This window comes from Flavobacterium sp. 1, assembly GCF_002797935.1.
Classification (GTDB): domain Bacteria; phylum Bacteroidota; class Bacteroidia; order Flavobacteriales; family Flavobacteriaceae; genus Flavobacterium.
Map to the genome: position 1 here is coordinate 5,132,749 of NZ_PGER01000001.1, position 115,343 is coordinate 5,248,091.

The following is a 115,343-nucleotide window of genomic DNA, read 5'->3' on the forward strand; positions in this document are numbered from 1 at the left end:
GTAGGCGGTGTTGAAGGTAAATTCATCGATATACCCAATGATAAATTAGGATATTTAAGAGTTGCCACAAAAGGTAATTTTGCTTACCACATGGGAAATAAAACAGAACAATGGATGTATGATATTGCTTCTAGTTTGAAGGTGGAAAGCTCTAATGGTATTGATAGTTCTCAAATTAAGGATAGGAAAATTGGTTTTTTTTCCAGAAAGATAGGTTCATTGTTTCTTAGATTAATTAGAAATAGCAAAACAAGACCTCTGCTTTTGAAAAATTTTGGCTTATTAAATCCTTCAAATTATTAGTGAAAATGAAAAATGATTTGCTAAATTATAAAGTGATTCTTATTTCTCAATTATCACTTCCTTTTTCAAAAATTGGAAGCTGGACAACTTTATATAAAAATTACATTTGTTCTGATTTTAATCAAATCGATTATATAGTTTGTGAACGGCCAAGTGTAGTGTTCAATAATGTGAAGTATAGTTTTGTAAAGAATAACCTCATAACAAAAATTTATAGAAAGTTTACAGATAAGAGGTATTTATCATATACTAGAGCCTTGGGCAAGATAGTCAATAATGAAGAAAAATATATTATTCAAATTGTAGATAATTTTGGAATTGTGAAGCATATTGTAGCTTTCTTAGAAAACATGAAAATCCGGGATAACTGTTATGTTCAATTTTTTTATCATGGTTTTCCGCCTTTTTTGGATCATCAAAAAAGTGATATTTTTTTTGAATCCATTAATGAAATGATACTTTTAACTCATGAGTCCTACTTAGTACATAAAAAATATTATAAATCTTTACCATGTAAAATTGAGATTTTGCACAATGGAATTGATCATAAGCGTTTTTATAAACTTGATGAAAGCAATAAGAATTTATACAAAAAAAGATTTAATGTAAGTGACAAGACAATCTTTGTTTGGTGCTCGCAGGATAGGCCAAAAAAAGGGTTACATATAGTTTTAGAAGCTTGGAAAAAAGTTTATAAAAAACATAAAAATATCGAATTATGGATTATTGGTTGTGAACCAAAATCTAAACAAGAAGGAGTTATATATTTTGGTGAAATTCCAAATGATAATATTGCGACATATTTACAAACTGCGGATTGTTATTTGTTTTCTTCCCTTTGTCAAGAAGGATTTCCTTTAAGTCTGACGGAAGCATTACATTGTGGTTGTTATTGTATAGCATCTTCTATGGGTGGTGTGCCTGAAGTTTTACAATATGGGAAATTAGGAAAACTAATAGAAAACCCCCATTTTGCATCGGAATGGGAAGTGGCAATTGAGGATTTTTTAAAGAAACAGTTATTTTTTGAAAAGATTCCAGAAAATTTATATAGTTCTGAAAGTTGGAATCAAGGTATGAAAAACATTATTGATAATGCTAAAAACAATATTGATGAATAAAAACATAGCCATAATTCCAGCCCGTGGGGGATCGAAACGTATCCCAGAAAAGAATATCCAGCTGTTTGGAGGATTACCTTTATTGGTGCATTCTATACAATATGCAATTGCAAATAGCGATATTATTGAGGAGGTTTATGTTTCTACAGATGATGCAACCATCAAAAGGATTGCATTGGAAAATGGAGCGAAAGTAATCGATAGACCAGCGACTATTTCGGGGATTTAGAACCTACCGTTTCGGCATTGAAACACGTTTTAGAATCAATTACAGAAAAGGTCGAAAATGTTATTTTATTACAGCCTACTAATCCTTTGCGTCCTGAGAATTTATTAAAAGATGCTTTTGATGTATATAAAAGTGGAAGTTATGACAGTCTTTTTACGGTTTCTAGAAATTATCAAAAGTTGGGCAAAATAATAGAAAACAAATTTCAACCCTTCAATTATATAATTGGACAGCGCAGTCAGGATTTAGATCCCTTATTTTTCGAAAACGGATTGTTGTATGTCACCAAAGCTTCTTTGATTTTACCTCTCGACTGCGCTCGAGTTGACAGTAAAATTATTTCAGAAAACGCGTTCCCTTTTGAAGTAAATCATATTTTTGCCAATATTGATATCGATACTCCAGAGGATTTGGAATATGGGGAGTATCTGTATCAAAAACTCATAATTCATAACTCATAACTTATTTTATGAATCCATACATAGAAATTGCAGGAAGAAAAATTGGGTCAGATTTTCCACCTTTAGTTATTGCCGAAATTGGAATAAATCACGAAGGCTCTTTGAAAGTTGCCAAAGAAATGGTTGATGCGGCGCTTAGAGCTGGAGCGGAAGTCGTAAAACACCAAACACATATTGTCGAAGATGAAATGAGCGGAGCCGCAAAAAAAGTAATTCCAGGCAATGCCGATGTTTCCATATATGAAATCATGGAGCGTTGTTCATTGAATGAAGGCGATGAATTGGAATTGAAAAAGTATGTGGAAAGTAAGGGAATGATTTTTATTTCAACTCCGTTTTCACGAGCTGCAGCCGAACGATTGAAAAATTTTGACATACCAGCTTATAAAATTGGATCTGGAGAATGCAATAACTACCCGCTATTAGAACATATTGCGTCGTTTGGCAAACCCGTTATTTTGAGTACAGGGATGAATACGATTGAAAGTATTAGCAAAGCAGTAGCGATTTTTGATAAACATAAAGTTCCTGTAGCCTTATTACATACCACAAATCTATACCCAACGCCAACGCATTTGGTTCGTTTTGGAGCTATGTCTCAAATGCATGAGGCTTTTCCTGATAAAGTATTTGGATTGAGCGATCATACCTTAAATAATAATGCCTGTTTAGGAGCTGTGGCTTTAGGAGCCAGTATTTTGGAAAGACATTTTACAGACCACATGCAGCGCACAGGCCCAGATATCGTGTGTAGTATGGATGAAGAAAGAACAGCTCAACTAATTGTAAGTTCCGAAGAAATTTGGAAAATGCGAGGAGGTATTAAAGAACCTGCCCTAGAGGAACAAGTGACTATTGATTTTGCTTTTGCTACTGTTTGTGCTATAGCCAATATAAAGAAAGGGGAGCAGTTCACGAAAGAGAATATTTGGGTGAAACGTCCAGGAACCGGAAAGATTCTGGCGGAACATTTTGATGAGGTATTGGGAAAAAAAGCAAGTAGGGATATTAATAATGATGAGCAATTAGATTTTAGTGATTTTGAATAATTCAGTGAAAAAAATTCTATTCCTTACAGGAACTCGTGCCGATTTTGGTAAAATAAAATCATTAATTGAAACTCTCGAAAAGCAACAAGACTTTGAGGTTTTTGTTTTTGTTACGGGAATGCATTTGCAAGAATTGTACGGCTACACCCTGATAGAAATCGAGCGTTGCAATTTTAAAAATGTATTTACATTCGAAAATCATACCCATGAATCGACTATGGATTTGACTTTAGCAAAAAGCATCGAAGGGTTTTCTAATTATTGTAAAGTCATCAATCCTGATATGATTGTAGTACATGGAGATCGTGTAGAAACACTTGCAGGAGCCATTGTGGGGTCACTCAATAACATTTTGGTAGCACATATTGAAGGAGGAGAAATCTCAGGAACCGTTGACGAATTGATTCGCCATAGCGTAAGCAAGTTGAGTCATATTCATTTTGTTTCTAATACAGAAGCTGCAAAGAGACTGCAACAAATGGGAGAAATAAAGGAGTCAATTTTCACTATTGGTTCTCCAGATATTGACATTATGTTTTCGGATAAACTTCCTGATTTGGCAGTTGCAAAGGAGTATTATCAAATTGATTTTGATTTGTTTGGAATAGTAATGTTTCATCCGGTAACTACGGAAATTGAATCGATGAAAGAATATGCTTCTAATTTTGTCGATGTATTACTAGCGGATACTCATAACTATGTAGTTGTTTTTCCTAATAATGATTTAGGAACTAAAACAATATTAGAAGCTTATGAAAGATTAAAAGCAAATCCAAGATTTCGAATTTTTCCTTCGTTACGATTTGAATACTTTTTGACATTATTAAAGAATTGCCAGTTCATTATTGGGAATAGCAGTGCAGGAATTAGAGAAGCACCTTATTATGGAATTCCAATTATAAATATAGGTACTCGCCAACAAAACAGGGCTGTACATGCAGATATTATTAATGTGGATTATGATAAAAATAGTATTTATAAAGCTTTAGAAATAATCGATTCGCACCAAGTGCAACAAACAGATACTGATTTTGGTCAAGGAAATAGCACTTCATTATTTTTAGAATCACTTCAGAAAGAGGATTTCTGGAAAATGAATCATCAAAAACAATTTAGAGACAGGTGATTTTTTAATTTTCTTTTCACTTCAAAATTTACAGTACATTTTTTTAAAATAAATTATGTTTTTCAATTCCTTGGCTTTTGCCCTTTTTTTACCGATAGTATTTTTCTTGTATTGGTTTGTTTTTAATAAAAAAAAAGTACTCAAAATGCACTGCTTATTATTGCCAGTTATTATTTTTATTCCTGTTGGGATTGGCGTTTCTTATTTTTGTTAGTTTTCTCAACGTTTTTAGACTATTATACTGGAATTCAAATTGAAAAAGGCACTAATGACAAAGGGCGAAAGTTCTGGTTTTGGCTAAGCATTATAATCAATTTGGGATTCTTGGGGATATTTAAATACTATAACTTTTTCTCTGCCTCTTTTGCACAAATGTTAACTTCAGTTGGGTTCAAGGCAAGCCCTGTTTTATTAGATGTCATCTTGCCAGTAGGAATTTCATTTTACACTTTTCACGGATTATCGTATGTGATTGATATTTATTATAAACGCATTAAAGCAGAGTATAATTTTATTGATTATTCTTTATTTGTTAGTTATTTTCCACTTTTGGTAGCTGGACCAATAGAGAGAGCAACGCATTTATTGCCAGAAATAAAAGTTAAGCGTGAGTTTGATTTAAACAAAGCCAAAGAAGGAATTTACCAGATTATTTGGGGATTGGTAAAAAAAGTTGTTATTGCAGATACGTGTGCAACTTATGCAAATGCAATCTTTGACAATTATCCTTCCATGAATTCCTTTTCATTAATTTTGGGAGCCATTTATTTTGCATTTCAAATTTATGGAGACTTCTCAGGATATTCGGATATGGCATTAGGAGTTTCAAAATTGTTTGGTTTAGATTTATTGCGAAACTTTAATTATCCATATTTTTCACGTGATATCGCTGAGTTTTGGCGTCGCTGGCATATTTCGCTATCGTCTTGGTTTCGCGATTATTTGTATATTCCTTTAGGAGGAAGCAAAGGTGGTCTTTTGATGAAAATCAGAAATACGTTTATCATTTTTGTTGTTAGCGGTTTTTGGCATGGAGCCAATTGGACGTATATCGTTTGGGGATTTATAAATGCAGTATATTTTCTGCCATTACTTTTATCAAACAGTAACCGGAATAATATGGATGCTATCCATTTGAAATTTAACTTTGATTCGGTAAAAGTAATCATGAATATTCTGTGTACTTTTTTGCTGACTTGTATGGCTTGGGTATTTTTTAGATCCAAAACTATAACTGATGCCTGCCTGTATTTGAAACGATTAGTAGTGAACAGAGAGTTTGTAGTACAATACCTTGCTAATGAGCGATATAATTATGAATTACTCTTAATGATTGGACTATTTGTTTTGGTTGAATGGAACAATAGAACCAAAGTCGAGCCTATTTCAGGGAAATACAATATGGTAAAGTTGGCTTTGGCAATAATTGCCATTCTCACTTTTGGAACCTATTCCGATTACAAAGAATTTATATATTTTCAATTTTAAGATAAAGCTTCTCGACTGTGCTTTACGTGACATACAGAGTATGGTTGTCAAATCGAGCGCAGTCGAGATTAACATTAAGAAATAGATTATGAAATTCTATTATGTTTATATTTTGTGTTGCAAGGATGATTCATTGTATGTAGGAGTAACTTCTGATATTGAAAGGAGACTTATGGAACACAATGCGGGTAAGTATTCAGAAGCTTATACACACTCTCGAAGACCAGTAAAATTGGTTTTTTGTCAGGATTTTATGGATCCAAATCAAGCAATTGAATTTGAGAAAAAAATTAAAAAATGGAGTAGAACCAAGAAGCAAGCTTTGATAGATGAAGATTTTGATAAATTGCAAAATTTATCGGAATGCAGAAATGCTACTCATTATAAATACAATCCAAACAGTGATGGCGCTATAGAGTAAAGTGTCTCGACTGCGCTCGACGTGACAAGAACTTCGACATAAAAGAGCAGTCCATAATTAATGAAAAAACAATAAAATTCTAATGAAAAAGTTTTTACTATTCACTTTAAAGACAGTAATCGTAGGCATAACAGTAGCTGTTGCCTTAGATTTTATATACACTGCTGTTTATCTGCAGTCAGGAAACAGAAGTAAAATAGATCATGTTTTTAACTCAAAAAGTGAAAATTTTGATGTGGTTATTTTAGGATCATCCAGAGCCAATAATCATTTTGTTGCCCAGATGTTTGAAGATAAAGGGTTAAAAACATTTAATTATGGTATGAGTGGCGGTCATTTGTTTGAAGCTTCTCTGCTTTTAAAATTAATGATGGAACGGCAATATAAAATTAAAAATGTAATCCTTGAGGCCGATTTAAATTTATCTAATATAAAGCGAGCAGAAGGAATTGCCTCAAAGTTTTTGCCTTACTTGCATAATTCAGAAGTTATTAGGGAACATTTTGAATTAGAAAATGATTTTTTGGAGTTGTACTATATTCCTTTTTATAGATACATAAAATTTGAAACAGTTATTGGGTTTAGAGAGATGTTTTTTCAGGGTATTCATAAAAGGACTTCACATTTAGATAATTTAGGATATTATTCTTTAGGCAAGAAGCCGAATGCGAATATGAGAAACAATATTGTTAATCTAAAGCCTCTAAAACATAACAAATACTACGAAGAAATTAAAAACATATGTAAAGCCAATAACATTAACTTTATCGCCATAATGACGCCAATGTGTGAAAACACTAAAGGGATGAATTATTTTGATAAAGTACAGCAATTATATCCTGAAATTCATAATTATGAAAATGTGGTGGTTGAAGATAAATATTTTTCCTCTTGCGGACATATGAATGATACTGGAGCAAGAATGTTTACTGTACGAATTTTAAAAGACTTTTTTGTAAAATAGCAAATCATGGAGAAAAGTAAAATTATGTTATTGTTTCCTGATGGAGTTGGAATTAGAAATTATCTTTATTCTAATGTATTCAATGAATTTAATAATTTGATATTGTTTCATAATTTTGATTCAGAGACAATATCGGTGATTAAAGAAAACACTTCAATTGCTGAAGAAATTTGTATTCCGCATTATAATGAATCGATTAAAGAAAAATTTTTAAGAGAGTTAATTTGCCTTTCAAGATTGTATTATAATAATTCAAAGGTTGATAATCCAACTTTATTATCTAATTGGAATTGGAAGCAAAAAACATTTTCAAAAAAAACATTTTATAAAACAATTGAGGTTTTTGTTCCTTTTTTTAAAAAATATTCCAGTATTTTAAAGTTAGAAAATAGATATCAGAAAGCCATTCGTCAAAATCCATTTTATGATGAGGTAAAAGATGTTCTAAACAGAATGCAACCTAGTGCTATTTTCTGTTCGCATCAAAGAGCATTAAAAGCTGCTACAATATTTGCTGCAGCTACCGATTTAGGAATCCCAACGACAACAGTAATTTATTCCTGGGATAATTTGCCTAAGGCCCGAATAGCTTTAAAAGCAAATTATTATCTAGTATGGTCTGAGTATATGAGAGAAGAATTAAACTTGTATTATCCTGAAATTTCTTCTGAAAAAATAGATGTTACTGGAACTCCTCAATTTGAATTTTATGGCGATCAAAAAAATATAATTGAAAAAGAAACCTTCTATAAAAGATATAATCTAGATCCTGAGAAAAAAATAATTTGTTTTTCGGGTGATGATACTAAAACTTCTCCCGATGATCCAAGTTATTTAAAAGATATTGCCGATGAGCTTATCAAAGCAAATTTGCAAGGCAAATATCAAATTTTGTTGCGACGGTGTCCAGTAGATTTTTCAGGGAGATTTGATGCGGTTGTAAATGAATATAAAAATTTAATCAAAGAGGCTCCTCCATTATGGTATTTTAGCACGTCAAAAGAATGGAATGCTGTTTATCCCTCTATGGATGATGTTAAATTATTGGTGAGTACAGCTTTCTATTCTGATGTTGTTGTAAATGTCGGTTCAACAATGGCTTTTGATTTTGCTATGTTTAATAAGCCATGTGTATTTATTAACTATGATCAGGAAAATAAGACAGCGAAAGATTGGTCCGTACAAACAATTTATCAATTTCAGCATTTTAGAAGTATGCCAAATCAAAACGCTGTGATTTGGCTGAATAGTAAAGAAGAGATAATCCCAAAAATTATTAATAAAGAGGATTATGATTCTGGTAATTGTATGAGAGAGTGGTTTAATATTGTTGTTGACAATAAACAAAATACTGCTTCTGCTAACATTTCTGCCATTATTAAAGGCAGTTTTAAAAGTTGAAATTATGATGATGAGTATCAGAAAACTGCTTTGGCGGATATTAGGCATTAATTACTATAATTATTTAAAAGGTAAAAATCATACTTATTTAAGAGATGCTGATTGGGCGGAGATTGGAAGTAAAACCTATGACAACGGAGCTTTTGTCTGGAAATGGTATAATAATTCGAGGTTACAAATAGGTAAATACTGTTCGATAGCAAATGATGTGAATTTTATTTGTGATTCAGGTTATCATACAGAAAGTCAAATCACTTCTTTTCCTTTGTTTCACGAAGTTTTAGAAAAAAATGATGAAGTAAAAATCAATAATGTATTGTATAAAGCGGGCGAAATAAATGATAAAATAAAACCTCAGAAAGCCAATATTGTAATAGGTAATGATGTTTGGATAGGTATGAATACTACAATTTTACCTGGAGTACGGATTGGAAATGGTGTCACGATTTTGGCTGGTACAGTAGTTTCTAAAGATATTCCTGATTATGCAATTGCTGGAGGAGTTCCTGCTAAAATAATTAAAATAAAGCATAATAATTTGATTATAAATACATTAAATGAAATTAGCTGGTGGGATTGGTCGGATGAAAAAATTAAATTAAACATAAATGATTTCTATTTGCCAATTGAAATTTTTATCAAAAAACATTTATAGATGCACGTTTGTTTCTTAACCAATGAATTTCCAAAAGAAGGTTTTCCACATGGCGGAATAGGCAGTTTTGTAAAAACATTAGCTCTAGAGTTAGTTAAAAAAGGGATTAAAGTATCCGTAATTGGAATGAATTATACTTTCAGTAATGAAACTGAAATTATTGAGAGAATTTCTGTTTATCGTTTGAAGAAAAGTACTGTAAAAGGATTTTTATGGTATTTTAATTCGAATGTAATCAATAAAAAAATAAAAGAAGTTCATAAAGAATATCCTATAAGTATTGTAGAATCCTCGGAACTTGGTCTTGCTTTTATAGCCAAAATTAAAGAAATTAAATATGTCATCCGACTCCATGGAGGTCATCATTTTTTTGCAGAAAGCGAAAATAGAGGGATTAATAAATGGAAAGGATTTCAGGAAAAGAGATCTTTTAAAAAGAGTGATGCTTTTATAGCAGTTTCTCTGTATGTTAAAAATCATACGGAAAAGTATTTAAGTTATAATAATAAGCCTATGGCTTATATCAGTAATCCTATTGATACAGAAGTTTTTCAACCAATTGCCGGAAAGGAATCTGAATGTAAAATTGTTTTTGCAGGTACTGTTTGCGAAAAAAAAGGGATTCGCCAATTAATACAGGCTTTCCCATTGGTTAAAAAACATTTTCCTTATGCAACTTTGGAAATTTATGGTAGAAACTGGTTTTTTCCAGATAAGAGTTCTTATATTCAAATGCTAAAAGAAAAAGAATTACCTTCATTAGGAGCTATTGCTAAAAATATTCATTTTCATGGAGCTATCGCCTATAAAGATATACCTTTGGCCTATGCTGAAGCCAAAGTCTGTGTGTTCCCATCTCACATGGAGACTCAAGGTTTAGTTGCACCTGAAGCTATGGCTATGGAAAAAGCTGTTGTTTTTACAAAATTAGGACCAGGACCAGAAACTATTGAGAATTATGAAACAGGATTGTTATGTGACCCGTATAATCCCAATGATATTGCTGAAAAGATTATATGGGTTTTTTCTAATAAAGCGAAAGCAAAAGAAATTGGTAAAGCCGCTAGGAAATTCGTTCTTACGAAGTATGGTCTCCAATATATTGTTAGTCAGAATGTCTATTTTTATCAGTCTATAATTGATAAAACAAATGTTTAAGAAGGGTACTGTCTTGAAAGCTAAATGTGTAATGAAACTAAAATAAGATGTTTTATCATTACTGTACTTTTGAAAATCATATAGTTTAGCAATACCTTTAAAACAGTAAAATACAAAGGAGTTTTACAAAAACATTGTGAAGAATAATTGATAGATGGAGTTTGAATTTTAGTAAACCAAAAGAGGAAAATGAAAACAATTTTTATTGCGCATAATTATACAGAAAATTCATTTGCATCTATGAGTTTTAATTTAGCTCATCATTTGGCTGATTTGTGAAATAAAATAATATTTATTTCTCATAGACCTTTTTTTAAAGAGCCAGAAATTATTAAGAAAGAAAATGGAGAATTAATTTTTTTGTCATGGTGTTCGGAAAAAAGGTCAACAACATTTAAAGATGTTTTTTGGTATATTAAGATTTATTTAAAATATAAACCAGAAGTAATCATTGGACATTTTGTTGGTATTAATATTTCGATTTTAGTTTCAAAATTATTTTCACTTGGTAGTGTAAAAACATTTGCTTATTACCATACTTTAAGAAAACAAATTTTGGCTGACGCAAAAAAAAGTACTATTAAAACAACCTTATTGTTTTTCAGAATTTTTTTTTATAAGCTATTTTGGGATGTAATTATATGTCCATCAAAAATTGCAAAAAATGATTTAAAAACTTTTTTTTCGACCAATAATGGTGTAGTTATTCTGAATCCAATGTCAGATAGATTTGTAAGTAAAGAGAGTAAATTCGAAAATAAAATTGTAATTCCTTATTTAGGACGATTAGACCCTTCAAAGGGAGTTGTTGATTTAATTAGTGCTTTTGATATTTTCAAAAAGAAAAATAAAAAATCAAAAAGCGTTATACAAATTGCGGGTACTGGAAGTCAAAAATCTGAAATCGAAGAGCTAACTACAAGGCATAATTCAATTAAATATTATGGTAGTTTGCCATACAAAGAAATTGATCAATATTTAAATACAAGTGATTTTACTATAATCCCTTCAAAATTCTATGCTCTAAATATGGTTGGAGTTGAGTCGATGATGAATTTTACGCCACTATTGATATCAAATTCCACAGGTTTGACAGATTATTTGATAGATGGGAAAGAGTGTTTTAAATTTGATTCAAATATTGATTCTATTGTTTCATTATTTGAAAAAGTTAAAAAAAATTTTGATAAACACGGACAAATGAGTAGTGATGCTAGAAATACTTTTTTGAATCTATTTAGCATGGATACGTATTGTAATGAATTTTCAAAGATGATTTTATGAAATTCACCATTATCACTCATGTTACTCACATTCAGTCAGAAAATCAGTATTTTGCATATGGACCTTATGTAAACGAAATGAATATTTGGGCGAAATATATTGAAGAATTAATTATTGTTGCTCCAATACAGAAAACAGAAATATCAGCTATCGATTGTCCTTACAATTTTAATAACGTTCAATTTGTACCAATTAACCAAATTAGTTTATTGGGTATGAAAGCTGTATTTAAAACCATTTTGAAAGTACCAAAAATCAGCTGGCAGATTTTCAAAGCGATGAAACGTGCCGATCATATCCATTTACGATGTCCGGGAAATATAGGATTACTAGGTTGTTTAGTTCAAATTTTATTTCCAAATAAACACAAAACTGCTAAATATGCAGGAAATTGGGATCCGAAAGCAACACAACCGTGGAGTTACCGTTTGCAGAAATGGATTTTGAGTAATGCTTTCTTGACCAGAAATATGCAGGTTTTGGTTTATGGAGAATGGGTAGGAAGCACGAAAAATATAAAACCCTTTTTTACGGCAACTTATTCAGAGGAAGATAAAACCCCTATTGAAATATTGGATTTGAAAGGAAAAATTAATTTTGTTTTTGTTGGGACTTTAACAGCAGGAAAAAATCCTCTTTATGCAATGCAATTAGTGAAATCTTTATATGAAAAAGGATATAATGTGACTTTAGATTTTTACGGAGAAGGTATTGAACGTAAAATTTTGGAAGATTTCATAGCTTTAAATAATTTAGAAAAGGTGGTACAATTAAAAGGAAATCAAAATAAAGAGACAGTTAAAAAGGCTTATCAAAACAGCCATTTTGTGATTTTACCTTCCAAAAGTGAGGGCTGGCCAAAAGCAATTGCCGAAGGGATGTTTTGGGGTTGCGTTCCTATAGCAACTCCTGTTTCTTGTGTACCTTTTATGCTCGATTATGGAGAAAGAGGGGTGTTGTTACAAATGAATTTGGAACAGGATGTTGAACAAATTGAAAATATTTTTGGAAATGAAATGGATTTTGAATCTAAAAGTATTAAAGGATCGGATTGGTCCAGAAAATATATAATAGATGTTTTTGAAAAAGAAATAAAACAAATGCTAAGTAAATGAAACATAATACAAAAACTAAAATTTTTAAGATTCTATCAATTTTGCCAAGCAAAATAGGATACAGTGTTTATCATTTTTTACAAAATATTGGAAAAAATAATTCTTTAGAGCTCAAAATAAAATCTACAAATAGTACCTATCATACAGTTGAAAAGATTTTAAATAAAAATAATATAAGTCTTGAAAATAAAAAAATTGCCGAACTAGGTTCGGGTTGGGTTCCAATTTTTCCTTATCTATTGATTGCTGAAGGCAAAGCTCAAAAAGTAGATACTTATGATATAAATGAACATTTTAATAAAAAAGAAATAGAACAATTAAATGCTTTGTATTCAAATAAGCAAGGAGTTGAATTTGAAAGAAAAGGTAACTATACGTTATTAAAAGAAGTTTGTTATTTTCCTGAAACAAATATTTGTAATGGGAAAGTCCAGGACATAGATTTAGTTATTTCAAGATTTGTTTTAGAACATATAACTCCAAATGTTTTATTAGAAATACATAATTTTCTATATTCAAATTTAAAATCAGGAAGTTTAGTTTTGCATTTAATTTCACCCAGTGATCATAGAGCTTATAGTGATTCTTCACTTTCTTTACAAGATTTTTTGAAATACAGCAAAGCGGAATGGAATAATATCCAGACTAAATTTGATTATCATAATAGGTTAAGATTACCACAATATTTGAATATTTTGAGTAAACATTTTGAAATAGTCTATTTTGAGCATGATAAAATTAATATTGATTCAGAAAGTTATAAAAAATTCAAAAAATTACAAGTCCACGAAGATTTTGTCGAATTTAATGATCAAGAATTGATGGCGGGTAGCGTAAATATTCTTTTGAAAAAGAAATAAAAATGAGAATCATTCAACTCATTGACTCTCTTGAAGCAGGTGGCTCAGAGCGTATGGCGGTTAGTTATGCCAATACTTTGGCTAACAAAATTGAATTTTCGGCACTCGTAGCTACTAGAAAAGAAGGGGATTTGTTACATCAGATTAATCAGAATGTTTCGTATTTGTTTTTGAATAAAAAGAAGCAACTTGATTTTGTATCTCTTTTTAACTTGCGGTCTTTCGTTATAAAAAATAAGATTACACACATTCATGCACATAGTACTTCTTTTTTCTTTGCTTCTCTATTAAAATTGATTTGTCCTTCTGTAAAGTTGATTTGGCATTACCATTATGGAAATAATAAAATATTGCCTAAAAAAAGAATCATAATTTTTAGAATAGTGATGCCTTTTTTTGGCGGAGTCATTGCGGTTAATCAAAATCTAAGATTATGGATTGAAAACAATCTAAAATCAAAAAACACCATTTATTTGCCTAATTTTCCTGTACAGACTAAAGTTTTCGAACATAAAACTCAATTGTTTGGAATTGAAGGGAAACGAATAATATCTTTAGCAAATCTAAGAGAAGATAAAAACCATTTTTTATTATTGGAGGTCGCCCAAAAGCTCAAAAAAACATATCCAGATTGGACTTTTCATTTGGTTGGAAAAGATTTTGGAGATGATTATTCTAATCAAATTAAGAAATTGATTGCAAAATATGGTTTAGAAAAGAATGTCTTTCTTTATGGTTCTAAACAAGATATAGGGAACATACTTAATCAGACATCAATTGCAATTTTAACTTCAAAATCTGAAGGATTGCCAGTTGCACTTTTAGAATATGGTTTGTATAAAAAAGCTGTTGTTGTTACTGATGTAGGGGAAATAGCAACAATAATTCAGCATGGAAAAAATGGATTCATTGTAGATTCAAATGAAGTTCATGTGTTTTATCAATCGTTATTAAATCTGGTAGAAAGTGAGACTTTAAGAACAGATTTTGGAGAGGCTCTTTTTGATACTATTCAAGCTGATTATATTGCTGAAAGCGTTATGGAAAAATATTTAAAGTGGTTAGAAATTAGCTAAAATGAAGAAAGAAGAATTATCATACATATACCTAATATTATTTCAAGCTTTTCTTGGTGTGTTGGTATTTCTATTGCCATTTGTTTCAAAAATGCTTACTTTATCAATATTAGCTTTTGGTGTTTATTATATTGTTAAAAGTAAAAACAGGAATAATGAAGCTTTGGTAATGTCTGCCTATATTGTAAGCATTGAAATACTTTTACGAATGACAGATGGGATACTTTTGAATGAATTTGGTAAATATTCTATTCTAATTTTTATGTTTTTAGGAATGATTTATTCAGGGTTTTCCAAAAATGCTTTGTTGTATTGGCTTTTTTTGCTGCTGCTGATTCCCGGAGTTATTTTAGCGACGCTTACTTTAGATTTTGAAACGGATATTAGAAAGGCAATTGCATTTAATATATCAGGACCAGTTTGTTTGGGAATTAGTGCTATATATTGTTATCAAAGAAAAATATCTTTTGATCGGTTATTGGGAGTGATTACAGCATTTTCGCTGCCTCTAATAAGTGTTGCTGTTTATTTGTTTTTATATACACCAAGCGTAAAAGCAGTGGTGACTGGAACTCAATCTAATTTTGAAACATCTGGAGGATTTGGTCCAAATCAAGTGTCAACTATACTAGGGCTGGGAGTTTTTATATTTTTTGTTCAGCTGGTTTTGAATTCCAAAAGCAGATTATTGCAGATAATAAATGGTGGGTTTGTTATAGTTTTTGCTTTTAGAGGAATCGTGACATTTTCCAGAGGAGGAATATTGACTGCAATGATGATGATTTTTATTTTTTTGGCTGTATTGTATTATCAGGCTAATTCTAATGCTAAATTTAAAATTGGAATGATTATCATGTTGTCATTTGTTGCTGGAATGGGCGTGTGGGGATATAGTTCGTTACAAACTAATGGATTGATCAATAAGCGGTATGCTAATCAAGATGCAAGAGGACGTGAAAAGAAAAGCCAGTTATCCGGTAGAGAGACTCTTATTGCTACAGAAATGCAGATGTTTTGGGATAATCCCATATTAGGTGTGGGCGTGGGAAGAAATAAGGAAATTAGAGAAAAGGAAACAGGAATTGTATCTGCTTCCCACAATGAAATTTCCAGAATGCTGGCCGAACACGGTTCTCTTGGATTGATTGATTTAATTATTTTATTATTGACTCCATTAGTTCTGTTCTTAATCAATAGGCAAAATATTTTGGCCCTTTCCTTTTTAACTTTTTGGCTGTTAACTATTAATCATGCAGCTATGAGATTAGCGGCTCCCGCTTTTGTTTATGCACTTTCATTGTTAAAAGTCTATACTGTTGAAGAACCTGCTATACATAGGAAATAAATTATCCGAGCATGGAGTTACTCCTACCACTATTGAAACTCTTGGACCACTCTTGGAGCAAGAGGGGTTTAATATACAGTATAGTTCTTCTAAAAAAAATCAAGGATTACGGCTAGTTGCTATGTTGTGGAGCGTATTTCAATGTAGAAAAGCTGATTGTGTTCTCATTGATACTTATAGTACTGCCAATTTTTGGTATGCATTTGCAATCTCTCAGTTATGCCGCTTATTACAGATCAAATACATTTCTATTTTGCATGGCGGCAATTTGCCTTTTCGATTGAAAAAGAATCCGAAAATATGCGGAATGATTTTCAAAAACTCTTTTCAAAATGTTGCTCCCTCACTTTTTTTAATTAACAAATTCAAAGAAGAGGGATATGATAATATAATTTATATCCCCAATGCAATTGAGCTGGATAAGTACCCTTTTTTAAAGAGGGAGAAAGGAGTTCCTAATTTATTATGGGTTCGTTCTTTTGCTAAAATTTACAATCCGATAATGGCTGTTGAAGTTTTTGCTTCCTTAAAGAAGAAATACCAAGAGGCTACTCTTTGCATGGTTGGCCCCGAAAAAGACGGCAGTTTATTAGAATCCAGACAAAGAGCTAAAGATCTTGAAGTTGATGTGTTTTTTACAGGAAAATTGTCCAAGCAAGATTGGATTGATATTTCTAAAAATTATTCTATTTTTATAAATACAACCCATTTTGACAATATGCCCGTGAGCGTGATAGAAGTTATGTCATTAGGTCTGGCTGTTGTTTCTACTAATGTAGGAGGTATTCCATTTTTATTAGAAAATGAAAATGATTCGTTATTAGTTCCGGATAATGATGTCGATAAAATGGTAGAGGCTATCGTTAGATTGATAGAAGAATCTGAATTATTTAGGAAAATTACCATTAATTCAAGGGGAAAGATAAAACAATTTGAATGGCAGGAAGTTAAGCTGAAATGGCTGACTATTTTAAAATAAAAAAGGTTTGTTTTTTATATAATAGCTATCTTGCGGTTAAATACAACTCTGTTGACAATGAGTAATTCAAAAAAAATGCATTTCGAAATATCTGAGCGTAAACTGCTTTTACGGATTTTTGATGTGGTTTTTGTATTATTAGGCCTGTATTGTTTAGGATTTTTTTTTAATTTCAATTATTTTCAATTTTCGGCAACCAATTACTATTGGGTTATTGTTTTGGGTATATATATCAATCTGTTTGGAGGTATTTTTGAAATGTACAATCTTCAAGTAGCAAGCAATAATTTTCAAGTATTGCGAAGTGCAATTTTAACGACAACTTCAACAGTTCTATCTTATTTGTTGACACCCATTTTGTCTCCGGAGTTACCCAAAAACCGTTTGCAGCTTGTGTTTTTTTACATAACGTTTTTTATAGCTTTATATGCTTGGAGAATGATTTATCTTCATTTTTTAGCTTCCAACAGGTTTGTTCAAAATGCAGTATTAGTATGTGATAAAGATCAAGTTGAAGAACTTGTTTCAGGATTAGAAAGTGTTGATCCTCATTATAAAATTATCGGATATATAAATCTTGATAGTGGTTCATCTTCCGATTTTGAATTTCAATATGTGAGACATATTGAAATAAAGGAGTTAATTTCATTTGTTGCTAAAAATGGCATTTCGGAAATAGTGGTGGCTTCTCAAAAAACGGATGGAATTACAGCTGATTTATACCACCAATTGCTTCAGTTGTTGGAATCGGGTAAGAGCATTAGAGAATATACACAAGTATATGAAAGCAAAACGCAGCGTATCCCTGTTCAGTATATTTCTAGAGATTTTTATCGTTTTTTTCCATTCAGCCGCAGTAATCAAAACAAACTGTACTTAATTATCAACCGTTTTTTTGAAATTATTTTGTCATTAATCGGATTAAGTTTTGGGCTTGTTTTGATTCCGATAATTCTTATTGGTAATGTTTTTTGGAATAAAGGAAGCTTGTTTTATACTCAAAAAAGAGTTGGTAAAGATGGTGTTGTTTTTAGAATAATTAAATTCAGGACTATGGTTAAGAATGCCGAAAAAACTGGAGCCGTTTTTGCTAAAGTTAATGATTCCAGAATAACTAAATTTGGAAAATTTTTAAGAAAAACCAGAATAGACGAGTTTCCGCAGTTTATTAACATTTTGAAAGGAGATATGGCGGTAATTGGACCAAGACCAGAACGACCTGTATTTGTGAATGAAATTGCTCAAATTATGCCATTCTATGAAACACGTCATATAATAAAACCGGGGCTTACTGGCTGGGCTCAGATCAATTATCCCTATGGCTTAAATTTAGAAGACAGCTTAATAAAACTGCAATACGACTTATATTACATCAAACACAGAAGCATCTATTTGGATTTAAATATTGCTTTCAAAACCATCTCAACAGTTTTGTTTTATAGAGGTCAGTAATATTAAATAATTATTGGAATACGCTTTTTGTTTTTAATGGCTAATCTTGTTAAAACAACTAAATTGGTTAACAATATTGGTGAAACAATGAGTAAATGAATTTTTGTGAACATTATACTGCAATAAACAATCAGTAGCAGGATATTGAAAACAGCTAATTTGTATGTCCATTTTGAGTTTTTTGTTTTAGCAAAATATAATACAATTAAGACAAAAGGGCTGAATAATAGTATATTGTAGTTATATCCCAATTCTTGATGGGAGGAATAAAATCCTAAAAAAACAAACAATAAACCTAATGAGGATATTATCGACAGATAAATATAATCAATACTTTTCTTGTTTATCAGAGTTACAAATCCTAAAATAAAGAGATAAGTATAACTGTTATTCCACCAAGAAAATGGAGCTTCTTCTTCAAAATTTAATATTGTTTTGTTCTCTTTGCATAAAGGCTGGTTTTGATATCGAATGAGTTTCAAGCTTTTTTGAAGTTCAAAAGGCAAAAATATTTTTGTCCCCATTTGATCCACTTTTGTTCCAAAAACAATACTTGTTCCCAGTTTCTCATAAAAATGATTGTTAAAATAAGGAAATAAAATAGATCTGTAAGTTTGGTCAGTGTCTACTTTTTTGGTAATTACTTTGGTTTTTAATGTTTTATTGATAACGTCTACAACCTTCGAAGTACAATTATTATCAATGAATTTATACTGATATAAGCGTTCATCAGATAACATGGACTGGGCTAAATTTTCAAATAATTCTTGTTTAAGTTCTAACGGAATGTTTAATTCCTGTTCGTAAACGTCTCTTTTTTCATAATTGTACTGATTAATAAAATCAATATAGCGATTGTTTACTATAAAATAATCTAAATCACCTTTAGTAAACTGCATTGCAAAATTTGGGGTATCAAAATCAAAGGCACCATAATTATAAACAACATCTAGATTGTTCTCAATATCATGAACTCTTATGGCTGTGTGCCCAAACAAGGAATAAAGTTCATTCCCAGTACCGCAAGTCATTATGCTGATAGCAGCGTTTTTGGATAATAAAACATTCTGGGCAAATGAATTATAAATCGAACTCAATAAAAGAATGCAAACGAATATTTTTTTTAATAAGGCAGTTTTCATTTTGCTATTTTTTTAGATATAAAATAAGACGTGTTTTTTAAATAATCAAAGTTAGTTTCTAAAAAGAGATAAATCAATTTTTAATGAAAAAACATTTGAATACAATGCAGTGCTTTGATTTCCTAAAGCGGTTAATGCATAATCGATAGCAATTCCTTTATATTTAAATCCTAAGCCAATGTTGGGCTGGAACCCTATTTTTTCGCTACTATCCAATTGTGTTACATGTTGGAAATTACCAATGCCAGCTCTCAAAAAGGCAAGATTAGTATAACCAAATTCCAAGCCGACGGCGGGATCTATACTAACAAAACTGCTTGAAATTAGATCATTAGTCTTTGTAAATTGCATATTCATATTTGCGGTAGTCAAAAGACTGTAATCCTCATGAAAAATAAATTTTTTGGCGGCTCCTAGTTGCGCTTTAGGAAGTGTAATCTCTGTACTTTCAGGTGCTTCTTGATTCTGGCCAGGAATAGCATCGGCTATTTTCTGATAAGCTTCTTCGTTAATATTCCAAACATTGTATGTTGTTGTAATATCCCGAAGCATCAATCCAAACTGCCAGTCATTTTTTTCAAACTGTAAACCAAAGTCAAATCCAAATCCCCAAGAAGTTGCAAAGTCACCAATTATTCGTCGGATAATTTTAGCATTTACTCCATATTGAAAGCCTGGAACAGGTAGTTTTACAGCATAGGAAAAAGTAAAACCGTAGTCGGCTGTTGAGAAGAGTTTGATTCTATTGTAATCGATGTTGCCTTCATTATCAATTAAATCAGTTGTATTCATAATATCATCAACCCCAAAACGGATTAATGAAATTCCCCAAGCACTTCGGTCATCAATAGGACTGGCATAAGCGGCATAGTCATATTTAGCAATATTGGCAAAATAATTAGAATGCATTAAAGAGATTTGATCATCTTCCAGATGCATTAGTCCAGCTGGATTCCAATAACAGGAATTAACATCAGAAGTAGAGGCAACAACTGCATTTGACATTCCTAAAGCTCCAGCATCTACACCAATATTCATAAACTCATTAGAGTATTTCCGAACGGTTTGGCAATAGATGCTATTTACAATGAAAAGGAATAAAAAAAGCTGTGTTTTTTTCAACGGATCTTATTTGTCGGTTTAAAGCGTTTTAATATTTTTCAAAAATAAAGTTTTTTGATGATGTAACTGCTTCAATTCAATTAATTAATAATTTTTGTTATTAATAATTTAAAATCTCTCAACAAAACGAGCAACACTTTCACTTAATATAGTAAATTTGCCAAGCTTATAATTCAATTTTAAACACTATGAACATCAAAAAACACATTCCAAATACAATTACATTATTAAACCTTTTGTGTGGCTGTGTCGCTCTGATATTTGTAAGTAATGATAAATTTGAAATGGCATTCTTTTTTGTTTGTCTCGGAATTTTTTTAGATTTTTTTGATGGTTTTTTTGCTCGTCTGTTCAAAGTTTCAGGTCCTTTAGGGTTACAATTGGATTCATTGGCCGATATGGTCACTAGTGGTGTCGTTCCTGGATTTGTAATGTTCAAAATGATGCAAAGCAGTTCGATTTATATGAGTGAAGGATATTTGCAGTTTTTTCCATATTTGGGCTTTATCATTACTTTGGGGTCGTGCATGCGTTTGGCAAAATTCAACATTGACACGCGTCAAACAGATTCATTCATAGGACTGCCTACTCCGGCAAATGCTCTTTTTATATTGAGTCTTCCGTTAGTGCTCGAACATTATTCGGGAGAGTCATTACTAGTACTTGAAATTTTGACAGAGAAATGGGTATTATTATTAATATCCTTGTTTAGTGCCTATATCTTAAATGCCGAAATTTCTTTATTTTCTTTAAAAATAAAAAAGTTTAATTTTAGGGATAATGCACTCCAGATAGTGTTTTTAATTATCGCTGTTTTATTATTGGTTTCTCTAAATTATTTAGCAATACCATTAATAATTATCTTCTACGTTTTACTTTCAGTAATTAACAATAAGTTTCTAAAAAAGTAGTTTTATTTTGAATGAAAAGTAAGAATACAAGAACTTCATATAATCGGAAAACAAAAAAGAAAAGCACTGTTTTTTCCACTAAATTTTTTGGCAATTTAATACTTGTTTTTTTGTTTTTTGCAGTGCTGTCAATTGCTTATCATTATCGTTCCAGTTTTGCTCATTATTTGGGTTTTAAGTCAAATTTAAATAACGATACCAATGTCTTTTCTGAAGCTCGAAATCTAAAGGTTTTAGAAAAAAATAATGGTAAAGTTGTAGGTATAGATGTTTCCGAATATCAGGGAAAAGTCCGCTGGTCGTATGTTGATACTATAGAAGAAAAATATCCCTTGCATTATGTTTTTATTCGTGCCACAGTAGGGAACGATAGAGTAGATCGTCAGTTTAAAAGAAATTGGCTTGGAGCCAAAGAAAATAAAATGATCCGCGGAGCCTATCATTATTATCGTCCAAACGAAAACTCTCTTGAGCAAGCTGAACTTTTTATTAAAACAGTAAAGCTGAAAAAAGGCGATCTGCCACCAGTTTTGGACATTGAGAAACTTCCGAAAGAACAATCTATTGAACGTCTAAAAGTTGGTTTAAGGCGCTGGCTAAAAGCTGTAGAATCGCATTATGGAGTTAGACCAATTATCTACACAGGAGAGAAATACTATGATGATTTCCTGAAAGAAGAATTTGGCGATTATCTTTTTTGGATTGCTAATTATAACTTTTATCGGGAAGAAATTCAAGACGATTGGCTCTTTTGGCAATTTACGGAGAAAGCTACTGTTCCAGGAATCGATTATAATGTAGATGTTAATGTCTATAATGGCGACTTACAGCAGCTGCAATATATTACGGTAGAATAATATTTTGATTACTTTTTGGTTAAAATAAAAAAGACAACCATTCCAAAAAAAGCCAAAGTGCCAAGTAAAGCCAATACCGATTTTGGGTTTGCGAAATTTATGGTACTACCTATTTCTTCACTTTTCTTAGGAGGAAAAATGCGTTGGTCTTCTTTGTTATAATAAAAAATTCCCCAAATCCAATTGTTTGGGTCGTTTTTCCATCTCTTTGAGGTTTCTTCAGAAGGTTCTTGGTTTAAGGACATTTTTAGTTTTATTTATTGTTTGTAACTGAAAACAAAAATATAAGCATCAAAAACTAAATTAAAATTCCAGTTTCTTTTTTCTCAATTCGAAATTTTGTCCAAGATAAACACGGCGTACCATTTCGTCTTCAACCAATTCTTCTGGAATACCTGCTTTTAGAATACCTCCTTCAAACATAAGATAGGTTTTGTCGGTAATAGCCAGCGTTTCCTGTACGTTGTGGTCGGTTATTAAGATTCCTATGTTTTTATTTTTCAACTGGGCTACAATTCTCTGAATATCTTCTACAGCAACAGGGTCAACTCCTGCAAAAGGCTCATCGAGTAAGATAAATTTTGGATCTGTGGCTAAACAACGGGCAATTTCAGTACGTCGACGTTCCCCTCCTGAAAGTAAATCTCCACGATTTGTACGAATGTGTTCCAAGCTAAATTCTGCAATCAAACTTTCCATTTTGGCTACTTGCTCTTCTTTAGAAAGTTTGGTTAGTTGCAATACGCTCAAAATATTGTCTTCAATACTTAATTTTCTAAAAACAGAAGCTTCTTGTGCCAAATATCCAATTCCTTGTTGAGCTCTTTTGTACATTGGATAATCGGTAATATTCAAATCATCCAGATAAATATTTCCAGAGTTGGGTTTTACCAAACCTACAATCATATAAAAAGAAGTAGTTTTTCCAGCACCATTAGGACCTAGAAGCCCTACGATCTCACCTTGATTTACTTCTACCGAAATCCCTTTTACAACACTACGGCCTTTGTAGGTTTTTATTAAATTTTCTGCTCTTAATTTCATCTTTTTAGTTTAATCGTTTAAACGTTTGATTTGTTTATTCGTTATAAATAAACGAATAAACGAATCAACAAATAAACCTATTAACAATTATTTAGTTTCTGTTTCCTCCAAGGCTTCCCAAAATTCATAAGCCCTGCGTAAATGCGGTACGACAATTGTTCCTCCTACAAGAGTTGCAATTCCCATAGCTTCCATCATTTCTTCTTTGGTAATTCCTTCTTTATAGCTGGTTTCTAAATGGTATTTTACGCAGTCATCGCATCGTAAAACAGCCGAGGCTACCAGTCCTAAAAGTTCTTTGGTTTTTACATCTAAGGCTCCAGGAGTATAAGCATTGGTGTCAAGATTGAAAATACGTTTTACGATTTTATTATTGTCGGCCAATAATTTTTCGTTCATTTTAGAACGATAGTCATTGAATTCTTGTACGATATCAGACATTTGCTTTCTTTTTATTTAATACTACAATTTTTGAAATCAATATGCTTACTTCATAAATAAGCAACATTGGAATAGCAACAATAGTTTGGCTCACCACATCTGGAGGCGTTACAATTGCGGCTACAATCAAGATTATTACAACGGCATATTTCCAATATTTTCTTAGAAATTCTGGGGTTACGAGTCCTAATTTTGTCAGGAAATAAATAATTATAGGCAACTCAAAGAACAATCCACTGGCCAGAATACTGGTTTTTACCATGCCGATGTAAGAGTCTAATGTAAATTGATTCTTGACAACATCACTTACCGTAAAAGTCGCCACAAAATTCACCGACATCGGAATAACAACGTAATATCCAAATAAAACTCCTAAAAAGAAAAGTAATGACGATGTAAATATAAATACTCTAGCATTTTTCTTTTCTTTTTCATACAAAGCAGGACTGATAAATTTCCAAACTTCCCATAAAATATAGGGAAAACTTAAAATAAATCCAGCCAAAATACACATCCATACAAAAATATTAACCTGACCTTCCATTTCAGTATTTTGAATGATAAAAGGCATTTCGGTTATGCAGATGCTGTCTGCAAAACCCAATTGATGTGATAATTCACAAAAATATCGGTAAGTAAAAAAGGTGGGTCTTGTTGGTCCAAATATAATAGTGTCAAACAAGTAATCACTTATAAAATAAGTAACAAAAGCCATAATAATTACAGCCGTTGTACTTCTAACTAAAAGCCATCTTAATTCTTCCAGATGGTCTAAAAAGGACATCTCGCCCAGATTTTTCTTTGCCATTATACAATCCCTTCTTTTAAAATATCATGTAAATGCAATACTCCTTTGTACTCTCCATTGTCAACAACGATTAATTGAGTGATTGAGAAATCCTCCATTATATTAAAGGCATCTACAACCATATTTGTTGATTGTACTGTTTTTGGATTTTTGGTCATAATGTCTTTTGCAGTCAAATCGGCAATCGTATCTCTGTCGTTTAACATTCTTCGAATATCTCCGTCAGTGATTATTCCAACTACTTTATTGTTTTCTACAACGGCTGTTACCCCTAAGCGTTTCTCCGAAATTTCAAAAATTGCTTTTTTAACAGGAGTATCAGGGCTTACTTCAGGTTTTAAGGTATGTTCCAGCATGTCTTTTACGCGAAGCAGTAATTTTTTACCTAAAGCACCACCTGGATGATAAACGGCAAAATCTTCTGCCTTGAAATTTCTCATTTCCATTAAACAGACAACAATAGCATCTCCCATAACTAATTGTGCGGTTGTGCTATTAGTAGGGGCTAGGTTCAATGGGCAGGCTTCTTTATCAACGGTTGTGTTTAAAACGTAATGAGAACCCTTGGCTAAAAAGGAAGTCATATTTCCTGTCATGCCAATTAATTTGTTGCCAAAACGGGTCAAAAGTGGGACTAATGCTTTGATTTCTGGACTATTACCGCTTTTTGATATGCAAATAACAACATCGTCTTTTTGCAGCATTCCTAAATCGCCGTGTATGGCTTCTGAGGCATGTAAAAATAAGGAAGGAGTACCTGTCGAATTGAATGATGCTACCATTTTTTGAGCGATAATAGCACTTTTGCCAATCCCAGTTACGACTAATCTCCCTTTGGAATTGTAAATACATTCTACCGCTTCCGCAAATGTATCGTCGATGAAGTCAATTAATTTAGCTATAGATTTGCTTTCTGATTCAATTGTTTTTTTAGCGTTAGCTAATATGTTTTCTTTTGTAATCAAAACAGATAATTTAAAATTTGTAAGTGTAAAAGAAAGTTGTATCTTTATGTGCCGCAAATTTATATAAAATACCACATATTAAAGAATGAATTCAAACGAAATTGACATAGACAAAGAATTAAAGAAGTATTTTGGCTTTAGCAAGTTCAAAGGCTTGCAGGAAAATGTTATAAAAAGTTTGCTTAATAAGCAGAATACTTTTGTAATTATGCCTACTGGCGGAGGAAAATCACTCTGTTACCAATTACCAGCTTTAGTTCAAGAAGGAACTGCCATTGTTGTATCTCCTTTAATAGCATTAATGAAGAATCAGGTAGATGCTATTCGAAGCCTTTCTTCCGAAAATGGGATCGCCCATGTTTTAAATTCCTCACTTACCAAAACTGAAATTACACAAGTTAAATCCGATATTACAGCGGGTATAACTAAACTTTTGTATGTAGCTCCAGAATCTTTGACAAAAGAGGAGTATGTTGCCTTTCTGCAGACAGTGCCTATTTCATTTGTTGCAATTGATGAAGCGCATTGCATTTCGGAATGGGGTCATGATTTTAGGCCAGAATACCGTAATTTAAAAAATATCATTAAACAGCTAGGGGAAGTTCCGATTATAGGACTTACCGCTACTGCAACTCCAAAAGTACAAGAGGATATCTTGAAGAATTTGGAGATGTCTAATGCGACAACGTTTAAAGCTTCATTTAATAGAGCCAATTTGTTTTATGAAGTGCGTACGAAGACCAAAAATATTGAATCGGATATCATTCGGTTTATAAAACAGCATAAAGGGAAATCTGGTATTATTTACTGTTTGAGCCGTAAAAAAGTAGAATCAATCGCCGAAGTGTTACAGGTAAACGGAATAAGTGCCGTTCCGTATCATGCAGGTCTGGACGCAAAAACAAGAGCAAAACATCAGGATATGTTTTTGATGGAAGATGTCGAAGTTGTTGTTGCTACAATCGCGTTCGGTATGGGAATTGACAAACCCGATGTGCGTTTTGTAATTCACCATGATATTCCAAAATCATTAGAAAGTTATTATCAGGAAACAGGCCGTGCCGGTAGAGACGGAGGCGAAGGACACTGTCTTGCTTATTACTCTTATAAAGATGTAGAGAAATTAGAAAAATTTCTATCAGGAAAACCGGTTGCTGAGCAAGAAATAGGTTTTGCCTTATTGCAGGAAGTTGTGGCTTATGCCGAAACTTCGATGTCTAGGAGAAAATTTTTACTTCATTATTTTGGTGAAGAATTCGACAGCGAAACAGGTGAAGGGGCAGATATGGATGACAATGTCCGTAATCCAAAAACTAAAGTGGAAGCCAAAGACGAAGTGCTGAAACTATTGGAAGTTGTCAAAAAAACCAAACATATTTATAAATCAAAAGAGATTGTATTTACATTAATTGGCCGTGTAAATGCAGTTATCAATGCGCATAAAACAGATTCTCAGTCCTTTTTTGGTTCAGGATCGAACCATGACGAAAAATTTTGGATGGCATTATTACGGCAAGTTCTTGTTGCAGGTCTGTTATCAAAAGATATTGAAACGTATGGTATTATAGAAATCACAAATGAAGGTTTGGCTTTTATGAAAAACCCAGAATCTTTTTTGATGTCCGAAGATCATGAATACAATGAATCTGAAGATGAAGCTATCGTAACAGCTGCAAAATCGTCAGGAACTGCAGATGAATTACTAATGTCAATGCTGCGTGAATTACGAAAAAAAGTAGCCAAAAAACTTGGAGTCCCTCCGTTTGTAGTTTTTCAGGATCCTTCTTTGGAAGATATGGCTTTAAAATATCCTATTTCTCAAGCAGAGTTGATTAATATTCATGGAGTTGGAGAAGGAAAAGCCAAAAAATACGGTAAAGAATTCATTGAATTAATAAACCGTTATGTAGAAGAAAATGATATTATACGCCCTGATGATTTGGTTGTCAAATCTACCGGGGTTAACTCGGTCAATAAGCTGTATATCATTCAAAATATCGATAGAAAACTGGCTTTAACAGATATCGCTTCCGCAAAAGGGTTAAAAATGGACGATTTGATAAAAGAGATGGAGCAAATCGTTTATTCTGGAACCAAATTGAACATCAAATATTGGATTGACGAAATGCTGGATGACGATCAGCAAGAAGAAATTCATGATTATTTTATGGATTCAGAATCGGATAATATTGAAAAAGCGCTTAAAGAATTTGATGGAGATTATGATATAGATGAATTGCGATTGATGCGGATAAAATTCATTAGCGAAGTGGCTAATTAAAAGTAAATTTCAAATAATATATTCCAAATTCCAAAACTCAAACGAGAAAAAAACTGGAATTTGGATTTTTTTTAGAATTTAACTTTCAGTGTAAACTTCCCCTCGATGCGGTTTTAAAGCATCACGTACTTGTATCATATTTTCTTCCATTACCACCATATATGCGATTGCATACATTTCATCTAAGATTTGAAAACCGGTAATATTTAACGGTAATTTCTCAATAGCGATGTATTCTTTTAAATGAATTTCATGATGTTCGGCTGTTTTTGCAGATGCAGAGCCACGAAAATCCCATATTAATTTTATTTTTCTGGACATTATATTGTTGCGAATTTGATTTGATTTAAGTGTGTAAAGTTACACAGACTTGTTGTAAATAAATATGATTTTGCATCGGATTCTTGTTTGATCAATTAGAATTGGATTCAAAATACTACTTTTGCAAACAGATTGTTTTATTTTTAATAGTCTAAAAATCGAAGTATTTAGAAAACATGCCACAAGAACTCCTATTACAAGTTTCTCCAGAAATTGCCTCCAACGAATCTTTGCTGAAAGATTATTTATCAAAACAAATAAAAATTTCGGCAAATGAGATGCAGCATGTTGTTGTTTTGAAACGCTCTATTGATGCCCGTCAAAAAGCAATCAAAATCAATTTGAAAGTTTCGATTTATTTAAAAGGAGAACCTTTTCAGGAACAAAAAATAGAACTTCCGGATTATAAAAATGTTTCGACAGCTCAAGAAGTAATCGTCGTTGGAGCAGGACCAGCTGGGCTTTTTGCTGCTTTGCAATTAATAGAGTTGGGTTTAAAGCCAATAGTTGTTGAACGCGGAAAAGACGTTCGTGGTCGTCGCCGCGATTTGAAAGCAATAAATAGAGATCATATTGTTGATGAAGATTCTAATTATTGTTTTGGCGAAGGAGGAGCAGGAACTTATTCGGACGGAAAATTATATACTCGTTCCAAAAAACGCGGAGATGTCACTCGAATACTGGAATTATTAGTTGCTTTTGGAGCAACTGGAGATATATTAGTAGATGCTCACCCTCATATTGGAACCAATAAATTACCCCAAATTATACAGGATATTCGAGAGAAAATCATCGAATGTGGAGGTCAGGTTTTGTTTGAAACTCGGTTGACCGATATTTTGATAAAAAATAATGAGGTTGAAGGGATTGTAATCCAAAGCGGTGACACGATTTTGGCCAATAAATTAATTCTTGCAACAGGACATTCGGCTCGGGATATATTTGAATTATTGGACAAAAAGAAAGTGCTTATCGAAGCTAAGCCTTTTGCCTTGGGCGTAAGAGCCGAGCATCCGCAGTCATTAATTGATAGTATTCAATACAGTTGTGATTATCGTGGCGAACATTTGCCACCGGCACCTTATTCTATAGTGAAACAGGTAAATGGTCGTGGAATGTATTCGTTTTGTATGTGTCCGGGAGGTGTAATCGCACCTTGTGCTACTAGTCCGGGAGAAGTAGTTACGAATGGCTGGTCTCCATCTAAACGAGATCAAGCAACAGCTAATTCAGGAATTGTGATCGAATTGAAGCAGGAAGATTTTAAGCCTTTTGCAAAATTTGGAGCTTTAGCAGGAATGGAATTTCAAAAAAGCATTGAACAAAAAGCTTGGCATTTAGCAGGTCAGACCCAAAAAGTTCCAGCACAGCGAATGGTCGATTTTACTCAAAATAAAGTTTCTTCCAGTATTCCAAAAACATCTTATGTGCCTGGAACCACTTCGGTAGAAATGGGACAGGTTTTTCCTAGATTCCTTTCTCAAATTTTGAGAGAAGGATTTACTGAATTTGGTAAATCCATGAAGGGATATTTGACAAACGAAGCTATTTTACATGCGCCAGAATCTAGAACTTCGTCGCCAGTTCGTATTCCTAGAGACGCTGTTTCCTATGAGCATTTACAAATAAAAGGATTGTATCCTTGCGGAGAGGGAGCAGGTTATGCAGGAGGAATTATTTCGGCAGCAATTGATGGTGAAAAATGTGCTTTGAAAATTGCTGAGGTATTGAAAAAATAAAGCTTCTTAATGGGGGCACGTCCAGATGATTTTTTAGCAATCAATGATCATAGCTTATCATTCTTGAAATTTTCCATTGGTTATTTACTTTTTTCCAAATAGCCATAAACTTAAAAGTCCCTATTTCTTCTTTCCCGTTTTCGATATGCCGAAATTGATGAATTCCTGTTTCTATAGCTCCAAAATCTTTTATGGGATGTATTTCAAGGCTTCCTTTGACCAATTGCCGAGTGAGTTTGTTTTCGTTTTTAAACATTTTTTCGAAATTAGTAAAAACGGTTTCATAGGAAAGCAAGCCTCCATTGTCTTGATACCATTCTAAATTTTCATCAAATAAAGGTTTGAATTTCGCCATATCTTTGGTATTGAATGCATCAAAAAGAACGGTATCCATTGCTGCAATTTCGTTGTATAGTTCCTGCGAAGTTGGAGCTACTTTTTTTTCTTGTGCCTGAGTTAAATTTAGCCCAAGAATCAATAGAAACGGCAAGAAAAAAGTTTTGAATTTGTGTGTTTTTTTGTCCATATTTTTTTTAGAAATTAAAGAGTAAAATACTAAAAATTAGCTTGATGTGGTTTAAAGGTAAGAAAAAGAATATTGAATTTTGTCAATCACAAGTTTTTTAATCTTTTATAAGGAAGAGTGATTTTGCACGGTTTAAATCTATTGATTGGTTAACTGATGCTTCTAAGAAATAATCCAATTGCCAGTTTTGTGTTTTTTGAGCTTGCCTGCTCGCAGTTATATTCCAAGGCGGATAAACACGAATAGCACGTTTTCCTTCTTTTTTATCCGAAACAATTTCTTTGGCTATAAGAACGGATTTTGGAAAAATAAACAGTCCAAAATGATTGTCTTTTCTGACGCTAACAACGAATAAATCAATTGGATCTGTGGAGTCAAAAGGCTGAATAGGACCTTGATTTATCCTTTTCCAAAGCGTAACAAACTGACCAGTTTTGGTAGGTGTGATTTTGGCAGTTCGAAACAGAATATTCGAATTATTTAGAATAAAGCGACAAGCTCCATATTCAGAACTTTCAGTTTCAGGAATGGGTTGTGTGATTTGGAAATTGCAATTGTCAAAAAGTATTTTTCGGATTACAGTTAAATCTTCAGGAATACTATCAGGAGTAATTTTAGGGGTCAGATCTTTTTTTTGTAAATTCATTCTATTTGTAAAAGGTGTAGAAAAAATATGAGGTAATTTAATTTTACCGATTAGGTACAATCTAATTTATTAATGTTTTTTACTGTTTGTCATATTCATATAATCAATCGTTAATTCAGTCATTACTTTCATCCCTAATACAAAACCACTTTCGTCAATATAGAAATCGGGTGTGTGATGACCTGCAGTTTCTGATGCTTGTTTTCCTTTTGGCATTCCGCCTAGAAAAATGAACAATCCCGGAATTTTCGCTTGGTAAAAAGAAAAGTCCTCAGCCCCCGTTACTGCTGTTGTCAGTATTACATTTTCTTTTCCGGCTGCATTTTCTAATGTAGCTAACATATTTTGTGTTAATGTGGGGTCATTATAAGTAATTAATGTTTTTTTAGTAATCGAAACATCTGCAGTTGCTCCCGCACTTTCAGCAATATTGGTTGAAATTTGTTTTATCCTTGAATGTATTAAATTTTGTGTTTTGCTATCCAATGAACGAATGGTACCATTCATTGTAAGTTCTTCAGGGATAATGTTATTTCGAACTCCTGCATTTATTTGCCCAACGCTGACAACGGCTGCAGATTCTGTGAGCTCTACATTGCGGCTGACTATAGTTTGTAAACCCAAAATGATTTGTGAAGCCGTGACAATTGGATCAATCGACATCCATGGATATGCGCCGTGAGATTGCTTCCCCTTTACATTTATTGTAAACCAATCTGAAGATGCCATCGTTCCTTTTGGACGGTATTTTATTTTTCCAACCTCAGTTTGAGCATTAATATGCAGTCCAAAAATAACATCTACTTTGGGATTTTCAAGAACACCCTCTTTGACCATCAATTCTGCTCCTCCTTCCTCACCTTCAGGAGGCCCTTCTTCGGCAGGCTGAAAAATAAATTTCACAGTGCCGTGCAGCTCCTCTTTAATTGATGCCAAAATTTCTGCCGTTCCCATCAAAATGGCGATATGAGAATCGTGACCACAAGCATGCATTACGTTTACGGTTTTTCCGTTATAATCCGCTTCGGCTTTTGATGCAAAAGGAATATTAACCCTTTCCTTTACAGGCAGAGCGTCCATGTCAGCTCTTAGCGCTACAACCGGGCCTGGTTTTCCGCCTCTCAAGATGCCTACTACTCCTGTTTTTGCAACACCCGTTTGTACTTCGATTCCTAAAGAACGAAGATGGGAGGCAATTTTTTCAGCAGTTTTGAATTCTCTGTTTCCTAACTCTGGGTTTTGATGAAAATCCCTGCGCCACGCAATGACTTTAGATTCTAATGAATTGGCTTTTTGTGAAATTTTTACTTTTAAGTTTGTGTTTTGTGTAAACGCTATTCCATTTATGAATAAAAAGATAGCAATGAGTTTGTTTTTTTTCATTCTAAGAAAAAGGTTTATTGATAAGTGCTAGTTTGTATAATCACCCAAATATAAATCTTTAAGTTGTTATTAAACAAATGGTTTGGTATAAAAAAAAACGTCTGTTTTATAACAAGACGGTTTAGGTTTTATTTTTTAGTTTTCAATTTATCTTTAAAAACCTTTTCAAATTTTTCAATTTTAGGCTGAATTACCATTTGGCAATAAGGCTGGTTTTTGTTATTGGCATAATAATTTTGATGGTAATCTTCAGCCTTGTAAAATGTAGTAAAAGGCTCTAAGGTAGTAACAATTGGATTTTCATAGACTTTTGCATTTTTTAAGGCAGCAATAATAGACTGTGCTTCTTTTTTTTGTTCGTCATCGTTATAAAAAATTACTGAACGGTATTGCGTTCCTTTATCTGCGCCTTGTCGGTTCAGAGTTGTTGGATCATGTACGGTGAAGAATACTTTGAAAATTTCATCAAGATTCGTTACGTTTTTGTCAAAAGTAATTTGAACTACTTCGGCATGACCTGTAGTGCCAGAACAAACTTCTTCGTAACTTGGATTGAGCGTTTTTCCTCCCGAAAATCCAGAAACGACTGATTTTACACCTTTCAAGTTTTCGTAAACAGCTTCTACACACCAGTAGCATCCTCCGCCAAGAGTTATAGTTTCAAAATTAGATTGTGTCATTTTTTAGTTTTAGTATTGTTTTGAGAAAATAACGTTACGGTAAATAATATACACGCTAAAATAATTGTTTTAGTTTTCATGTGAATCGTTTTTAATTTTTATTTAGCATCAGGGACAAAATCAAGTGCTATGGAATTCATGCAGTATCTTTTGCCGGTTGGAACTGGACCATCATCAAATAAATGGCCTAAATGACCACCGCATCTGCCGCAAAGAGCCTCGATTCGTTCCATTCCTATAGAATTATCATCTTTGAATACGACGCTTTTTTTGTTTTCCTGTTCAAAGAAACTTGGCCAGCCGCAACTGCTGGAAAATTTCGCACCTGATCGGAAAAGCAGGTTGCCACAGGCTGCACAATAATAAGTTCCTTTCACATCAGTATTCCAATATTTGCCTGTAAAAGGTCTTTCGGTATCTGCTTTTCGGGAAACCAAATAAACGTCTTCCGGCAGGATTTTTTTCCATTCGGCATCTGATAAATTAAGTTTTGCAGTATCGGTATGAGAGTAGTATGGATTCCCAGGTTTACTTTGATAAGTTTCAACTGAAGTCATCGTGTTACTCTTTGTTTCTTTACTCTGTCCACAAGCTTGAAAAATAAATAATGGAAGTAGTAGTAAAGTGCCAAAAAAAGATGTTTTTGTTTTCATTAGAAGTTAATATTTGTTTTTTAATTGAAAAAGTTATAGTCATTCTTCGATTTCAATTTGTGATTTTGGAATCATGACGATTTAATAGTATCTGTTTATTATACTTCAAAAGTAATTGACGAATGTAAATCGAAATGTCTCCCAGTTTACAATTTATATGCTATTTATGTAATTTTTAACTATTATGATATACGTTAAAAATATTTTTTTGGTTTTAAAAAGTAAATGAAACGAATAGCTTTTCTATAAATTCTTAGCTAAATCCGGTCTATAAATATACCAAAAACAGAGGTAAGGATTTCTATGTTTATGGTTCGAAAGTAAACAAAGAAAATAATTTTAACCAAAAAGCAAAAGAATCTTTAAGCCTTTATAAAGGTATCTTTTTTGTACTTTTGTTTTATCAATACAGAATATGGAAGAAGAAAAAGTAATATTAGTAAACGAATTGGATGAGCAGATTGGCTTAATGCCAAAATTGGAAGCACATGAAAAAGCTATTTTGCATCGTGCTTTTTCAGTTTTTGTTTTAAATAATCAAAATGAGATTATGCTCCAGCAAAGAGCGCATCAAAAGTATCATTCTCCTTTATTATGGACAAACACCTGCTGCAGTCATCAGCGGGAAAGTGAAACAAATATTCAAGCCGGTAACCGCAGATTGTATGAGGAAATGGGATTTAGTACCGAACTGAAAGAACTCTTCCATTTTATTTATAAAGCGCCTTTTGATAATGGCTTGACTGAGCATGAACTCGATCATGTAATGATTGGTTATTATGATGGCGAGCCTGTGATTAATATTGATGAGGTTGAAGCTTGGAAATGGATGAAAATTGAAGATGTAAAAGATGATATACTTTTGAATCCAGAAATTTATACAGTTTGGTTTAAAATTATTTTTGACGAATTTTATCACTTTTTAGAAGAACATGCTTTAGAGCAAAAGAACTAATCTGTATTTTTATTTAAATTCTAAAATCCCTTATGAGAGTAACCATATCCAGAAAAGCCCATTTTAATGCAGCACATCGTTTGTATCGAAAAGATTGGACTTTTGAACAAAACGACGCTGTTTTTGGCAAATGCAATAATCCCAATTTTCACGGACACAACTATGAATTAATAGTAAGTGTTACTGGAGAAATCGATAAAGAAACAGGGTATGTTATGGATGTGAAATTCTTGACTGATATTATTAAAGAAGAAGTTGAAGATCAAATGGATCATAAAAATTTGAATCTGGACGTGCCTGAATTTCAAGATTTAAATCCTACGGCTGAGAATATTGTAGTAATGATTTGGAATAAAATCAGAAAGAAAGTAAAGCCAGAACTGGATTTGGAAGTAGTTCTTTATGAAACGCCCCGCAATTTTGTAACTTATAAAGGAGAATAATGGAACTGAAAGTAGGAGATAAAATTCCAAATTTTACAGCAAAAGACACTAATGGGAATGATTTCAACAGCCAAGATTTAATAGGCAAAAAGCCTTTGATTATTTATTTCTACCCAAAAGATAATACTCCGGGCTGTACGACTCAGGCCTGCAGTTTTAGAGATCAGTACGAAGATTTTAAAGATCTTGGCGCTGAAGTAATAGGAATCAGCGGTGACAGTGTTGCCTCTCATCAAAAGTTTACCAGTCAATTTAAACTGCCTTTTATTCTTTTGTCAGATTCAGACAAGAAAATTAGAACTCTTTTTGGAGTGCCTTCCAATTTGTTTGGATTAATTCCAGGCAGAGTAACTTATGTAGCTGATAAAACGGGAACTATTATTATGGTATTTGACAGTATGAAAGCAAAAAATCATATTTCAAAAGCACTTGAAGCAATTAAAGAAATACAATCATAAAAGGACAAAATAATATTACCTTTTGACACTAAAAGTATAGAAATTTGTAAATAAAAAACATGAGTTCAAAAAATTATCCATTGCAGTTTAATGCCATTCTGAAAGAAAGAATCTGGGGGGGAGAAAAGTTAAAAACTATTCTGAATAAACCAATTACTTCCAATATTACAGGAGAAAGCTGGGAATTGTCTACCGTAGAAGGAGATGTGAGCGTAGTGGCAAACGGTGAGTACAAAGGAAAACTTTTAACGGAGTTAATTAATGAGTATCCGGATGAAATTCTGGGAACGGCAGTTCACGAGAGATTTGGAAAACAATTTCCATTGCTTTTCAAATACTTAGATGCTCGTGAAGATTTATCGATTCAAGTGCATCCTAACGATGAATTGGCAAAAAAGCGCCACAATTCTTTTGGTAAAACCGAAATGTGGTATGTTACTCAAGCCGATGCTGATGCTAGAATTATTGTTGGCTTCAAAGAAGATTCAAGTCCAGAGGAATATGTAGAACATTTGAATAATAAAACGCTGACCGATATACTTGATGACGTAAAAGCAAAACCGGGAGATGTTTTTTTCTTAGAAACTGGAACCGTTCATGCTATTGGTGCTGGATTAGTTGTTGCCGAAATACAGCAAACCTCTGATATTACATACCGTTTGTATGATTTTGACCGAAAAGATGCTCAAGGAAACACTAGAGAACTTCATGTAGATTTAGCATTGGATGCTATCAATTATAAAAAAGTCAATACTTTTAAAGAGTATGCTAAAGAAATTAATCAGTCAAACACAGTGGTTGATTGTCCTTATTTTACAACCAACTTTATTCCATTGGAAAATGTAAAAGCAGTTGAGAATTCAGGATTGTCTTTTACAGTGTATATGTGTATTGAAGGCTCTTTTGAATTGGAATATGATGGTGTAATTTATCAATATATAAAAGGAGATACAGTTCTTGTTCCTGCAGCAATCAAATCATATAATTTGAAGGGAAAAGCTTCTATTTTAGAAATTTATATTTCATAGTTGGGAATAGAAAGATTATGTGTACTTTTGCAAACGCAAATTAAATAAAAAATAAAATGGCAAACGTTAAGAATTTAAAGAAAGACATCAACTACGTTTTAGGTGATATTATTGAGGCAGTTTACTTGTTTGAAATTTCTACAACAGGAAAACCTACTGATGAAACGAATGCATTGATTGACGAAGCTATTGCTACTTTTGATGTTTTGATCACTAAAGTGAATGCTAAAAATGTTGAAAACAAAAAAGCACATTTCAAACAAATAAATGTAGAATTGGAACAAACTGCTAATCAATTGATTGGTAAAATCAACGATTTGCAGTAAAAAAAGGGCAAAAAAAGTTTGATTTTTTTTGGAAAAACGAAATTCAAGCTTATCTTTGCACCCGTAATGAGTCGCCAGCGTAGCTCAGTTGGCTAGAGCAGCTGATTTGTAATCAGCAGGTCGTGGGTTCGAGTCCCTCCGCCGGCTCAAAAAAAACCATCTATTTATTTTTAGATGGTTTTTTATTTGAGTTGACACATTACAAAACATATTGAGTCTGCCAGCGTAGCTCAGTTGGCTAGAGCAGCTGATTTGTAATCAGCAGGTCGTGGGTTCGAGTCCCTCCGCCGGCTCTTTATGAAAACCATCTAACTTTTGTTAGGTGGTTTTTTGTTTTAGGGTGGTTTGTAATTGGGATCAAGTTCAAAAAATGTAATTTAGCATAAACTTCGGATCAGTAGCAAAAGTTGGGGATTATGCAAAAAGATTGGATAATCTGAATAAGAAGAAATCTATATTTCTCACTCCTCTAAACTGACTTCTAAAAGCTTTTATTTTTGCATTGAAAGATTCGGCAGAAGCATTTGTGCTTCTATTGTCAAAATAGTTTAAAATTGACTGGTAGTTAAAAGGGATCAGGAGCAAAAGTTGGGGATTATGCAAAAAGATTGGATAATCTGAATAAGAAGAAATCTATATTTCTCACTCCTCTAAACTGACTTCTAAAAGCTTTTATTTTTGCATTGAAAGATTCGGCAGAAGCATTTGTGCTTCTATTGTCAAAATAGTTTAAAATTGACTGGTAGTTAAAAGTTATAGTATTGAGCAGAATATTAAAGTTTTTAAAGCCTGATTCCTCTACATTTCTATACCAATGCGCCAGTTTGGTCATGGCAATGTGTTTGTCATTGTTGTTATTGTAAATCCCTCGAAGTTGTTGATTTAGATTATATGCTGTCTTTATATCGGGGTATAATTCAAATAACATTTGAGCCCTTTCTTTTTGATTTTCAGTCCATTTTTCGCGAGATTTATAGAGTAGATACCTGCTTCTGGCCAAAAGTTGTTTTAGAGAATCTCCATTAGGCAAGAGCTCTGGGATATATGTTTTATTCTCTCTTTTTGCCTGCAATATCAATTGATTCTCAAAATCCATAGCTTCCCATCGATGCTTGATTCTAATCTCTTGTAAAGCTTCCAATGCTAATTTTTGAACATGAAACCTATCGGTCACTTGTATTGCTTTTGGAAAGCATCTCTTAGAGATTAGTTTCATGGAATTAGCCATGTCAAGTGTTATCTCTTTGACACAGCTCCTCTTCTTATAATCAATCTTACTGATGTGTTCTATAACCTGATCAGCCTTGGTTCCAGCAACAATAGCAACTAATGAACCTTTTTTGCCTTTGAATTTCTTGTTGGTTACAATAGTATAAAGTTCACCCTGAGATAAAGCTACTTCGTCAATTGATAAATGAGTACCTATATTTTCAGGATAAACAATCCATTGATGTGCATGTTCTCGTGGATCCCAAGTATTAAAGGAACTCAAGTGCTTTTTGTATTGTCTTTGGAGCTTCTTTCCGTTTACTCCGAAAAAACCTCCAATGGTATGACAATCGGTAGCGCTGTTATCTATTAATTTCTTTTAAAAAAGCCGCAAACTCTTGAGTCATGCGGGTTCCTTTGGCAACTAAATTCCAATCTCTTTTAATAATTTCTCCTGTGGTTTTATTAGTCCAGCGACGTCTTTTGATATGCAAATACACAAACTTACCTCTTAGAGGAAAATCCTGAATAGTGATCTCATCCAAAAAGCCCTTTGATACCAGTTCAAATGTATTAAACTCTTGTGGAGGCTTAATTTTTTCCTCAAAATACAAGTGTAATATTTCTTCTGTATTAGTAGTAGAAACCACTTCAAAGTGGTCTACTAAAAAATCAGGCAGCATCAATTTTAAAAGGTCAATAGGAGTCATCTCAAATTATAAGATTACAAAGTTCTTATTTTATTTTAACATTTCCTCCCAAGGTTTTGTTCTTGATCCTAAACTTCAAAAGTGTAATATAATTGTTAAAGCATCTATAAATAGATTTTATGAAATGGATTACTAGAGAACGCCCTAAAATTGATAGAATAGCGAGTCCTTGGTTGATAAAAAATTTTGTTGACAAAGAGGCTGAATTTATCTATGTTCCGTTCAATGAGGTTTTGGCTAAAGCAAAAGAATTAGACGCTATTCCGTTTGATATTCCCAATGTAGAATTTACACATTACAAAGAGCAAAGTACCTTTGACTTCATTGTGGAAAAATATGAAATTAAAGACCCTGCTATTCTAATTATTGCTGATATTGTACGTGGTGCAGACACTGACAGGCACGATATCGCAAAAGAATCGGCTGGGCTTTGGGCCATTTCAGCGGGACTTTCCTATAATATTACGGATGATCATAAATTATTGGAAACAGGTATGGTTCTTTATGATGTGCTGTACAGTTGGGCTACACATTTATACAAACAAAATCATTTGCAGAATAGCCCTTTTGAAGATTTGCTGCACGAAGTGTACCATAAATTTTTGAAGAATAAAAAAATAACAAATAAGAAAGCGCCTGTTTGGGTCAAAGATTTGAAAGCTATTATTCAGGATCAAATAGATACTCAATTTACTTTTGACCTAAAGAAAATTTCTAATGATTTAGAACTTAATCCTTCCTATTTATCAAGAGAGTTTTCCAAGTATTTTGAAGATCTTAATTTTGGCGATTACGTTAGAAAATTACGTATTGAAAAAGCAATTTCTCTTATTCAAAATTCAGCTTATACCCTTACAGAAATTGCCTATATGACCGGTTTTTCAGATCAGAGTCATTTTACGAGAATATTCAAGCAGAGTACAGGGAAAAATCCTTCTTCTTACCGGAAAAATTCACAAAAAAGTAATTCAGATACAAAAGGTAAATAGTATGCTATTTTTATTTTGCTAACATTCATAGTTTTGTTTTTTTAATTGAAAAACAGTAATGAAAGAGAACCCAACATACACTTTAAAAGAGTTAGCATTTTATTTTCTAAAGCTAGGGACAATTGGTTTTGGGGGCCCTGTAGCATTGGTTGGCTATATGTACAAAGATTTGGTTGAAAATCGAAAATGGATTTCAGAAGAATGTATGTCCCTGATATATGTTGACCACAAAAGTCAATTTATATGAAAGCAAATTTAAAGAATATTCGAAAGAATCGGCATTATTCAGAAGATTTTAAACGGGAAATAGTTTCTATTTTTGAAAGTGGCAAGTTTAGTGTTCCTCAATTGGAAAAACTTTACGGAATCAATAATGTTACGATTTATAAATGGATTTATAAATTTTCTACTTTTAACGAAAAAGGATTTAGAGTTATTGAAATGAAAGGAAGTAGTATTGATAAACTAAAACAGCTCGAGCTGAAAGTAAAAGAGTTAGAACAAATTGTTGGTCAAAAGCAAATTAAGATTGATTATTTGGAGAAAATGATTGACATTGCCAAAGATGATTTAAATATTGATATTAAAAAAAACTACAATACCCCACAATCGACTGGTTCAGAAATAATAAAGAAAAAGTAAAATTTTCCATGAATCAGCTTTATAAAATTGTTGGAGTTAGTAAACAAGCCGTAAGTCAGTATTCGAACAGACAAACTGTTTTTGATAAAAATGTCCATAATCTAATAATAGAAGCTGAGGAACTAAGGGAAGATCACCCTGGTTGTGGGGTTGAGAAGATGTATAGTAGCCTTAAACCCGATTTTATAGGCAGAGATAGATTTGTGGATTTGTTTATGGATTTGGGATTTAGGATAAAAAAGAAAAAGAATTATATGAGAACAACTTATGCGTCATCGATTTATTATCCAAATTTGATAAAAGGGATGAGTTTAAACGCTCCTTCTATGATTTGGCAGTCGGATATCACCTATATACATGTTGGCGATAAGTTTTATTATGCTGTATTTATAATCGATGTTTACACAAAGAAAATAGTTGGTTATCAAGTATCAAACCATATGAGAGCCACAGCCAATATAAATGCGCTAAACGAAGCATTAAAAGGTAACAAAGCGCCATTAATTCATCATTCAGACAGAGGCAGCCAATATATCTGCAAAGAATACAATGAATTGCTAAAGGTCAATAAAAGTAAAATCAGCATGGCTCTTTCTGGACAAGACAATGCTTATGCCGAAAGAATAAATAGAACAATAAAAGAAGAGTATTTGGATTATTGGACTCCAAAAACATTTGAACAATTAAAAAGATGTGTCGAAAAAGCTGTAAATCATTATAATAACAAAAGACCTCATAACAATATTGGAAAATTAAGTCCGATAGAATTTGAAAATAAGTGGTTTAATGATGGCTCATTTTCTAAACCGATTTTAACTATTTTTGATAATGAAAAACAATTAAAAATCGGTCAACACTAATCAGGGAAGTTCAGAAGAATATAAAGAAGGTCTAGCTTTAGCTCAATTAGCACCCGGTCCATTAGCGGCACAATTAGCAATTTACCTTGGATTTGTACATTACAGTTTTTTAGGAGCAACTTTGATTGGATTTGCCTTTGTTTTGCCTTCTTTTATAATGGTGGTGCTATTGGGAATCGTTTACAAATTATATGGTGGATTGTCTTGGATACAAGCCGTTTTTTATGGTGTTGGTGCAGCTGTTATTGGTATTATTGTAATGAGTTCTTATAAGCTTACGTTAAAGTCTATAGGGAAATTTAATTTGACTTCTTTTAAAACGAATTGGTTATTGTGGCTATTTTTTATAGTTGCGGCGGTTATAACATTGGTTACACAGCAAGAACAAGTTTTGTTATTTGTGTTTGCCGGGCTTTTATATATGTTTGTCAAAGTGCCTCCAAAATGGTTTAATGGTAAAACGGTCAATTCTATTGTTCTATTGCAAATGGGCTTTTGGAGCTATGACAATTCCACTCTCATGAAAATTGCCATCTTTTTTGCGGAAGCGGGAGCATTTGTGTTTGGCAGCGGACTGGCAATTGTACCCTTTTTACACTCAGGGGTTGTGATAGAGAATCAATGGTTGACGGAACATCAATTTGTTGATGCCGTTGCCGTTGCAATGATTACTCCTGGACCAGTTGTTATTACTGTTGGCTTTATAGGCTATTTAGTTGCGGGTTTTCCGGGTGCTTTGATAGCTGCTTTAGCTACTTTTTTACCGTGTTATTTATTTACGATTGCTTTGGCTCCATCCTTTAAAAAAATTGCACAAAATAGATCGATCAAAGCTTTTGTTGATGGAATTACTGCGGCTGTTGTTGGTGCTTTGGTTGGAGCAGTTGGTGTTATTGCATCCAGAAGTATTTTGGATATTCCAACAACGCTAATAGCTATTGCAACAATTTTTGCTTTACTTTATATCAAAAAAATTCAAGAGCCTTATATTATTGTTATTGCAGCAGTTGTAGGAATTTTTATAAAATTAATACTATGAACAGAAAAGATTTTTTAAAATCGAGTACATTGTTTGGTGCTGCGGCATTAGTGCTTCCTACTACCAATGCGTTTGCTGAAAATTTAGCCGATAATTCAATTGACAAATTGGTAGATGCTAATGGTAATTATATTCAGCAAACTTTGCCATATAGTGAAAGTTTTCTGGAACCCTATATGGATGCAGAAACCTTGCATCTGCATTATACTTTTCATCATGGGGGAGCGGTAAAAGGAGCAAACAAGGATTTGCAAATGATTAAAAAGGCATTGGACGAAAACAATTTGGAAACGGTTGATTTTTGGACAAAAAAACTATCATATCATTTTTCATCTCATATCTTACATTCCATATTTTGGACAAATCTCACGAATAAAAGCACCTTGCCACAAGGCGATTTATTAAAACGAATTGAGAAAAGTTTTGGCAGTTTTGATAGATTAAAAGTATTGATTGCTGCAACTGCTAAAAATGTTGATGGTAACGGTTGGGGAATATTAGCCTACCAACCTTACAGTGATAGCTTGGTAATTTTGCAATGTGAAAATCATGAGAAACTTACACAATGGGGAGCAATCCCAATATTAGTTATTGATGTTTGGGAACACGCCTATTATTTAAAATACAAAAACAAACGCACTGATTTTGTTGATGCCCTTTTTAATATTATCAATTGGGATAATGTCGAATTACGATTGAATGATGCTTTGAAATTAACTAGATAGTATAAAAAAAGTTATTCAAAATGACGTTTGCTGTAATAGACAAATGTCCATTTTTGTTTTGAATAAAATTTAATTTCTTCCACTATTGTTAATGGCTATAGACTTGCGGTCTCGCCCACCACAAGCTTTAGCGAACAGATGGAGTAAATACTTATAAGCACAAAAAACCGCCTTGATGATGAGGCGGTTTGGATATGTAAAAAAGATTAAACTATTTTGTTTCGCTTTTCTTGATGTCATTCACATATTTAGTCAATTTTTTGCCATAAAGAGATTTGGCAACTTTTGGAGTCATTGATTTTTGAATGGTATCCAAGTACTTAATATTGATATCATAGATTTCGGCCAAAGCAATATATGGAGACACTTCATGATCTTTATTGTTTACTGCAAAATTGGTAGCATAAAGATATTTACGCTTGATGTTGTTTTCCTGGGCAGCCGTAATACTGTCTATTGCTACAGTGTTATTGCTTTTTAAAGCTTTGAATTTTTTCTCTATCAGAGTTAGATTTTCATCATTGAAGCGAGAGTTTATTTTTTTGTATTCTTCATATAATTCTTGATTTTTAGAGCCAGTAATTTTTGCGCTTGAAATGAATGAATCTAAGTTGGTGTCAATATTAATAGTACCTGCTTCTGCAAAAAACATGATGTTATTGTCAAGAGAATTGGTCACGCCTCTGTCAAGATACAAGTATAGCATTTCAGGAGATTTTAAATCAATATTACTTTCAAATGCTGATTGTCCGTCAATTTTGATGGTGTCGATGGCAATAAGAGCAGTGTCATTATATTTTTGAATGTATAAAGTACCTTCCTTTAGTCCTTTGATATTTCCTGTGATGTGCAGATTTGTTTTGGATTCATTTTTGTTACACGCAGCCAAAAGAAGTAGGGAAACAAAAGCAATAATAGAATTTTTCATGTGTAAGTAAATTGGTTTTTTGGGAACATAAAATGCTATTCTGCAATGTTGAAGAACAGCAATTTTAGTTTTGTTTATTTTTGCGCAAAATAAAGAAAATTGTTGAAATGAATGGTTTAATGAGAGTGAATTTCAAAATAAAATCCCATTCGCTGCAGCGAATGGGATTTTATAGAGGTTATTAGGATTATCCTTTCAGCCAAGCTGTTCTTAAAGCAGTTTTTGATGCATCTGTAGCTTCAGGACCTTCTGAATCTATATAAGGAAATTTTACGTTTCCTTTTATTATTTGTTCTTTTCCATCACGTTTGATCTTGATAGAAATTGGATCGTTTTCTTTCCATTTTTGACTATCGCTAATCATTTCGTAAATATTGTCAAGAGAATAAGGTTTGTCATTGATGGCAAGGATGATATCTCCACCTTTCAGGTCTAATGCTGTATAGAAAATATGTAATTCTTTGTTTGGAGCAACAAAAATTTCTTTATTTTCTTTGTTTACGCCAATATATGGAACTTGTCCTTTTAAAAATATACCTTCGGGTGTTTTTTTGATGACTTTTGTTATACCTACTTTTGCTAAATAGTCATAATATGGTATTGGAGTTGACCCTGAAACGTATTTGGTTAAAAATTCACCTACTTCAGGGGAAGTTAATGAAGTTATTTTTGCAAATAAATCGGCATCATTAAATGGTTTTGATACTCCATATTCATTAGATAATTGATGCATTAAATCTAATATTCCTTTTTTCCCATTACTGCTTTCTCTAATTTGAATATCCAGACACATTCCGATTAATGCTCCTTTTTGATAAACATTCAGATATTGAGCTTTATACGGTTCAGTTAAAACATTTGCGCTCATTGTTGTGAAAGGCATGGTGTCGTTCATAGCATTAGCTCCTTGTATTTTTTCGCCTATACGGGAATAAAATTCGTTTTCGTCAATTAGTCCTTGATTAATTTGGAATAAATTGGCAAAATATTCTGTTACTCCTTCATACATCCATAAATGCTGAGACATTTTTGGAGCGTTATAATCAAAATATTGAATTTCTTTAGAGTGAATCGTTAAAGGAGTTACAATATGAAAGAATTCGTGAGAAACTACGTCTTTCATTTGTTTTACCAATTCGTCTTTCGGCATCATCTCGGGCATAACAACTGTAGTAGCTGTAGGATGTTCTAATGCTCCAAAACCTTTTGCATCGGTTGGAGACATTGTAGAAAGATATAGGATAACAGTGTATCTTTTGGTAGAATTGACTTTTCCTAAAAATGTTTTTTGTGCAGTCATCATTGTTTTCATTTCAGGAGTAATACTCTCTGCGGTAAATTTCCCTGATGGTGAATAAACTGCAATTTCAATATCCATTCCATCTACTGTAAAAGTAGTGTAATCTGACTTAGAATACATAATTGGGTTTTCTAATAACTCTGAATAAAGAGGCATTTCAAAAACATCTGATGTAGATGTTCCGTCTTTATCAATCATTGATGTTGCACCAAAAAGCGCTGCAGGATGAGGTATGGTAACTTTGTATGGCATTTCTTTTTTGTCTTGAAAATAACCCACAAAACCATGTAAGTTTAGCATGAAATTTTTACCTGCGTCAATGTTTGTACCTGCTGGTGAGAAAACATCGTCTTGTCCAAAACCTCTTCCTTTTTCAGTATCGAATGTGTCGTTTACTAAGTAAGTGATTTTTACTAATGATTTTGCATTTTTGATTACCCAAGTGTTATCATCTGTTTTTGAAACAGTCAGTAAATTGCCTTTTTGGTCATAGGCTTTGAAATCGGCAATATATTTTCCGTAGTCATCAACTGAATAGGTTCCAGGAACAGTCTTTGGAAGACTATAGGTAATATCTTCTGTTTTAATTTTTGGTGCTTTTACAGTAACCAGAACTTGATCCTCTTTTACATCGGTAAGATTGATGTTGACCTCAATTTCTTCTTTTTTTGGATCTGCATTTTTTGGAGTGTTTGCTTTACTTGTCCAAATTAGAGAAGAGAAAGCAAGTGCAAAGATTATTTTTTTCATTTTGTAAGTGTTTGTTTCTGGATTAGTATTTCGAATTCCAAAAAAGTTACAAAAAGAGGTTAATAAAGTTGTTTAAGTTAAAAAAAAGCGGAAGTGTTTTTGTTTGGATGATTTTTTAAATAAAAAAAACTCCTGTACATCAGGAGTTTCAATATTGGTTAGTCCAATTTATTTTTAATATAATATTTGCCATCTAAATCTTCATCGAAATCATCGATTTTTAGAGGTTTTGGCTTTGGTTTACTAGCGATTGCTTTCTTTTTCCACATTTCATATTTTTCAGCAGGCATTTTCTTTTTCATAATTTCAAGAACCTCCTTCTCAGCTAATCCAAATTCTTTATGAATAATTTCAAATGGATTTTTTTCTTCTTGGGCCAATGCAATCAGTCTTTCTGTTTGTTCCCAGTTTAATTCTTTACGGTTACTCTTTTTCATCACGTGAAAATTAATTCAATTTGGTTTAATGATTAATAAATTTGATTTTAAATCTTATACCAATATTAATAAAAATTATAATTACTTTTTATTTTAAGTAAAAAAAATTCAATTTTTTTACGTTTTTAAATTAGTGCTATTTTTAATTAAGAATATTGAGAATTCTTTTATTAAATTACTCTAAAAGTAAGGTTTATTCGAGAGCCAATAGTTTTTGCAGTCTTTGGGATTTGATGCTTCCAGAAATGTTGTGTTGTGCCTTTCATCAACAGTAAACTGCCGTTTTCTAAAATAATATTCTTTTTTTGAGCGGTATCTGTATTATGCTTCAATTGAAAATTCCGTTCAGCACCTAAACTCAATGAAGCAATTATTGGATTCATGCCCAATTCTTTTTCATTATCGGCATGCCAGCCATTACCGTCATTACCATCTCTGTAATAATTCAATAAAACGGTTGTGAAATTTGTTTCAGTAGCACTTTCAACAAGGGATTTTATTTTTTGCAATAGGAATGTCCAGAAATGAGGTTGCATTTTTATATTAGAATAGGAGTAGGGCTTTCCTTCGTTTCCATATAAAGCCGTTAACCGTGGCTGTAAATGTTTTTTCCCATAAACCGTAATTTCATCCTGTTGCCAGGGAGTGTTTTTAAGCAATTCTAAGAAAAGAGAATCAGCTTCCTCTCTTGAAAGGAGAGCAGGAAAGTAAATGATTTCGGCATCGGGTAAATCAAAAACGATGGGTTCGGATTGAAAAAGTGAATTCATATTGCAAAAATAAAGAGAAAAATGAAATATTGAAATTTCATTTTTCTCCTTAATAATTTATTTTGTGTTGCAAAATTTAAGCTTCAGAATGGTCTTGTAGTAAAGTTTTGTAAATAAAGCCAGCTACGATAGCGCCTAAAATTGGTGCAGCCCAAAACAGCCAAAGTTGTGATAATGGTTCGCCACCAACAAAAATGGCTTGTGATAATGATCTTGCAGGGTTTACAGAAGTATTTGTAATAGGAATACTGATTAAATGAATAAGTGTTAAGCTAAGTCCAATGGCAATTCCGGCAAATTTCCCATTGGCAAATTTATCGGTGGCACCAAGTATTATCAAAAGGAAAAATAAGGTTAGAACAAATTCGGCAATAAAAGCAGACTGTAAAGAGTATCCGTCTGGAGAAAAAGCGCCATATCCATTAGAGGCAAAAGCTCCGGCTTTAGTATTATCAATCATAAATCCAGCTTTTCCGGAGGCAATAGTATAGAGTGTTCCAGCAGCAGCCACAGCACCTACACATTGTGATATTATATAAGGAAGCAATTCTTTAGCTGAAAATCTTCCTCCAGCCCATAATCCCAAAGAGACAGCGGGATTAAAATGTCCTCCTGAAATATGCCCGACAGCATAAGCCATTGTCAAAACGGTCAAGCCAAAAGCTAATGAAACTCCCACAAAGCCAATTCCTAAATCAGGTATGCCTGCGGCAAATAGAGCACTGCCACAACCTCCAAAAACTAACCAATACGTTCCGAAAAATTCTGCAAAAAGTTTTTTCATGATAAAAAAATTTAGTTAATAGATTATTAGTTAAAATGAATCAAATAGTAATCCTATACAATGCCGTTGTGATTTAGTAAGAATTGTATGGTTTACGAATTTATAAAAAAATAACATATAATTATTATAACTCTAATATTTTAATGCTGATAATCAGTAATATTGCTGTTTTTTAAAGTTTACATTCATTATTACTATGGCTAGTATAATAAGAAGTATTCCAATCCATTGTATTATAATAACATTTTCGTGCAGAAGAAAGTAAGCCATTAAAACAGAAACAGGAAGCTCTAATGCCGAAACGATACTTCCTAATCCTATACCGGTAAGAGGAAACCCTGCATTCATTAACATTGGTGGAATAATAGTGCCAAACAGCGATAGTATAATTCCCCATTTTAGGAATATTTCAAAATTGAATGGTGTGTTTACGGTGGTAATCGCAAAGATGAAAACAATTACGGCACCTCCTAAGAGCATGTACAGACTACGTTGGGCTGATGATATTCCTAGAGCCACTCGATTAGCAGTAAACATAGTAGTTGTGAAAGAACACGCTGCCAATATTCCTAAGAGGAGTCCTCTCCAGTCCAGCTGAATTTCATTTTTAAAAACATTTGTTGCCAAAAGGGTTCCTATTAAGACTACAAGCGAGGCTATAATTTTTTGTACTGAAGGGATTTTCTTTTCCAAAATCATTTCCAATAATAAACCAATCCATACCGTTTGCATTAATAGTATGATAGCGATAGAAACTGGAATGTATTTTACTGTCAGATAATAAAACACGCTTGTTAAGCCAGTAGATGTTCCGGCAAGCATCAATTGAAATATGTTTTTTGGTGTAGCTTTCACAATTACATTCTCGCTTTTAGCCTTTTGAAATCCATTAATAATAAGGATTCCAGCTATGCCTAAAATAAATTGGGAAATGGTAACTTCGGCTGTGGTATATCCTTCTGTGTAAGCCATTTTTACAAATGTGGCCAGCATTCCGTAGCTAGTTGCCCCAATTGCCACCAAGAAAACTCCTTTAAGTGTGTTGTTTTTAAACATTATTGAGATGAGATTATTTATAAATGTGAAAAAATTATTTTGATTCAACAGTAGAATGTTGCTCTTTTTCAAGTTCTTTATGAGTCAAATCGCTCAAATGCAAACGCAGTGCATCAACCGAAATATTAATCTCCCAAAAACACAGAGCTAAAGAGATTAATAGGGCAAGCAAACTGAAACCAAATAAGTAAATTCCAGTCAATTGATAATCTAAAAATAACACAAGCATTGTGAAAACAGATAGGAATAAACTCAGTACGCCTGCCATTTGCATAAAACGAATAAGAGTCAGCCTCAGGTTTAGGTTTTTTATTTCCAGTAAAATCATCCGGTTCTCCTTTTCTTTATAGGCTTTCTTTAGACCGCGAATAATGGTGGCAAGTGTCAAAAATCGATTGGTATAAGCCAATAATATTAATGAAGTAGCCGAAAACAGTAAAGCTGGGGTTTCAATATGAAGTGTCATTAATGTAATATTTAGAGTGCAAAGTTCGTTCTTTTTAAGGAGTAATAAAAACTGCAGGCATAGTTTGTAAAGTTTTAAAACGGCTGATTTAATATCAAGGGAATAAAAAATTCAAAAATCAATAGCTATTTCCCACTCTCCGTTACAATCTTGTGGACCGAACCCCGGTCCACAAGGATTTCCACTTCTATCAGGGCTATGGCATCAGGTTTTCATAAGAAGAAAATATAAAACACATACCTTAAATATATAGGATATAAGTTTTAAAAGATAAAATCTGCAGGAATCGGTGTCTTTGCTTTAGTAAATTGATCTGGTTTATACCCCATTCAAGGGCTGGCAGCTTTCAGCTAATCCCTAAAACAGGATAAAATTGATTAAATCATCAGAAAAGGCATTTCGAAATTTACAAATCGATAAAAAAGGGGGCTTGTAAATTTCGATATATCAATGTGTTAAAAAATAAATGTAAAAATAAAGTAAAATAGTTAAGAAAAGCTATTGTTTTACTGAATAAACTATCTACTTTTGCACCCGCAACAACGCGGACGTTCATAGAAATCCTGACAAGCCCACTAAATCGAAACGAAAATTTATTTTCAAAAAAGATTAAAAAAAGCTTGTGAGATTTAAAAACGGATGTTACTTTTGCACCCCGCTAAATGGGCAAAGTTATTTGACAGACTGCTAAGAAAAAGAGAAGAAAGGGGAAATAAAATTTTCCAAAAAAAACTTCAAAAAGTTCTTGCCAGTTAGAAATAAAATGCTACTTTTGCACCCGCTTTGAGAAACAACGAAAGGCGAAAAGCGTAGAGATTCACTGTAGTGAATCTTAACAAAAAAAGAGAAGACAACGTTCCTAGACATATTGAATTGACAGCCGTTTTGGTCGAAAGATCAGAACAAAAGAAATAAGAGTAATAGAATCGGAAGATTTGAGAAAAGACCACTAGAATTTGAGTCGCATAAAACAGCTTAATTTATTAAGCGCACAATATACGATGAAGAGTTTGATCCTGGCTCAGGATGAACGCTAGCGGCAGGCTTAACACATGCAAGTCGAGGGGTATGCTTCTTCGGGAGCAGAGACCGGCGCACGGGTGCGTAACGCGTATGCAATCTACCTTTTGCAGAGGGATAGCCCAGAGAAATTTGGATTAATACCTCATAGTATTATGACTCGGCATCGAGATATAATTAAAGTCACAACGGCAAAAGATGAGCATGCGTCCCATTAGCTAGATGGTAAGGTAACGGCTTACCATGGCTACGATGGGTAGGGGTCCTGAGAGGGAGATCCCCCACACTGGTACTGAGACACGGACCAGACTCCTACGGGAGGCAGCAGTGAGGAATATTGGACAATGGGCGCAAGCCTGATCCAGCCATGCCGCGTGCAGGATGACGGTCCTATGGATTGTAAACTGCTTTTGCACAGGAAGAAACAACATTACGTGTAATGTCTTGACGGTACTGTGAGAATAAGGATCGGCTAACTCCGTGCCAGCAGCCGCGGTAATACGGAGGATCCAAGCGTTATCCGGAATCATTGGGTTTAAAGGGTCCGTAGGCGGTTTGGTAAGTCAGTGGTGAAAGCCCATCGCTCAACGGTGGAACGGCCATTGATACTGCCAGACTTGAATTATTAGGAAGTAACTAGAATATGTAGTGTAGCGGTGAAATGCTTAGAGATTACATGGAATACCAATTGCGAAGGCAGGTTACTACTAATTGATTGACGCTGATGGACGAAAGCGTGGGTAGCGAACAGGATTAGATACCCTGGTAGTCCACGCCGTAAACGATGGATACTAGCTGTTGGGAGCGATCTCAGTGGCTAAGCGAAAGTGATAAGTATCCCACCTGGGGAGTACGTTCGCAAGAATGAAACTCAAAGGAATTGACGGGGGCCCGCACAAGCGGTGGAGCATGTGGTTTAATTCGATGATACGCGAGGAACCTTACCAAGGCTTAAATGTAGATTGACCGGACTGGAAACAGTTTTTTCGCAAGACAATTTACAAGGTGCTGCATGGTTGTCGTCAGCTCGTGCCGTGAGGTGTCAGGTTAAGTCCTATAACGAGCGCAACCCCTGTTGTTAGTTGCCAGCGAGTCATGTCGGGAACTCTAACGAGACTGCCAGTGCAAACTGTGAGGAAGGTGGGGATGACGTCAAATCATCACGGCCCTTACGCCTTGGGCTACACACGTGCTACAATGGCCGGTACAGAGAGCAGCCACTGGGCGACCAGGAGCGAATCTACAAAACCGGTCACAGTTCGGATCGGAGTCTGCAACTCGACTCCGTGAAGCTGGAATCGCTAGTAATCGGATATCAGCCATGATCCGGTGAATACGTTCCCGGGCCTTGTACACACCGCCCGTCAAGCCATGGAAGCTGGGGGTGCCTGAAGTCGGTGACCGCAAGGAGCTGCCTAGGGTAAAACTGGTAACTAGGGCTAAGTCGTAACAAGGTAGCCGTACCGGAAGGTGCGGCTGGAACACCTCCTTTCTAGAGCTTTAGTGTTAGCTATATGCACGCTAAGGAAAGAAGACGATCTGACTATTGGTTACAGATAATAAGATTATATTACTCTTGCTGTTAATTTAAAAAAAAAGAAAATAAATTATTTTAAATGATGAATTATAAATTATAAATGACGTAAAGGCATTTAAAATAAAAAAATTCAAAATTCAAAACAATTTTAAGAGTGTCTCGTAGCTCAGCTGGTTAGAGTACTACACTGATAATGTAGGGGTCGACAGTTCGAGTCTGTCCGAGACAACCAAAAAAGTATTAAGTACTTAGAATTAAGTATTAAGACAAAAACGTTCATAGAAACAGATTAAAAGGAAATTCTAGGGTTGAAAGATTACGAATTACAACAATTCATAATTCATAATTCACAATTCATAATTAAATTGGGGGATTAGCTCAGCTGGCTAGAGCGCCTGCCTTGCACGCAGGAGGTCAACGGTTCGACTCCGTTATTCTCCACAGGAAAGTATAGAGATAATAGTACAAAGAATTAAGACAAAATCTTAATACTTAATACAAAAATCTTGATACTTATTAAAGTTCATTGACATATTGAGATAAGAAATAATAAAAAGTAGAAAGAACATGATAGTATCAAGACGGTAGTATCAAGTATTAAGAGTAATCTTGATACTTAATACTTAAATCTTAATACTTTGTAAGTACAATAAGCAAAATAAGGGCGTATGGGGGATGCCTTGGCTCTCAGAGGCGATGAAAGGCGTGATAAGCTGCGAAAAGTTACGGGGACGAGCACACATCGATTGATCCGTAAATACCTGAATGGGGCAACCCGCTATGTTGAAGACATAGCACACCGATAGGTGGGCAAACCCGCTGAACTGAAACATCTAAGTAGGCGGAGGAGAAGAAAACAAAAGTGATTCCGTAAGTAGTGGCGAGCGAACGCGGATTAGCCCAAACCAGTGCTGTTACGGCAGTGCTGGGGTTGTAGGACCACGAGATTTTATGCACAAAGAATTAGAATCTGCTGGAAAGCAGAGCCATAGAGAGTGATAGCCTCGTATAAGTAATAAGTGTAATAGATAGTGGTATCCTGAGTAGGGCGGGGCACGTGAAACCCTGTCTGAATTTGGCGGGACCATCCGCTAAGGCTAAATACTCCTGAGAGACCGATAGTGAACCAGTACCGTGAGGGAAAGGTGAAAAGAACCGTGAATAACGGAGTGAAATAGATCCTGAAACCATACGCTTACAAGCGGTCGGAGCCCTTTAGTGGGGTGACGGCGTGCCTTTTGCATAATGAGCCTACGAGTTAACGTTGCTGGCAAGGATAAATGGTTAAGCCATGGATCCGTAGCGAAAGCGAGTCTGAATAGGGCGCTTTAGTCAGTAGTGTTAGACGCGAAACCGTGTGATCTACCCATGGGCAGGATGAAGCGCTGGTAACACAGTGTGGAGGTCCGAACCGGTTGACGTTGAAAAGTCTTCGGATGACCTGTGGGTAGGGGTGAAAGGCCAATCAAACTCGGAAATAGCTCGTACTCCCCGAAATGCATTTAGGTGCAGCGCTGTGCATAAGTTATATAGAGGTAGAGCTACTGATTGGATGCGGGGGCTTCACCGCCTACCAATTCCTGACAAACTCCGAATGCTATATAATGTTTCACAGCAGTGAGGGCTTGGGTGCTAAGGTCCAAGTCCGAGAGGGAAAGAACCCAGACCATCAGCTAAGGTCCCCAAATATATGTTAAGTTGAAAGAACGAGGTTTGTCTGCCCAGACAGCTAGGATGTTGGCTTGGAAGCAGCCATTCATTTAAAGAGTGCGTAACAGCTCACTAGTCGAGCGGACGAGCATGGATAATAATCGGGCATAAACATATTACCGAAGCTATGGATTTGTATGTAAATACAAGTGGTAGGGGAGCATTCCAGCAGGGTTGAAGGTGTATCGTCAGGTATGCTGGACCGGCTGGAAAAGAAAATGTAGGCATAAGTAACGATAATGCGGGCGAGAAACCCGCACACCGAAAGACTAAGGTTTCCACAGCTATGCTAATCAGCTGTGGGTTAGTCGGGACCTAAGGCGAACCCGAAAGGGACAGTCGATGGCCAACGGGTTAATATTCCCGTACTACTGATTACTGTGATGGGGTGACGGAGTGATGAAAGCGCCGCGAACTGACGGAATAGTTCGTTGAAGTACCTACCTATAAGACCCGCAGGCAAATCCACGGGTTTTGGGGAAATACGATAGTACTCGGAGTCTTCGGACAAAGAGATAGTGCGCCTAAGGGCTTCCAAGAAAAACCTCTAAACTTCAGGTAATTAGTACCCGTACCGCAAACCGACACAGGTAGTCGAGGAGAGAATCCTAAGGTGCTCGAGAGATTCATGGCTAAGGAATTAGGCAAAATAGACCCGTAACTTCGGGAGAAGGGTCGCCCCCAGTAATGGGGGCCGCAGTGAAGAGGTCCAGGCGACTGTTTATCAAAAACACAGGGCTCTGCAAAATCGTAAGATGAAGTATAGGGCCTGACACCTGCCCGGTGCTGGAAGGTTAAGAGGAGATGTTATCTTCGGAGAAGCATTGAATTGAAGCCCCAGTAAACGGCGGCCGTAACTATAACGGTCCTAAGGTAGCGAAATTCCTTGTCGGGTAAGTTCCGACCTGCACGAATGGTGTAACGATCTGGACACTGTCTCAGCCATGAGCTCGGTGAAATTGTAGTAACGGTGAAGATGCCGTTTACCCGCAGTGGGACGAAAAGACCCTGTGCACCTTTACTATAGCTTAGTATTGACCTTGGATAAATGATGTGTAGGATAGGTTGGAGACTTTGAAGCGGCGTCGCCAGGCGTTGTGGAGTCATTGTTGAAATACAACCCTTTGTTTATCTGAGGCCTAACCCCGCTTAAGCGGGGGACATTGCTTGGTGGGTAGTTTGACTGGGGTGGTCGCCTCCAAAAGAGTAACGGAGGCTTCTAAAGGTTCCCTCAGTACGCTTGGTAACCGTGCGTAGAGTGCAATGGCATAAGGGAGCTTGACTGAGAGACATACAGGTCGATCAGGTACGAAAGTAGAGCATAGTGATCCGGTGGTTCCGCATGGAAGGGCCATCGCTCAAAGGATAAAAGGTACGCCGGGGATAACAGGCTGATCTCCCCCAAGAGCTCATATCGACGGGGGGGTTTGGCACCTCGATGTCGGCTCGTCACATCCTGGGGCTGGAGAAGGTCCCAAGGGTTGGGCTGTTCGCCCATTAAAGTGGCACGCGAGCTGGGTTCAGAACGTCGTGAGACAGTTCGGTCTCTATCTACTGTGGGCGCAAGAAATTTGAGTGGATCTGATTCTAGTACGAGAGGACCGAATTGGACTAACCTCTAGTGTATCTGTTGTCCCGCCAGGGGCACCGCAGAGTAGCTACGTTGGGAAGGGATAAGCGCTGAAAGCATATAAGCGCGAAACCCACCACAAGATGAGATTTCTTTTAAGGATCGTGGGAGATGACCACGTTGATAGGCTATAGATGTAAAGGCAGTAATGTCATAGTCGAGTAGTACTAATAATCCGTAAGCTTATGTACGCCACCTCCACCTTCCCCTCCAAAGGAGGGGGGACGGAACTTTCTAATACACTTTTTATATTCTTTATCTCAGTATGTTAAGATATTATTTTAATTATTAATGGTTAATGATCACACGAGGCGAAAGCCGAACTGAGCGTAGCTAATTATTAATTAAAAAGTTGTCCAAAGCAACTAACGGCCTTAAGGTGGTTATTGCGGCGGGGCTCACCTCTTCCCATCCCGAACAGAGTAGTTAAGCCCGCCTGCGCAGATGGTACTGCAGTTATGTGGGAGAGTATGTCGCTGCCTTTCTTTATTAAAACCCTGTTTCATACCGAAACAGGGTTTTTTATACTAAACTTATTGAGTATTAGGTACCTTAGCTCAGATGGTAGAGCAATGGACTGAAAATCCATGTGTCCCTGGTTCGATCCCTGGAGGTACCACTTTAATGCTCGGATGGTGAAATTGGTAGACACGCTGGACTTAAAATCCAGTGAACAGCAATGTTCGTGGATCAGGAGCAAAAGTTGGGGATTATGCAAAAAGATTGGATAATCTGAATAAGAAGAAATCTATATTTCTCACTCCTCTAAACTGACTTCTAAAAGCTTTTATTTTTGCATTGAAAGATTCGGCAGAAGCATTTGTGCTTCTATTGTCAAAATAGTTTAAAATTGACTGGTAGTTAAAAGTTATAGTATTGAGCAGAATATTAAAGTTTTTAAAGCCTGATTCCTCTACATTTCTATACCAATGCGCCAGTTTGGTCATGGCAATGTGTTTGTCATTGTTGTTATTGTAAATCCCTCGAAGTTGTTGATTTAGATTATATGCTGTCTTTATATCGGGGTATAATTCAAATAACATTTGAGCCCTTTCTTTTTGATTTTCAGTCCATTTTTCGCGAGATTTATAGAGTAGATACCTGCTTCTGGCCAAAAGTTGTTTTAGAGAATCTCCATTAGGCAAGAGCTCTGGGATATATGTTTTATTCTCTCTTTTTGCCTGCAATATCAATTGATTCTCAAAATCCATAGCTTCCCATCGATGCTTGATTCTAATCTCTTGTAAAGCTTCCAATGCTAATTTTTGAACATGAAACCTATCGGTCACTTGTATTGCTTTTGGAAAGCATCTCTTAGAGATTAGTTTCATGGAATTAGCCATGTCAAGTGTTATCTCTTTGACACAGCTCCTCTTCTTATAATCAATCTTACTGATGTGTTCTATAACCTGATCAGCCTTGGTTCCAGCAACAATAGCAACTAATGAACCTTTTTTGCCTTTGAATTTCTTGTTGGTTACAATAGTATAAAGTTCACCCTGAGATAAAGCTACTTCGTCAATTGATAAATGAGTACCTATATTTTCAGGATAAACAATCCATTGATGTGCATGTTCTCGTGGATCCCAAGTATTAAAGGAACTCAAGTGCTTTTTGTATTGTCTTTGGAGCTTCTTTCCGTTCACTCCGAAAAAACCTCCAATGGTATGACAATCGGTAGCGCTGTTATCTATTAATTTCTTTTAAAAAAGCCGCAAACTCTTGAGTCATGCGGGTTCCTTTGGCAACTAAATTCCAATCTCTTTTAATAATTTCTCCTGTGGTTTTATTAGTCCAGCGACGTCTTTTGATATGCAAATACACAAACTTACCTCTTAGAGGAAAATCCTGAATAGTGATCTCATCCAAAAAGCCCTTTGATACCAGTTCAAATGTATTAAACTCTTGTGGAGGCTTAATTTTTTCCTCAAAATACAAGTGTAATATTTCTTCTGTATTAGTAGTAGAAACCACTTCAAAGTGGTCTACTAAAAAATCAGGCAGCATCAATTTTAAAAGGTCAATAGGAGTCATCTCAAATTATAAGATTACAAAGTTCTTATTTTATTTTAACATTTCCTCCCCAGGTTTTGTTCTTGATCCATGTTCGTGCGGGTTCAAGTCCCGCTCTGAGTACAAGGAAAAACTTCATTTGGCTAAGCTAAATGAAGTTTTTTGTTTTTAATTATACCTATTAAGATTTTTTTGGGATCAGGTGCAAAAGTTGGGATTATGCAAAAAAGATTCGATAATGTGAAGAAGAAGAAATGGATCATATCTGAAAGTTATGACTTAATAATTGAGATTGTTTCTTACCTCGCTATGACCCGTACACTTTCTTACGATGAGCTGAGGGATTCTAAACCGATTCTAAAAAAAGTAATTTTAAAAACTATTCTAAATTACCTGAGTTGTATGCTGTGTTGTCTGGATATGTAATACATCGTTTTCGTAAGGTTAAAATAGCATCTGCATCAGAAAAAACAGTTGTGTTTTGGTTGGAATTATGATGTTACTTTAGCAATAGAAATTATTACTAATTTAAAACGGCAGTATCATGAAAACGATTTTAAAATTAAGTCTGGTAGTATTAATAGCTTTGACGAGCATCAATACGTACGCAATCAACGGTGATTTTTTGCTTCATGTAAAAAAAGAAAACGGAAAAGAAATCAGTTTTTCGGTAAATGAGATTCAAAAAGCTGATGTAACGATTTATGATCAGTTTCATCATGTGATTTATAATGAAACCGCAACAGGAAAAGAAGGAATTGCAAGAGCATACAGCCTTGAGGAATTTCCGGAGGGAGTTTACTTCTTGGAAGTGGAAACCAATCTGAAGAAAGTCACCCACGAGATTGTGGTTACAAATGAGGAATCAACATTGTCCAGAAAAGCGGTTGCTGAAGTGTATAAAGGCAATCTGAAGATGGAAAATAAAAACATTGCAACGGTGAATTAATTGGTTGCATTTTGGTTAAGTTAGGATTTTGAGATAACAGCTCTTCTTTGGGCTGTTTTTTTTGTTTAAATACTTTCAGATTAGCCAAAATGCTGTTCTGAAAACATATTTGCATGAGGGATGGAAATGGCATCTCCCGGTTTAGAAAAATAAGGCTTTTTTGCCGTAGTTTTTGTTAATCGGGAATATAATGCACAGCCCGACCCTTGGGGCATGCCAAAAAAAGAATCTATTTAGAAAGTTTTGTGAATTTAAATTTTTGAAACTTCTGGTTTATGATGTAAATAATCAGAATAGTATCCTGACAATATTAAGGCAATAACTGTGGTTAATCCAAAAAAAGGATTAATATTAATGAGTGAATCTTCGGAATTGACTACTACAAATGAACCATAACCGAGGTATCCGTATATTGATGATAAAAGGGCAAACATAGAGGCTAAGATAGATACTCCTCTAATTCTAAAACGGAATGTCGCCCATAATAATATTATGATGAACAGATATTGATCATTTGGATGGTCATAAGCAATTAGGACACAAACCAAAACTGTTGCTAATCCTAATAAAATTGCTTCTAAAAGTGATGTCGAAATAATTTTTATGTGATGACGATAGAACCAAGACATTAGAAAAGGAGTTATAAGTATAGTGCCGATTAAATCACCTTTCCATAGAGTTGTCCAATTTGAAATAAAGTGGTTTGGAGTACTTAATCCCCAAAACGAAATTGCTGAAACGCAGAACAAAGAACAGATACCGCAATATAAAGTGCTAATTGTTAAAAAGGATATAACCGATGATCCTGTTTTTAATGGATATTCGCCTTTGTTGATTAAATTGATTAAGTAAGCACTAACAGTTACTCCGATTGCTACTCCTGTAGCTACAGATGCTGATGAAAGTATAGTTTCGAGTAATGATTTGTCCAGCATTTTGCAGACATCCCAAAAGGAAAACATATTTGCTATAAATGAACCAATCCAAATTCCGGCTATAGCTTTTCGTCCTATAATTAATACTGCTGCAAGTGCAAATCCCACATCCGGGAAAATAGGTGAGAGATTATCTGGGGAGACGGTTATCCTAAAGCTCAAAAAAGCAAGTACATTGAAAACAATTGCAACCAATATAATTTTAAAAAGTGAAGATTTTAAAAAGAGTGGGGTGTAATAATCATTTATATCTAACTTGTACATAATGAGCTGATTTTATTATTATTCTTTTGTAAAAAGAATGATAATTAATTTAACAAATTTAATATTTAAATTTTAATTGCTAATTTTTTTGAAATTTAATTTTGTGGTAAATGGATGTTTGTTGGTCATTGATTGCGAAAAAAAGTGATTTTAAGGGTATATGATTTTCTCTGTGGTGAAACATATATAAAAAAAGAGACTGCCTTTTTGGGACAGTCTCGGGAGATTTTTTTATCTGTGATTTTACATAGTAAAAGGGAATACTATTCCGTTTTGTGTGTAAGCTGCATCTTTGTCACAGTCACCATTACCGTAGTCGATAGTTCCATTTAAAAGAACACTTTCTACTTTCAATTTTCCTTTCGATACATAATCGCAATTATAATTTTTGACTAATGTTTCTAAAACAGTTAAAGTGATTTTGGCTCCGTTTTGTTTGCTAACAGAATGCGTTCCTTCTGTCATTTCGTATGTATTGTCATCTAAAGTGAGTGTTGAAACTCCTGCTGTTTGTTTTATAGTATGAGTACCTGAGTTTAAATATACTTCTCCCTTAGTATCTGTAAATATTCCATTGGTAACTGTTCTTGTCCATTGAGGGGTGTTTGCACTTACAGTTGTATTTTTGTACTCAATTTTCCCTTCCGCTTTGTTTCCATTTACATAGTAGTTTACTCTTTCAATTGTCATAATACTTCCAGTTTGAGTAATATAATTTGAAAAAGTAACTTTTAATTTTCCTTTTCTTGTAATGCCATTTGTCGTGCAGCCTGTTCCAAAATCAATATAGAATGTCTTAGGAAAAGCAGATGTTACAGGATCCACAGTTACTGTCGCGCATGAAGCTGTTAAGGATTTGCCAGTTTGTTTTCCAGTTAATTTTTCAAATGATATTTGATTTCCCGTTTTAATATCCAGTTCGTTCACTAAATCAATAGAGGCAGAGGCTACAACCGGACTATTATCTGTTGCTGCCAAAGAGTCTTCCTTGGTGCATGAAATAAATGAAAAGAAAGTAAATGCAAAAGCAAATAATAATGAGGATCTGTTTTTCATAAAATTTAAATTTGGTTAAGTTTTTTGTTTGGGTAGCCAAATTTATTATTTTATGGGAATTAATTATTATTATGATTGTTAAATTTTTAAAGATAGTTTTTATTTGTGCGTATTAAATTATAAATCTGGTAAATTTAAGTAAGCACGACTATGTTAGTATTATAACTCAATAGATGATGATGGAAAAATCACATTAATGAGTTTTGAAATAACTTGAAACATTTGGTAATTCGGCTAAATCAAGTTCTAGTTCAGTTAAACCATTATCAGCAAAAGCTCCTATGGTAAATGAGCCGTAACTATAAAAATTGAGTTCGGCAGATTGGTTGTCGACTTTCACTAGTTTGAATGGTGGATTACCAAAGGTATTATGCAGAGCAAATAATATATATTCTCCATTCTTGAGAGGATTGTTTTTTGGGTTTGTAGAGACGACTTGTAAGTTAATTTGATACAATCCTTTGGTTTCCTCTGTAACAGTTGCTTTTAATTCTCGTTCATTGTTAATTGCTTTGGATTTCCATTGTCCTTTTTGAGGGTCGCTATTATTTAGAATTAAGCCTTTATGTAGTTTTAGTTTGGCTTCGTCTATCATTTTATCTACATCCGATTTTATGTTTGTATTGTCTTTTTTTATTTCGTCAGAATTAATTATTTCCTTGACAACGGTTTCAAAAGCAGTGCTTGATATTGAGGGTTCATTAATCTTAGTTATTAATGATTGTGCCAATTGGTCTTTTTCCTGAATTATACTTTGGCTTTGGATAATTTTTATTTCCTTTTCTTGAATTGCTTCTTTTACTTCATGAATTTTTTCATTTGCCTTTTCTAGTTCCTTTCTAATCATATTATCGTCGGCATATTTATATTTATTTGATAAAACGAGCCTCATGTAATTGTATCCAATATACAATCCTAAAAAACCGAAATAGATTACTATTCCTATACTGTAAATATTCAGCAGCTGGCCATCATATTTGGAAGATGTTCTTACGTATTCTCCCAATGAAATCAGATAGCCTGGAATTTCTTTTAGATTGACTAATCCAAGGCCAACAATTATTTTGGTTAACCAATCGGAAATTTCGACCAAACTGTTGTTTAGGGAATAAACGCTTTCTTTTTCATTGTTTCGCTTGGGCATTCCAAAAAGTGTTCCCATGAAAAAAGAACTTACAAAAGCTGCTATTCCGAGGATTATTCCAATAAAAAGAATCTTGCCTCCCATTTCCGGAATGGTGATAGGAAAACCAATTACAGGAACCATTCCTAAAAAAATGCCCATATATAATGTAAGCAAGATTGTGGTTTCAGCTTCTTTTATTGTGTTTTTTTCTTTCTCTAATTCTGTTTGATTTTGGCTTTTGAGTTCGTTATTTTCCATATTACTTAATTTTAAATTAGGGACTATTTCAATTAGTAATAAAATTATTCTGCAAGCTTATTTTTAAAACAAAGGGAATGGTGCGTATTTCAGAAAAAAAACAAATCAAATCCATTTTGTAATTCTTAAAATTAATCAAAAAAGTAATATGAAATAGGTATAAGGGTCTATTTTTCAACATTATGACTGTTAGTTTTTAATTTCCTTTTGAAAGATTGGACCAATTAGAAAATAAAAAACCCTGCAAAGTTAGATTTGCAGGGTCATTAGTCTTCAGTACTAATTTGTGAGTAATACTCTTGGAATTATTTTATCAATTCAAAACTTCTTTTTACAAAAGCGGTTAATGCTTCTCCTTTTAATAAGTTTTGAGACAATTTGGCCAAATCTAATGCTTGTTTTACCAAGTTTTCTTGAGCAGATTTGTCATTATTATTTAGGATGCTGGTAGCCAAATCGGAGTTTGTATTTACAACCAAATTGTACATTTCCGGCATATTGCCCATTCCAAACATTCCGCCACCGCCTGTTTGACTCATTTCTTTCATTCTACGCATAAATTCTGGCTGCGTGATAATGAATGGAGCAGCTTCGCTGTCTAAAGCTTCAAGCTGTACTGTGTAAGTTTGTTTTGGAACAATAGTTTCAAGAACGGTTTTCAGGCTTTCTTTTTCTTCATCAGATAATTTAGAAATAGCAGATTCTTCTTTTTTGATTAAATTATCAATATGGTCAGAATCCACACGCACAAAATGCAATCCGCTGTTATCGCCTTCAATTTTTTGAATTAAATGCGAGATAATCGGTGAGTCTAAAAGCAATACTTCGTATCCTTTTTCTTTTGCAATTTCGATATAAGAATGCTGTGCTTCTTTATTTCCTGCATATAAAACAACCAGTTTTCCGTCTTTATCAGTTTGTTTTTCTTTTATTTTCTCTTTTAATTCTTCAAGAGTAAAGTAAGTATTATCAACTGTTGGGTATAATACAAAAGCTCCTGCTTTTTCATAGAATTTATCTTCAGAAAGCATTCCGTATTCCAGAACGATTTTAATGTCATTCCATTTTTGTTCGAAATCTGCTCTGTTTTCGTTGAATAAAGATTTCAGTTTATCAGCAACTTTACGAGTGATGTAGTTAGAGATTTTCTTAACCGCACCATCAGCCTGCAATCCTGAACGGGAAACATTCAAAGGAATATCTGGCGAATCCACAACACCGCGAAGCATCATCAAGAATTCAGGGACAATTCCTTCTACATTATCCGTTACATATACTTGGTTTTGGTACAATTGAATTTTGTCTTTCTGAATTTGCAAGTCAGAACCCAATTTAGGGAAATACAAAATACCAGTTAAATTAAAAGGATAATCTACATTCAAATGAATATGAAACAATGGTTCTTCAAACTGCATTGGATACACTTCGCGGTAGAAATCTTTGTAATCAGCATCCGATAAATCTGTTGGCTGTTTGGTCCAAGCTGGGTTTGGATTGTTGACGATATTGTCAACTTCAACTGTTTCTGCTTTGTAATCTTCTGGAGCGTCTTCTGGCTTTGGAAGCGTTTGAGATTTTGTTCCAAATTTAATTGGAATAGGCATAAACTTATTGTATTTGCTCAATAAGCCAGAGATTTTAAATTCTTCCAAGAACTCAAGAGAATCTTCGGCAATGTGCAAAATGATTTCAGTACCTCTAGTCGTTTTGTCAGTCGGTTCCAATGTGAATTCTGGGCTTCCGTCACATGTCCAGTGTGCAGCTGGTTCGTCTTTGTATGATTTGGTGATGATTTCCACTTTTTCGGCAACCATAAAAGCGGAATAAAAACCAAGTCCAAAGTGACCAATAATACCCGAATCTTTAGCAGAATCTTTGTATTTATCCAAGAATTCTTCAGCACCAGAAAAAGCAACCTGATTGATGTACTTTTCTACTTCATCAGCAGTCATTCCCAATCCTTGGTCAATGATGTGGAGTTTTTTGCCTTCTTTGTCAATTTTAACTTCAATAATTGGCGTACCATATTCAACATTGGCTTCTCCAATACTGGTTAGATGTTTTAATTTTAAAGTTGCATCGGTTCCGTTAGAAATTAATTCACGCAAGAAAATTTCGTGATCACTGTATAAGAATTTCTTGATTAAGGGAAAGATGTTCTCAACCGAAACATTAATTTTACCTGTTGTCATATTTTTTTATATTATTAATGGTTTTACAATCGGAAAAGTAACTTTCAAATAGAATACCAAATACTATAAAAGTGACAAATTGTCGTAAGTGAATTGTATGAACCAAAGTTCGATCTAATTTATTTTGGAGCAGAAAGATTAGGCTTTTTAGGCAATATGGTCCCGCTTTCCGTTACAATCTTTTGTGCCGAACCCCAACACAAAAAGGATTTTCACTGCAATCTGAACTAAGGGGAAGTATTTTGCATTTTTGCAAACGAGCACCAGATGAGTATTATAATTGTTTTAAATATGTAAATTTTTTTAAGGAGCAGACATTTCAAAATTCTTTTAAAAAAAAACATTGTCAATCTTTTATATTATGCGATTTATGATGCAAATTGTCTTTCAAATAGAACCCAATTTGTTACACAAATACCACATTGCAGCTACTTGTCGTAAGGAAATTATATAAATAAAAAAATAATTTTGAACGAAATTCATACGTACCTTTGTAGCTAAATTAATTTTAAATCGAGAAAAAATGAGAAAAATTCTTTTAATATGTACTATGACCATGTTGGTCTTTGCCTGTAAGTCTGGATCTACAACACCTACAACGCCAGAACCAGTTTCTAATGCTCCAATGACAAAATTAGATAGGGCTTCTCAAGTTGGAATAAAAGGAGATTGGCAAATTGTAAGCGTTAGCTATCCAGGATCTGATTATATTAAAGTAAATTCTTTTAATCTTGCTGATTCAAAATGTTTGATAGGAAGCACTTGGCATTTTATTTCGAACAATAATAAAGGGAATTTGACTTTAAACAGTCCAAACTGTACTGGATTTACTTCGGCAATTACTTGGTATATCAATAAAGAGGGACAGTTTGTTTTAAAGATATTAGACGAAGGATTGAAATCTAAAAAAGTAAAAACAGGTTTTGTTCTAGGGGTAAGAAATCAATCGGAAACTTCATTTGAATTGGTCGATAAAATAAATGTAGGAAGTAAACCAACAGATGTTGTTTATTTATTTCAAAAAGTTAATTAATACACAAATACGAAAAAGATGAGAAAAATTGCAATTATAGGATTGAGTGGGTTATTTATGCTGAGTATACTTTTTACAGGATGTGATTCTGTAAAAAATGCCAATAATACTCAAAAAGGTGCGGGAATAGGTGCTGTTGCAGGAGGAATTATTGGAGCTGTTCTTGGAAACAATTTAGGGAAAGGCGGAAACGCTGCCTTAGGAGCTGCAATTGGTGCTGCTGTTGGTGGTGGTACTGGAGCATTAATTGGAAACAAAATGGATAAGCAAGCCCGCGAAATAGATCAAGCATTGCCTGGGGCTGATGTTGAAAGAGTTGGAGAAGGAATTCATTTGGTTTTGAATGAAAATGCAGTTCGTTTTGATCTAAATAAGGCGACTTTAACCTCTCAGGCTAAAGCTAATTTGGATAAATTGATTCCAGTATTTAATTCGTATGCAGATACTAATATTGAAATATTTGGTTATACAGATTCTACAGGAAAAGCTGATTATAATTTAACTCTTTCACAAAAAAGAGCCGAATCGGTAAAAACATATTTGATATCAAAGGGGTTAGTCGCCAGCCGTTTTAAAACATCTGGTTTTGGAATTGCAGATCCAATTGCATCTAATGATACAAAAGAAGGACAAAGTCAAAACCGTCGTGTAGAATTTGCAATTACAGCAAATAATAAAATGGTTGAAGATGCCAAAAAACAACAATAGAGCTTAAGTCTCAATTATGTTTTAAAAAACTGCTTTATTGTAAAGCAGTTTTTTTTTCGATATAAATGAATTATCAGTATAATTTTTTTGCTAAAGAAACTATCTTTGTTATCCTAAAATTTTAATAGTATAGAATGCTTCAAGTTCAAAATATTTCATTCGGCTATACCGAAAAAATCATTATTCAGAATGTTGACTTCACTGTTGCCAAAGGACAAAATATATCAATTCTTGGCGAGAGCGGCTGTGGAAAAAGTACGCTTTTAAAACTGCTTTATGGAATGTATGATTTAAATCATGGACGGATTTTGTATAATGAAACTGAGATTCGCGGGCCTAAATATAATCTGATCCCGGGAATGCCTTTTATGAAATATCTGGCACAGGATTTTGATTTGATGCCCTATGAAACCGTATCTGAAAATGTAGGCAAGTTTCTTTCCAATGGTTTTTTACCATTAAAAAAACTGCGTATTCAAGAATTACTGGAAATGGTTGAAATGACCGAATTTGCCAATGTAAAAGCCAAATTATTAAGCGGCGGACAGCAGCAGCGTGTGGCTCTGGCCAGAGTTTTGGCCTTGGAACCAGAAGTATTGCTGTTAGACGAACCTTTCAGCCATATTGATAATTTTAGAAAAAATGCACTCCGCAGAAACCTTTTTTCTTATTTAAAGAAAAAAGAAATCACTTGTTTCATTGCAACCCACGATAGTGTTGATGCGCTTTCTTTCTCGGACGAGACCATTATTTTGTATCAGGGAAGAATTATGGAAAAAGGACCTTCAGCCGATGTTTATAAATACCCTTTGAATAAATATGTTGCCTCACTTTTTGGAGAAGTGAATGAATTGAAATTATCTCAGTTAATGCCAATTGAAGGAGAAGATGATATTGTTTTATTGTATCCGCATCAGTTAAAACTTGACTCCAACGGCTCTATAAAAGCAATAGTAAAAGAATCTTTTTTTAAAGGAAGCCGGTTTTTAATAAAAGCAGTTTTCGACCGAAGAGTTATTTTCTTTGAACATGAAACTGCTTTAGAATTCAATCAGGAAGTAGGATTGAGGATTATTTAGACTTTTAAAAACATAAAAAAAGCTGATTACAAAGCGGCTTAAATTAAAAAGAGACAGTGAAAACTGCCTCTTTTTTTTGTTAAATTTTACTGTTTTAGTTTTTCAAATATTTTTCTAAGAATTGATCTTGTTCCCATAATAAGTGCAGAATGTTTTCTTTGGCAACATAACTGTGTGCTTCTTTAGGCAGTATCACCATTCGCACTGGCGCACCTAATCCTTTTAACGCTTGGAAATAACGTTCAGTCTGTAAAGTAAAAGTACCCGGATTATTATCGGCTTCGCCATGAACCAAAAGTAATGGTGTTTTCATTTTATCGGCATTCATAAAAGGCGACATTGTATTGTACACCGCAGGAACTTCCCAGTAATTGCGCTGTTCGCTTTGAAAACCAAAAGGAGTTAAGGTTCTGTTATAAGCACCGCTTCTGGCGATACCGCAGGCAAAAAGATTGGAATGAGTTAATAAATTAGCTGTCATAAAGGCGCCGTAGGAATGTCCGCCAACAGCGACTTTTTTGGTGTTGATATATCCTAAAGCATCCACGGCATTTATTGCGGCTTCTGCATCATCTACTAATTGCGTGATGAAATTATCATTCGGTTCTGTAGTTCCTTCACCAATAATTGGAAAAGAAGCATCATCAAGAACAACATATCCTTTGGTTACCCAATATACAAATGAGCCATAATACGGGAAAGTAAATTCATTTGGATTCTGACTGCTTTGCCCTGCACTGCTTTTGTCTTTAAATTCGGCTGGATAGGCCCAAATCAATAAAGGCAGTTTTTCTTTTTTGACTTTGTCATAACCTTCCGGTAAGTAAAGTGTTCCGGATAATTCAACTCCGTCTTTTCGTTTGTATTTAATAACTTCTTTGCTCACATTTTTAATACTCTCAAATGGACTTACAAAAGCTGTAATAGGAGTCAGGCTGTTTTTTTGTTTGATGTTTCTAAAATAATAGTTTGGATATTCATTTTTGGATTGAATCTGAACCAATACTTTTCCAGTTTTAAAATCTTCAATTTCCAGCAAATCTTCTTTTTTGTCTTTGTAAAGAGAAGTGTAAAGACGCTTGGACTGCAAAGTTTTCAGATTGAATTCATCTATAAAAGGAAACTGCCCGTCTTTGGTAAATCCATCGCCTATGCGGTATGCATTATTGTTTTCTATCGCCAGTACATTTTTATTGTACTGATTTTTTTTGGTTTCAAAATTCCCTGGATCCGAATATATGTCTTGTGAATTTCTGTCTGTAATTACTTTAGGTTTTTGATTTGGATCGGACGGATTGATCAAATAGGTTTTGGTATTTCGAGTGTCATACCATATATCTGAGACAATGGCAACTGTTTCATTTCCCCAAATAATATCACTAATACGTTGTGGCGTTTTTGTTATTGAAATTGGGTTTGCCGTAAAAGGAGCATTCCATAAAAAGATTTCGTCTCTAAAATCGACTTTGTTTGCTGGATCTCCTTCGTCCAAAGCTACTGCATAATATAATGTGGCAGGCTTGTCATTTCTCCAGCTCATTTCTCTTTTTCCTTTGCGCACCGCCATGAAACCTTTTGGTATAATTTCATTCAGCGGGACTTCATTCACTGTTTTTATTTCAAGACCATTTTTGTCATAAACAACCGTTTTTGAAGGAAAACGGTTTATAGGGACAATATAGGAGAATGGTTTTTGAATAGTGGTTGTCATTACATAATTTCCATCTGGCGAAATTCTTTCTCCGGCAAACATGTCTGCTGATTTGAATAAAACTGCTTTTCCGTCCAGAGTAATTTTGTATAGCTCAGACGTAATGATGTTTTCGAAATTGATCTCGTCATTTTGGTTTTTCAGCATATCAGGATACGTCCTGTTCTGTGATTTTGTTCCGGCCGAGTTAGAGATAATCGGTCCAGTTGGCAAATCTTTTTTGGAATCTAATAATGCGGCTCTGTTTTTAGGCAGCATTTTTACTAAAACAGTTTCATTGTCGAACCAGCTAAATGGAGTTCCCAGATTAGCATTTAGTGTTGCCTCGGTTAATTTTGTTGCTTTTGCGGAGGCAACATCCAAGACCCACATTTCTACTCCTGTAGCAATGGTGTTTGAAAATAGTATTTTTTTATCGTTTGGCGACCAAAGGACATTGCTTATTTTGGGATTTACAGGCAACCCTATAACCTGTATTTCGTTTTTGTCAGCAACTTTTCTCAGTTTTATATTGTTGATGTAAGTTACAGTACTCGAAATATTTGTTATTGGGTTAATTCTTAGACCTCCCAAGCGCATTTCATCCTGATTTAAATCGTCCAGCGTTTTATATGTGGCTCTATAGCTCAATAGCATGTATTCCTTTTTGGTGTCTAAAGAAACCGATGGCGCTCTTTCGTAGTCTGCTAAATCTAATATTGATTTGGATGGTTTTTGATAGTTTAGATTTTCTTGAGCCAATGAAGAGAAGCCTATACATAGAAATGTAAATAGGGAAATTCTTAATTTCATAAATAAAAATATTTTGATTAGTAATTAAGGATATGTCGAAGCAAACCAGTTTTGTTACATATTAAACAAAAATAGCTTTTTTTAGTATTTTGATGTTAATTACTTATAGGAAATACTGAAAATAGCTTCTGAAAAAAAGAATTGGTTATTGCTAAAAAAACTGTAATTTGTAATCGAATATTTTAAAAGATATTTAAATTTGTCACCTTGATTTTAATAAAACGATAAAAGTATGTACCATTCAAAAATAACAGGATTGGGGTATTATGTCCCAGATAATGTAGTGACCAACGATGATTTGTCAAAAATCATTGATACCAACGATGAATGGATTCAAGAAAGAACAGGAATTCAGGAAAGAAGGCATATCATTCGAGGCGAAGATACCACTACTTCAATGGGAGTTAAAGCTGCTAAAATCGCTATGGAACGTTCGGGTGTTGCCGCGGAGGATATTGATTTTGTCGTTTTTGCAACGTTAAGTCCTGATTATTATTTTCCAGGTCCGGGTGTTTTGGTACAGCGTGATTTAGGTTTAAGAACTGTTGGAGCATTAGATGTACGTAATCAGTGTTCGGGTTTTGTTTATGCTCTTTCTGTTGCCGATCAGTATATTAAGACTGGAATGTATAAAAATATTCTGGTGATAGGTTCCGAAGTTCAATCAACAGGATTGGATATGACTACCCGAGGACGCGGTGTTTCGGTGATTTTTGGAGATGGGGCAGGAGCCGCTGTTTTAAGCAGGGAAGAAGATTTGTCTAAAGGAATTTTATCAACTCATTTGCATTCTGAAGGGATTCATGCCGAAGAATTGGTTGTTACAGCTCCAGGTATGGGAGGCCGTTGGGTAACAGATATTTTGGCAGACAATAATCCAGACGATGAAAGTTATTTTCCTTATATGAATGGACAATTTGTATTTAAAAATGCGGTGGTTCGTTTTGCCGAGGTCATAAATGAAGGTTTGGAAGCCAATAATCTGCAGGTTTCGGATATTGATATGCTGATTCCGCATCAAGCCAATTTGAGAATTTCACAGTTTATTCAAAAGAAATTCGGATTGAATGACAATCAAGTGCATAATAATATCCAAAAGTATGGAAACACAACGGCAGCTTCTATTCCAATTGCCTTAACCGAAGCTTGGGAACAAGGAAAAATAAAATCTGGAGATACAGTAGTTTTGGCCGCTTTTGGAAGTGGATTCACTTGGGCAAGCGCGATTATAAAATGGTAATTGATTTTGTAATAGCTCAATAAATATTAAAAGCAAAAACTTACTTTTAATTTTATTATTATTTGATATAAAGAAACCCCAGAGTTGGCATTCTCTGGGGTTTCTTCTTTTGTAACCTAATTATTAAAACTAATCTTTAAAATCCGCCGCTTCCTTGGGTTTCATTTTTATCTCTTTCTTTTCTTTGAATTGCTTTGTTTTTTCCTGTTCCAAAACGGTAATTGAATCCTACATAGGCAGTCTGGCTTTCCCAATGGAATTCTCCGGTTTGTACTTTGGGTTTTGTGGAATCGAATGCAAAATGCATGCTGTCAAACAAATCGCTTACTCTTGCAGTTATGGTACCGCTTCCTTTGAGAACAGTAAGGCTGGAACCTGCATCGATTCTCCACATTGGTTTTCTAAGGAACTGCAGTCCAAGGTCTTCGCCACGGTACATTCCCGTTAATTGGAAACGCAGATTTTTTGATGCTTTGAAAGTATTGCTGATGCGGGAGTTGAAAGTAGTAACATCTACTTCCACATAATCTGTTCCTACGTAACCTTTGGTTTTTTTGTTATACATATCAAAACTAATGTTGGCAGTGTACCATTTTGTAAAATCTAAATTTCCCGAAAGCTCAACACCATAAGCATTATTGTCACCTAAATTGGCATACGATAAAATTTGTCTGTCGGAATCATTCGGATTTTCAGTAAGAGTTCTGGTGATTTCGTCATTAATCTGACGGTAAAAAACTCCCGATGTTATTGAACCGATTTTGGTTTTTCGGGTGTAATTCAATTCAACCGAATTGGTGAATTGAGGAGTCAATTCAGGATTACCTTCTGAGTCAATGAGAGGCGTACTCCACTCTCTGATAGGGTTCACTTGTTCGATGCTTGGTCTGTCCACACGTTTTGAAACACTGAAATTGAACGAATCATTGTCACTTGGCGTATAGGTTAAAAAACCGGAAGGATAAACCGTGAACAAATTATCATTAAAAGTACCATCGGCTTCATTCACTTTTTTGAATAATGCATCGGCAGTGTATTTTTCAAAGCGGGCTCCCACCTGTCCATTCCATTTTTTCCATTGTTTAGAGATGGTGGCGTAGGCAGAATAAATACGTCTTTCGTAATTGAAATTAGAATTATAGGCACCATTTTCATCAAAATTATTCTTGGTGTTTTCAATTCGGGTTTCTAATCCCGTTTCCAGTTTGATAGTTTCGGTCAAAGGATTGGTGTAATCTAAATTGAGCAAAACATTTTCGCCTTTGTTCGTGACATCATTTATTTTTGGATTGTTGTAAACACTGTATTCGTCATTATCATTGTTGCTATAATTCCCCTCAAATTCAAGGACATGACCTTCTTTCTTGAAATTTTTCTTGTAGTCAAAATTATAGGTTTGCGTGTAATTATCGTTTTTGCTGTCGACTGTCTGGTGGATTAGCGGAACATCAACGTTCACGACTGAATTTCCCTTGTCTTTATTAATGTTCTGGGTAGTGTAAACAGAAATAGTATTGGTGTCATTCAGGTAAAAGTCAAAACCTACTTTGGCTAAATGTGAAGTGCCATTGTTTGTGAAATCAAAATCCTGAGTACCATTATCGTCTGGTTCGAGTGTTTGTACTTGTCCGTAATTGTGATGTTTTCCAGTAGTTAAGCCATAATTACCATACAAGTTGAATTTTCCGTTACGGTAATTCATATCAAAAGAGGAATTGGTTTTTGGTGTTTCTCCAAAAGTTACACCGCTGTTTACGCTTCCGTTAAAACCGATTTTAGCGTTTTTGTTCAATACAATATTGATAATGCCGCTCATTCCCTCTGGATTGTATTTCGCTGATGGGTTGGTTATTAATTCAATTTGTTTGATCGATGTTGCCGGAATCTGCTGTAATAATTGAGAAGCACTAACTGTAGATGGTTTTCCGTCCACAAAAACTCTTACATTCGAATTTCCTCTAAGGCTCACTGCATTCGTTTGCGGATCGACACTTACCGAAGGAATGTTATTCAGTATTTCGGAGGCAGTAGCTCCGGCACTCAATAAATCTTTCCCGACGTTAATTACTTTTCGATCTGTTTTTTGTTCGATTAACGAATGTTCTTTTACAATATCAACCGATTGAAGTTCTGTAGCTTCTTCTTCCAAATGGATTTCAATAGCGGAATTCTTTTTTGCGGAACTCAATTCAATAGTGGTGGAATATTTTTTGTAACCGATGAATTCTACTTCTAAGGTGAACTTTTTTAACTCTAAGTTTTTTATCGAAAAAGAGCCATTTTCGTCTGCAACAATGCCGGTTATTACTTTTGCTCCATCTTTTATTACAATTGAAGCATACTGTACTGGCTGGTTTGTCGATTTGTTTGTTACTTTACCCGAAAGAACTCCAGGATTTTCTGCTTTTGTGATTCCTATAAAGCTCAATAGAAAAAACACTAATAGTTTAATTTTCATAATTTGTTTTTGATTAATTATTTTGATTGTTTGATTGATGATTGCAAATAAGACTGATTTATCTTCATTTTGTAACACGATCTCGGTAAAAAAAATGATTATTTTTTAAAAACGCTTTGTGAAACTTTGATTTTTAGCTGTTTGTATTTGCATTTTTTTTCATCTAAATGCTGAGTTTTGCGTATCTCAAAATGTTTTTTTGTTTTTTAAGATGGTAGTGAATGTGAATTTATTTTTGACAGAGAGTAATATTTTTATTGGAGGAATGCGGTATTGTTTTTTAAATAAACAATGAGAAACAGAATGTAATTTTTCACTTTCTATATTTGACGAATAAGCCTTATATTTGCACACTTAAAAAAATCAAGCACAAAATGTCATTATCCAATATTCTTACCCCATCTATTGAAAAAGCTATTCAAACTTTGTTTGATGTTACCATTGATAAAATAGAGTTTCAAGCTACCCGAAAAGAGTTTGAAGGCGATATTACAATGGTAATTTTTCCATTATTAAAATTGGTAAAAAGCAATCCTGTTGAATTAGGAAATAAAATTGGCAACTATTTGGTTGAAAATGTTTCGGAAGTAGCCCGTTTTAATGTAGTTTCCGGATTTTTGAATATTGTGATTGCTGACAGTTATTATTTGAATTTCTTCAATGGAATCAAGAGTGTAGAGAAGTTCGGATTTGTAACGCCTTCGGCAAATGATAAGGCGGTGATGGTAGAATATTCTTCGCCAAATACCAATAAGCCTTTGCACTTAGGACATGTTCGTAATAATTTATTGGGATATTCTGTTGCTGAAATTATTAAAGCTTCAGGTAAAAAAGTATATAAAACGCAAATCATTAACGATAGAGGAATCCATATTTGTAAGTCAATGCTGGCTTGGCAAAAATTTGGAAACGGAGAAACTCCAGAATCTACGGGATTGAAAGGCGATAAATTGGTTGGTAACTATTATGTTGCTTTTGATAAAGCATATAAAGAAGAAATTAACCAATTAATTTCAGAAGGAAAAACCGAAGAAGAAGCCAAAAAACAGGCACCAATAATCCTAGAAGCGCAACAAATGCTTTTGGATTGGGAGAATGGTAAACCTGAAGTAATTGAACTTTGGAAAACCATGAACCAATGGGTTTATGATGGTTTTGCTATTAGTTATAAAAATTTAGGCGTAAACTTTGACAGTTTTTATTACGAAAGTAATACTTATTTGTTAGGGAAAGATGTGGTTCAAATTGGTTTAGAAAAAGGAATTTTTGAAAAAGATCCTGATGGTTCGGTTTGGATTGATTTGACTGATGAAGGCTTGGATCGTAAAATCGTATTGCGTTCGGATGGAACTGCGGTTTACATGACACAGGATATAGGTACTGCAATTCAGCGTGTAAAAGATATGCCAGATGTTGGTGGAATGGTTTATACCGTTGGTAACGAGCAAGATTATCACTTCAAAGTTTTGTTTTTGATTTTGAAAAAATTAGGATTTGACTGGGCTTCTAATCTTTTCCATTTATCTTACGGAATGGTAGATTTACCTTCTGGGAAAATGAAAAGCCGTGAAGGAACAGTTGTTGATGCTGATGATTTGATGCAGGAAATGACCGATACAGCCCAAAAAATTTCTGAAGATTTAGGTAAATTGGATTCTTATTCGGCAGAAGAAAAAGCAAAATTATACAATACAATAGGTCTTGGAGCACTTAAATATTATATTCTAAAAGTGGATCCAAAAAAACGAATCCTGTTTAATCCAGAAGAATCTGTTGATTTTGCTGGAAATACAGGTCCTTTCATTCAATATACGTATGCTAGAATTCAATCAATTATCCGCAAAGCCGATTTTGATTTTGCATCCAATGCAGGAATTGTTGAGCTTCACGAAAAAGAAAAAGAATTGGTGAAGCAGCTTGAATTGTTCCCAGAGGTAATTCAGAATGCGGCCAACAATCACAGCCCGGCTTTAATTGCTAATTATACGTATGATTTGGTACGTGAATACAACTCTTTTTACCAAGCCGTTTCAATACTTGGAGAAACCGATTTGGATAAGAAAATATTCAGAGTGCAATTGTCCAAAAAAGTGGCAGATGTTATTGCTGATTCCTTTAGTTTATTGGGAATAAATGTACCAGAGAGAATGTAATTTTTTTAATAAATGAAAAAGCATCCTAAATTTAGGATGCTTTTTTTTGCAATTTCACTTCAATTTTTATTTCATTACTAATGCTTTGGTTGTTTTGATGATCTCGCCTTTTGAGCTAACTAATAGTTTTTGGGTTTTATTATCTTTTTTAAGTTTTAAAAGGTATGCTTTTTTCAATACTTGCCCTTTTTCTTGTGAATATTCAAACTTACTTTTTGTAATGATCCACTCAGGATATGAAAGATAAACTGAATTGATAACTTCTCTTGGCAATTCTACATTTTCATATTTTTCTGAAACACCGATTAATACTCCTTTTTCGTTGTAAGTTGCCACTAAGGAACCTTTTCTGCTTTCTAAAGTCACTAAATACTTGTCGAAATTACCGCATTCATCATCCACTTTATATAAAAGGAATTCGTTTTGAGTAATTCTGACAACTGCATCAGCATTATTATCCGGAATGTATTTTGCAAAATCTTTTTTAATTTGTGAAACTACTACTTCTGGTAATTCTTCAATTTTTACAGCTTCTGTTTTTTTGTCTTGTGAATATGAAGCAGAAAATAAACTTAAGCATAAAGCGAAGGTGATAATTGTTCTCATGATTTTGTGTTTTTTATATTGTTTTATTTAAAAAATTTAAGTTGCTTTCTAATAGTGTAAATGTAACATTTGTTTTTTAAACTGCAAAATAATTAATTGTCAAATTTGTAAAAAAACAAGTATTTTTTTATTGATACGATAATAAAATCTTTTTATATTAATTATAAAACAAACTATTATTAATATTTTAACATTAATAGATTAATTTAAGAGCAATCTTTTCATAAACTATTAAACAAACGAAAACGTTTGAATAGAATTAATGCTAAAAGCGTAAAATCTGATTAAATAAGCAATTTAGTGACTTGAAAAAAGGTATTAAAAATTGTAAATGGGATGCTTCAAAATGTATATTTATACTTTGCTTTTGCCTTCTTCTGGATAATAGTAAAAAAGCAAAATACCTCCTTTTGACTCTGGTTGAAATGGAAATCATTTTGTGCGGATGTTGGGCACAAAAGATTGAAATAAAAAAAATCCGAGCTGTGGTTCGGATTTTTTTACGTGTTATTTCTAAAAGAAATTAATTTGAAATTATCTGGTAATTAATCTCAACAGGTTTTAGAATCTTGTAATGACTAATGCAGTCTACCAGAAAGCGCAACTCCTCCAGTTCTTTTCTGTTTAGCAAAATGATAAAGTTAGACTGTAAAGTCGGAATTGGAATTTTCTTCTCATAAATAGAGTGTTTGTATTCGGTTTCCCAATAATCAGCGTCTATTTGATCCAAATAATTAGAAAAGCTGGTCATTTCTATACTGCTCAAATCAAAGGTCAAATTGTTAAACAGCAATTGATACATATCTCTATGCTGGCAGTATAATAGGATGCCATTGGAAGTTCTGTTTAATACTTTTAGATTGCACATAATTGTAAATGTTTATTGCTTGATTACAAATGAATCAATGATAGTGTCAACTTCCGCTTGGTTTGCTGTTGGTTTTAAATCGAATAAAACAGAGAAAAGCGATTTCTTATTTACTTTATTCTGCAGCGCTAAATCTTTATCGCTTCCATATACTTTTTCCCATTTGCTTCTTACTTTTTCCCAAAGTTCTTTATTATTTTTCCACCAGTTTTGAGCCAGTAGACATTTGCTGTCATCAACTTTGGTATAAATATCCAGTCCTTTTTCTTCAGCTAATAAAGTGTCTTTTCCGCTTTCATCTCTTAGCAGTTTTTGGTTATCTTGTTCATGATTCCAGCCAGTTGCGTTAATTTCATGAATGTTTCTTCTTTTCAAAACGTTGTAATCGTTTCTTTTAGTGTGTTCTCTTCTTGGCAAAGGAGCATCGGCGGTGTTCAGCCAATAGGTTTTTCCATCAATGTGCGCCCAAGTTGAAGAGCCTTCATATCTAGGACTGTCATCTACCTGAAAAACTTTTTGTGTCCATTGTCCTTTTACATTCTTGGCTGGCAATTTGCTGAATTTCCAGATTTGATCTTTGTAAAAAGAATACAGATCGGTGTTTTCATACAGCCAGTCTTGTCTCCAGTGTTTAACGATGTCATTTTCGCCAGTCCCAACAATCAATAAATGCTGCAATACTATTTTGCTAGGCTTATCTTCTACTAATTCTATCCATTCCAAACCCGATTCGTGTTTTGTTGCAGATGGTTTATAAGTGGCTGAGTCTTTAGGATATTCAAATGTTTCAGTAAAATTGAATTTCACTTCATAACAGCCACACATCGACTTGATAGCTTTGATGTCTTCTTTTTTTGCATCCTGACTAAATCCAGTAAGGCATGTAATTATCATTAATACAGATAGATAAATTTTTTTTGTAATCATAATTAGGTTTTTATTATTAAAAAAGTTTCGACAAATGTATTAAATTTATTTAGAATAAATAAAAATAAGATATATATTTGCGTCACTATTAAGACTAAATAAAAATAATGAAATCCAAAATTACTCTTTTTATTGCCTTTCTTTTCTGTCAGATTTCTTTCTCACAAACGAAAGATACTATTGCTGCTAATAAACTTTCGGAGGTAGTTGTTACGGGACAATTGGGGCTCCAGTCAATAAAAAAATCAGTTTTCAATGTTCGCGTTATTTCAAAAGAGGATATCAAACAATTAGCAGCCAATAATTTATCAGATGTATTAAATCAGTATTTGAATATTACAATTCAAAACAGCGGAAGCGACGGTCGTTCAACGGTTTCAATGTTCGGGCTGGATTCGCAGTATTTTAAAATTTTGATAGATAATATTCCTTTGGTCAGTGATACCGGAATGGGTACTAATGTGGATTTGACACAAATAAATCTGGATGATGTAGAGCGAATTGAAATTATCGAGGGTTCAATGGGTGTTACTCACGGAGCCAATGCGGTGAGTGGGGTTTTAAATATAATTACTAAAAAAACAGTTTCTAAAAAATGGGAAATTAGTGCTGCAGTTCAAGAAGAAACAGTAGGTGACGAATATGCATTTTTTGATAAAGGACGTCACATTCAATCATTAAAAGCGGCGCATAAGTTTAATGAGAACTGGTTTGTGAATGTAGGAGTAAATCACAATGATTTTGCCGGTTTTTTTGATGATAAAAAAGGAAAAGATTATAATGTAAATGATGGGTTGAGAGGATACAGCTGGCTTCCAAAAGAACAGTTTGTTGGTAATGCTTTAATAGGATATCAAAAAAATAACTTCAAGTTTTTTTACAAATTTGATTACTACGGAGAGAATGTTGATTATTACAATCTAATACTAAATCCGCAGGATAATTACCCTTTTCCTGAAACCTATTATGCTAAAGACAAACGCTTTATTACCAATCGTTTTTATAATCATTTGAATTCTAGCGGAAAATTGTTTTCTGAATTAAATTATAATGTTTCGCTTTCCTATCAAAAGCAACAGCGCGATTTGGAAAAGTTTAATTATCAATTGGAGACCAAGGCAGAATCTAATGAAACTCGGGAAACATACCAATCCAAAGAGGTTTTGTATTCTACTGGAACTTTGAGTAATTTCTTTGATACTAAAAAAGTAGATTTTCAATTGGGTTATGAGATTACAAATGAGAAAGGGTATTATAATGCTACAGCCGGACTTTTTTTTGACGGCCTTCAACAGCTTAAAAACGTTGACAAGGAATTAGACAACTATGATATTTTTACCGTTGCCGAAATTAATCTGTCGGATAAATTTTCTGTGCGTCCAGGGATTAGATATTCGTTTCAATCCGCTTTTGATAATCAATATGCAAGTTCTTTAGGATTGCGCTATATTTTTAAGAAAGGATTAGAAACTAGGGCTTCGATAGGCAAGTCTTACCGCACGCCAAATTTTGATGAACTCTACACTTATTTTGTAGATACAAATCACAATATACAAGGAAATCCAGAATTGGTTCCAGAAAACAGCACTTCATACGAAATGAGTTTTAAAAGGGATTGTCTTTTAAATTCAGGTGGCCAAATTGCTAATAATATTGCTCTTACATTTTTGGATGTCGATGATCGAATTGATATGGTGCTTACTCAAGTGACGCCAAGCATGAGTTATAAATATGTAAACATTAATAAATATAAAATGTGGAATATTTCGACGACAGAACAATATACCTATAAAAACTGGAATGTAAAAGTAGGAGCAGCCTTAGTTGGAATTTCTCAAAAATTGGATTTAGCAGCCTTGAATATTACTTCAGACAATAAATATCTATACTCTTTACAGCTAAATTCCAGTGTTTCCTATAACATACCTAAATGGAATACTTTGTTCGCTCTTTATTATAAATACAACGGTCAGCAACAGCAATTCGTTGCGGGAACTGACGAGAACGGTAAAGCTAAATTTTATTTAAACAAGATAGACCCATACAGCTGGATGGATGCTTCGGTTAGGAAATCATTTTTTAAAAATCAATTGGAAGTGACCGCTGGAGCTAGAAACTTGTTTGACATTCAAAGCGTACAGCTCATTCAAAACGGTGGAACTGGCGGGGCTCACTCTTCTGGCGGTTCAGATCTATTACTGGGCTATGGACGCTCTTATTTTCTTAAACTCACGTATAACCTTAATTTTAATTAATATATAAATACCCATGAAAAACAATTTTATTTTAATCCTTTCTTTTGTTTTACTGGCTTTTACAGCTTGTAATAATGACGACGATGCACCAGTTATCAGTTCAGTTGCTCTTACTGCAGCTTCATTAAATTTAAGTGCAGCAACTACTCCTATCGAAGTGAAATTTGATAAGCCAGCTGCAGCTGCTGGTTCATTAACAATATCGTTTACAGAAACAAATGTCGTTTATGGTACAGATTTTACTACTTCTCCAGCGGCTGCATCAAAAACAATTACAGTTCCTTTTGCAAAAGATGCCACTTCAGTAATTTTTACTTTTACTAAACTAAAAGAGGCAATCGAAGGTGAAGTGAAAAATGTTGTTTTTACGATTACTGGGGCTACTGCGAATACTACAATCGCTGCAAACAACTCGATTCAAGTAAGTTTTAATGAGACGGCTTCTTTAGGAACTGCTTTAGCTCCCGAAGTTGGAGGTGCTTTACAGCCAAATCAGGTTTTTGTTGATTTGAGCAGTGCTAAAATGACAAAAGCGTTAAGAAGTTCTTGGGACTTAGGTTTTTATAGTGGTTCTGAATTTAGAGTAGTGCTGAATAGTACAATTAATATGGCTGCTAAAAAAATAGAAACTACAAATATTGATGAAGTTCAAGTAGTTGACGAGACTATGATTATTTCTCAGGGTAGCGGAATTGCTTCCCAAATAGATGATCCAACAGGAGATTTTACAAAAACAACTGCTATTGCTGAAATTTCAACAACAGATTCTGATAATAAAGTTTACTTGATTTATTTAGGAAATGCTGTTGCATCAACAAACCCAGTATTGGGTAAAGAAGGAGCAGTTGGAGGAGCCAGTAGAGGATGGAAAAAAGTTAGAATCTTAAAAAGCGGAAACGATTACAAAATTCAATATGCAGATATTGATGCAACAACTCACAGCGAAGTTACTGTTTCTAAAAATGCAGCGTATAATTTTACTTTCTTCAGTTTGTTAGATAAAAAGACTGTTACTGTAGAACCGGTAAAAGCACAATGGGATATAAGTTTTACCGCTTTTACTAATTTAGCTGGTCCGATTACTCCATATTTCTATCCGGATTTTGTTTTAAGCAATCTTAAAGGCGGTGCAAAAGCATATCAGGTTCTTGTAACTGATGCTGTTACTTATGATAATTTTACTTTAGCAAGTGTAGATACTGCTAAGTTTACTGCAGATCAAAGAAATATTGGTTCAAACTGGAGAAGTACCAGTGTTACTGTAAATGGCACGCCAGTTTCTCAATTTGTTTTAAAGACAGATCGTTTCTTTGTAGTTAAAGATCCAGCAGGAAATGTTTATAAATTAAAATTCACAGGTGGTGCAAGCGAAACTGGGGAAAGAGGATTTCCTAAATTTCAATACGCCATCTTAAAATAATAAGGAGATTAAGAATGTCATGAGTTAGTTAGTTTTTATTGTTTTTGGAAAAGGAGGCTGGATTTATTCAGTCTCTTTTTGTTATTTTTAATCTTATTTAAAAAACAATTGATTTTTTATTTCTAATACTATTTAAACTTCAATATCAAATCATTAAATTTGCGCCTTAATTAAAGAGAAATACAATTATGTTCGATAATTTAAGCGATAAATTAGACAAAGCCTTTCATATATTAAAAGGACACGGAAAAATCACTGAAGTAAACGTAGCCGAAACTTTGAAAGAAGTTCGTCGTGCTTTACTCGATGCCGATGTCAACTTTAAAATTGCCAAAGATTTTACTACCAAAGTAAAAGAAAAAGCAATAGGTCAGGATGTATTAACGACATTACAGCCGGGACAATTATTGGTAAAGTTAGTCAAAGATGAGCTTACAGAATTGATGGGCGGGGATGTTGCAGGAATTAATCTTTCCGGGAATCCATCAATAATATTAATGTCAGGGTTACAAGGATCTGGAAAAACTACTTTTTCTGGTAAATTGGCCAATTATCTTCAAACAAAAAAGAATAAAAAACCGCTTTTGGTTGCCTGTGATATTTATCGTCCAGCGGCAATTCAGCAATTATATGTTGTTGGAGATTCAATAGGGGTTGAGGTTTACTCAGAACCTGAAAATAAAAATCCTGTTGAGATTGCACAAAATGCGATTAAGCACGCCAAAGCCAACGGATTCAATGTCGTGATTGTCGATACAGCAGGTCGTTTGGCTGTTGATAAAGAAATGATGGATGAAATTGCCAAAGTACATAAAGCCATTCAGCCACAAGAAACTTTATTTGTTGTGGATGCCATGACAGGTCAGGATGCCGTAAATACTGCAAAAGCATTCAACGATATCTTAAATTTTGATGGGGTTATTTTGACCAAATTAGACGGGGATACTCGTGGTGGAGCAGCTATTTCGATTAAATCAGTAGTAAACAAACCAATTAAGTTTGTGGGTACTGGCGAGAAAATGGATGCGATTGATGTTTTCTATCCAAATCGTATGGCAGAGCGTATCCTAGGTATGGGGGATGTCGTGTCTTTGGTAGAAAGAGCTCAAGAGCAATATGACGAAGACGAAGCTAGAAAAATCCAAAAGAAAATTGCTAAAAATGAATTTGGTTTTGATGATTTCTTATCCCAAATTCAACAAGTGAAGAAAATGGGTAATATGAAAGACTTGGTAGGAATGATACCAGGCGCTTCCAAAGCGATGAAAGATATCGAAATCGAAGACGATGCATTCAAACATATTGAAGCAATTATTCATTCGATGACGCCAATTGAAAGAAGCAAGCCTGCGATAATCGATGTGAAAAGAAAAGCTAGAATTGCCAAAGGTTCCGGAACAAAAGTGGAACAAGTGAATCAATTGATGAAACAGTTTGAGCAAATGAGCAAAATGATGAAGATGATGCAGGGCCCTGGTGGGAAAAACCTAATGAAAATGATGGGCGGAATGAAAGGCGGTATGCCAGGTGGAATGCCGGGAATGAGATAATCAGATTTTAGAATACTGAACTATAATCAGCAAACCATAAACAACAAACAACAAACAGTTTTTATGCAACTACTCGACGGAAAAAAAACATCGGAAGATATTAAAAATGAAATCGCCGCTACAGTAAAAACAATGAAAGACAATGGGGAAAAAGTACCACATTTGGCAGCAGTAATTGTGGGGACTGATGGAGCAAGTTTAACTTATGTGGGAAGTAAAGTGCGCTCTTGTGAGCAAATTGGCTTCGAATCTACCTTGGTTAGTTTACCAGCCGATATTTCCGAAGATGCATTGCTTGCGAAGATTAAAGAATTAAACGAAGACGATAATTTGGACGGTTATATCGTTCAGTTGCCGTTGCCAAAACACATCGACGAGCAAAAAATCCTGATGGCTATTGATCCAGACAAAGACGTGGATGGTTTTCATCCTGCCAATTTTGGAAAAATGGCTTTGGATATGGAAACATTTTTGCCGGCAACTCCATTTGGAATAATGGAATTGTTAGAAAGATATAAAGTAGAAACTGCTGGTAAGCACACCGTAGTTATTGGACGCAGCCACATTGTGGGAAGACCTATGAGTATATTGATGAGCCGTAAAGGGTATCCGGGAGATTCGACAGTTACTTTAACTCACAGCAGAACCAAAAATATTGAAGAATATACTAAAAACGCTGATATCATCATCACAGCTCTTGGTGTTCCAAATTATTTAAAAGCCGATATGGTAAAAGATGGAGTTGTAGTTATAGACGTTGGTATTACACGTGTTGAAGACGCTTCACATCCTAAAGGATATGTAATTACCGGCGACGTTGATTTTGATGGCGTAAGCAAGAAATCATCCTTCATAACTCCGGTTCCGGGAGGAGTAGGGCCAATGACTATAGCGATGTTGTTGAAAAATACGCTTTTGGCAAGAGAAATCAGAAGCAGAAATAAATAAAATTGTTTTAGACAATTAACCTTATAACCTCAAATGAAAGTTTGAGGTTTTTTTGGCTTAAGACTTTATTAAATATCCATTACTTCCTGATGTTTTTAAAAATATAAAGAATACTTTTGCAAAACTTAAAAAGAACAGCTCAATGGACGATTATTATTCGGAAATATTGAAAGAATAAAGCACTTGGAAAACTTTCAAGATGCTATAACTTAACCTATGGAATTTTGAAATGAAGGCTTTTTACAAAAATAATAACGGATTAATCGAGTCTAAAGAGTGGGTCTCAAACTGCTGGATAAATGTTGAATGTCCAACAGAAGATGAAAAAAAATATCTTCTGGAAGAACTAAAAATTCCCGAGGAGTTTTACAATGATATTGAAGATATTGATGAAAGACCCCGTATAGAAGTTGAGAACGGCTGGACTTTGATTATTATTAGAATCCCAGTAAGTACAGATAATGTGAAACTGCCTTTTAACACAATTCCTGTTGGTGTTATTTTTAAGGAAGAAATCTGTGTTACCATTAGTTTTCATAAAACGGAAATGTTGACGGATTTTGTAATCTACACCCAGCGAAAAAATAAAGACATCAAAGACAATTTTGATTTGGTTTTAAAGCTGCTCTTGTCATCAAGTGTTTGGTATTTGAAATATTTGAAACAGGTTAATCAAAAGATAAAATTGGCCGAAGATAATTTGGAAGAATCCATCAAAAATGAAGAATTACAAGCTTTGCTGCAAATAGAAAAATGTTTGGTCTTTTTTATGACTTCGTTGAAAGGCAATGATATATTACTGCATCGAATCAAGAATGTCAAATCTCAAAGAGACTCTTATGATCCTGAATTGTTAGAAGATGTAGAGATTGAGTTGCGTCAAGCGCAAGAAACAACTAATATTTATAGCGACATTTTAACAGGAATGATGGATGCTTACGCCTCGGTTATTTCTAATAATTTGAATGCGATTATGAAACAAATGACTTCCATTTCCATTATTTTGATGATTCCTACGGTAATTGCCAGTTTGTATGGAATGAATGTGCCAAATAATTTAGAAAACAATAATTACGGCATGCCGATTATTATACTTGTTTCAGTTTTGCTTTCTATGTTTGGTGTTTTTTTATTTAAAAGAAGAAGATGGTTTTGATGTAAAGAAATAGCCGTTTCATTCTTTTTGAGACGGCTATTTTTGTATTTAATAATCCCCTCTTTTTTTAAATCGGGGATCGTCTCTTTTGATGAATTCGGTTCTTCGTTTTGGAGCTTCTGTTTTTGGCAGACTGGCTTCCTCGGTTTTACTGGAAGGTTCAATCAATTGGTTGAGTTCTTTTATTTCTGCATCGGTTAAATCACGGTAGCGTCCTACTGGAACATCAAGTGAAATATTGATAATTCGGATGCGTTTCAAGGCGGTAACTTCGTAGCCTAAATATTCGCACATTCTGCGGATTTGACGATTCAGCCCCTGTGTCAGAATGATTTTGAAAATGTATTTGCTGATTTGCTCTACTTTACATTTTCGGGTAACAGTGTCAAGAATTGGCACACCATTCCCCATTCGTTCTATAAAACGATCTGTTATGGGTTTGTTTACCGTTACGGTATATTCTTTTTCGTGATTGTTTCTGGCGCGCAGAATTTTGTTTACAATATCACCGTCATTAGTCATAAAAATCAATCCTTCGCTGGCTTTGTCCAAACGTCCGATAGGGAAAATACGTTTGGGATAATTGATGTAATCTACAATGTTGTTGCGTACTTCAAGATTGGTGGTGCATTCTATTCCTACGGGTTTGTAGAAAGCTAGATATACGGGTTTTTCGTTTTTCTCCCGAATTAGTTTTCCGTCTATGCGCACTTCGTCATCTGGTGAAACTTTTGTTCCAAGTTCCGGTACAATTCCATTAATGGTTACTCGGCCTTCTTCGATAATTTTATCAGCCTCGCGACGGGAGCAATAGCCTGTTTCTCCAATGAATTTATTGAGGCGTTTTAGATTTTCTTCCATAATGCAAAAATAGTCTTTTTTTAGACTTCTTAGATTTTTGGATTACTAGAAAAGTTGCGGATATTTCCTGAAACTAAAAAAATAAAACCCTTTTAGCCCCGATAGCAGTGAAAATCCTTATGAGCCGGGGTTCGGCTTATAAGATTGTAACGGATAGCGGGAACCCATGTTTACAAAGAAGACTATTCTTTTACTTCAAATAAAAAACGGTATATTTCTTGGTATAATTTATCGTCGTGCATGGAATGGCCTAAATCGTTGGTGGTGATGAATTTTCCTTTTTTCCAACCGCTTGCGATTTTTTGACCTTCTTCAAATGCGACTACAGTGTCGGAGGTGTCGTGGGCGATGATTCCTTCGATATGGATATGTTTGGCAAATGCGCCACCTGAGAAATCCTCTAGTTTGAGATTGAAATTTTCTAAATAGCGTTTTTCTAAAAGAGTAAACATTTTGCGATTGAGGCTCAATATTTGGATGTAATTGTCGATGAGCGTTTTTAAATCGGAGGGTGCGCCGAGAATTACCATTTTTTGGATACTCGTTTCGGGATGTAAATACTGATGATAGACACAGGCAGCACCTCCAATAGAGTGACCGATGATAATGCTGGGGTTGTATTTTTTGACAGCTTTGTTGATGTACTCTGCATAACGGGGAACGTTGAATTCCTTACCGCTGCTTTGTCCGTGAGCGGGAGCGTCTATGGCGATGATGGTACTTCCTGATTTTTGCAGATAAGGCAGGGTTTTCTCCCAGCGGGACGAATTGCTTTCCCAGCCGTGAACCAAAAGGATTTTGGTGTCATTTCCTTCCCAAGTATAGGTTTGAAAATGGTGTTCGTCGTGCTGAAATGTTTCTTTGATGGTATTCTGTAGGATTTCTGGAAGCTTGTCTTCTGAAATTTTGCCTATTCTGGGGTTGGTAAAAAGAGCATAGGACAGGTGTAATGCTTTTTTGGGATGCACTAAATGGAGTAGGTTGATGTATTGACCAACAGCCTTGACAGTTAGAAATCGGATACTTTTTTTTAGGCTCAAAATAAGGTGTTATAAAAAAAGCCTCGAATTTCGAGGCTTAGTTGTTTTTTTAGAACTTAGAAAACAATTGTTGCATTTTCTCTCTTTCTTCTTCAGCTAAAACACTGTCGACTAAAATTCTTCCGGAGTGTTCATCAATTAAGATTTTCTTTCTGGCAGCAATTTCTACTTGTGTTTGTGGCGGAATGGTGAAGAATGATCCTGCAGATGCTCCTCTTTCGATAGAAACAACAGCTAATCCGTTACGGACACTGCTTCTGATTCTTTTGTAAGCTACCAATAAACGCTCTTCAATTAATGCTTCAAATTCAGCTGATTTCTCGCTTAAGAAGATTTCTTCTTTTTGAGTTTCGGACATGATAGCATCCAATTCTGATTTTTTATGTTTTAAATGAGATGATTTAGAATCTAATTTTTCTTTTGAAGAAGCAATTACTTCTTTTTTGTGTTCAATAGAAGCTTTCATTTCTTTAATTTGCTTTTCAGCCAATTGAATTTCTAATTCTTGAAACTCAACTTCTTTGGTCAAAGAATTGAATTCGCGGTTATTACGAACGCTTTCTTGTTGTTTAGTGTATTTTTTGACAGCTTCTTTGTGCTCGTCAATTGCATTTATTTTTTGTTTGATAAGGTTCTCGATTACCTCAAGTTCGCTTTTCAATTTCTCTGAACGAGTGCTTAAACCTGCAACTTCATCTTCTAAATCTTCTACTTCTAAAGGCAGTTCACCTCTCACGTTTCTGATTTCGTCAATTCTAGAGTCAATAAGCTGTAAATCATATATTGCTCTTAACTTGTCCTCAACACTTAATTCTTTCGTATTCGCCATATTCTATAAGTACTTAACTGGATTTGTATTTTCTTCCGATAAAATGATTGCAAAATTAAGGATTTTTTTTCTAAGATAATCAACAATATACTCTTTTGTATAGCGTTCACTTTCAAAATGTCCAATATCGGCTAATAAAAGCTGATTTTCGGCTTCATAATATTGATGATATTTTAAATCGGCTGTCAAAAAAACATCGGCACCAGCCTGTATTGCATTTTTTATGGCAAAACTTCCCGATCCGCCCAAAACTGCCACTTTTTTTATTTTTTTTCCTGTAAAAGCGGAGTGACGGATTCCGTTGGCTTGCATTTTGTCTTTGGCATAAACAAGAAAATCTTTTTCATCCATTTCTTCTTCCAATTCGCCGATCATTCCCAAACCAATATGATTAAAGGTATTTTTCATATCGTAGATTTCGGTAGCCACCTCTTCGTAGATATGATTTTCACGAAGCGCTTTTATGATTCCAGCTTCTAAGTGTTTTGCATAGACCACTTCGATTTTGGTTTCTGTACCTCGTGACAGTACACCTTTTTCACCAATGGTAGGCTCACTTTTTTCGTTGCCTTGATACGTAAAAGTTCCCTCGGAGTTGAAACTGCATTTGTCATAATTTCCGATGCTTCCCGCGCCAGCTTCAAATAAAGCTTCTCTAACTTTTTCAGCATTGTCCCGGATGGTGTATGTAACTAATTTCCGGATGTTATTTTGTTTTGGGATTAAAATTCTGGTGTTTATGAGCCCTAAAGTGTCACAAAATATTTTGTTTACTCCTTCTGGATGATTGTCCAGTGCAGTGTGAACGGCATATATGGCTATGTCATTTTTTATAGCTTTGAGCAGGGCACGCTCTACATAATTTTTACCAGTTATTTTTTTTATTGCAGCAAATAAAATAGGATGGAAGCAAACAACCAAATTGCATTTTTTTGCAATGGCTTCGTCAATAACATTTTCTAAAGCATCGTGACAGACTAAAATGCCTGTTGCTGTAGCGTTTTCGTCTCCAATTATTAATCCTACATTGTCAAAATCTTCGGCATAAGCCAATGGAGCCATTTCTTCAAGAACAGAAAGAATTTCTTTTATCGTACTCATTTTTAATCTTTTTCTGGGTATTTGTTATCTGTATTTTAAAAATTAATAACGTAAATTATTTGAAATTAATTTGTAAAGTTACAATATAGTCAGTTTTTAATAATTTCCGTCCAAAGATAAAATATTATACTTTCGTAAAAAGAATTTACTGTGAAAAATTACGATTCCATTAGCCATTTTGTATGGCTTTTTTATTAGTGTTTAATGGTGTTAATTTTTTGCCTCGGATTAATAAACGGGAGAGCATTCTTAAATCCTAAATAGGCAGGCAAGAATTGAAAGATGACAAAATGTAAAGTATTTGAGAATTATGAATTAATATAGTTTTGCTTTTAATTCTTTATATTCAGCAGTCATCTCCAAAGCATTGTAAACACTCAAAAGGCTTTTAGAAATATCTTCGTTTTCGGGATTCATTTCAATAGCTTTTTGGAGATAAGGAATCGTCTTTTTATAGACATTATCCCTTTTTATTTTTAAATCATCGTACTTTTTCATTTCTGCTGGAGATGTACCTAGCTTATTCATGTCTTCATTTATAGTTTCTGCTTCTTCTAGTTTTAAAAAGGACAGATTTATATAAGCATTGGTATATTTAGGATTAAGTGTTACTGCTTTCAGATAAAAATTTTCGGCATCGGCAGTGTTTTTGGCTTTAGCGCTAAGAACGCCCAAATTATAAACTAAATCGGCATCATTCTGATTCTTTTTCAAAATGGGTTCTATTGCTTTTTTATACGATGCGTAGTCTTTGTTTTCTAAATACAGATCAGCTTCTGCCAATGCCAAATAAATGTCTTCTGGATTTTTTATTCTCGCATCCGAAATTACTTTTTTGGCTTTTTCCTGGTCTCCTTTTTGTATATAAAGCAAAGCTATATTTTTATAGATCTCGCCTCTTTTGGATATTCTTTTTTCTGTTCTAGGCTTTTCATGAGTACCGGCTTGAATAGACAAATCCCGATCATTTTCTGTTGAAAAATTTTCTTCAGTTTTTGTTATTCGATTTGTTGCTAAATAATTGGTGCCAATTCCTGAAAAGTTAATGGCTTTGAGTGTTTCATAATGTTTAAGAGCGGCAGCATAATCTTTTCCATTTACAAATGCAGCCGCTGAATTGTATAAATTAAGTGTGTCTTTTGTATCGGTTAAATAAGCTTCATAACGTTCGTTAGCACTGTCAATATGTTTGTTCTCTTTAGAATTGTCATCAGCTATTTTTATTAATTTTTCTTTAATATTTTTAAAAGAGCTCAGTATCTGACCTGAGTATTTTCTTTTACCTGATTCTGATTCAATTTTGATGGTTTCTCTGTACGATTTTGCTGCTAGAACTAAGTTTTTACCCTCGTCAGTTTTTTTATCAGCTAGCCCTAAAAATGAACTTCCCTGAATGAAATAATATTGAGCCTTTTCTTCATCTTTAGAATTGTAAACTTGATATTCAATGCTTTTTAGGATAGAGATTGCATTCTGCATATTACCGCTGTCCAACTCTTTTTCGGCTTCTTTTATTTTTTCTTTTTGCGCTTCAATGGTTCCGGTAAACATTAATAAGATTAAAACAATAAAGTAGTTTTTTTTCATAATGTGATAATTGCAGGTTAAACAAATTTGGGTTTTTGGCTGTGTTTAATAGTATTAATTATGTTATTTTTTTATTTGAAATCATTTAAATAATATGGTTTTATAACAAAAATAGAATTAAAAATGAGGTGTTTAAAGGGTTTTGAAGAGAATTTCATGTTTGATAAACAGATTTCAGAAAACGATAAAAAACGATATGTTAATTTATCGTTATCATAATTCTAGTACCCTTTTTTTGTTAAAAAATAATACGATAAAAGGATCTTGTTTTGGAGATTTGTCTGAATATAAATTGGTTAAAAAACATTTTTACATTTGTAATTGCTTTCGCTATTATCATAAAATGCTTTACTTTCGTAAAATGAATTTACTTCGAAAAATATTGTTCCCTTTTGCTGTTTTATATGGCTTTATTACGGGCATTCGGAATTTTCTCTTTGACAGAGGGGTTTTAAAATCTTATTCTTTTAATCTGCCTGTTATTGCTGTGGGAAATCTTAGTGTAGGCGGGACTGGGAAAACACCGCAAATAGAATGTTTAATTCGGTTGCTTTCTAATCAATATAAGGTAGCAACTTTGAGCAGAGGTTATAAAAGACAATCAGAAGGATTTGTTTTGGCCAATGAGAATTCGGATGCATTAGAATTGGGGGACGAACCTTTTCAGTTTTATCAAAAATTCAAAAACATTCAGGTTGCGGTAGATGCCAATCGAAAGAATGGTATCGAACAATTACTCTCTGGCTCAATTAAACCGGATGTTATTTTATTGGATGACGCTTTTCAACATCGAAAAGTAAAGGCAGGCTTGTACATTATGCTTACTTCCTACGGAGATTTGTACTGTAATGATTTTATACTGCCCATGGGGAATTTGCGGGAGAGCAGAAGCGGAGTGCAAAGAGCTAATATTGTTATTATTACAAAATGCCCGCCGAATCTATCCTTGGAAGCTCAAAATGCTATTAAAAAAGAGCTGAATCTTTCTCCAAATCAAAGTTTGTTCTTTACCTTTATAGAGTATGATGAAGTGGTTTATTCGGATAAAAAAACGCTGAAAGCAGACGAAGTTAAAGCAATGGATAAATTGCTTTTGGCAGGTATTGCAAAGCCTGAATCGTTTTTTGCCCATTTGAAGCAGGAAAATGATGAATGTTTGACTTACCCGGATCATCACCATTTTAGCGAAAGCGAATTACAGGAAATTAAGAAAAAAGCAAACGGCAGAATTATCGTAACAACAGAAAAAGATTTTGTTCGATTGAAGGGGAGTATTTTAAGCAGACAGCTTTATTATTTGCCCATAAAAAGTTCATTCTTTTCTGATGGAGATAGTTTTGATAAATATATTTTGAATTATGTGGGACAAAGTACAAGAAACAGTTAGTTACATTAAAGGGAGAATTAATTTTAGTCCTGAGTATGGTGTGATTTTAGGCTCAGGTTTGGGAGGATTTACGGAGGAAATTACAATAGAGCATGTGTTGCCTTATGATGAAATTCCTAATTTTCCTGTTTCGACGGTTCAAGGACATAAGGGCGCATTGGTTTTTGGAACTATCGGGACTAAAAAAGTAGTCGCTATGCAGGGACGCTTTCATTTTTATGAAGGATATTCCATGAAAGAAGTTACTTTTCCAGTTCGTGTGATGAAATATTTAGGCGTTGAAAAGTTAATCGTCTCGAATGCTTCGGGGGGTGTGAATTCAAATTACAAAGTGGGTTCTATTGTGATAATTAAAGATCATATTAATTTTATGCCAGAGCATCCTCTTAGAGGGAAAAATGATGAGCGTTTTGGTCCAAGGTTTGTAAATATGAGCCAGCCTTATTCGGTTGAAATGATTGCCAAAGCCAAAGCCATTGCACAAGAATTCAATATAGAAATTCATGACGGTATTTATTTAGGTTTGCAGGGGCCAACTTTTGAAACCTTAGCCGAATATAAAATGGTCAAAATTCTAGGAGCTGATTGTGTAGGAATGTCAACAGTTCCAGAGGTTATTGTAGCCCGTCACATGGAACTGGAAACCTTTGGAGTTTCTATTATTACAGATATGGGTGATGAGGAAAGTATAGTGACCATTTCACATGATGAGGTTTTACAGGCCGCCAAAGGCGCTGAACCTAATTTGCGAAAGCTTGTTAAGGAGTTAATTGTGAGGGGTTAAATTTTTGAAGTTCTGTGCAATGGTAGTATAAAAATCTTCTGGAATAAAAGGTTTTGTAATGACATCGGTCATGCCAAATGAGATTAACATTTCTCTGTTTTCATTTAATGAAATGGCAGTTAGTGCAATAATAGGAGTTGTGGTGTCAAACTCTCTAATTTGCTGTGTTGCAATAGTACCGTTTATTCCCAATAAATGGACATCCATTAAAACTAAATCGTAAGTGCTGTTTTTTAATACTTGGATAGCCTCTTCACCATTATCCAAAATGGTGCATTCCATTTGTTTTCTCGAAAGCATTTTTTGGGTAATCATTTGGTTGATTTTGTTGTCTTCAACTAATAATATTTTTTTATTTTTGAATATTTCGGGATCGTAATTTTTAATTTCCGATTTGATTTGAACAGGTTTTGGATCTGTTTTAAAATTCAATTCAAATGAAAATGTTGAGCCTTTGCCAACAGTACTCTTCAAAAGTATACGGCCACCCAAAATTCGGACGAGTTTTTTTACAATAGTTAGCCCTAGTCCTGTGCCTCCGAATTTTCTGTTGATTTCGACCGATCCTTGAGAAAAGCTTTTGAAGACTGTTTTTAATTTGTCTTCAGGAATTCCAATACCAGTATCAATTATTTGAAAATAAATAGTTGCATTTTCGTTTGTGTAATTTCTTAAACGGGCAATAACACTAACCGTACCATTGTTTGTAAATTTTAAGGCGTTATTGATTAAGTTCATGAAAATTTGAGATAATTTTGTTGGATCGCCTATTAAATTTTCAGGAATATTTGAGTCTATTTTAAGAATAAATTTGTTGTTATTTATGGTCGCAATTTCCTTAAGAGAGTTTTGGATATCTATTAATAATTGTTTGAGATTAAAGCTGATGTATTCAATTTCTAATTTATTGGAATCTATTTTATTGATTTCTAAAATGTCATTAATAAAATTAGTTAAATAACTGCCCGAAAACTGCAATGACTTTAGGTAGTGCATTTGGGTTTTTTTTGGGTTTTCTTCTAACAATAAATGTGTTATTCCGTTAATAGCGTTTAACGGTGTCCGAAGCTCGTGACTCACTGTTGATAAAAATTCAGATCTGGCTTTTGAAGCTTCTTCAGCTTTGTTTTTGGCGACAATTAATTCATTGTTTTTTTCTTTTAATAATGAATTGGTCTGATTGCGTATAATATTATTTTTGTACAGTGATAAACTCAATAGGGAGAGGATAGAAATTATCGCAATGGCTAATATGCTTACAAGTCTGGAGAATTTGTCATTTTTTTCTTTCTCCTTTTTTTCTTTCTCTTTCTGTAATTTCTCTTCAATTCGTTGAGACTCTTTGAATGATTCATAATCGTTAATGCCGAGTTTTTCGTCATTTTCCAGAGTAATGCTTTCTTTTAAATTCAAATATTTTTTTAAATAAGTATAGGCAGCGGTCTTATCTAACATTTTATCATGAGTTGTGCTTATAGCTAATAAAATATTTGACTGCTGGTTCAGGTCTCCAGTTTTTTTATTTAATTCTAGTGCTCTATTGAAATAATTTAAAGCCAGATTATATCTCTTTTTTTGAGCTTCAATTGTTCCTGTTTGATATAATGCTTCCGTTTTTGCTAGAGTATTGTTTTGGGGTTTAGCAATGATAGAGCTAAAGATGGATGATGCTAAGGAATTATTGTTCTTGTATTTTGAAAGTATTCCTTTTTGAAGATTGATTTGATCAGTGTATTCTTTAATGCCTAATTTTTTTTGAATTTCTTCAGCTTTAAGGATGCTCGCTTCAGCAAGAATGTATTTCTTTTTTTCTATATAAGTAAGTCCAAGATAATAATAAGCAGTAGCTTTTTCTTTAGTAGGTTTTTCAGAAATACTGTTCAATATCGCAATGCTTTTGCTGAAAACTTCTATGGCATCATTTTGAAGCTTTAGATCGAAATAGATTTTGCCTAATTTGAAAGTCTGATTGGCTTGAGCCTCAATCTTATTGTTTTTTCTGCAATAATTGATTGACTTTTGGGTGTATAATAAAACGTCTTTATAATTATTTTCTTTTTCATTATCAGCTACCAACTTTGAATAATAGGCAACACTGTCTATAGGCGCTTTTTTTTGCGGATACAGTTGGGTTTGTAAGAAAAAAAACAATATTAAGAAGTATTTCATGGGTTGCTATTTATGGATATTCTTTATCTTTTGATAGTAACTCGTAGGCCATTACTTATGTTTTTTTGCTAAATTTACACTTTTATTCGAGTTCAATAATGAAATTAAATCAATGATCCGGGAAGAATAACCAATTTCATTATCATACCAGCCTACAACTTTTACCATCTTATCAATTACTGAAGTAAGCTGCGAATCAAATATACATGAATTTTTGTTGCCAATTACATCTACTGACACAATTGGATCTTCAGTATATTCTAAAATACCTTTTAAATTGGTTTTTGAGGCTTGTTTGAAAGCATTATTTATCTCTTCTATGGTAACTGTTTGTTTTACATTGAATGTGATATCAGTCAAAGATCCATCGGGTACAGGGACACGAATACCGCATCCGCCCATTTTGCCGTCTAGTGATTTGAAAATTTTGGTTAAGGCTTTTGCAGCACCAGTTGTTGTAGGAACAATAGACTGGCTTGCTCCTCTGGCTCTTCGTAAATCTTTGTGAGGCTGATCATGCAAACTTTGATCTGTCGTAAAGGAATGGATAGTTGTGATATAAGCTTGTTCGATACCGCATAATTCCTCAATAACTTTAATCATAGGTGCCGCATTGTTGGTCGTGCAGCTGGCATTGGATATAATCGTTTCGGTTCCGTCAAGAATTGATTCGTTAACACCTAATACTACAGTTTTTATTGTGTCAACCTCAGATGGAGCAGAGAGGATTACTCTTTTGGCTCCAGCCAAAACATGAGCATTTATTTCATCAAAAGTTTTATATTTTCCAGTAGATTCTATAACAAAATCGATGTCTATACTTTTCCAGTCTAAGTTTGAGATGTTTTTTTCGTGGAAAAATAAAAAATGTTTTCCGTCAACTTCAATTCCTTTTTCATCGTGGTTTACCGCAAAAGGCAAAACACCATGAATACTGTCGTATTTTACCAAATGAGCCATGGTTTTTTTATCGGCAATGTCGTTGATGGCAACTACTTCAATAGTTGGATGGTTTAAAAGAAGGCGGAATAAATTTCTTCCAATTCTTCCAAATCCATTAATAGCGATTCTTGTTTTCAATTCTTCGTTGATTTGTTTGACCGTTTAATCGTTTAGTCAGTGGAGCAATTAAACGATTATGCTTTTTTATAAAATATGCTTTTGGGCTTTGTATGATGACCGTACTAATGGACCACTTTCTACATGGCGGAAACCTAATTCCAAACCGTATTTTTCATATCGCTTGAATTGTTCAGGAGTTATGAATTCTTTTACAGGAAGGTGTTTTTTACTTGGCTGTAAATATTGTCCAATAGTAACTATGTCAACATTGGCAGCTTTTAAATCCCGCATGGTTTGAAAAACTTCTTCTTCCTGTTCGCCAAGACCCAGCATAATTCCAGACTTGGTTCTGTTGATGCCTTTTTCTTTCAGGTATCTCAAAACTTCTAAGCTTCGGTCATATTTTGCCTGTATGCGCACTTCACGTGTTAATCGGCGGACAGTTTCAACGTTGTGCGATACTACTTCTGGATTCGCCTCTACGATACGGTCGATGTTTCTTTCAATGCCTTGAAAATCTGGAATCAATGTTTCAAGAGTAGTATTCGGGTTCATTCTGCGGATGGCTTTTACAGTTTCAATCCATATAATAGAACCGCCGTCTTTCAAATCATCTCTGTCAACACTTGTAATTACAGCGTGTTTGATATTCATTATTTTGATAGAGCGGGCTACTTTTTCAGGTTCATCCCAATCTACAGTTTCGGGTCTTCCGGTTTTTACGCCACAAAAACCACAGGAACGAGTACATACATTTCCCAGAATCATAAAAGTTGCGGTTCCTTCACCCCAGCATTCTCCCATATTTGGGCAGCTTCCTGATGTACAAATAGTATTCAGACTATATTTATCGACAAGGCCTCTAAGTTCGGTATATTTTTGTCCTATTGGGAGTTTTACTTTTAGCCATTTGGGTTTAGTTATGCCTTGTTCAGCTTCGCCTCGGATTCCAACAGGCATTGTATTATTTAAAACAGTTTCCATATTTCAATTTTCAGACTGCAAAGATAAGCAATGTAGTTTTAGAATTCGAGTTCCATATTTGTGAAATTTGATAAAACTTGTTGGGATACCGACTCTGTTTTAAGTTTTTTGAATAAAAAATGTTTTGGCATTAAATGAATTTAGGTATTAAAAGGCATTAAAATTTTACAGATTTGAATAAAACGGCTTTCAGTTGTTTTTAAACTTATAGTATATTTGTATTCTTAAAATAAATAAAAATAAGAGATGAACACAAAATCATTATTACTAGGAGCATTAGCTGTTTTACTTGGAGTTTCTACAGCACAAGCGCAAATTAATTTTGGAGAAAAAGCATTAGGTGCTGTTCAAAAAGGAATTACAGGATTCACTTTTACTGATGCCGATGCAGCGGCTTTGTCCAAACCAGCGGTTGATAAAATGGATGCCGAAAATAAAGTAGCAGCACCAACAGATCCTTATGCTATTCGTTTGGCCAGAGTTTTTGGAAAACATACTCAAGGTGAATTTTACACGCTGAATTACAAAGTATATTTAACTAAAGACATCAATGCTTTTGCTACTGCAGATGGAAGTGTGCGTGTGTTTTCCGGTTTGATGGATGTAATGGATGATAATCAGCTAATTGCTGTTATTGGTCACGAAATTGGTCATGTTCATAATCATGATTCCAGAGATGCCATGAAAGCTTTGTATCAAAAAGAAGCTTTGATTGATGCTGCTGCTTCCCAATCTGTTAAAGTTGCAGCAGTTACCGATAGCCAATTGGCTAAAATAGGAAGTGCTATGATTGACAGTAAATACAGCCGTAAACAGGAATCGGAAGCCGATTTGTTTGCTTATGATTTTATGAAAAAAAACGGGTATGATGTAAATGCTGAGGAATCTGCATTTAGAATATTGGCAAAAATGAGCGAAGGTGCTCAAAGTTCTTTTATAGATCAAATGATGAGTTCTCATCCTGATTCTCAATTAAGAGCAGATAATGCCAAAGCGAGAGCTGAGAATGATGGTTTGTATAAAGCGTATGTGCAAAAGCCAATTGTTAATACTCTTCCAAAGAAAACTGCAGCTGTCACTAAAAAGAAAACTGCTAAAAAGAAATAATAAATCTTGAAAAGTGTTTAGAATTAAAAAGAGAAAGCTGAATTATTGTAATTCAGCTTTCTCTTTTATGTTAGTTAAAATCTAATTTGTTTGAATTGTAATCGGTAAATTATAAGAGGTTCGAACTGCTTTGCCGTCAAGAATTCCTGGACTCCATTTGGTTTTTAATGATTTTAAAACACGGATGGCTTCTGCTCCTAATCCGTAACCAGGATCTTTTATAACTCTGATGTCTGTCATGCTTCCATCTTTTTCAATAACAAAAGAAACACTCACACGAATTGCCATTTCACTGTCCAGTTCTGGTTTCTCAAAATTATTACCAACATAAGTATAAAATTTGTTGATTCCTCCTGGAAATTCAGGTTTTTTGTCTAATACAGCACTATTCATAACAGTGTTGGTAGGTACACTAGGGGTGTCAACTCCAGTGCCTGTTCCTGTTGAGGTTCCTGTGCCTACACCAGTTCCGCCTGTACTTGCAGTACTATTATCTGTGATGTTTTTGAGTGCGTCATTGGTGGCAATGGGTTCGGTAGTTGCTTCTGTAGGATGAGTAATTATGGGATTTGTTAGTTGCTGTGGGATATTAATATTCTCAGTAATTGGTTGGGTAACTTTGGGCATTGGTGCTTCTTCTTCTGTTTTTGGCGGCACATAAGCATCGAAATTTGAAACTACAAGTGGATCTGCCTCAGCTATTGGACATGAAATTATAGTGCCATGATCGGGATTCAGATAGTTATAAACCATCGGGATGCTTACTGCAGCAGTCAAAAGCGATGCTCCTATAAAGAGGGCAAATAAGGATGTCTTAGCGTTTTCTTGGCGTAAATGATACGCACCGTATTCTTTGTTTCTGTTTTCGAATACGATGTCAGTCCAGCTTGTTTCGTAGAGGTTTAGTTTAGACATAATTTATTGGATTTAATGGTTAAAGTAGAGATTAAATCATAAGCTAAAAGGAGTTTTAGTTTCTAACGCAAATAACAGGAATTTTAGTATGTGTGAATGTGATTATTTTTTAATAAAATTGTTAAATAGATGTTGTTGTGAGTAAATATAAGAATATTTATTAAGTATAACTATAATTATTTAACAAATTAATTCTGTTAATGTAATTGAGTTTTATGACTCTAATGTGAGGGAGTAATGTGTTTTTTTGGACGTTATTCAGTAAAATATTTTTTGATGCAATTATCTTCTATTCTGTATAATTTCAGAAAGCAGTTTTTTGGCACGAAGCAATTTTATTTTTACATTGCTCAATGGCTCGTCAATTTTGTTAGCGATTTCCTGATAGCTCATTTCCTGAAAATAACGCAACTGAATCACTTCTTGATAATGCGGTTTCAGTTCTTTGATGAACTGCAGTAATTGAGAAAGATTTTGCTCGGTAATTAATACATCTTCTGCCGATGGAGTAGTGTCGGCAACATTATAGGCAGTTTGGTCTTGTTCGTCTGTAATTTCAATAAACAGACTTGATTTTTTTTTGCGGATTAAATCGATATGCACATTTTTGGCGATAGATATCAGCCAAGTATTGAATTGAAATTCAGAATTATAAGTAGCTATTTTATCAAAAGCTTTAGAGAAAGTTTCAATGGTAATGTCTTCGGCAGTGGTTTCGTTTTCAGTGCGTTTCAGCATAAAACCATACACCTCATTCCAATAATGGTTCAATAGAAAAGTAAAGGCGGTCTGGTTTCCTTTTTTAGCTTTTTCTATTTGTTTTTTTATTTCCAATGCGCAGGTTTTGAAAAAATGTTAGCCACAAAGACATTTATTTGTGTGAATATAAGTATAATTTCGATAATAGGATACCAATACATTACATCTTTTTCTTTTAATTTTCCAGCTGCAAACCCTATAACAATCCATGAAACTAAATAACGAAATCCAATAAGGCTTAAAACCAATATCCATTGAAATTGAAAAACCAATAATACAATTGGTGTTAATAGGAACAATAACTGTGAGCTAAAGAAAAATCCCAGTTGTATTTTGTCGAATGTTTTGTAGTGGCTGGCAGTGGCAACATGCCTTCTTTTTTGGATAAACCAATCTTTGAAAGAGGTTTTTGGTGCCGAGTATGTAAAACTTTCAGGTGTATAGCTGATAGTTGTGTTGTCTGAATCTGCGGCCTGATTGATAAATAAATCATCATCGCCAGAACGGATTTGGATATGGTCGATAAAGCCGTTTACATTGAAAAATTCTTCTTTTTTGTAGGCTAGATTACGTCCAACTCCCATATAAGGCTTGCCTATTTTTGCCCACGAAAAATATTGAACAGCCGTAAGCAGAGTTTCATATCGGATTATTTTATTCAAAAAGGAATTGGCTATTTTCTCGTAGCCGCCATAGCCCAAAACAATGGTTCTTTGTTTTGTGAACTGGGAGCTCATCGCAGTGATCCAATCTTTGGAAGTTGGGTAGCAGTCTGCATCAGTAAACAATAAATGCTCTTTCTGAGCAGCTTTGATTCCTAATGTTAAAGCGTATTTTTTGTTTCCCCAAAAAGCTTCGTTGTTTTTTACTTTAACTAATTTTATGTTCGGATACGTTTTTTCAAACTCTTCAAATATATCCAAAGTAGTATCGCTCGAAGCATCGTCAATCAAAACGATTTCGAAGTCGGGATAATTTTGTTCGGCCAATAGAGGAATATATTTGATAACATTGTCTTCTTCATTTTTGGCACAGACAATTACAGAAACAGGAATGTTTTTAGGGCTAATTTCCTGTGCTTTTGCAAAAGAAAACTTCCCAAAAACAATCAGATAATAAAAAAGTTGAATGACAATTATTGCAATAAAAAAGTATAAAGTAAAGGTTAGTATCATTGTATTTTCTGGCTTTTAAAAACGATTGCAAATGTAATTAGCAATTGTCAATTATCAATGTAAAATCAGTAATTACTTTCTGGAATTAGCCATTTCTTTCGCTACAGCCATAGACTGAGGGTTTTCTGTTTTTTCTAATTCAGAAATAATGTTTGCATAATTTTTGTTATCTCGGTTTTGTGACATTTTATTTTTGGCTTGTATCTCTTCAACTTTAATTTCAAAAGCCACAATTCCGCGGGTCTGCATCATTGTTTTTTTTGATAAATCAGCTACACGAATGGGACATTTAGAGTTTTGTTCGTATTTGTCTACGAGTTTGGTTAACGAATCAATTACCGCATCTCCTTCTACGATTTTTATTTTTCCGTAAATATGAACTGCCGAATAATTCCAAGTGGGAACATTCTCGTGATCATACCAAGACGAAGATATATAAGCGTGCGGTCCTGTAAATACTGCCAGTACTTGGTCATCCGATTCAAATGCGGTCCATTGTGGATTCTCTTTTGAAATATGCCCCATCAAGATTTCTTCTCCGTCTTTATTGATTTCTAATTCCAATGGAATATGCGTTGCCCATAATTTTCCATTGGTTTGGTTGATGAGAATGCCAAAAGCATTTGCTTTTAGAAAGGTTCTGATGGCTTCTTTATCTTTGTTTTTATATAAATCTGGAATGTACATTTTTATGGTTTTAAAGTGTTTTTTGAAAACAAACTGCGTCTAGACGATCAATATATTTACCATAGTTTGGTATTTTTATATAGTTTGAATTCATATAAAACGAACAAGCTTCTTTATTTTTTACTCGTGTTTCCAAAACCAATTCTTCAAAACCGAACTCTTTTGCTTTTGTTTCTAAAAAAGATAAAATGGATTGTCCAATATTTTTTCTTGGATATTTGGCAAACATTCGTTTTACTTCTCCTCTTTTTTCAGAAAGCGGTCTAATTGCTCCGCATCCCACAATTTCAGCATCTAATTCTGCTATTACAAATACAAATTTAGGATTGTTGTATTCCCAATCTGTAAATGAGTTTTTACCGTCACTTCCAAATCTTTCATAAAGATTTTGCGATAATTCTTCTATTATAGAATAAGCGCTAGGCTCATTTGGATTTGAAATTTTTATTGCCAGCATTTTGTCTAATTGAATTATTTTGAATCTAGATTATATTTACTTCCGCTTCAATGTGAATCCCAAACGTATTGAAAACAGTATTCTGAACAGTTTTGGAAACATTCAAAATTTCTTGTCCTGTTGCATTTCCGTAATTTACGAGAACGAGTGCTTGATTTTTATGAATTCCGGCATCGCCAAAACGTTTTCCTTTCAAACCGGATTGTTCAATCAGCCAACCTGCGGGAATTTTGACCTCCGTTTCCGAAATGTCAAAGAATCTCATTTCAGGGAATTTTTGGTGGATTGGCTCAAAATCGGATTTTAAAAGAATTGGGTTTTTGAAAAAACTACCGCTGTTCCCTAATTCAGCAGGATCTGGCAATTTGCTTTTGCGGATGGTAATTACGGCATTGCTCACGTCTTTTAAACTGGGAGTTGTGATGTTGTTTTTTGCTAATTCGGCAGTGATGTCTCCGTACGAAGTATTTATTTTATGGTTTTGTTTTGTTAGTTTGAAAACAACAGAGGTTATAATGTATTGGTCTTTCACCTCATTTTTGAAAATGCTTTCTCGGTATCCAAAATTACACTCTTCTTTGTTGAAGATTCTGATTTCCTGAGTTTCAATATTTATTGCCTCGCAGGAAACAAAAGTATCTTTGATTTCGGTACCATAAGCGCCAATGTTTTGTACTGGCGTTGTACCAACATTGCCAGGAATTAGCGACATGTTTTCGAGTCCGCCAAAGTTTTGGTCTATTGCCCAAAGTACAAATTGATGCCAGTTTTCACCAGCCTGACTTTCAATCCAAACAAAATCGGCATTATCTTTGATGATTTTTTTTCCTTTTAAATCAATATGAATTACCAAAGCTTCGATGTTTTTTGTCAAAAGCATATTGCTTCCTCCGCCAAGAACGAATTTCTTTTGGTTTTTGTTTTGTTCTAAGATGCTTTTCAATTCAGACACGCTGTGAACGGCAACAAATTGTTCGGCTTTGGCTTCGATGCCAAAAGTATTGTAGTTTTTTAAAGAAAAATGATGCAAAATGGTCATAAAGAATTGTAATTAATAAGTAGTGTTTGGCTTTGATTTATTCCGAATATAAAGCCCTGTCTATGAAATTATTGAATGGTTTTAATGCCAACATTTTTTTTGCCATTATTGATACGAAATCTTTTTGGGTAACTAATTTGGTATCGAAAGGCTGAGTGGCCGTAAAGCTTTTTAATTTTAGGAATTCAATGGCTGGATCTTCTTTGTCGTAGCCTTTTGGAGGATTTTTCAAAGTCGAATTTTCGTCTCTATTCAAATTTTGATAAATAGATTGAAATGTTTTATCGTTTAGAATTTCTTGTAAATCATCATAGAAAAAGTGAATTTCTTTTCTAATTTTTTGAAGCTGGTCTGGTTGTGGGCAATATATTCCACCTCCAACAAAGCATTTCCCATTTTCTATATGAATGTAATATCCTGGAGCTTCGGTGTGTTTGGAACCTCCAGAAATCCAAATTCCCAAATTCGTTTTGTAGGGTGATTTGTCTTTGGAAAAACGAACATCACGATTGATTCTAAAAACACAGTTTTTGACTTCTAACATTTCTAATGAAGGATCAAGCGGTTTAAGCGCGTCAAGAAACGAAGCGACCAATTGATGGTAGTCTTTCTTTACGGTTTCGTAGCGTTTTTTGTTTTCAAGAAACCAATCACGATTGTTATTGGCTTTTAAATCTTCGAGGAATTGTAATGTATCTTTTGAGAGCATAGACGGATTATTGTAATTGGGTTTTTAAATCTTCTTCGCTAATAAAACCTGATTTTTGCCATTTGATGGCTTTATTTTCATATAATACTAAAGTAGGAAGTTCACTGATTTTCAATTCCTGCATAATGGTTTTATTTTCATCGGCATTCAATCGGATGATGACTACTTTATCAGCCATTTCTTTTTGCATTTTTAGGATATAAGGCTCCATTTTTTTGCAGGGAGTACACCAAGGCGCATAAAAACTAACCAGTACTTTCTTGTCGGATTTTAATAATTCGGCGTATTCCTGAGGGCAAACACCGATTATTTTTGTATCTGGTTTTGCTAATCCTGCGGCTTCCCATTTGAGCATTCCGCCGTCAAGATTGTAAACGGTTGTAAATCCCAATTCAGCTAATTTCTCGGATGCTTTGGCACTTCTTCCGCCACTTTTGCAATACACAAAAACGGGTTTTGTTTTGTCGTATTTGTCTGTTTTTAAAATAAAACTGTCGCTCAGCCAATTCACATTATCGGAGTTTTCGATATGTCCCGTTGCATATTCCTCTGGTGTGCGAACATCTAGAATTTGGGCATTTGGAGTCGCTTTTATTTTCTCTGAATAGGAGTTAACGTCAATGGTTTTAATGGCTGGTGATGTTTGACCATTGCAGGAGAATATAATAAAGGAGATAACGAATAAATATAGGTGTTTAATTTTCATCTAGGAATATGTATTATAATTTGTGTAAAAATACGTTTTTTTTGCTTTTTGGAATCTTTGGAGACTCTTAAATAAAAGTTACAAAACTCGTAGGGTGATATTTTTTAAACACATAGAAACATAGGATTTATATTGTTTGAAAAGAGTTTGATAGATGTTCTACTTGTCACATAGTCAATCTATGTGGAAAATAGTGCTATTTTCTATTCATATTCAGTTTACAAATCTATGTGTCTATGTGTTTCATTTTATATTCAAACTGAGTTTCATAAAAGGGTTACAAATTAAAAAGCGTATAGCTCTGTAGTGTCGATTTTACGATTGTTTCCGTGCGTTCGGGATGCGTGTCTGATATGAAAAGCTGTCCAAAGGTGTCGTTGTTGACCATTTCGATGATTTTGGATACGCGGTTTTCGTCTAATTTATCGAAGATATCATCAAAAAGCAGAATGGGTTTTACGCCGCTTTGTTTTTTTAGGAATTCAAATTGTGCCAGTTTCAATGCTATCAAAAATGATTTTTGCTGTCCTTGGGAACCAAATTTTTTGATGAGATGATTGTCGATTTCAAAAGAAAGATCATCTTTATGAATGCCCACGCTGGTGTATTGCAACATTCGGTCTTTGTTGATGCTTTGCTGTAAGAGCATCAGTAAATCATTTTCGAATAAATGGCTTTCATAAATCAACTGGACTGATTCCTGAGAACCTGTTATGTTGTGATGATGGAAGTTAAAAATAGGAATGAACTCGGCGATGAAGGTTTTTCTTTTTTCGAATATGGATTGACCAAATTCGGTTAACTGCTCATTATATATAGATAAGGTATCATTGTCATAGGTATGATTCAGCGCAAAATACTTTAATAAAGCATTCCGCTGGCTCATTACTTTTTGATAATGAATGAGCTGTTGCAGATAGTGTGGATCCAATTGGGATATCACGCTGTCCATAAATTTTCTTCGGGTTTCGCTTCCTTCGACGATTAAATCTCTGTCGGCTGGCGAAATAATAACCAACGGAATAAATCCGATGTGGTCCGAGAATTTATCATAGGCTTTTCCGTTGCGTTTCAGTATTTTTTTTTGGCCTTTTTTGAGACTGCAGACAATTTGTTCGGTTCTTTCGTTTTTTTCAAATTCGGCGTCAATTACAAAAAACTCTTCGCCGTGTTTGATGTTTTGAACTGCCAAAGGATTGAAATAACTTTTTCCATACGACAAATGATAGATGGCATCCAATACATTGGTTTTTCCGATGCCGTTTTTGCCTACAAAACAATTGATTTTGCTGTCAAATTCGAAATTGGCTTCGGAAAAGTTTTTGTAATTGAATAACGATATTTTTTTTAAATACATCTGAAGTTCTTGCTGGAATTGTTGACTTTGAAGCCTTTTTTTGGACGGTTTCTAAGAGGGTGCAAATTATTGAAAAATATCGATATAAAGGATGGAAATTGTGTTTTCGTTTTTTTTACCACGTCCGTTCGCTCGCGTGAGGGATAGAAATAAGCTACCGAAGTAGCATGGATAGCCCGACTGCGTTGTGTAAAGGGGCGTATAAGCGATGCTATAAGTAAGCCCCTTTGCTCAACGGGGGCACGCCCTGATTATTCGGATATTAGGGAGTGTTTTTGCAGTGAAAATAAGGAATTAAAAATATTCTTCTAAATTTTAATATAAAATCGTTTTTTTTTACGTGCATTAGAATAAAAATTTTATTTTTGCCGTTCACTAAATTAAATTTTAAATGGCTACTTACAGTAAAAGAGGATATAAAGCACCAAAAGAAAAGGAAGTTAAAGACGATGCAGTTGAAAATGTAATGATTGACGAAAAAGACAGTGCTACGGCTGAGGTTTTTTCGAAATTAGACGAAACAGCTTCTAAAACAGAAGACTGGGTTGCTAAGAATCAAAAAATTATAATTGGGGTTGTTGGTGCTATTACATTGGTGACTGTTGGATATTTTGCTTATCAAAAATTTATTTCTAATCCAAAAGAAGAAGATGCTGCTAACGAAATGTTTGTTGCGCAATCTAACTTTGAACAAGCTACTAATGGAGTGGCAAGTGATTCATTGTACAAATTGGCATTGAATGGTTCTGAAGGTAAATTTGGATTTGTAAAAATCGCAGATGAATATTCTGGTACTGCTGCAGGAAATTTAGCTAACTATTATGCTGGTATCGCTTACTTGAATACAGGTAAATATGATGATGCGATTACTTATTTAGGTAAATTTAGTTCAACTGATGTTATGTTGAGCGCTTTGGCAAAAGGAGCTATTGGGGATGCTTATTCTCAAAAGAATCAGCCAAAAGAAGCTTTGGAAAATTATATTAAAGCAGCTGAATCGAACAAAAATGATTTCACTACTCCGCGTTTCTTGATGAAAGCTGGTAAAGTTGCTTTGGCATTAGGAAACAAAGAAGATGCTTTGAAATATTTTACAGATATTAAAGAAAATTACGAAAATTCTCCTGAAGCTGCTACAGTGGATGGTTTAATAGGTCTAGCACAATAATAGAAAGATTTAAGATTGTTGATTTGAGATTAATGATTTTTGATTTCAAAACTCTATCTTTAATATCTAAATTCTAAATTTTAAAATTAAATGGCTACCGAAAATAAAAATTTATCGGATTACGATAAAAACACAGTCCCAAACGCGAAAGACTTTCGCTTTGGGATTGTTGTTTCAGAATGGAATGATAACATAACCGAAGGGCTTTATAGTGGAGCAATTACTGCTTTATTAGAGAACGAAGTGCCTGCCCATCACATTATCCGTTGGAATGTTCCTGGGAGTTTTGAGCTGATTTATGGTTCTAAAAAGATGTTGCAGACCCAAAAGGTTGATGCTGTAATCGCTATAGGCTGCGTGATTCAAGGGCAAACAAAACATTTTGATTTTGTATGCGAAGGAGTAACACAGGGAATTAAGGATTTGAACGTTCAAACGGATATTCCGGTTATTTTCTGTGTATTGACAGATGATACTATGCAGCAGTCTATTGACAGAAGCGGCGGTATTCATGGAAACAAAGGAACTGAAGCGGCTATAGCAGCGATAAAAATGGCTTACATTCGCCAACAGGCTTCGTTGTCTCATCAAATTGACAATCAGCATTTATTATCTTCTGGAGCTTTGCGAATCGAAAATTTGCCTTTGCAGATAGAAGAATGATTATTTTAAGTAATTAGAAATTAGTGAAAAGCTAATTACTACTGAGGACTATTTACTGATTACTATAAAAAAAATAACCTATATCGTTCGCTGAATGGTATAGGTTATTTGTTTTTAGCACAGTGTATCTAAGGTATTGTCTTGATGAAAAGTCATTTAGAATTGTTGTAGTATTTTTGGTTTTTTTTATGAGTGCCAAAGAGGTAAAACCCAAGAGAAATTCCTTAAATTTGTCTTCCTTTGATTTAAATTTTTAAATCTGTAATCCTAAATCTAAAATTTTTCAATGTCGAGTATTATTCAATTGCTTCCTGATCATGTTGCCAATCAAATTGCCGCTGGTGAAGTGGTGCAAAGACCTGCTTCAGTAGTGAAAGAGCTGTTAGAAAATGCAGTGGACGCAAAAGCAACCGACATTAAGTTAATCATAAAAGATGCAGGGAAATCATTGGTACAAGTTATTGATAATGGTTCTGGAATGAATGTTACCGATGCGCGTATGTGTTTTGAACGCCATGCGACCTCCAAAATCCGTCAAGCCGAAGATTTATTTTCACTGCATACCAAAGGATTTCGCGGTGAAGCATTGGCTTCTATTGCGGCAATTGCCCACATGGAAATGAAAACCAAATTGGAGCAGGAGGAACTAGGAACTCACATCGTTATTGAAGGGAGTAAATTCATGTCCCAAGATGTGGCAGTTTTGCCAAAAGGAACTTCATTTGCTGTTAAAAATTTATTTTTTAATATACCGGCGCGCCGTAATTTCCTGAAATCGGATACGGTGGAATACCGCCATATCATTGATGAGTTTCAACGCGTGGCTTTGGCGCACCCAAAAATACATTTTACATTTTACCATAACGGAAGCGACATGTATAATCTGCCTCCGTCGAGTTTAAGACAGCGTATCGTTAATTTTTTTGGAGGGAAAACCAATGAAAAATTGGTTCCTGTCGTGGAAGATACGGAGATGATGAATATTCAGGGCTTTGTGAGTAAACCTGAATTTGCTAAAAAAAATAGGGGAGAACAGTTTTTCTTTGTTAATGACCGATTTATAAAAAGCCCCTATTTGCATCATGCGGTAATGGCAGCTTATGAGGGGATTTTGAAAGATGGCTCACAGCCTAGTTATTACTTGTATTTAACGGTACCGCCAAATACGATTGATATCAATATACATCCTACGAAAACAGAAATCAAGTTTGATAATGAAAGTGCTATGTATGCTATATTGAGAGCGTCAGTGAAGCACAGTTTAGGGCAGTTTAATGTAGCTCCTATTCTGGATTTTGAGCGTGATGCTAATTTGGATACTCCTTATCATTATAAAAATTTGGAAGCAGAAGTACCAACAATTCAGGTTGACAGGAGCTTTAACCCTTTTGCTGAAGAAAGACCGAATAAGACTTACCAATCATCTTATAAAAAAGGAGAATCGACTAACAATTGGGAAAGTCTGTATACGGATGTAAAACACGATACGGCTATAGTTTCTGGCAACAATGAATTTGCTTCGAGCAACAATGATTATTCTTTTGAAAATGATGATTTTTCTTTTGAAAATGAAGAGGTTACATCATCTTTGTTTAATGATGAAGATGTAGAACAGACTGTTCAGAGAACGTATCAAATTCACAAAAAATATATTGTTTCTCCCATAAAATCCGGAATGGTAATTGTCGATCAGAACAGAGCGCATCAGCGTATTTTGTATGAGCAATTTTTAGTAAATATGACAGTTCAGCACGCTTCGAGCCAGCAATTGCTGTTTCCGATTAATCTGTTTTACTCCGCAACCGAAATGGAACTTATTGCCGAATTGCAGCAGTCATTAGTCAATACAGGGTTTGTTTTTGAGGAATCCAATTCAGATCATATCGTGATTTCGGGCATTCCGGTAAACATTACCGAGAGCGAAGTGGCAGCCGTTTTGGATCAGCTGTTGAGTGATCTGCATAACGGAATTCCTGAGAACAGTTTCAGCCAGAATGATACTATTGCCAAATCGATGGCCAAAAGTTTGGCAGTGAAAACAGGTGCTTATTTAACCGAAAAAGAACAGGAGAATTTAGTGAATGGTCTTTTTGCCTGTAAAGACCCGAATGTTTCCCCATTTCAAAAACCCACTTTCATCACCATGCGTGTGGAAGATTTAGATAAAAAGTTTGCCTTATGATGAATATTACGCCAGTTGTAAAACAACTATTGATTATTAATATTATCTTTTTTATTGGCTCACAATTAGTGCCGGTATCGTATGATCTTTTTGCTCTTTATTATCCTGAAAGTGATAATTTTAAAGTTTGGCAGTTAATTACCCACATGTTTATGCATGCACCATTTCCTAATGTTGCACATATTTTATTTAATATGTTTGCACTCTATTCTTTTGGTTCTGCGTTGGAACATTTTTGGGGAGGAAAAAAGTTTATTTTCTTTTATATTTCTTGTGGGTTAGGCGCAGCATTGCTTCATACAGGAGTTAATTACTTTGAAATCCATTCTTTATTATCGGAAGTTTCCAGTTTAAATTTGTCAAATTCAGAAATACATCAATTATTAAATGCAGATTATAGTACGTTATTTGACGAAAGAGGAAAAATGTTGCCAGGTGAGATAAATTCAATATTGGAGAGAGTACATTGTACTCAAGGACAATTCAATACTATTGTAAATGCATCAATGCTTTCAAAAGGAGTCGTTGTTGGTGCTTCTGGAGCTATTTACGGTTTGTTAGTGGCGTTTGCCTTTATGTTTCCAAATGCAGAATTAGCTTTGATCTTTATACCAATTCCAATTAAGGCAAAATATTTTGTACCAGGAATATTGGCTGTCGATTTGTTTTTAGGGTTTAAAGGGCAATCTATTTTTGGTGCAGGAAGTACAGGAATAGCTCATTTTGCACATATTGGAGGAGCTTTAACAGGCTATGTTATGATGTGGTATTGGAAAAAAAACCAGTTTAACAAAAATCGTTGGAATTAATTTTTTAAAAAAGGCAGGTATTCTGTAAATTGTAATTAAGTTATCAGAATTAGATATATAATCGAAAATAATAAAAGCATGAATATCTTAGACGATTTGAAAATGCAATATAGATTGGGAGGCATCTCCTTAAAAATGATCTATTGGAATATAGGTTTTTTTTTAGTTTCCTTATTTTTCTATCAATTTAGCATTGGGGCTTTTGATTTTCCAAATTGGATTGCGTTGTCATCTGAACCAGCTGTTTTTTTGTTGAGACCCTGGACTTTTCTTACGTATGCTTTTTTTCATGATGGGTTTTTTCATTTGCTTTTCAATATGATGGTGCTGAATTTTGCCAGCTACCTGTTTTTGACTTTTTTCTCGTCCAAACAATATTTAGGTCTGTATATTTTAAGTGCTATTTTTTCTGGGTTGATATTTGCTCTGGCATTTAATCTGATGCATTACAGCGGTGCTATAGTTGGTGCATCGGCAGCAATAATGGCTGTTTTAGTTGCTGTAACAACCTACAGTCCTCTAATGGATGTAAGATTATTACTGATTGGCAATGTCAAATTATGGCATGTTACAGCAGTAATTATTATTTTGGATTTAATGCAGTTTCGTTTAGGGAATTCTGGAGGGCATATTTCACATTTAGCAGGGGCTTTTTTCGGTTTTATGTATGTGAAGTTATTGCAGAACGGAATTGATTTGAGTAAGATAGTAACTGCGGTTTTGGATTTCTGTACCAATTTATTTAGAAAACCGTCGACACCTTTCAAGAAAGTGCATAAAAATTATAAGAAACCAACCGAAAAACCGATTTCGAAAATAGTGGTTAAAGATAAAAAACAACAGCAAATCGACGAGATTTTGGATAAAATCAGTCAGTCTGGTTATGACAGTTTGAGTCAAGAAGAAAAAGAATTCTTGTTTCAAGCCGGAAAATAACCTATTTTTATCTAATTATTATTGAAGTGTAATCGAAACTTTTAACTTTTAGAAGTTTAAAATACATTAAAAATGAAGAACCTTTCATGGTTTAATAAAGGAATGTATCTTTTGAATTTAGTGCTTATAGTGCTAACATTCATCGCTTATCTGCTGCCTTTTTTGGCACCAAAAATCTTTCCGTTTTTATCGGTATTAACTTTATTCATGCCTTTATTTCTTTTAGCTAATGGATTGTTCTTTCTGTATTGGGGAATTCAGTTTAAAAAGCGCATGATTTTGTCAGGTTTAGTTCTTTTGATTGGAATTACTTTTTTTAATAAGTTTTATAAATTTTCTGCTAAAGAATTTAAGGAAAGCGACAAGGATTTTACCATTATGAGCTATAATGTGAGACTGTTTAACGTTTTTAAGTGGTTAGACCGCGATGATATTCCAGATACAATTTTAGAATTTATCAATACTCAAAATCCCGATATATTGTGCATTCAGGAGTTTTCAAATTCAGCTAATATTGACCTGAAAGTATATCCTTATAAATATGTTTTGATGGAAGGAAAACAAATTAAAACTGGTCAGGCAATATTTTCTAAATTTCCTATTATCGATCAAGGACTCATTGTATTTCCTCATTCAAACAATAATGTAGTTTTTGCTGATATAAAGAAAGGGAAAGACATCATTAGAGTATACAATATGCATCTGCAGTCAATAAAAATTTCACCGGAAGTAGGTGAAATTTCAGAAAATATTGATGTAATTGATCAGCAGAAATCCAAATATCTTTATAGCCGAATCAGTAAAGCTTTTAAACAGCAGCAGGAACAGGCGGCTATTTTTAAAGAACATGAAAAAGATTGTAAATATCCTATTATCATCTGTGGCGACATGAATAACAGTGCTTTTTCGTATGTATACCGCAATATAAAAGGGAAATTGAGAGACAGCTTTGAAGAGGCTGGCAAGGGCTTCGGGGCGACTTATAAATTTAAATATTATCCAGCTAGAATAGATTATATTTTTGCTGATGAAACTATGGAAGTGAAGCAGTTCGAGAGTTTTCCCGATTTTCAAAACTCAGACCATTATCCTATTATGGCAAAATTGTCGATGCAATAGACTTTGTTTGTGTTATTTTTTGCAAAAACTCAAACCATTAAAATTAAGTTCAATTCTAAATTAATCTTAATTTCTCCTATGTTTGCGAGGTTATTGATTAGAATTATAAAAGTCAATAAATTTGAATTTTAAAAGGTATTTTGCTATCAAATGATTGCTTGATTTTTTAAATAATCCATAGCAAATTTCCCTTCATTAAACAGTAAATCCAGAACGCTTAAATTGTTCAAAAATCCATGTTTATCATCAAAAACTTGAGTGTAAGGCTCGAAAAGGGAATGGTCTTTTTTCCCATTTACCAAATAACGAAAATCGGTAATTTCCGGATTTTCGATTTCGTGGAAATATTCGGATGTGGTGCCAAATTCTAACTTCATCCGCAGACACTTAGCTGTTATTTCTAAAGCTTCAAAATTGAGATCCATCAAAAAAGTATGTTTTTTTTGAAAAATAGGGAGTAAGTCGTCTTCGAAGTACTCAAAGAAAGGAGAACTTCTGTAAGCGGCTTCCAGTGATTTAAAATGCTGTTTTTGCCAGTCAAATTCCGGTTCTATTTTAATGTCTTTTGTCTTCTGATGGCTTAAATTAGAATGTTTTATAGGAATATTTAGCAATTGAATGCCATTTGGACTGTAAATATAAGTTCGGTTGCGGTTTGTTTGTTTTTGAAAATTATCCTCCATTTCAAATGTAATACTATCAGATTGCGCCATCGCTGCAAAATGACTGATTGATGGAAAATAGGAGGGATGTATTAAGATGTTCATTTTTATTAGGTTTAGGAGTTTAGAAAGTTTAGCTTCAAAACTAAACTTTCTAAACAATATAAACTTCTAAGCTTTTTTCGCTTTTCTTTTTTTCCAAAAATATTCGCCAACAAAAAAGGCAGCTAGTGCAATTAAGAAAAATTTAAAGTACGATTGTGGCTGTCCTTCACCGCTAACGGTTGTGAATACTCTGTTCCAACGAATTTTGTTTAAGCCTTTACCATTAGTGTCCCAGCTTAACCAAATAAAAATTGGTTTTCCTACAATGTGATTTTCTGGAACATATCCCCAATAACGGCTGTCTTCAGAGTTATGGCGGTTGTCTCCCATCATCCAGTAATAATTTTGACCGAAAGTGTAAGTAGTGGCTGGCTTTCCGTTAATTAGAATTTCATTCCCATTCACTTTCAGATCGTTTTTCTCGTAATCGGCGATAATGGTTTTGTAGAAAGGTAATGTTTCTAAATTTAAGACGACTGTTTTACCTTTTTGAGGGATATAAATTGGTCCAAAATTATCTTGGCTCCATTGTTTCGTATGAGGGAAAATACCACTGTCAGCATTTTTATAAATAATTCTGTTTATGGCTGTTATGCCAGGTATGTTTTTTAATCTTTCTGCTCCTGCAGAAGTCAATGCGCTTATAACTAATGTATCTCTCGTTTGCTGATTTAAGAAATAACCGCCATCTGTGATGTCCATATCTTTGAAAAGATATTCAAAGTCAACAGGAGTTTTGCCGTCTAAAATTACTTTGTAAGAAAACTGAGGTTTTGCACGTTCTGGCAAAATCAGTTCTTTTCCATTAATATATACTAATCCTTCTTTGATTGATAAACTGTCTCCAGGAACGCCAACACATCGTTTTACATAATTTGATTTCTTGTCAATAGGCTTGTCAACTCTAAGTCCTGAATGATCTCTAAATTTGTACACGGTATCTGCTGGCCAGTTGAAAACAACTATGTCAGTACGGTTAATATTTTGTATGCCTGGAAGTCTGAAATAAGGTAATTGCGGCCAATTTAAATATGATTTCTGTTTGGTCATTGGAATCGTATCGTGTACCATAGGCATTGCTACAGTAGTCATTGGAACTCTAGCACCATAATTCATTTTGCTTACAAATAAAAAATCTCCAACTAATAATGATTTTTCCAATGAAGAAGTTGGGATAGTGTAGGGCTGAATGAAGTAGGTGTGTACAATTGTCGCTACAATGATTGCAAATAGTAATGAACTGATTGTATCGGCAGCTTTATGCTCTGGGTTAGTGTTTCTGTCGGAAATGTAAGTTAATGACTGAGTGTAATTAAGGTAAAAGATATAAAATCCTAAGGTTGCAATTACCAGTAAGGTATCTGCAGTACTTTTTTTGCCAAAACTGCGGATAGTTTCTACCCAGATAACAGGAAACATTATCAAATTAATAATTGGGATGAAAAGTAAAATAGTCCACCAAGTCGGGCGGCTAATTATTTTCATTAGTACAATAGCATTGTAAACTGG

The 115,343-nt window shown here is 34.1% G+C and carries 105 protein-coding genes, 5 tRNA genes, 3 rRNA genes and 2 pseudogenes (2 of these 115 only partly in view); 62 read left to right on the top strand and 53 right to left on the bottom strand.

Annotated features, from left to right (window positions below; translation table 11 throughout):
- The 19 genes and pseudogenes from CLU83_RS20995 to CLU83_RS21080 all read left to right on the top strand — a co-directional run.
- Positions 1–303 carry the final stretch of a glycosyltransferase family 2 protein gene (locus CLU83_RS20995; RefSeq protein ID WP_100433400.1) on the top strand. Its footprint begins 723 nt before the window's first position, so the window shows 303 of its 1,026 coding nt (coding positions 724–1,026); the start codon falls outside the window, past its left edge; it ends in the stop codon at positions 301–303.
- Positions 304–308: 5 nt separating this feature from the next.
- On the top strand, positions 309–1,424 hold the full coding sequence (locus CLU83_RS21000) for a glycosyltransferase family 4 protein (RefSeq protein WP_100433401.1): 1,116 nt from the start codon (positions 309–311) through the stop codon (positions 1,422–1,424).
- The gene (locus tag CLU83_RS22920; RefSeq protein ID WP_369828788.1) at positions 1,417–1,653 is read left to right on the top strand and encodes a cytidylyltransferase domain-containing protein; all 237 of its coding nucleotides are present in this window, start codon (positions 1,417–1,419) and stop codon (positions 1,651–1,653) included. The genes CLU83_RS21000 and CLU83_RS22920 overlap by 8 nt, the downstream gene beginning before the upstream one ends.
- Before the next feature lie 17 nt (positions 1,654–1,670).
- Positions 1,671–2,114 carry a hypothetical protein gene (locus CLU83_RS22925; RefSeq protein WP_369828789.1) on the top strand — a complete coding sequence of 148 codons (444 nt, stop codon included), beginning with the start codon at positions 1,671–1,673 and terminating at the stop codon, positions 2,112–2,114.
- An 8-nt stretch (positions 2,115–2,122) separates the two neighbouring features.
- Positions 2,123–3,163, top strand: a complete 1,041-nt coding sequence (gene neuB, locus CLU83_RS21010) for an N-acetylneuraminate synthase (RefSeq protein ID WP_100433402.1) — start codon at positions 2,123–2,125, stop codon at positions 3,161–3,163.
- A gap of 4 nt (positions 3,164–3,167) precedes the next feature.
- Entirely contained in the window at positions 3,168–4,289 is a 1,122-nt protein-coding gene (gene neuC / locus CLU83_RS21015) for a UDP-N-acetylglucosamine 2-epimerase (protein WP_100433821.1), read from the top strand.
- A gap of 55 nt (positions 4,290–4,344) precedes the next feature.
- A pseudogene (locus tag CLU83_RS21020) lies at positions 4,345–5,777 on the top strand (MBOAT family protein).
- Between the two features lie 88 nt (positions 5,778–5,865).
- A complete protein-coding gene (locus tag CLU83_RS21025; RefSeq protein ID WP_100433403.1) occupies positions 5,866–6,198 on the top strand; it encodes a GIY-YIG nuclease family protein in 333 nt (110 codons plus the stop codon).
- Positions 6,199–6,280: 82 nt separating this feature from the next.
- Complete coding sequence (locus CLU83_RS21030) at positions 6,281–7,162, top strand: hypothetical protein (RefSeq protein ID WP_100433404.1); 882 nt, start codon at positions 6,281–6,283, stop codon at positions 7,160–7,162.
- A 135-nt stretch (positions 7,163–7,297) separates the two neighbouring features.
- On the top strand, positions 7,298–8,563 hold the full coding sequence (locus CLU83_RS21035; protein WP_157802156.1) for a CDP-glycerol glycerophosphotransferase family protein: 1,266 nt from the start codon (positions 7,298–7,300) through the stop codon (positions 8,561–8,563).
- A gap of 4 nt (positions 8,564–8,567) precedes the next feature.
- The gene (locus CLU83_RS21040) at positions 8,568–9,218 is read left to right on the top strand and encodes a CatB-related O-acetyltransferase (RefSeq protein ID WP_100433406.1); all 651 of its coding nucleotides are present in this window, start codon (positions 8,568–8,570) and stop codon (positions 9,216–9,218) included.
- The gene (locus tag CLU83_RS21045; RefSeq protein WP_100433407.1) at positions 9,219–10,376 is read left to right on the top strand and encodes a glycosyltransferase family 4 protein; all 1,158 of its coding nucleotides are present in this window, start codon (positions 9,219–9,221) and stop codon (positions 10,374–10,376) included. It abuts the gene before it with no gap.
- Between the two features lie 594 nt (positions 10,377–10,970).
- Entirely contained in the window at positions 10,971–11,660 is a 690-nt protein-coding gene (locus tag CLU83_RS21050; RefSeq protein ID WP_157802157.1) for a glycosyltransferase family 4 protein, read from the top strand.
- Positions 11,657–12,775, top strand: a complete 1,119-nt coding sequence (locus tag CLU83_RS21055) for a glycosyltransferase (protein WP_100433409.1) — start codon at positions 11,657–11,659, stop codon at positions 12,773–12,775. The genes CLU83_RS21050 and CLU83_RS21055 overlap by 4 nt, the downstream gene beginning before the upstream one ends.
- Positions 12,772–13,635 carry a hypothetical protein gene (locus CLU83_RS21060; protein ID WP_100433410.1) on the top strand — a complete coding sequence of 288 codons (864 nt, stop codon included), beginning with the start codon at positions 12,772–12,774 and terminating at the stop codon, positions 13,633–13,635. The genes CLU83_RS21055 and CLU83_RS21060 overlap by 4 nt, the downstream gene beginning before the upstream one ends.
- Before the next feature lie 2 nt (positions 13,636–13,637).
- Complete coding sequence (locus CLU83_RS21065) at positions 13,638–14,711, top strand: glycosyltransferase (RefSeq protein WP_100433411.1); 1,074 nt, start codon at positions 13,638–13,640, stop codon at positions 14,709–14,711.
- A 1-nt stretch (position 14,712) separates the two neighbouring features.
- Positions 14,713–16,056, top strand: a complete 1,344-nt coding sequence (locus CLU83_RS21070) for an O-antigen ligase (protein WP_100433412.1) — start codon at positions 14,713–14,715, stop codon at positions 16,054–16,056.
- Positions 16,028–17,035: a glycosyltransferase family 4 protein gene (locus CLU83_RS21075; protein WP_100433413.1), complete on the top strand. Its 1,008-nt coding sequence runs from the start codon at positions 16,028–16,030 to the stop codon at positions 17,033–17,035. The genes CLU83_RS21070 and CLU83_RS21075 overlap by 29 nt, the downstream gene beginning before the upstream one ends.
- Before the next feature lie 57 nt (positions 17,036–17,092).
- Complete coding sequence (locus CLU83_RS21080) at positions 17,093–18,487, top strand: exopolysaccharide biosynthesis polyprenyl glycosylphosphotransferase (protein ID WP_100433414.1); 1,395 nt, start codon at positions 17,093–17,095, stop codon at positions 18,485–18,487.
- Positions 18,488–18,489: 2 nt separating this feature from the next.
- Here CLU83_RS21080 and CLU83_RS21085 read toward each other — a convergent pair whose 3' ends face one another.
- Together CLU83_RS21085 and CLU83_RS21090 are read right to left on the bottom strand one after the other, a co-directional pair.
- Positions 18,490–19,629 (bottom strand): DUF4105 domain-containing protein, encoded by a 1,140-nt coding sequence (locus tag CLU83_RS21085; RefSeq protein WP_100433415.1) that lies wholly within the window; start codon positions 19,627–19,629, stop codon positions 18,490–18,492.
- 51 nt (positions 19,630–19,680) lie between these two features.
- Positions 19,681–20,667, bottom strand: coding sequence for a PorV/PorQ family protein (locus tag CLU83_RS21090; protein ID WP_100433416.1), 987 nt, complete (start codon positions 20,665–20,667; stop codon positions 19,681–19,683).
- A gap of 272 nt (positions 20,668–20,939) precedes the next feature.
- Between CLU83_RS21090 and CLU83_RS21095 the strand changes: the two genes are divergently transcribed.
- On the top strand, positions 20,940–21,662 hold the full coding sequence (locus CLU83_RS21095; protein ID WP_100433417.1) for a phosphatidylcholine/phosphatidylserine synthase: 723 nt from the start codon (positions 20,940–20,942) through the stop codon (positions 21,660–21,662).
- An 11-nt stretch (positions 21,663–21,673) separates the two neighbouring features.
- Positions 21,674–22,519, top strand: a complete 846-nt coding sequence (locus CLU83_RS21100) for a glycoside hydrolase family 25 protein (RefSeq protein WP_100433418.1) — start codon at positions 21,674–21,676, stop codon at positions 22,517–22,519.
- Between the two features lie 8 nt (positions 22,520–22,527).
- On the opposite strand, the gene CLU83_RS21105 is transcribed toward CLU83_RS21100, so the two are convergent.
- The 5 genes from CLU83_RS21105 to CLU83_RS21125 all read right to left on the bottom strand — a co-directional run bounded on the left by CLU83_RS21105 (position 22,528) and on the right by CLU83_RS21125 (position 25,777).
- The gene (locus tag CLU83_RS21105; protein ID WP_100433419.1) at positions 22,528–22,764 is read right to left on the bottom strand and encodes a DUF5808 domain-containing protein; all 237 of its coding nucleotides are present in this window, start codon (positions 22,762–22,764) and stop codon (positions 22,528–22,530) included.
- Positions 22,765–22,822: 58 nt separating this feature from the next.
- A complete protein-coding gene (gene lptB, locus CLU83_RS21110; protein ID WP_077373991.1) occupies positions 22,823–23,563 on the bottom strand; it encodes an LPS export ABC transporter ATP-binding protein in 741 nt (246 codons plus the stop codon).
- An 87-nt stretch (positions 23,564–23,650) separates the two neighbouring features.
- Positions 23,651–24,004, bottom strand: coding sequence for a carboxymuconolactone decarboxylase family protein (locus CLU83_RS21115; protein WP_100433420.1), 354 nt, complete (start codon positions 24,002–24,004; stop codon positions 23,651–23,653).
- Positions 23,997–24,812, bottom strand: coding sequence for a twin-arginine translocase subunit TatC (gene tatC, locus CLU83_RS21120; protein WP_100433421.1), 816 nt, complete (start codon positions 24,810–24,812; stop codon positions 23,997–23,999). The genes CLU83_RS21115 and tatC overlap by 8 nt, the downstream gene beginning before the upstream one ends.
- Positions 24,812–25,777, bottom strand: a complete 966-nt coding sequence (locus CLU83_RS21125; protein WP_198512323.1) for an SIS domain-containing protein — start codon at positions 25,775–25,777, stop codon at positions 24,812–24,814. The genes tatC and CLU83_RS21125 overlap by 1 nt, the downstream gene beginning before the upstream one ends.
- Before the next feature lie 85 nt (positions 25,778–25,862).
- Here CLU83_RS21125 and recQ point away from each other — a divergent pair, with 85 nt between their 5' ends.
- Positions 25,863–28,058: a DNA helicase RecQ gene (gene recQ / locus CLU83_RS21130; protein WP_100433422.1), complete on the top strand. Its 2,196-nt coding sequence runs from the start codon at positions 25,863–25,865 to the stop codon at positions 28,056–28,058.
- Positions 28,059–28,136: 78 nt separating this feature from the next.
- Here recQ and CLU83_RS21135 read toward each other — a convergent pair whose 3' ends face one another.
- Entirely contained in the window at positions 28,137–28,379 is a 243-nt protein-coding gene (locus CLU83_RS21135; RefSeq protein WP_100433423.1) for a hypothetical protein, read from the bottom strand.
- Positions 28,380–28,555: 176 nt separating this feature from the next.
- On the opposite strand from CLU83_RS21135, the gene CLU83_RS21140 reads away from it, so the two are divergent.
- On the top strand, positions 28,556–30,118 hold the full coding sequence (locus CLU83_RS21140; RefSeq protein WP_100433424.1) for an NAD(P)/FAD-dependent oxidoreductase: 1,563 nt from the start codon (positions 28,556–28,558) through the stop codon (positions 30,116–30,118).
- Positions 30,119–30,158: 40 nt separating this feature from the next.
- Here the strand turns inward: CLU83_RS21140 and CLU83_RS21145 are convergent, their stop codons facing one another.
- From CLU83_RS21145 to msrB, 5 genes are all read right to left on the bottom strand, one after another.
- Positions 30,159–30,644, bottom strand: coding sequence for a nuclear transport factor 2 family protein (locus CLU83_RS21145; RefSeq protein WP_100433425.1), 486 nt, complete (start codon positions 30,642–30,644; stop codon positions 30,159–30,161).
- 97 nt (positions 30,645–30,741) lie between these two features.
- Positions 30,742–31,290 carry a MepB family protein gene (locus CLU83_RS21150; RefSeq protein WP_100433426.1) on the bottom strand — a complete coding sequence of 183 codons (549 nt, stop codon included), beginning with the start codon at positions 31,288–31,290 and terminating at the stop codon, positions 30,742–30,744.
- A gap of 69 nt (positions 31,291–31,359) precedes the next feature.
- Complete coding sequence (locus tag CLU83_RS21155) at positions 31,360–32,673, bottom strand: amidohydrolase (RefSeq protein ID WP_100433427.1); 1,314 nt, start codon at positions 32,671–32,673, stop codon at positions 31,360–31,362.
- A 128-nt stretch (positions 32,674–32,801) separates the two neighbouring features.
- The gene (msrA, locus tag CLU83_RS21160) at positions 32,802–33,353 is read right to left on the bottom strand and encodes a peptide-methionine (S)-S-oxide reductase MsrA (RefSeq protein ID WP_100433428.1); all 552 of its coding nucleotides are present in this window, start codon (positions 33,351–33,353) and stop codon (positions 32,802–32,804) included.
- A gap of 98 nt (positions 33,354–33,451) precedes the next feature.
- Positions 33,452–34,006, bottom strand: a complete 555-nt coding sequence (gene msrB, locus CLU83_RS21165; RefSeq protein ID WP_100433429.1) for a peptide-methionine (R)-S-oxide reductase MsrB — start codon at positions 34,004–34,006, stop codon at positions 33,452–33,454.
- 415 nt (positions 34,007–34,421) lie between these two features.
- Between msrB and idi the strand changes: the two genes are divergently transcribed.
- The 7 genes from idi (at position 34,422) to CLU83_RS21200 (ending at position 37,509) form a co-directional block, all read left to right on the top strand.
- On the top strand, positions 34,422–34,961 hold the full coding sequence (gene idi / locus CLU83_RS21170) for an isopentenyl-diphosphate Delta-isomerase (RefSeq protein WP_100433430.1): 540 nt from the start codon (positions 34,422–34,424) through the stop codon (positions 34,959–34,961).
- A 32-nt stretch (positions 34,962–34,993) separates the two neighbouring features.
- The gene (locus tag CLU83_RS21175; RefSeq protein ID WP_100433431.1) at positions 34,994–35,404 is read left to right on the top strand and encodes a 6-carboxytetrahydropterin synthase; all 411 of its coding nucleotides are present in this window, start codon (positions 34,994–34,996) and stop codon (positions 35,402–35,404) included.
- On the top strand, positions 35,404–35,862 hold the full coding sequence (locus tag CLU83_RS21180) for a peroxiredoxin (RefSeq protein ID WP_100433432.1): 459 nt from the start codon (positions 35,404–35,406) through the stop codon (positions 35,860–35,862). Before CLU83_RS21175 ends, CLU83_RS21180 begins: the two co-directional genes overlap by 1 nt.
- 59 nt (positions 35,863–35,921) lie before the next feature.
- A complete protein-coding gene (locus tag CLU83_RS21185) occupies positions 35,922–36,890 on the top strand; it encodes a type I phosphomannose isomerase catalytic subunit (protein WP_100433433.1) in 969 nt (322 codons plus the stop codon).
- Between the two features lie 56 nt (positions 36,891–36,946).
- Positions 36,947–37,216, top strand: a complete 270-nt coding sequence (locus CLU83_RS21190; protein ID WP_100433434.1) for a hypothetical protein — start codon at positions 36,947–36,949, stop codon at positions 37,214–37,216.
- Positions 37,217–37,289: 73 nt separating this feature from the next.
- Positions 37,290–37,363 (top strand) — tRNA-Thr (locus CLU83_RS21195).
- Positions 37,364–37,435: 72 nt separating this feature from the next.
- A tRNA-Thr gene (locus CLU83_RS21200) sits at positions 37,436–37,509 on the top strand.
- A gap of 121 nt (positions 37,510–37,630) precedes the next feature.
- Here CLU83_RS21200 and CLU83_RS21205 read toward each other — a convergent pair.
- Genes CLU83_RS21205 through CLU83_RS21215 form a run of 3 tightly spaced genes read right to left on the bottom strand, consistent with a single transcriptional unit; the run spans position 37,631 to position 39,135 of the window.
- Entirely contained in the window at positions 37,631–37,819 is a 189-nt protein-coding gene (locus tag CLU83_RS21205) for a transposase (protein ID WP_369828790.1), read from the bottom strand.
- Positions 37,812–38,765, bottom strand: coding sequence for a transposase (locus CLU83_RS21210; RefSeq protein ID WP_198512334.1), 954 nt, complete (start codon positions 38,763–38,765; stop codon positions 37,812–37,814). The genes CLU83_RS21205 and CLU83_RS21210 overlap by 8 nt, the downstream gene beginning before the upstream one ends.
- A gap of 22 nt (positions 38,766–38,787) precedes the next feature.
- Positions 38,788–39,135, bottom strand: coding sequence for a transposase (locus tag CLU83_RS21215; RefSeq protein WP_100429739.1), 348 nt, complete (start codon positions 39,133–39,135; stop codon positions 38,788–38,790).
- A gap of 119 nt (positions 39,136–39,254) precedes the next feature.
- Between CLU83_RS21215 and CLU83_RS21220 the strand changes: the two genes are divergently transcribed.
- From CLU83_RS21220 to CLU83_RS21245, 6 genes and pseudogenes are all read left to right on the top strand, one after another.
- Positions 39,255–40,124: a chromate resistance protein ChrB domain-containing protein gene (locus CLU83_RS21220; protein ID WP_100433436.1), complete on the top strand. Its 870-nt coding sequence runs from the start codon at positions 39,255–39,257 to the stop codon at positions 40,122–40,124.
- A 58-nt stretch (positions 40,125–40,182) separates the two neighbouring features.
- Positions 40,183–40,371, top strand: a complete 189-nt coding sequence (locus CLU83_RS21225) for a chromate transporter (RefSeq protein WP_232727212.1) — start codon at positions 40,183–40,185, stop codon at positions 40,369–40,371.
- Positions 40,368–40,766 (top strand): transposase, encoded by a 399-nt coding sequence (locus tag CLU83_RS21230; protein ID WP_100432490.1) that lies wholly within the window; start codon positions 40,368–40,370, stop codon positions 40,764–40,766. Before CLU83_RS21225 ends, CLU83_RS21230 begins: the two co-directional genes overlap by 4 nt.
- Before the next feature lie 8 nt (positions 40,767–40,774).
- Positions 40,775–41,626, top strand: coding sequence for an IS3 family transposase (locus CLU83_RS21235; RefSeq protein ID WP_100433437.1), 852 nt, complete (start codon positions 40,775–40,777; stop codon positions 41,624–41,626).
- A gap of 19 nt (positions 41,627–41,645) precedes the next feature.
- Positions 41,646–42,665, top strand: a pseudogene (gene chrA, locus CLU83_RS21240) (chromate efflux transporter); the annotation flags it as partial.
- Positions 42,662–43,390: a superoxide dismutase gene (locus CLU83_RS21245; RefSeq protein ID WP_100433438.1), complete on the top strand. Its 729-nt coding sequence runs from the start codon at positions 42,662–42,664 to the stop codon at positions 43,388–43,390. The pseudogene chrA and the gene CLU83_RS21245, both read left to right, overlap by 4 nt.
- A gap of 211 nt (positions 43,391–43,601) precedes the next feature.
- Here CLU83_RS21245 and CLU83_RS21250 read toward each other — a convergent pair whose 3' ends face one another.
- The 7 genes from CLU83_RS21250 to CLU83_RS21280 form a co-directional block, all read right to left on the bottom strand.
- The gene (locus tag CLU83_RS21250; RefSeq protein WP_100433439.1) at positions 43,602–44,318 is read right to left on the bottom strand and encodes a DUF4369 domain-containing protein; all 717 of its coding nucleotides are present in this window, start codon (positions 44,316–44,318) and stop codon (positions 43,602–43,604) included.
- A 187-nt stretch (positions 44,319–44,505) separates the two neighbouring features.
- Complete coding sequence (locus CLU83_RS21255) at positions 44,506–46,368, bottom strand: peptidase M61 (protein WP_100433440.1); 1,863 nt, start codon at positions 46,366–46,368, stop codon at positions 44,506–44,508.
- A gap of 158 nt (positions 46,369–46,526) precedes the next feature.
- Positions 46,527–46,805 (bottom strand): DUF2805 domain-containing protein, encoded by a 279-nt coding sequence (locus CLU83_RS21260; RefSeq protein ID WP_100433441.1) that lies wholly within the window; start codon positions 46,803–46,805, stop codon positions 46,527–46,529.
- A gap of 170 nt (positions 46,806–46,975) precedes the next feature.
- A complete protein-coding gene (locus CLU83_RS21265; RefSeq protein ID WP_100433442.1) occupies positions 46,976–47,575 on the bottom strand; it encodes an alpha-ketoglutarate-dependent dioxygenase AlkB in 600 nt (199 codons plus the stop codon).
- Between the two features lie 76 nt (positions 47,576–47,651).
- Positions 47,652–48,359, bottom strand: a complete 708-nt coding sequence (aqpZ, locus tag CLU83_RS21270) for an aquaporin Z (RefSeq protein ID WP_100433443.1) — start codon at positions 48,357–48,359, stop codon at positions 47,652–47,654.
- A gap of 153 nt (positions 48,360–48,512) precedes the next feature.
- Positions 48,513–49,415, bottom strand: a complete 903-nt coding sequence (locus CLU83_RS21275) for a DMT family transporter (protein ID WP_100433444.1) — start codon at positions 49,413–49,415, stop codon at positions 48,513–48,515.
- Positions 49,416–49,449: 34 nt separating this feature from the next.
- Positions 49,450–49,881, bottom strand: coding sequence for a DUF2721 domain-containing protein (locus CLU83_RS21280; protein WP_100433445.1), 432 nt, complete (start codon positions 49,879–49,881; stop codon positions 49,450–49,452).
- A gap of 998 nt (positions 49,882–50,879) precedes the next feature.
- Between CLU83_RS21280 and CLU83_RS21285 the strand changes: the two genes are divergently transcribed.
- The 6 genes from CLU83_RS21285 (at position 50,880) to CLU83_RS21310 (ending at position 56,397) form a co-directional block, all read left to right on the top strand.
- Positions 50,880–52,393, top strand: a 16S ribosomal RNA gene (locus tag CLU83_RS21285).
- 200 nt (positions 52,394–52,593) lie between these two features.
- Positions 52,594–52,670, top strand: a tRNA-Ile gene (locus CLU83_RS21290).
- A gap of 135 nt (positions 52,671–52,805) precedes the next feature.
- Positions 52,806–52,879: transfer RNA gene (locus CLU83_RS21295), tRNA-Ala, on the top strand.
- A gap of 206 nt (positions 52,880–53,085) precedes the next feature.
- A 23S ribosomal RNA gene (locus CLU83_RS21300) occupies positions 53,086–55,969 on the top strand.
- 184 nt (positions 55,970–56,153) lie between these two features.
- Positions 56,154–56,263 (top strand): 5S ribosomal RNA (gene rrf / locus CLU83_RS21305).
- The 16S, 23S and 5S rRNA genes sit together here with 3 tRNA genes alongside, the layout of an rRNA operon.
- A 61-nt stretch (positions 56,264–56,324) precedes the next feature.
- Positions 56,325–56,397: transfer RNA gene (locus CLU83_RS21310), tRNA-Phe, on the top strand.
- A gap of 91 nt (positions 56,398–56,488) precedes the next feature.
- On the opposite strand, the gene CLU83_RS21315 is transcribed toward CLU83_RS21310, so the two are convergent.
- Together CLU83_RS21315 and CLU83_RS21320 are read right to left on the bottom strand one after the other, a co-directional pair.
- Positions 56,489–57,442 (bottom strand): transposase, encoded by a 954-nt coding sequence (locus CLU83_RS21315; RefSeq protein WP_198512334.1) that lies wholly within the window; start codon positions 57,440–57,442, stop codon positions 56,489–56,491.
- Positions 57,443–57,464: 22 nt separating this feature from the next.
- Positions 57,465–57,812 (bottom strand): transposase, encoded by a 348-nt coding sequence (locus CLU83_RS21320; RefSeq protein WP_100429739.1) that lies wholly within the window; start codon positions 57,810–57,812, stop codon positions 57,465–57,467.
- A gap of 523 nt (positions 57,813–58,335) precedes the next feature.
- Here CLU83_RS21320 and CLU83_RS21330 point away from each other — a divergent pair.
- Positions 58,336–58,740: a secretion protein gene (locus tag CLU83_RS21330; protein WP_100433000.1), complete on the top strand. Its 405-nt coding sequence runs from the start codon at positions 58,336–58,338 to the stop codon at positions 58,738–58,740.
- Positions 58,741–58,991: 251 nt separating this feature from the next.
- Here the strand turns inward: CLU83_RS21330 and CLU83_RS21335 are convergent, their stop codons facing one another.
- From CLU83_RS21335 to htpG, 4 genes are all read right to left on the bottom strand, one after another.
- Complete coding sequence (locus CLU83_RS21335; RefSeq protein ID WP_100433446.1) at positions 58,992–59,939, bottom strand: MASE1 domain-containing protein; 948 nt, start codon at positions 59,937–59,939, stop codon at positions 58,992–58,994.
- A gap of 243 nt (positions 59,940–60,182) precedes the next feature.
- Positions 60,183–60,995 (bottom strand): hypothetical protein, encoded by an 813-nt coding sequence (locus tag CLU83_RS21340; RefSeq protein WP_100433447.1) that lies wholly within the window; start codon positions 60,993–60,995, stop codon positions 60,183–60,185.
- 193 nt (positions 60,996–61,188) lie between these two features.
- A complete protein-coding gene (locus CLU83_RS21345) occupies positions 61,189–62,379 on the bottom strand; it encodes a pYEATS domain-containing protein (RefSeq protein WP_100433448.1) in 1,191 nt (396 codons plus the stop codon).
- 305 nt (positions 62,380–62,684) lie between these two features.
- A complete protein-coding gene (gene htpG / locus CLU83_RS21350) occupies positions 62,685–64,571 on the bottom strand; it encodes a molecular chaperone HtpG (protein ID WP_100433449.1) in 1,887 nt (628 codons plus the stop codon).
- 523 nt (positions 64,572–65,094) lie between these two features.
- Between htpG and CLU83_RS21355 the strand changes: the two genes are divergently transcribed.
- From CLU83_RS21355 to CLU83_RS21365, 3 genes are all read left to right on the top strand, one after another.
- On the top strand, positions 65,095–65,604 hold the full coding sequence (locus CLU83_RS21355; RefSeq protein ID WP_100433450.1) for a lipocalin family protein: 510 nt from the start codon (positions 65,095–65,097) through the stop codon (positions 65,602–65,604).
- Between the two features lie 18 nt (positions 65,605–65,622).
- The gene (locus CLU83_RS21360) at positions 65,623–66,312 is read left to right on the top strand and encodes an OmpA family protein (RefSeq protein WP_100433451.1); all 690 of its coding nucleotides are present in this window, start codon (positions 65,623–65,625) and stop codon (positions 66,310–66,312) included.
- 134 nt (positions 66,313–66,446) lie between these two features.
- Positions 66,447–67,391 carry an ABC transporter ATP-binding protein gene (locus CLU83_RS21365; RefSeq protein ID WP_100433452.1) on the top strand — a complete coding sequence of 315 codons (945 nt, stop codon included), beginning with the start codon at positions 66,447–66,449 and terminating at the stop codon, positions 67,389–67,391.
- 94 nt (positions 67,392–67,485) lie between these two features.
- On the opposite strand, the gene CLU83_RS21370 is transcribed toward CLU83_RS21365, so the two are convergent.
- Complete coding sequence (locus tag CLU83_RS21370) at positions 67,486–69,894, bottom strand: S9 family peptidase (protein ID WP_100433453.1); 2,409 nt, start codon at positions 69,892–69,894, stop codon at positions 67,486–67,488.
- A 232-nt stretch (positions 69,895–70,126) separates the two neighbouring features.
- Here CLU83_RS21370 and CLU83_RS21375 point away from each other — a divergent pair, with 232 nt between their 5' ends.
- Entirely contained in the window at positions 70,127–71,134 is a 1,008-nt protein-coding gene (locus CLU83_RS21375; protein WP_100433454.1) for a 3-oxoacyl-ACP synthase III family protein, read from the top strand.
- 136 nt (positions 71,135–71,270) lie between these two features.
- Here the strand turns inward: CLU83_RS21375 and CLU83_RS21380 are convergent, their stop codons facing one another.
- Positions 71,271–73,592 carry a TonB-dependent receptor domain-containing protein gene (locus CLU83_RS21380; RefSeq protein WP_100433823.1) on the bottom strand — a complete coding sequence of 774 codons (2,322 nt, stop codon included), beginning with the start codon at positions 73,590–73,592 and terminating at the stop codon, positions 71,271–71,273.
- 374 nt (positions 73,593–73,966) lie between these two features.
- Here CLU83_RS21380 and argS point away from each other — a divergent pair, with 374 nt between their 5' ends.
- Positions 73,967–75,745: an arginine--tRNA ligase gene (gene argS, locus CLU83_RS21385; RefSeq protein WP_100433455.1), complete on the top strand. Its 1,779-nt coding sequence runs from the start codon at positions 73,967–73,969 to the stop codon at positions 75,743–75,745.
- Positions 75,746–75,811: 66 nt separating this feature from the next.
- Here the strand turns inward: argS and CLU83_RS21390 are convergent, their stop codons facing one another.
- The 3 genes from CLU83_RS21390 to CLU83_RS21405 all read right to left on the bottom strand — a co-directional run bounded on the left by CLU83_RS21390 (position 75,812) and on the right by CLU83_RS21405 (position 78,146).
- On the bottom strand, positions 75,812–76,351 hold the full coding sequence (locus tag CLU83_RS21390) for a hypothetical protein (protein WP_100433456.1): 540 nt from the start codon (positions 76,349–76,351) through the stop codon (positions 75,812–75,814).
- A gap of 523 nt (positions 76,352–76,874) precedes the next feature.
- Positions 76,875–77,219 carry a DUF6686 family protein gene (locus CLU83_RS21400; protein WP_232727213.1) on the bottom strand — a complete coding sequence of 115 codons (345 nt, stop codon included), beginning with the start codon at positions 77,217–77,219 and terminating at the stop codon, positions 76,875–76,877.
- Between the two features lie 12 nt (positions 77,220–77,231).
- A complete protein-coding gene (locus tag CLU83_RS21405) occupies positions 77,232–78,146 on the bottom strand; it encodes a DUF6607 family protein (RefSeq protein WP_100433458.1) in 915 nt (304 codons plus the stop codon).
- Positions 78,147–78,253: 107 nt separating this feature from the next.
- Between CLU83_RS21405 and CLU83_RS21410 the strand changes: the two genes are divergently transcribed.
- From CLU83_RS21410 to CLU83_RS21430, 5 genes are all read left to right on the top strand, one after another.
- Complete coding sequence (locus CLU83_RS21410) at positions 78,254–80,401, top strand: TonB-dependent siderophore receptor (protein ID WP_100433459.1); 2,148 nt, start codon at positions 78,254–78,256, stop codon at positions 80,399–80,401.
- 13 nt (positions 80,402–80,414) lie between these two features.
- On the top strand, positions 80,415–81,821 hold the full coding sequence (locus CLU83_RS21415) for an HmuY family protein (RefSeq protein WP_100433460.1): 1,407 nt from the start codon (positions 80,415–80,417) through the stop codon (positions 81,819–81,821).
- A 188-nt stretch (positions 81,822–82,009) separates the two neighbouring features.
- On the top strand, positions 82,010–83,371 hold the full coding sequence (ffh, locus tag CLU83_RS21420; RefSeq protein WP_100433461.1) for a signal recognition particle protein: 1,362 nt from the start codon (positions 82,010–82,012) through the stop codon (positions 83,369–83,371).
- Positions 83,372–83,434: 63 nt separating this feature from the next.
- Positions 83,435–84,319 carry a bifunctional 5,10-methylenetetrahydrofolate dehydrogenase/5,10-methenyltetrahydrofolate cyclohydrolase gene (locus tag CLU83_RS21425; protein ID WP_100433462.1) on the top strand — a complete coding sequence of 295 codons (885 nt, stop codon included), beginning with the start codon at positions 83,435–83,437 and terminating at the stop codon, positions 84,317–84,319.
- Between the two features lie 229 nt (positions 84,320–84,548).
- Positions 84,549–85,475: a magnesium transporter CorA family protein gene (locus CLU83_RS21430; RefSeq protein ID WP_100433463.1), complete on the top strand. Its 927-nt coding sequence runs from the start codon at positions 84,549–84,551 to the stop codon at positions 85,473–85,475.
- Positions 85,476–85,523: 48 nt separating this feature from the next.
- On the opposite strand, the gene rluF is transcribed toward CLU83_RS21430, so the two are convergent.
- The 5 genes from rluF to CLU83_RS21455 form a co-directional block, all read right to left on the bottom strand.
- Positions 85,524–86,336, bottom strand: a complete 813-nt coding sequence (gene rluF, locus CLU83_RS21435) for a 23S rRNA pseudouridine(2604) synthase RluF (RefSeq protein ID WP_100433464.1) — start codon at positions 86,334–86,336, stop codon at positions 85,524–85,526.
- Positions 86,337–86,518: 182 nt separating this feature from the next.
- Entirely contained in the window at positions 86,519–87,376 is an 858-nt protein-coding gene (locus CLU83_RS21440; protein WP_100433465.1) for an alpha/beta fold hydrolase, read from the bottom strand.
- Between the two features lie 49 nt (positions 87,377–87,425).
- Positions 87,426–88,205, bottom strand: a complete 780-nt coding sequence (locus CLU83_RS21445; RefSeq protein ID WP_100433466.1) for a zinc ribbon domain-containing protein — start codon at positions 88,203–88,205, stop codon at positions 87,426–87,428.
- Positions 88,206–88,208: 3 nt separating this feature from the next.
- A complete protein-coding gene (locus tag CLU83_RS21450; protein ID WP_100433467.1) occupies positions 88,209–89,306 on the bottom strand; it encodes a Nif3-like dinuclear metal center hexameric protein in 1,098 nt (365 codons plus the stop codon).
- A 315-nt stretch (positions 89,307–89,621) separates the two neighbouring features.
- Positions 89,622–90,893, bottom strand: a complete 1,272-nt coding sequence (locus CLU83_RS21455) for a tetratricopeptide repeat protein (RefSeq protein WP_100433468.1) — start codon at positions 90,891–90,893, stop codon at positions 89,622–89,624.
- A 361-nt stretch (positions 90,894–91,254) separates the two neighbouring features.
- Between CLU83_RS21455 and lpxK the strand changes: the two genes are divergently transcribed.
- Together lpxK and CLU83_RS21465 are read left to right on the top strand one after the other, a co-directional pair.
- Positions 91,255–92,280 (top strand): tetraacyldisaccharide 4'-kinase, encoded by a 1,026-nt coding sequence (gene lpxK / locus CLU83_RS21460; protein WP_100433825.1) that lies wholly within the window; start codon positions 91,255–91,257, stop codon positions 92,278–92,280.
- On the top strand, positions 92,252–93,064 hold the full coding sequence (locus CLU83_RS21465; protein WP_100433469.1) for a purine-nucleoside phosphorylase: 813 nt from the start codon (positions 92,252–92,254) through the stop codon (positions 93,062–93,064). The genes lpxK and CLU83_RS21465 overlap by 29 nt, the downstream gene beginning before the upstream one ends.
- Here the strand turns inward: CLU83_RS21465 and CLU83_RS21470 are convergent.
- The 3 genes from CLU83_RS21470 to lipA all read right to left on the bottom strand — a co-directional run bounded on the left by CLU83_RS21470 (position 93,047) and on the right by lipA (position 97,279).
- The gene (locus tag CLU83_RS21470) at positions 93,047–95,233 is read right to left on the bottom strand and encodes an ATP-binding protein (protein ID WP_100433470.1); all 2,187 of its coding nucleotides are present in this window, start codon (positions 95,231–95,233) and stop codon (positions 93,047–93,049) included. The two genes, CLU83_RS21465 and CLU83_RS21470, sit on opposite strands and share 18 nt — an antisense overlap.
- Positions 95,234–95,284: 51 nt before the next feature.
- Complete coding sequence (gap, locus tag CLU83_RS21475) at positions 95,285–96,313, bottom strand: type I glyceraldehyde-3-phosphate dehydrogenase (RefSeq protein WP_100433471.1); 1,029 nt, start codon at positions 96,311–96,313, stop codon at positions 95,285–95,287.
- Positions 96,314–96,379: 66 nt separating this feature from the next.
- Positions 96,380–97,279, bottom strand: coding sequence for a lipoyl synthase (lipA, locus tag CLU83_RS21480; RefSeq protein WP_100433472.1), 900 nt, complete (start codon positions 97,277–97,279; stop codon positions 96,380–96,382).
- Between the two features lie 246 nt (positions 97,280–97,525).
- On the opposite strand from lipA, the gene CLU83_RS21485 reads away from it, so the two are divergent.
- On the top strand, positions 97,526–98,386 hold the full coding sequence (locus CLU83_RS21485) for a M48 family metalloprotease (protein ID WP_100433473.1): 861 nt from the start codon (positions 97,526–97,528) through the stop codon (positions 98,384–98,386).
- 81 nt (positions 98,387–98,467) lie between these two features.
- Here the strand turns inward: CLU83_RS21485 and CLU83_RS21490 are convergent, their stop codons facing one another.
- The 9 genes from CLU83_RS21490 to CLU83_RS21530 all read right to left on the bottom strand — a co-directional run bounded on the left by CLU83_RS21490 (position 98,468) and on the right by CLU83_RS21530 (position 106,190).
- On the bottom strand, positions 98,468–99,301 hold the full coding sequence (locus CLU83_RS21490) for an energy transducer TonB (protein ID WP_100433474.1): 834 nt from the start codon (positions 99,299–99,301) through the stop codon (positions 98,468–98,470).
- A 282-nt stretch (positions 99,302–99,583) separates the two neighbouring features.
- Positions 99,584–100,135, bottom strand: a complete 552-nt coding sequence (locus CLU83_RS21495) for an RNA polymerase sigma factor (protein WP_100433475.1) — start codon at positions 100,133–100,135, stop codon at positions 99,584–99,586.
- On the bottom strand, positions 100,126–101,235 hold the full coding sequence (locus tag CLU83_RS21500) for a glycosyltransferase (protein WP_100433476.1): 1,110 nt from the start codon (positions 101,233–101,235) through the stop codon (positions 100,126–100,128). The genes CLU83_RS21495 and CLU83_RS21500 overlap by 10 nt, the downstream gene beginning before the upstream one ends.
- Before the next feature lie 72 nt (positions 101,236–101,307).
- Entirely contained in the window at positions 101,308–101,922 is a 615-nt protein-coding gene (locus tag CLU83_RS21505) for an FMN-binding negative transcriptional regulator (RefSeq protein ID WP_100433477.1), read from the bottom strand.
- Positions 101,923–101,932: 10 nt separating this feature from the next.
- Positions 101,933–102,379 (bottom strand): GNAT family N-acetyltransferase, encoded by a 447-nt coding sequence (locus CLU83_RS21510; RefSeq protein WP_100433478.1) that lies wholly within the window; start codon positions 102,377–102,379, stop codon positions 101,933–101,935.
- 25 nt (positions 102,380–102,404) lie between these two features.
- Complete coding sequence (gene murB, locus CLU83_RS21515; RefSeq protein ID WP_100433479.1) at positions 102,405–103,418, bottom strand: UDP-N-acetylmuramate dehydrogenase; 1,014 nt, start codon at positions 103,416–103,418, stop codon at positions 102,405–102,407.
- A gap of 37 nt (positions 103,419–103,455) precedes the next feature.
- The gene (locus tag CLU83_RS21520; RefSeq protein WP_100433480.1) at positions 103,456–104,127 is read right to left on the bottom strand and encodes a DUF2461 domain-containing protein; all 672 of its coding nucleotides are present in this window, start codon (positions 104,125–104,127) and stop codon (positions 103,456–103,458) included.
- Between the two features lie 7 nt (positions 104,128–104,134).
- Entirely contained in the window at positions 104,135–104,833 is a 699-nt protein-coding gene (locus tag CLU83_RS21525; protein WP_100433481.1) for a thioredoxin domain-containing protein, read from the bottom strand.
- 277 nt (positions 104,834–105,110) lie between these two features.
- Entirely contained in the window at positions 105,111–106,190 is a 1,080-nt protein-coding gene (locus CLU83_RS21530) for a DNA replication/repair protein RecF (protein WP_100433482.1), read from the bottom strand.
- Positions 106,191–106,581: 391 nt separating this feature from the next.
- On the opposite strand from CLU83_RS21530, the gene CLU83_RS21535 reads away from it, so the two are divergent.
- From CLU83_RS21535 to CLU83_RS21560, 6 genes are all read left to right on the top strand, one after another.
- Positions 106,582–107,358, top strand: a complete 777-nt coding sequence (locus CLU83_RS21535; RefSeq protein ID WP_100433483.1) for a tetratricopeptide repeat protein — start codon at positions 106,582–106,584, stop codon at positions 107,356–107,358.
- 90 nt (positions 107,359–107,448) lie between these two features.
- On the top strand, positions 107,449–108,021 hold the full coding sequence (ribH, locus tag CLU83_RS21540; RefSeq protein WP_100433484.1) for a 6,7-dimethyl-8-ribityllumazine synthase: 573 nt from the start codon (positions 107,449–107,451) through the stop codon (positions 108,019–108,021).
- A gap of 286 nt (positions 108,022–108,307) precedes the next feature.
- Positions 108,308–110,203 carry a DNA mismatch repair endonuclease MutL gene (gene mutL / locus CLU83_RS21545; RefSeq protein WP_100433485.1) on the top strand — a complete coding sequence of 632 codons (1,896 nt, stop codon included), beginning with the start codon at positions 108,308–108,310 and terminating at the stop codon, positions 110,201–110,203.
- Positions 110,200–111,012 carry a rhomboid family intramembrane serine protease gene (locus tag CLU83_RS21550; protein ID WP_100433486.1) on the top strand — a complete coding sequence of 271 codons (813 nt, stop codon included), beginning with the start codon at positions 110,200–110,202 and terminating at the stop codon, positions 111,010–111,012. Before mutL ends, CLU83_RS21550 begins: the two co-directional genes overlap by 4 nt.
- A 78-nt stretch (positions 111,013–111,090) precedes the next feature.
- Complete coding sequence (locus CLU83_RS21555) at positions 111,091–111,948, top strand: rhomboid family intramembrane serine protease (protein ID WP_100433487.1); 858 nt, start codon at positions 111,091–111,093, stop codon at positions 111,946–111,948.
- Between the two features lie 72 nt (positions 111,949–112,020).
- The gene (locus CLU83_RS21560; protein WP_100433488.1) at positions 112,021–113,067 is read left to right on the top strand and encodes an endonuclease/exonuclease/phosphatase family protein; all 1,047 of its coding nucleotides are present in this window, start codon (positions 112,021–112,023) and stop codon (positions 113,065–113,067) included.
- Positions 113,068–113,213: 146 nt separating this feature from the next.
- Here the strand turns inward: CLU83_RS21560 and CLU83_RS21565 are convergent, their stop codons facing one another.
- Together CLU83_RS21565 and lepB are read right to left on the bottom strand one after the other, a co-directional pair.
- Complete coding sequence (locus CLU83_RS21565; RefSeq protein ID WP_100433489.1) at positions 113,214–113,834, bottom strand: WbqC family protein; 621 nt, start codon at positions 113,832–113,834, stop codon at positions 113,214–113,216.
- A 66-nt stretch (positions 113,835–113,900) separates the two neighbouring features.
- Positions 113,901–115,343, bottom strand: the 3' portion of a protein-coding gene (gene lepB / locus CLU83_RS21570; protein ID WP_100433490.1) for a signal peptidase I. The gene runs 111 nt beyond the window's last position; only the last 1,443 of its 1,554 coding nucleotides appear in the window; its start codon lies off the right edge, out of view; its stop codon occupies positions 113,901–113,903.

Bases quoted from the DNA above. Each gene is read 5' to 3' on its own strand.
- CLU83_RS21000 (WP_100433401.1), top strand. From the start codon at position 309: ATGAAAAATGATTTGCTAAATTATAAAGTGATTCTTATTTCTCAATTA.
- CLU83_RS22920 (WP_369828788.1), top strand. From the start codon at position 1,417: ATGAATAAAAACATAGCCATAATTCCAGCCCGTGGGGGATCGAAACGT.
- neuB (WP_100433402.1), top strand. From the start codon at position 2,123: ATGAATCCATACATAGAAATTGCAGGAAGAAAAATTGGGTCAGATTTT.
- CLU83_RS21025 (WP_100433403.1), top strand. From the start codon at position 5,866: ATGAAATTCTATTATGTTTATATTTTGTGTTGCAAGGATGATTCATTG.
- CLU83_RS21030 (WP_100433404.1), top strand. From the start codon at position 6,281: ATGAAAAAGTTTTTACTATTCACTTTAAAGACAGTAATCGTAGGCATA.
- CLU83_RS21040 (WP_100433406.1), top strand. From the start codon at position 8,568: ATGATGATGAGTATCAGAAAACTGCTTTGGCGGATATTAGGCATTAAT.
- CLU83_RS21045 (WP_100433407.1), top strand. From the start codon at position 9,219: ATGCACGTTTGTTTCTTAACCAATGAATTTCCAAAAGAAGGTTTTCCA.
- CLU83_RS21055 (WP_100433409.1), top strand. From the start codon at position 11,657: ATGAAATTCACCATTATCACTCATGTTACTCACATTCAGTCAGAAAAT.
- CLU83_RS21060 (WP_100433410.1), top strand. From the start codon at position 12,772: ATGAAACATAATACAAAAACTAAAATTTTTAAGATTCTATCAATTTTG.
- CLU83_RS21065 (WP_100433411.1), top strand. From the start codon at position 13,638: ATGAGAATCATTCAACTCATTGACTCTCTTGAAGCAGGTGGCTCAGAG.
- CLU83_RS21070 (WP_100433412.1), top strand. From the start codon at position 14,713: ATGAAGAAAGAAGAATTATCATACATATACCTAATATTATTTCAAGCT.
- CLU83_RS21080 (WP_100433414.1), top strand. From the start codon at position 17,093: ATGAGTAATTCAAAAAAAATGCATTTCGAAATATCTGAGCGTAAACTG.
- CLU83_RS21085 (WP_100433415.1), bottom strand. From the start codon at position 19,629: ATGAAAACTGCCTTATTAAAAAAAATATTCGTTTGCATTCTTTTATTG.
- CLU83_RS21090 (WP_100433416.1), bottom strand. From the start codon at position 20,667: ATGAATATTGGTGTAGATGCTGGAGCTTTAGGAATGTCAAATGCAGTT.
- CLU83_RS21095 (WP_100433417.1), top strand. From the start codon at position 20,940: ATGAACATCAAAAAACACATTCCAAATACAATTACATTATTAAACCTT.
- CLU83_RS21100 (WP_100433418.1), top strand. From the start codon at position 21,674: ATGAAAAGTAAGAATACAAGAACTTCATATAATCGGAAAACAAAAAAG.
- CLU83_RS21105 (WP_100433419.1), bottom strand. From the start codon at position 22,764: ATGTCCTTAAACCAAGAACCTTCTGAAGAAACCTCAAAGAGATGGAAA.
- lptB (WP_077373991.1), bottom strand. From the start codon at position 23,563: ATGAAATTAAGAGCAGAAAATTTAATAAAAACCTACAAAGGCCGTAGT.
- CLU83_RS21115 (WP_100433420.1), bottom strand. From the start codon at position 24,004: ATGTCTGATATCGTACAAGAATTCAATGACTATCGTTCTAAAATGAAC.
- tatC (WP_100433421.1), bottom strand. From the start codon at position 24,812: ATGGCAAAGAAAAATCTGGGCGAGATGTCCTTTTTAGACCATCTGGAA.
- recQ (WP_100433422.1), top strand. From the start codon at position 25,863: ATGAATTCAAACGAAATTGACATAGACAAAGAATTAAAGAAGTATTTT.
- CLU83_RS21135 (WP_100433423.1), bottom strand. From the start codon at position 28,379: ATGTCCAGAAAAATAAAATTAATATGGGATTTTCGTGGCTCTGCATCT.
- CLU83_RS21140 (WP_100433424.1), top strand. From the start codon at position 28,556: ATGCCACAAGAACTCCTATTACAAGTTTCTCCAGAAATTGCCTCCAAC.
- CLU83_RS21145 (WP_100433425.1), bottom strand. From the start codon at position 30,644: ATGGACAAAAAAACACACAAATTCAAAACTTTTTTCTTGCCGTTTCTA.
- CLU83_RS21150 (WP_100433426.1), bottom strand. From the start codon at position 31,290: ATGAATTTACAAAAAAAAGATCTGACCCCTAAAATTACTCCTGATAGT.
- CLU83_RS21155 (WP_100433427.1), bottom strand. From the start codon at position 32,673: ATGAAAAAAAACAAACTCATTGCTATCTTTTTATTCATAAATGGAATA.
- msrA (WP_100433428.1), bottom strand. From the start codon at position 33,353: ATGACACAATCTAATTTTGAAACTATAACTCTTGGCGGAGGATGCTAC.
- msrB (WP_100433429.1), bottom strand. From the start codon at position 34,006: ATGAAAACAAAAACATCTTTTTTTGGCACTTTACTACTACTTCCATTA.
- idi (WP_100433430.1), top strand. From the start codon at position 34,422: ATGGAAGAAGAAAAAGTAATATTAGTAAACGAATTGGATGAGCAGATT.
- CLU83_RS21175 (WP_100433431.1), top strand. From the start codon at position 34,994: ATGAGAGTAACCATATCCAGAAAAGCCCATTTTAATGCAGCACATCGT.
- CLU83_RS21180 (WP_100433432.1), top strand. From the start codon at position 35,404: ATGGAACTGAAAGTAGGAGATAAAATTCCAAATTTTACAGCAAAAGAC.
- CLU83_RS21185 (WP_100433433.1), top strand. From the start codon at position 35,922: ATGAGTTCAAAAAATTATCCATTGCAGTTTAATGCCATTCTGAAAGAA.
- CLU83_RS21190 (WP_100433434.1), top strand. From the start codon at position 36,947: ATGGCAAACGTTAAGAATTTAAAGAAAGACATCAACTACGTTTTAGGT.
- CLU83_RS21215 (WP_100429739.1), bottom strand. From the start codon at position 39,135: ATGACTCCTATTGACCTTTTAAAATTGATGCTGCCTGATTTTTTAGTA.
- CLU83_RS21220 (WP_100433436.1), top strand. From the start codon at position 39,255: ATGAAATGGATTACTAGAGAACGCCCTAAAATTGATAGAATAGCGAGT.
- CLU83_RS21225 (WP_232727212.1), top strand. From the start codon at position 40,183: ATGAAAGAGAACCCAACATACACTTTAAAAGAGTTAGCATTTTATTTT.
- CLU83_RS21230 (WP_100432490.1), top strand. From the start codon at position 40,368: ATGAAAGCAAATTTAAAGAATATTCGAAAGAATCGGCATTATTCAGAA.
- CLU83_RS21235 (WP_100433437.1), top strand. From the start codon at position 40,775: ATGAATCAGCTTTATAAAATTGTTGGAGTTAGTAAACAAGCCGTAAGT.
- CLU83_RS21245 (WP_100433438.1), top strand. From the start codon at position 42,662: ATGAACAGAAAAGATTTTTTAAAATCGAGTACATTGTTTGGTGCTGCG.
- CLU83_RS21250 (WP_100433439.1), bottom strand. From the start codon at position 44,318: ATGAAAAATTCTATTATTGCTTTTGTTTCCCTACTTCTTTTGGCTGCG.
- CLU83_RS21255 (WP_100433440.1), bottom strand. From the start codon at position 46,368: ATGAAAAAAATAATCTTTGCACTTGCTTTCTCTTCTCTAATTTGGACA.
- CLU83_RS21260 (WP_100433441.1), bottom strand. From the start codon at position 46,805: ATGAAAAAGAGTAACCGTAAAGAATTAAACTGGGAACAAACAGAAAGA.
- CLU83_RS21265 (WP_100433442.1), bottom strand. From the start codon at position 47,575: ATGAATTCACTTTTTCAATCCGAACCCATCGTTTTTGATTTACCCGAT.
- aqpZ (WP_100433443.1), bottom strand. From the start codon at position 48,359: ATGAAAAAACTTTTTGCAGAATTTTTCGGAACGTATTGGTTAGTTTTT.
- CLU83_RS21275 (WP_100433444.1), bottom strand. From the start codon at position 49,415: ATGTTTAAAAACAACACACTTAAAGGAGTTTTCTTGGTGGCAATTGGG.
- CLU83_RS21280 (WP_100433445.1), bottom strand. From the start codon at position 49,881: ATGACACTTCATATTGAAACCCCAGCTTTACTGTTTTCGGCTACTTCA.
- CLU83_RS21320 (WP_100429739.1), bottom strand. From the start codon at position 57,812: ATGACTCCTATTGACCTTTTAAAATTGATGCTGCCTGATTTTTTAGTA.
- CLU83_RS21330 (WP_100433000.1), top strand. From the start codon at position 58,336: ATGAAAACGATTTTAAAATTAAGTCTGGTAGTATTAATAGCTTTGACG.
- CLU83_RS21335 (WP_100433446.1), bottom strand. From the start codon at position 59,939: ATGTACAAGTTAGATATAAATGATTATTACACCCCACTCTTTTTAAAA.
- CLU83_RS21340 (WP_100433447.1), bottom strand. From the start codon at position 60,995: ATGAAAAACAGATCCTCATTATTATTTGCTTTTGCATTTACTTTCTTT.
- CLU83_RS21345 (WP_100433448.1), bottom strand. From the start codon at position 62,379: ATGGAAAATAACGAACTCAAAAGCCAAAATCAAACAGAATTAGAGAAA.
- htpG (WP_100433449.1), bottom strand. From the start codon at position 64,571: ATGACAACAGGTAAAATTAATGTTTCGGTTGAGAACATCTTTCCCTTA.
- CLU83_RS21355 (WP_100433450.1), top strand. From the start codon at position 65,095: ATGAGAAAAATTCTTTTAATATGTACTATGACCATGTTGGTCTTTGCC.
- CLU83_RS21360 (WP_100433451.1), top strand. From the start codon at position 65,623: ATGAGAAAAATTGCAATTATAGGATTGAGTGGGTTATTTATGCTGAGT.
- CLU83_RS21365 (WP_100433452.1), top strand. From the start codon at position 66,447: ATGCTTCAAGTTCAAAATATTTCATTCGGCTATACCGAAAAAATCATT.
- CLU83_RS21370 (WP_100433453.1), bottom strand. From the start codon at position 69,894: ATGAAATTAAGAATTTCCCTATTTACATTTCTATGTATAGGCTTCTCT.
- CLU83_RS21375 (WP_100433454.1), top strand. From the start codon at position 70,127: ATGTACCATTCAAAAATAACAGGATTGGGGTATTATGTCCCAGATAAT.
- CLU83_RS21380 (WP_100433823.1), bottom strand. From the start codon at position 73,592: ATGAAAATTAAACTATTAGTGTTTTTTCTATTGAGCTTTATAGGAATC.
- argS (WP_100433455.1), top strand. From the start codon at position 73,967: ATGTCATTATCCAATATTCTTACCCCATCTATTGAAAAAGCTATTCAA.
- CLU83_RS21390 (WP_100433456.1), bottom strand. From the start codon at position 76,351: ATGAGAACAATTATCACCTTCGCTTTATGCTTAAGTTTATTTTCTGCT.
- CLU83_RS21400 (WP_232727213.1), bottom strand. From the start codon at position 77,219: ATGTGCAATCTAAAAGTATTAAACAGAACTTCCAATGGCATCCTATTA.
- CLU83_RS21405 (WP_100433458.1), bottom strand. From the start codon at position 78,146: ATGATTACAAAAAAAATTTATCTATCTGTATTAATGATAATTACATGC.
- CLU83_RS21410 (WP_100433459.1), top strand. From the start codon at position 78,254: ATGAAATCCAAAATTACTCTTTTTATTGCCTTTCTTTTCTGTCAGATT.
- CLU83_RS21415 (WP_100433460.1), top strand. From the start codon at position 80,415: ATGAAAAACAATTTTATTTTAATCCTTTCTTTTGTTTTACTGGCTTTT.
- ffh (WP_100433461.1), top strand. From the start codon at position 82,010: ATGTTCGATAATTTAAGCGATAAATTAGACAAAGCCTTTCATATATTA.
- CLU83_RS21425 (WP_100433462.1), top strand. From the start codon at position 83,435: ATGCAACTACTCGACGGAAAAAAAACATCGGAAGATATTAAAAATGAA.
- CLU83_RS21430 (WP_100433463.1), top strand. From the start codon at position 84,549: ATGAAGGCTTTTTACAAAAATAATAACGGATTAATCGAGTCTAAAGAG.
- rluF (WP_100433464.1), bottom strand. From the start codon at position 86,336: ATGGAAGAAAATCTAAAACGCCTCAATAAATTCATTGGAGAAACAGGC.
- CLU83_RS21445 (WP_100433466.1), bottom strand. From the start codon at position 88,205: ATGGCGAATACGAAAGAATTAAGTGTTGAGGACAAGTTAAGAGCAATA.
- CLU83_RS21450 (WP_100433467.1), bottom strand. From the start codon at position 89,306: ATGAGTACGATAAAAGAAATTCTTTCTGTTCTTGAAGAAATGGCTCCA.
- CLU83_RS21455 (WP_100433468.1), bottom strand. From the start codon at position 90,893: ATGAAAAAAAACTACTTTATTGTTTTAATCTTATTAATGTTTACCGGA.
- lpxK (WP_100433825.1), top strand. From the start codon at position 91,255: ATGAATTTACTTCGAAAAATATTGTTCCCTTTTGCTGTTTTATATGGC.
- CLU83_RS21465 (WP_100433469.1), top strand. From the start codon at position 92,252: ATGTGGGACAAAGTACAAGAAACAGTTAGTTACATTAAAGGGAGAATT.
- CLU83_RS21470 (WP_100433470.1), bottom strand. From the start codon at position 95,233: ATGAAATACTTCTTAATATTGTTTTTTTTCTTACAAACCCAACTGTAT.
- lipA (WP_100433472.1), bottom strand. From the start codon at position 97,279: ATGGAAACTGTTTTAAATAATACAATGCCTGTTGGAATCCGAGGCGAA.
- CLU83_RS21485 (WP_100433473.1), top strand. From the start codon at position 97,526: ATGAACACAAAATCATTATTACTAGGAGCATTAGCTGTTTTACTTGGA.
- CLU83_RS21490 (WP_100433474.1), bottom strand. From the start codon at position 99,301: ATGTCTAAACTAAACCTCTACGAAACAAGCTGGACTGACATCGTATTC.
- CLU83_RS21500 (WP_100433476.1), bottom strand. From the start codon at position 101,235: ATGATACTAACCTTTACTTTATACTTTTTTATTGCAATAATTGTCATT.
- CLU83_RS21505 (WP_100433477.1), bottom strand. From the start codon at position 101,922: ATGTACATTCCAGATTTATATAAAAACAAAGATAAAGAAGCCATCAGA.
- CLU83_RS21510 (WP_100433478.1), bottom strand. From the start codon at position 102,379: ATGCTGGCAATAAAAATTTCAAATCCAAATGAGCCTAGCGCTTATTCT.
- murB (WP_100433479.1), bottom strand. From the start codon at position 103,418: ATGACCATTTTGCATCATTTTTCTTTAAAAAACTACAATACTTTTGGC.
- CLU83_RS21520 (WP_100433480.1), bottom strand. From the start codon at position 104,127: ATGCTCTCAAAAGATACATTACAATTCCTCGAAGATTTAAAAGCCAAT.
- CLU83_RS21525 (WP_100433481.1), bottom strand. From the start codon at position 104,833: ATGAAAATTAAACACCTATATTTATTCGTTATCTCCTTTATTATATTC.
- CLU83_RS21530 (WP_100433482.1), bottom strand. From the start codon at position 106,190: ATGTATTTAAAAAAAATATCGTTATTCAATTACAAAAACTTTTCCGAA.
- CLU83_RS21535 (WP_100433483.1), top strand. From the start codon at position 106,582: ATGGCTACTTACAGTAAAAGAGGATATAAAGCACCAAAAGAAAAGGAA.
- ribH (WP_100433484.1), top strand. From the start codon at position 107,449: ATGGCTACCGAAAATAAAAATTTATCGGATTACGATAAAAACACAGTC.
- mutL (WP_100433485.1), top strand. From the start codon at position 108,308: ATGTCGAGTATTATTCAATTGCTTCCTGATCATGTTGCCAATCAAATT.
- CLU83_RS21550 (WP_100433486.1), top strand. From the start codon at position 110,200: ATGATGAATATTACGCCAGTTGTAAAACAACTATTGATTATTAATATT.
- CLU83_RS21555 (WP_100433487.1), top strand. From the start codon at position 111,091: ATGAATATCTTAGACGATTTGAAAATGCAATATAGATTGGGAGGCATC.
- CLU83_RS21560 (WP_100433488.1), top strand. From the start codon at position 112,021: ATGAAGAACCTTTCATGGTTTAATAAAGGAATGTATCTTTTGAATTTA.
- CLU83_RS21565 (WP_100433489.1), bottom strand. From the start codon at position 113,834: ATGAACATCTTAATACATCCCTCCTATTTTCCATCAATCAGTCATTTT.